Source organism: Bifidobacterium aemilianum (assembly GCF_003315635.1).
Lineage (GTDB): Bacteria > Actinomycetota > Actinomycetes > Actinomycetales > Bifidobacteriaceae > Bifidobacterium > Bifidobacterium aemilianum.
The window spans coordinates 115,343-230,685 of sequence record NZ_PDCG01000001.1; the positions used below are offsets into that span (position 1 = coordinate 115,343).

97 protein-coding genes, 1 tRNA gene, 1 pseudogene and 1 riboswitch (2 of these 100 running past the window's edge) are annotated in these 115,343 nt (G+C 62.5%); of the genes and pseudogenes, 28 read left to right on the forward strand and 71 right to left on the reverse strand.

Annotated elements, in window-relative coordinates:
- Together ligA and CRD60_RS00475 are read right to left on the reverse strand one after the other, a co-directional pair.
- On the reverse strand, positions 1–2,232 hold the 5' portion of the coding sequence (ligA, locus tag CRD60_RS00470) for an NAD-dependent DNA ligase LigA (RefSeq protein ID WP_113859363.1). 285 nt of this gene lie to the left of the window's left edge; only the first 2,232 of its 2,517 coding nucleotides appear in the window; the start codon lies at positions 2,230–2,232; its stop codon lies beyond the left edge, outside the window.
- Positions 2,233–2,373: 141 nt separating this feature from the next.
- Entirely contained in the window at positions 2,374–6,096 is a 3,723-nt protein-coding gene (locus CRD60_RS00475; RefSeq protein ID WP_127975593.1) for an ICP22 family protein, read from the reverse strand.
- A 138-nt stretch (positions 6,097–6,234) separates the two neighbouring features.
- Here CRD60_RS00475 and CRD60_RS00480 point away from each other — a divergent pair, with 138 nt between their 5' ends.
- Entirely contained in the window at positions 6,235–8,385 is a 2,151-nt protein-coding gene (locus tag CRD60_RS00480) for a glycosyltransferase (RefSeq protein ID WP_236630772.1), read from the forward strand.
- 128 nt (positions 8,386–8,513) lie between these two features.
- Here the strand turns inward: CRD60_RS00480 and CRD60_RS00485 are convergent, their stop codons facing one another.
- Complete coding sequence (locus CRD60_RS00485; RefSeq protein WP_113859365.1) at positions 8,514–9,710, reverse strand: pyridoxal phosphate-dependent aminotransferase; 1,197 nt, start codon at positions 9,708–9,710, stop codon at positions 8,514–8,516.
- A gap of 157 nt (positions 9,711–9,867) precedes the next feature.
- On the reverse strand, positions 9,868–10,719 hold the full coding sequence (ppgK, locus tag CRD60_RS00490; protein ID WP_113859366.1) for a polyphosphate--glucose phosphotransferase: 852 nt from the start codon (positions 10,717–10,719) through the stop codon (positions 9,868–9,870).
- A gap of 294 nt (positions 10,720–11,013) precedes the next feature.
- Here ppgK and CRD60_RS00495 point away from each other — a divergent pair, with 294 nt between their 5' ends.
- The gene (locus CRD60_RS00495; protein WP_113859367.1) at positions 11,014–11,796 is read left to right on the forward strand and encodes a nitroreductase family protein; all 783 of its coding nucleotides are present in this window, start codon (positions 11,014–11,016) and stop codon (positions 11,794–11,796) included.
- A gap of 106 nt (positions 11,797–11,902) precedes the next feature.
- Here CRD60_RS00495 and CRD60_RS00500 read toward each other — a convergent pair whose 3' ends face one another.
- Positions 11,903–12,907, reverse strand: a complete 1,005-nt coding sequence (locus CRD60_RS00500) for a glycosyltransferase family 2 protein (protein ID WP_236630773.1) — start codon at positions 12,905–12,907, stop codon at positions 11,903–11,905.
- 242 nt (positions 12,908–13,149) lie between these two features.
- A riboswitch (FMN riboswitch) is annotated at positions 13,150–13,301 on the forward strand.
- Here CRD60_RS00500 and CRD60_RS00505 point away from each other — a divergent pair.
- From CRD60_RS00505 to CRD60_RS00515, 3 genes are all read left to right on the forward strand, one after another.
- Positions 13,286–14,041 carry an ECF transporter S component gene (locus tag CRD60_RS00505; protein ID WP_407923147.1) on the forward strand — a complete coding sequence of 252 codons (756 nt, stop codon included), beginning with the start codon at positions 13,286–13,288 and terminating at the stop codon, positions 14,039–14,041. Its footprint overlaps the riboswitch before it by 16 nt.
- A gap of 225 nt (positions 14,042–14,266) precedes the next feature.
- Complete coding sequence (locus CRD60_RS00510) at positions 14,267–16,678, forward strand: energy-coupling factor transporter ATPase (protein ID WP_113859369.1); 2,412 nt, start codon at positions 14,267–14,269, stop codon at positions 16,676–16,678.
- A 342-nt stretch (positions 16,679–17,020) separates the two neighbouring features.
- Positions 17,021–18,376 carry an amidohydrolase family protein gene (locus CRD60_RS00515; RefSeq protein WP_113859370.1) on the forward strand — a complete coding sequence of 452 codons (1,356 nt, stop codon included), beginning with the start codon at positions 17,021–17,023 and terminating at the stop codon, positions 18,374–18,376.
- A gap of 213 nt (positions 18,377–18,589) precedes the next feature.
- Here the strand turns inward: CRD60_RS00515 and CRD60_RS00520 are convergent, their stop codons facing one another.
- The 12 genes and pseudogenes from CRD60_RS00520 to hisS all read right to left on the reverse strand — a co-directional run bounded on the left by CRD60_RS00520 (position 18,590) and on the right by hisS (position 32,921).
- Positions 18,590–19,612: an ABC transporter permease gene (locus tag CRD60_RS00520; protein WP_113859371.1), complete on the reverse strand. Its 1,023-nt coding sequence runs from the start codon at positions 19,610–19,612 to the stop codon at positions 18,590–18,592.
- Entirely contained in the window at positions 19,609–20,685 is a 1,077-nt protein-coding gene (locus tag CRD60_RS00525) for an ABC transporter permease (protein WP_236630747.1), read from the reverse strand. Before CRD60_RS00525 ends, CRD60_RS00520 begins: the two co-directional genes overlap by 4 nt.
- On the reverse strand, positions 20,682–21,077 hold the full coding sequence (locus tag CRD60_RS00530; RefSeq protein WP_407923153.1) for an ATP-binding cassette domain-containing protein: 396 nt from the start codon (positions 21,075–21,077) through the stop codon (positions 20,682–20,684). Before CRD60_RS00530 ends, CRD60_RS00525 begins: the two co-directional genes overlap by 4 nt.
- Before the next feature lie 124 nt (positions 21,078–21,201).
- Positions 21,202–21,414, reverse strand: a pseudogene (locus CRD60_RS08975) (response regulator); the annotation flags it as partial.
- 142 nt (positions 21,415–21,556) lie between these two features.
- A complete protein-coding gene (locus CRD60_RS00540) occupies positions 21,557–22,951 on the reverse strand; it encodes a replication-associated recombination protein A (RefSeq protein WP_113859634.1) in 1,395 nt (464 codons plus the stop codon).
- A 53-nt stretch (positions 22,952–23,004) separates the two neighbouring features.
- The gene (locus tag CRD60_RS00545; protein ID WP_113859373.1) at positions 23,005–25,569 is read right to left on the reverse strand and encodes a DEAD/DEAH box helicase; all 2,565 of its coding nucleotides are present in this window, start codon (positions 25,567–25,569) and stop codon (positions 23,005–23,007) included.
- 177 nt (positions 25,570–25,746) lie between these two features.
- Complete coding sequence (locus tag CRD60_RS00550) at positions 25,747–26,943, reverse strand: amino acid ABC transporter permease (RefSeq protein WP_113859374.1); 1,197 nt, start codon at positions 26,941–26,943, stop codon at positions 25,747–25,749.
- Between the two features lie 5 nt (positions 26,944–26,948).
- The gene (locus CRD60_RS00555; RefSeq protein ID WP_113859375.1) at positions 26,949–27,626 is read right to left on the reverse strand and encodes an amino acid ABC transporter permease; all 678 of its coding nucleotides are present in this window, start codon (positions 27,624–27,626) and stop codon (positions 26,949–26,951) included.
- A 1-nt stretch (position 27,627) separates the two neighbouring features.
- Positions 27,628–28,479 carry a glutamate ABC transporter substrate-binding protein gene (locus CRD60_RS00560; RefSeq protein ID WP_113859376.1) on the reverse strand — a complete coding sequence of 284 codons (852 nt, stop codon included), beginning with the start codon at positions 28,477–28,479 and terminating at the stop codon, positions 27,628–27,630.
- A 68-nt stretch (positions 28,480–28,547) separates the two neighbouring features.
- Positions 28,548–29,366, reverse strand: coding sequence for an amino acid ABC transporter ATP-binding protein (locus CRD60_RS00565; RefSeq protein ID WP_113859377.1), 819 nt, complete (start codon positions 29,364–29,366; stop codon positions 28,548–28,550).
- A gap of 319 nt (positions 29,367–29,685) precedes the next feature.
- Positions 29,686–31,482: an aspartate--tRNA ligase gene (gene aspS / locus CRD60_RS00570; RefSeq protein ID WP_113859378.1), complete on the reverse strand. Its 1,797-nt coding sequence runs from the start codon at positions 31,480–31,482 to the stop codon at positions 29,686–29,688.
- A 59-nt stretch (positions 31,483–31,541) separates the two neighbouring features.
- The gene (hisS, locus tag CRD60_RS00575; RefSeq protein ID WP_113859379.1) at positions 31,542–32,921 is read right to left on the reverse strand and encodes a histidine--tRNA ligase; all 1,380 of its coding nucleotides are present in this window, start codon (positions 32,919–32,921) and stop codon (positions 31,542–31,544) included.
- An 89-nt stretch (positions 32,922–33,010) separates the two neighbouring features.
- Between hisS and CRD60_RS00580 the strand changes: the two genes are divergently transcribed.
- The gene (locus CRD60_RS00580) at positions 33,011–34,498 is read left to right on the forward strand and encodes a DUF349 domain-containing protein (RefSeq protein ID WP_113859635.1); all 1,488 of its coding nucleotides are present in this window, start codon (positions 33,011–33,013) and stop codon (positions 34,496–34,498) included.
- Between the two features lie 321 nt (positions 34,499–34,819).
- On the opposite strand, the gene CRD60_RS00585 is transcribed toward CRD60_RS00580, so the two are convergent.
- The 7 genes from CRD60_RS00585 to CRD60_RS00615 form a co-directional block, all read right to left on the reverse strand.
- Positions 34,820–37,450 (reverse strand): ATP-dependent Clp protease ATP-binding subunit, encoded by a 2,631-nt coding sequence (locus tag CRD60_RS00585; protein WP_113859380.1) that lies wholly within the window; start codon positions 37,448–37,450, stop codon positions 34,820–34,822.
- A gap of 165 nt (positions 37,451–37,615) precedes the next feature.
- Positions 37,616–38,854 (reverse strand): DUF3027 domain-containing protein, encoded by a 1,239-nt coding sequence (locus CRD60_RS00590; protein ID WP_113859381.1) that lies wholly within the window; start codon positions 38,852–38,854, stop codon positions 37,616–37,618.
- Positions 38,854–39,243, reverse strand: coding sequence for a cold-shock protein (locus tag CRD60_RS00595; RefSeq protein ID WP_113859382.1), 390 nt, complete (start codon positions 39,241–39,243; stop codon positions 38,854–38,856). Before CRD60_RS00595 ends, CRD60_RS00590 begins: the two co-directional genes overlap by 1 nt.
- A 166-nt stretch (positions 39,244–39,409) precedes the next feature.
- Positions 39,410–40,945, reverse strand: coding sequence for an MDR family MFS transporter (locus CRD60_RS00600; protein WP_236630749.1), 1,536 nt, complete (start codon positions 40,943–40,945; stop codon positions 39,410–39,412).
- Between the two features lie 238 nt (positions 40,946–41,183).
- On the reverse strand, positions 41,184–42,956 hold the full coding sequence (locus tag CRD60_RS00605) for a sensor histidine kinase (RefSeq protein WP_113859636.1): 1,773 nt from the start codon (positions 42,954–42,956) through the stop codon (positions 41,184–41,186).
- Between the two features lie 42 nt (positions 42,957–42,998).
- Positions 42,999–43,733, reverse strand: coding sequence for a response regulator transcription factor (locus CRD60_RS00610; protein ID WP_113859384.1), 735 nt, complete (start codon positions 43,731–43,733; stop codon positions 42,999–43,001).
- A gap of 114 nt (positions 43,734–43,847) precedes the next feature.
- Positions 43,848–44,675: a TPM domain-containing protein gene (locus CRD60_RS00615; RefSeq protein WP_127975594.1), complete on the reverse strand. Its 828-nt coding sequence runs from the start codon at positions 44,673–44,675 to the stop codon at positions 43,848–43,850.
- 65 nt (positions 44,676–44,740) lie between these two features.
- On the opposite strand from CRD60_RS00615, the gene CRD60_RS00620 reads away from it, so the two are divergent.
- Positions 44,741–45,034, forward strand: coding sequence for a WXG100 family type VII secretion target (locus CRD60_RS00620; protein WP_113859386.1), 294 nt, complete (start codon positions 44,741–44,743; stop codon positions 45,032–45,034).
- Between the two features lie 113 nt (positions 45,035–45,147).
- On the opposite strand, the gene groL is transcribed toward CRD60_RS00620, so the two are convergent.
- The 3 genes from groL to CRD60_RS00635 all read right to left on the reverse strand — a co-directional run bounded on the left by groL (position 45,148) and on the right by CRD60_RS00635 (position 48,105).
- Entirely contained in the window at positions 45,148–46,773 is a 1,626-nt protein-coding gene (gene groL, locus CRD60_RS00625; RefSeq protein ID WP_113859387.1) for a chaperonin GroEL, read from the reverse strand.
- Between the two features lie 246 nt (positions 46,774–47,019).
- Positions 47,020–47,223, reverse strand: coding sequence for a cold-shock protein (locus tag CRD60_RS00630; protein ID WP_113859637.1), 204 nt, complete (start codon positions 47,221–47,223; stop codon positions 47,020–47,022).
- A gap of 213 nt (positions 47,224–47,436) precedes the next feature.
- Complete coding sequence (locus CRD60_RS00635; RefSeq protein WP_113859388.1) at positions 47,437–48,105, reverse strand: LytR C-terminal domain-containing protein; 669 nt, start codon at positions 48,103–48,105, stop codon at positions 47,437–47,439.
- 156 nt (positions 48,106–48,261) lie between these two features.
- Between CRD60_RS00635 and CRD60_RS00640 the strand changes: the two genes are divergently transcribed.
- From CRD60_RS00640 to CRD60_RS00695, 12 genes are all read left to right on the forward strand, one after another.
- Positions 48,262–49,005, forward strand: coding sequence for a uracil-DNA glycosylase (locus CRD60_RS00640; protein WP_113859638.1), 744 nt, complete (start codon positions 48,262–48,264; stop codon positions 49,003–49,005).
- Positions 49,006–49,053: 48 nt separating this feature from the next.
- Complete coding sequence (locus CRD60_RS00645) at positions 49,054–50,136, forward strand: AAA family ATPase (RefSeq protein WP_113859389.1); 1,083 nt, start codon at positions 49,054–49,056, stop codon at positions 50,134–50,136.
- A complete protein-coding gene (locus tag CRD60_RS00650) occupies positions 50,133–51,098 on the forward strand; it encodes a DUF58 domain-containing protein (protein ID WP_113859390.1) in 966 nt (321 codons plus the stop codon). Before CRD60_RS00645 ends, CRD60_RS00650 begins: the two co-directional genes overlap by 4 nt.
- Position 51,099: 1 nt before the next feature.
- Positions 51,100–51,642: a hypothetical protein gene (locus tag CRD60_RS00655; RefSeq protein WP_113859391.1), complete on the forward strand. Its 543-nt coding sequence runs from the start codon at positions 51,100–51,102 to the stop codon at positions 51,640–51,642.
- Positions 51,642–52,703 (forward strand): VWA domain-containing protein, encoded by a 1,062-nt coding sequence (locus CRD60_RS00660; RefSeq protein ID WP_113859392.1) that lies wholly within the window; start codon positions 51,642–51,644, stop codon positions 52,701–52,703. The genes CRD60_RS00655 and CRD60_RS00660 overlap by 1 nt, the downstream gene beginning before the upstream one ends.
- Positions 52,700–53,737, forward strand: a complete 1,038-nt coding sequence (locus CRD60_RS00665; RefSeq protein ID WP_113859393.1) for a vWA domain-containing protein — start codon at positions 52,700–52,702, stop codon at positions 53,735–53,737. Before CRD60_RS00660 ends, CRD60_RS00665 begins: the two co-directional genes overlap by 4 nt.
- Positions 53,734–54,351 (forward strand): DUF6466 family protein, encoded by a 618-nt coding sequence (locus tag CRD60_RS00670; RefSeq protein WP_113859394.1) that lies wholly within the window; start codon positions 53,734–53,736, stop codon positions 54,349–54,351. The genes CRD60_RS00665 and CRD60_RS00670 overlap by 4 nt, the downstream gene beginning before the upstream one ends.
- Positions 54,352–54,554: 203 nt before the next feature.
- On the forward strand, positions 54,555–54,917 hold the full coding sequence (locus tag CRD60_RS00675; RefSeq protein ID WP_113859395.1) for a hypothetical protein: 363 nt from the start codon (positions 54,555–54,557) through the stop codon (positions 54,915–54,917).
- 112 nt (positions 54,918–55,029) lie between these two features.
- Complete coding sequence (locus CRD60_RS00680) at positions 55,030–56,595, forward strand: PGAP1-like alpha/beta domain-containing protein (RefSeq protein WP_113859396.1); 1,566 nt, start codon at positions 55,030–55,032, stop codon at positions 56,593–56,595.
- 118 nt (positions 56,596–56,713) lie between these two features.
- Positions 56,714–58,159 carry an adenylosuccinate lyase gene (purB, locus tag CRD60_RS00685; RefSeq protein WP_113859397.1) on the forward strand — a complete coding sequence of 482 codons (1,446 nt, stop codon included), beginning with the start codon at positions 56,714–56,716 and terminating at the stop codon, positions 58,157–58,159.
- A gap of 8 nt (positions 58,160–58,167) precedes the next feature.
- A complete protein-coding gene (locus CRD60_RS00690) occupies positions 58,168–60,594 on the forward strand; it encodes a lysylphosphatidylglycerol synthase transmembrane domain-containing protein (RefSeq protein WP_236630750.1) in 2,427 nt (808 codons plus the stop codon).
- Positions 60,595–60,869: 275 nt separating this feature from the next.
- The gene (locus CRD60_RS00695; RefSeq protein WP_033490389.1) at positions 60,870–61,154 is read left to right on the forward strand and encodes an HU family DNA-binding protein; all 285 of its coding nucleotides are present in this window, start codon (positions 60,870–60,872) and stop codon (positions 61,152–61,154) included.
- Between the two features lie 153 nt (positions 61,155–61,307).
- Here CRD60_RS00695 and CRD60_RS00700 read toward each other — a convergent pair whose 3' ends face one another.
- The 5 genes from CRD60_RS00700 to arc all read right to left on the reverse strand — a co-directional run bounded on the left by CRD60_RS00700 (position 61,308) and on the right by arc (position 67,285).
- Positions 61,308–62,798: a proteasome accessory factor PafA2 family protein gene (locus CRD60_RS00700; RefSeq protein WP_113859399.1), complete on the reverse strand. Its 1,491-nt coding sequence runs from the start codon at positions 62,796–62,798 to the stop codon at positions 61,308–61,310.
- A complete protein-coding gene (locus CRD60_RS00705) occupies positions 62,798–63,007 on the reverse strand; it encodes a ubiquitin-like protein Pup (protein WP_113859639.1) in 210 nt (69 codons plus the stop codon). The genes CRD60_RS00700 and CRD60_RS00705 overlap by 1 nt, the downstream gene beginning before the upstream one ends.
- 38 nt (positions 63,008–63,045) lie before the next feature.
- On the reverse strand, positions 63,046–63,912 hold the full coding sequence (locus CRD60_RS00710) for an inositol monophosphatase family protein (protein WP_113859400.1): 867 nt from the start codon (positions 63,910–63,912) through the stop codon (positions 63,046–63,048).
- Between the two features lie 83 nt (positions 63,913–63,995).
- Positions 63,996–65,678, reverse strand: a complete 1,683-nt coding sequence (gene dop, locus CRD60_RS00715; RefSeq protein WP_113859401.1) for a depupylase/deamidase Dop — start codon at positions 65,676–65,678, stop codon at positions 63,996–63,998.
- A complete protein-coding gene (arc, locus tag CRD60_RS00720; protein ID WP_407923148.1) occupies positions 65,675–67,285 on the reverse strand; it encodes a proteasome ATPase in 1,611 nt (536 codons plus the stop codon). The genes dop and arc overlap by 4 nt, the downstream gene beginning before the upstream one ends.
- 159 nt (positions 67,286–67,444) lie before the next feature.
- Between arc and serB the strand changes: the two genes are divergently transcribed.
- Entirely contained in the window at positions 67,445–68,119 is a 675-nt protein-coding gene (serB, locus tag CRD60_RS00725; RefSeq protein WP_113859402.1) for a phosphoserine phosphatase SerB, read from the forward strand.
- Between the two features lie 108 nt (positions 68,120–68,227).
- Here the strand turns inward: serB and fmt are convergent, their stop codons facing one another.
- The 3 genes from fmt to CRD60_RS08980 all read right to left on the reverse strand — a co-directional run bounded on the left by fmt (position 68,228) and on the right by CRD60_RS08980 (position 72,894).
- Positions 68,228–69,220 carry a methionyl-tRNA formyltransferase gene (gene fmt, locus CRD60_RS00730; protein ID WP_113859403.1) on the reverse strand — a complete coding sequence of 331 codons (993 nt, stop codon included), beginning with the start codon at positions 69,218–69,220 and terminating at the stop codon, positions 68,228–68,230.
- Between the two features lie 244 nt (positions 69,221–69,464).
- The gene (locus CRD60_RS00735; protein ID WP_113859404.1) at positions 69,465–70,178 is read right to left on the reverse strand and encodes an HAD family hydrolase; all 714 of its coding nucleotides are present in this window, start codon (positions 70,176–70,178) and stop codon (positions 69,465–69,467) included.
- Between the two features lie 139 nt (positions 70,179–70,317).
- A complete protein-coding gene (locus CRD60_RS08980) occupies positions 70,318–72,894 on the reverse strand; it encodes a primosomal protein N' family DNA-binding protein (RefSeq protein WP_113859405.1) in 2,577 nt (858 codons plus the stop codon).
- Positions 72,895–73,147: 253 nt separating this feature from the next.
- Between CRD60_RS08980 and CRD60_RS00745 the strand changes: the two genes are divergently transcribed.
- Together CRD60_RS00745 and CRD60_RS00750 are read left to right on the forward strand one after the other, a co-directional pair.
- Positions 73,148–73,996, forward strand: a complete 849-nt coding sequence (locus CRD60_RS00745; RefSeq protein WP_113859406.1) for a hypothetical protein — start codon at positions 73,148–73,150, stop codon at positions 73,994–73,996.
- Between the two features lie 24 nt (positions 73,997–74,020).
- Complete coding sequence (locus tag CRD60_RS00750) at positions 74,021–74,710, forward strand: hypothetical protein (RefSeq protein WP_113859407.1); 690 nt, start codon at positions 74,021–74,023, stop codon at positions 74,708–74,710.
- 303 nt (positions 74,711–75,013) lie between these two features.
- Here CRD60_RS00750 and CRD60_RS00760 read toward each other — a convergent pair whose 3' ends face one another.
- The 3 genes from CRD60_RS00760 to rpoZ form a co-directional block, all read right to left on the reverse strand.
- The gene (locus CRD60_RS00760; RefSeq protein WP_113859409.1) at positions 75,014–76,303 is read right to left on the reverse strand and encodes a class I SAM-dependent methyltransferase; all 1,290 of its coding nucleotides are present in this window, start codon (positions 76,301–76,303) and stop codon (positions 75,014–75,016) included.
- 209 nt (positions 76,304–76,512) lie between these two features.
- The gene (gene metK, locus CRD60_RS00765; RefSeq protein WP_113859410.1) at positions 76,513–77,727 is read right to left on the reverse strand and encodes a methionine adenosyltransferase; all 1,215 of its coding nucleotides are present in this window, start codon (positions 77,725–77,727) and stop codon (positions 76,513–76,515) included.
- 285 nt (positions 77,728–78,012) lie between these two features.
- Positions 78,013–78,297: a DNA-directed RNA polymerase subunit omega gene (gene rpoZ / locus CRD60_RS00770; protein WP_113859411.1), complete on the reverse strand. Its 285-nt coding sequence runs from the start codon at positions 78,295–78,297 to the stop codon at positions 78,013–78,015.
- Between the two features lie 193 nt (positions 78,298–78,490).
- Between rpoZ and ilvD the strand changes: the two genes are divergently transcribed.
- On the forward strand, positions 78,491–80,350 hold the full coding sequence (ilvD, locus tag CRD60_RS00775) for a dihydroxy-acid dehydratase (RefSeq protein ID WP_113859412.1): 1,860 nt from the start codon (positions 78,491–78,493) through the stop codon (positions 80,348–80,350).
- Positions 80,351–80,439: 89 nt separating this feature from the next.
- Here the strand turns inward: ilvD and gmk are convergent, their stop codons facing one another.
- The 3 genes from gmk to carA all read right to left on the reverse strand — a co-directional run bounded on the left by gmk (position 80,440) and on the right by carA (position 86,008).
- On the reverse strand, positions 80,440–81,057 hold the full coding sequence (gmk, locus tag CRD60_RS00780; RefSeq protein ID WP_407923154.1) for a guanylate kinase: 618 nt from the start codon (positions 81,055–81,057) through the stop codon (positions 80,440–80,442).
- A gap of 324 nt (positions 81,058–81,381) precedes the next feature.
- The gene (gene carB, locus CRD60_RS00785) at positions 81,382–84,753 is read right to left on the reverse strand and encodes a carbamoyl-phosphate synthase large subunit (RefSeq protein ID WP_113859414.1); all 3,372 of its coding nucleotides are present in this window, start codon (positions 84,751–84,753) and stop codon (positions 81,382–81,384) included.
- Complete coding sequence (gene carA / locus CRD60_RS00790; RefSeq protein ID WP_113859415.1) at positions 84,746–86,008, reverse strand: glutamine-hydrolyzing carbamoyl-phosphate synthase small subunit; 1,263 nt, start codon at positions 86,006–86,008, stop codon at positions 84,746–84,748. Before carA ends, carB begins: the two co-directional genes overlap by 8 nt.
- Before the next feature lie 228 nt (positions 86,009–86,236).
- On the opposite strand from carA, the gene CRD60_RS00795 reads away from it, so the two are divergent.
- Positions 86,237–86,860 carry a biotin transporter BioY gene (locus CRD60_RS00795; protein WP_161522148.1) on the forward strand — a complete coding sequence of 208 codons (624 nt, stop codon included), beginning with the start codon at positions 86,237–86,239 and terminating at the stop codon, positions 86,858–86,860.
- 109 nt (positions 86,861–86,969) lie between these two features.
- On the opposite strand, the gene nusB is transcribed toward CRD60_RS00795, so the two are convergent.
- The 6 genes from nusB to rpsL form a co-directional block, all read right to left on the reverse strand.
- Positions 86,970–87,641 (reverse strand): transcription antitermination factor NusB, encoded by a 672-nt coding sequence (gene nusB / locus CRD60_RS00800; RefSeq protein ID WP_113859417.1) that lies wholly within the window; start codon positions 87,639–87,641, stop codon positions 86,970–86,972.
- A 155-nt stretch (positions 87,642–87,796) separates the two neighbouring features.
- On the reverse strand, positions 87,797–88,360 hold the full coding sequence (gene efp / locus CRD60_RS00805) for an elongation factor P (RefSeq protein WP_113859418.1): 564 nt from the start codon (positions 88,358–88,360) through the stop codon (positions 87,797–87,799).
- 402 nt (positions 88,361–88,762) lie between these two features.
- A complete protein-coding gene (tuf, locus tag CRD60_RS00810) occupies positions 88,763–89,962 on the reverse strand; it encodes an elongation factor Tu (RefSeq protein WP_113859419.1) in 1,200 nt (399 codons plus the stop codon).
- Positions 89,963–90,132: 170 nt separating this feature from the next.
- A complete protein-coding gene (gene fusA / locus CRD60_RS00815; protein ID WP_113859420.1) occupies positions 90,133–92,262 on the reverse strand; it encodes an elongation factor G in 2,130 nt (709 codons plus the stop codon).
- A gap of 30 nt (positions 92,263–92,292) precedes the next feature.
- A complete protein-coding gene (gene rpsG, locus CRD60_RS00820; protein ID WP_113859421.1) occupies positions 92,293–92,763 on the reverse strand; it encodes a 30S ribosomal protein S7 in 471 nt (156 codons plus the stop codon).
- Positions 92,764–92,768: 5 nt separating this feature from the next.
- A complete protein-coding gene (gene rpsL, locus CRD60_RS00825) occupies positions 92,769–93,140 on the reverse strand; it encodes a 30S ribosomal protein S12 (protein ID WP_006294990.1) in 372 nt (123 codons plus the stop codon).
- A 601-nt stretch (positions 93,141–93,741) separates the two neighbouring features.
- On the opposite strand from rpsL, the gene CRD60_RS08925 reads away from it, so the two are divergent.
- The 4 genes from CRD60_RS08925 (at position 93,742) to CRD60_RS00845 (ending at position 95,818) form a co-directional block, all read left to right on the forward strand.
- Positions 93,742–94,065, forward strand: coding sequence for a hypothetical protein (locus CRD60_RS08925; protein ID WP_201737179.1), 324 nt, complete (start codon positions 93,742–93,744; stop codon positions 94,063–94,065).
- Between the two features lie 136 nt (positions 94,066–94,201).
- Entirely contained in the window at positions 94,202–94,426 is a 225-nt protein-coding gene (locus CRD60_RS09345; protein ID WP_407923155.1) for a dihydrofolate reductase family protein, read from the forward strand.
- Positions 94,427–94,645: 219 nt separating this feature from the next.
- The gene (locus CRD60_RS08935; protein ID WP_201737180.1) at positions 94,646–94,855 is read left to right on the forward strand and encodes a cyclophilin-like fold protein; all 210 of its coding nucleotides are present in this window, start codon (positions 94,646–94,648) and stop codon (positions 94,853–94,855) included.
- Positions 94,856–95,742: 887 nt separating this feature from the next.
- Positions 95,743–95,818: transfer RNA gene (locus CRD60_RS00845), tRNA-His, on the forward strand.
- Between the two features lie 409 nt (positions 95,819–96,227).
- Here CRD60_RS00845 and CRD60_RS00850 read toward each other — a convergent pair.
- From CRD60_RS00850 to CRD60_RS00960, 24 genes are all read right to left on the reverse strand, one after another.
- Positions 96,228–97,001, reverse strand: a complete 774-nt coding sequence (locus tag CRD60_RS00850) for an endolysin-like domain-containing protein (RefSeq protein ID WP_113859641.1) — start codon at positions 96,999–97,001, stop codon at positions 96,228–96,230.
- 87 nt (positions 97,002–97,088) lie between these two features.
- Positions 97,089–97,565, reverse strand: a complete 477-nt coding sequence (locus tag CRD60_RS08985) for a hypothetical protein (protein ID WP_236630751.1) — start codon at positions 97,563–97,565, stop codon at positions 97,089–97,091.
- A complete protein-coding gene (locus CRD60_RS00860) occupies positions 97,562–98,278 on the reverse strand; it encodes an N-acetylmuramoyl-L-alanine amidase (RefSeq protein ID WP_113859423.1) in 717 nt (238 codons plus the stop codon). The genes CRD60_RS08985 and CRD60_RS00860 overlap by 4 nt, the downstream gene beginning before the upstream one ends.
- A gap of 79 nt (positions 98,279–98,357) precedes the next feature.
- Entirely contained in the window at positions 98,358–99,113 is a 756-nt protein-coding gene (locus tag CRD60_RS00865; RefSeq protein ID WP_127975595.1) for a carbohydrate binding domain-containing protein, read from the reverse strand.
- Positions 99,103–99,489: a hypothetical protein gene (locus tag CRD60_RS08600; protein ID WP_127975596.1), complete on the reverse strand. Its 387-nt coding sequence runs from the start codon at positions 99,487–99,489 to the stop codon at positions 99,103–99,105. Before CRD60_RS08600 ends, CRD60_RS00865 begins: the two co-directional genes overlap by 11 nt.
- Complete coding sequence (locus tag CRD60_RS00870; RefSeq protein ID WP_127975597.1) at positions 99,482–99,832, reverse strand: hypothetical protein; 351 nt, start codon at positions 99,830–99,832, stop codon at positions 99,482–99,484. Before CRD60_RS00870 ends, CRD60_RS08600 begins: the two co-directional genes overlap by 8 nt.
- 16 nt (positions 99,833–99,848) lie before the next feature.
- Entirely contained in the window at positions 99,849–100,637 is a 789-nt protein-coding gene (locus CRD60_RS00875; protein ID WP_113859426.1) for a hypothetical protein, read from the reverse strand.
- Positions 100,634–100,894, reverse strand: a complete 261-nt coding sequence (locus tag CRD60_RS00880; RefSeq protein ID WP_113859427.1) for a hypothetical protein — start codon at positions 100,892–100,894, stop codon at positions 100,634–100,636. The genes CRD60_RS00875 and CRD60_RS00880 overlap by 4 nt, the downstream gene beginning before the upstream one ends.
- Before the next feature lie 3 nt (positions 100,895–100,897).
- Positions 100,898–102,421: a hypothetical protein gene (locus CRD60_RS00885; protein WP_113859428.1), complete on the reverse strand. Its 1,524-nt coding sequence runs from the start codon at positions 102,419–102,421 to the stop codon at positions 100,898–100,900.
- Positions 102,412–102,945 (reverse strand): hypothetical protein, encoded by a 534-nt coding sequence (locus CRD60_RS08605; RefSeq protein ID WP_127975598.1) that lies wholly within the window; start codon positions 102,943–102,945, stop codon positions 102,412–102,414. The genes CRD60_RS00885 and CRD60_RS08605 overlap by 10 nt, the downstream gene beginning before the upstream one ends.
- 286 nt (positions 102,946–103,231) lie before the next feature.
- Positions 103,232–106,315 carry a tape measure protein gene (locus tag CRD60_RS00895; protein ID WP_113859430.1) on the reverse strand — a complete coding sequence of 1,028 codons (3,084 nt, stop codon included), beginning with the start codon at positions 106,313–106,315 and terminating at the stop codon, positions 103,232–103,234.
- Positions 106,316–106,344: 29 nt separating this feature from the next.
- Complete coding sequence (locus tag CRD60_RS00900) at positions 106,345–106,707, reverse strand: DUF5361 domain-containing protein (protein WP_113859431.1); 363 nt, start codon at positions 106,705–106,707, stop codon at positions 106,345–106,347.
- An 11-nt stretch (positions 106,708–106,718) separates the two neighbouring features.
- Positions 106,719–107,045 carry a hypothetical protein gene (locus CRD60_RS00905; RefSeq protein ID WP_113859432.1) on the reverse strand — a complete coding sequence of 109 codons (327 nt, stop codon included), beginning with the start codon at positions 107,043–107,045 and terminating at the stop codon, positions 106,719–106,721.
- An 11-nt stretch (positions 107,046–107,056) separates the two neighbouring features.
- On the reverse strand, positions 107,057–107,656 hold the full coding sequence (locus CRD60_RS00910) for a phage tail tube protein (RefSeq protein ID WP_113859433.1): 600 nt from the start codon (positions 107,654–107,656) through the stop codon (positions 107,057–107,059).
- Between the two features lie 46 nt (positions 107,657–107,702).
- A complete protein-coding gene (locus CRD60_RS00915; protein WP_113859434.1) occupies positions 107,703–108,062 on the reverse strand; it encodes a hypothetical protein in 360 nt (119 codons plus the stop codon).
- A complete protein-coding gene (locus tag CRD60_RS00920; RefSeq protein ID WP_113859435.1) occupies positions 108,062–108,325 on the reverse strand; it encodes a hypothetical protein in 264 nt (87 codons plus the stop codon). The genes CRD60_RS00915 and CRD60_RS00920 overlap by 1 nt, the downstream gene beginning before the upstream one ends.
- Entirely contained in the window at positions 108,322–108,669 is a 348-nt protein-coding gene (locus tag CRD60_RS00925) for a hypothetical protein (RefSeq protein ID WP_236630752.1), read from the reverse strand. Before CRD60_RS00925 ends, CRD60_RS00920 begins: the two co-directional genes overlap by 4 nt.
- Positions 108,657–109,049: a Gp19/Gp15/Gp42 family protein gene (locus tag CRD60_RS00930; protein WP_113859436.1), complete on the reverse strand. Its 393-nt coding sequence runs from the start codon at positions 109,047–109,049 to the stop codon at positions 108,657–108,659. Before CRD60_RS00930 ends, CRD60_RS00925 begins: the two co-directional genes overlap by 13 nt.
- A gap of 1 nt (position 109,050) precedes the next feature.
- Positions 109,051–110,040, reverse strand: coding sequence for an SU10 major capsid protein (locus CRD60_RS00935; RefSeq protein WP_113859437.1), 990 nt, complete (start codon positions 110,038–110,040; stop codon positions 109,051–109,053).
- 9 nt (positions 110,041–110,049) lie between these two features.
- Positions 110,050–110,718 carry a hypothetical protein gene (locus tag CRD60_RS00940; protein ID WP_113859438.1) on the reverse strand — a complete coding sequence of 223 codons (669 nt, stop codon included), beginning with the start codon at positions 110,716–110,718 and terminating at the stop codon, positions 110,050–110,052.
- 175 nt (positions 110,719–110,893) lie between these two features.
- The gene (locus tag CRD60_RS09315; protein ID WP_113859439.1) at positions 110,894–112,051 is read right to left on the reverse strand and encodes a VG15 protein; all 1,158 of its coding nucleotides are present in this window, start codon (positions 112,049–112,051) and stop codon (positions 110,894–110,896) included.
- Positions 111,945–113,504: a phage portal protein gene (locus tag CRD60_RS00950; protein ID WP_113859440.1), complete on the reverse strand. Its 1,560-nt coding sequence runs from the start codon at positions 113,502–113,504 to the stop codon at positions 111,945–111,947. Before CRD60_RS00950 ends, CRD60_RS09315 begins: the two co-directional genes overlap by 107 nt.
- Entirely contained in the window at positions 113,501–114,934 is a 1,434-nt protein-coding gene (locus tag CRD60_RS00955; protein WP_236630753.1) for a terminase, read from the reverse strand. Before CRD60_RS00955 ends, CRD60_RS00950 begins: the two co-directional genes overlap by 4 nt.
- A gap of 7 nt (positions 114,935–114,941) precedes the next feature.
- On the reverse strand, positions 114,942–115,343 hold the 3' portion of the coding sequence (locus CRD60_RS00960; RefSeq protein WP_161522150.1) for a P27 family phage terminase small subunit. 21 nt of this gene lie beyond the right edge of the window; the window shows 402 of its 423 coding nt (coding positions 22–423); the start codon falls outside the window, past its right edge; the stop codon is at positions 114,942–114,944.

A 115,343-nucleotide genomic window follows, 5' to 3' on the forward strand; every position in this document is an offset into this window, starting at 1 on the left:
TTTCCAAGCGTCAAGGATCCTCCCCCGCCAGTCCCCCGGCTGCCGGGCGGCCTCGAACCAACCGGCCACCGATTGGGCGATCTCCTGCCCGATGCCATCGATCTGGGCCAGTTCCTCAACCGTGGCGTGTTCGATGGCGTCCAGGCTGCCCAGACGGGTTGCCAGCAGCCTGGCGGTCGGTGGCCCCAGACGCCTGATGGAGAGGGCGACCAGGACCCGCCAGAGTTCAGCCCCCTTGGCCTTGTCGATCTCCTCCAGCATCTGCAGGGTGGTTTGTGAGGGCTGCGGCGCCTTCCCCTCCTTGGCCGGCAGATTGAAGAAGGCCGGAATCCGGTACCAGAGGCCGGAGCCACCACGCCTCTTGCGTTCCTTCCTGTAGCGGCCAAGCTTGTCGGTCTTGCCGATTCTCCTTGTCTCAACGATGGCGGCCTCACGCCAGACATAGACATTGGCCAGGTCCTCGGCCTTGAGGTCGAAGAGTCCCGCCTCACTGGTCAGCACAGGTTGCTGATCCGGGGGGAGCTCCAGGCCAGGAGCGGGTTCGTAGGGTTCCGGTTCCTCGCCAGGATCCACCTCGATATCCCTGCTACTCAACACATAGGAGGCGACCGAATCAGGCTTGTTCTCGTCGGGATTGGTCAGGGCTGTGGCGCTTTGCTCACCCAGGTGCTCGATATCCAAGGCCTTGCGGGACCCCAAGTTGATGATCCGTTCGGTCAGCTGGGCCGGGCAGGATTCGACGTTGGGGCAGCGGATGTCCTTATCACCCTCCTTGGCAGGGGCCAGCTTGGATCCACAGGAGGGGCAGAACTCGGGCATGACGAACTCGCGCAGCTGCTCCTCCCTCCCCTTGCGGCGTTCCAGGACCGGACCGACAAGCTCGGGAATCACGTCTCCGGCCTTTCGGACCACCACCGTGTCTCCGATCAATACACCCTTGCGCTTGACCTCTGTGGGATTGTGCAGGGTGGTACGAGCCACGGTGGAACCGGCCACGTAGACCGGCTTGAGGATGGCGACCGGGGTGACCCGACCGGTGCGTCCGACCTGGACCCGGATGTCCAACAATTCGGTGTTGACCTCCTCGGGCGGGTACTTGTAGGCGATCGACCAGCGGGGGGCACGGGAGGTGGCGCCCAGCCGCCGTTGCAGGGCCAAGTCGTCCACCTTGAGGACGATGCCGTCCAGGGCGTGTTCGATTTCGCCACGATGGTCACCGTAGTACTCGATCATCTCGATGACCTGTTGGAAGTCGGTCACCTCGCGGTTGTGGGAGGAGACCGGAATCCCCCACTTCCTATAGAGCTCGTAGGCCTGCGACTGGTCGTCGACCTGGTCGTGCCCGGCGTGGCTGCTGTCAGACCCCCAGCGCAACTGCCCCAATCCGTGGGCGTAGAAGCTCAGAGGCCGGGATGCGGTGATACGAGGGTCCTTCTGCCGAAGGGAGCCGGCCGCAGCATTGCGCGGGTTGGCGAAGGGCGATCGCCCGGCATCCTCCTGCTGGTCGTTGAGCCTGCCGAAGTCATCCCAACGTATGAAGACCTCACCGCGGATCTCGACGAATTCAGGAATGTCCTCGGCCGGCCCTGCAAGCTGCTGGGGGATGCTGGAGATGGTGCGAACGTTGGTGGTGATGTCCTCACCGGTCACGCCGTCACCCCGGGTCAGACCCTGTTCCAGCACGCCGTTGCGGTAGATGAGGTTGAGGGCCAGGCCGTCGATCTTGACCTCGCAGGTCATGGGGAGGACTTGGGAATCGGGAAGTTCCAAGGACTGGCGCACACCGTCATACCACTGGTGCAGCTCCTCGATGGAGAAGACATCGTCCAGGCTCATCATGCGGGAGGGGTGGCGGACCGAGGCAAAGTCCTTGGAGAAACTGCCGCCCACACGGTGGGTCGGCGACTGGGGGGTGTCCAGGGCCGGGAAGGCGGTCTCCAGGGCCTGCAGGCAGCGCATGCGCTGGTCGTAGGCGGCATCCGAGGAGACCGGGGCATCGTCGATGTAGTAGGCGACCTGGTCGGATTCCACCCAGGCGGCCAGTCGTGCCCAGAGCCGGGCTGCCTCGGCTGAGGTCATCTGGTTGACATCCAGTTTGGCCAGGAGCATGGCATCGGCATCAGTGGCGTTCAGGGCGCTGATCCAAGCCTCCGACCCTGGGCGGAGCTTCTGGGGATCAGCCCCCTCCTGGCCTGTTCTCTCCTGGGCTGTGTCTGTGCTTGCCTGCGTCATTTTCTCACCTGATGTCTGCAATCGTGGCTTGTTGGCGTCCGGGCCTGACATGAATCGGACCATGGCCCAATCCCAGGGGCAGGCCCGGATTCCCTGCCTCCTCGTGTGCTGCCTGTAGTTCCAGTCTAATCGAGTGGCGGCTTAGGCATTGAGTGAACGGATGAACTGGGCCTGGGCCATGTCAATGCCATCACTACTGGAGTCGTTCATCCTCACCGAGGCCACGGCCAAGGTCCTGGCCGGCACGAACATGGCATGGTCCACACAGACCCGTGCGGCATCACTGACGATGTCGGCCACCTCAGTGTTCGGCCATACCGGCAGGTCGCGGGATGCCAGCAGTTCAGACGCCTCCTCCACGTCCATGGGCACGGGCAGGCACTGGGACTTGGCCCGGGCCATGAGCTCCTGGAGCTCCGGGGCCAGGGAGGCTATCTGGCCTGGAGCTATATGCTCGCTCATCCGGTAGGCCGCCACGGCCAGGGCGAACTCGTCACGCATCCACTCGGCATAGGCCAGCCGGTAGTAGGCGTACGCCGCATCGTCCCGGTCCAGGGCAACCCTCAGGGCGTTCAAGCAGGCGGCCCGGGCCGAGTCCCAATCCTCCTTGCGGGCCAGCTGTACGGCCAGCTTCATATGGGATTGGGGGTAGGCGGGTGCATAGGAGACCAGGGCGTTGAGTTCCGGCAGGGCGGCCTCGACACCTTGGAATTGGGCCAGGACGTCAGCCAGCTCCATATGGGCGTAGAAGAGATTGTCGGGAATCAGCAGCGTGGACTCGTCATCGGTGGCGAAAAGCCGATTATAGACCACCCGCTCGGCGTAGGAGTTGAAGTAGCGGGGAACGCCAGGGGCCTTGGCGTACATCTGGTCCAGACTCTGCAGGGCACTGCGCAGGCCGGTGATGGCAGCTGACACCTGCCCGGAGAACAGCAGGTCCCGGGCCTTGATGCGCTGCTCGTCAAGGTTCTTGGCCAGGGAGAAGGACAGGTTTGGGGTGTCCTGACCATCGATCAGAGCGCTGCTGACCTGGGGGGCCAATTCGCGCAGTTCGGGGTCGCCAATCCCCTCGACGATGTCCATGGCCTGCTGGGCCTTGCTGACGGAGGGCATGGACTGGTCTGCCGCCAGTTGATGGAAGCTGTCCACGGCGTTTTGCAGGAGGTCCTCACGCTGGATGGACAGGCCCCGGGCCTGCTGGGTCCCCAGAAGCCTGGCGACCTCAGGGGTGAAGGCGGTGTCGGAGAGCTCCGGCTCCTCCTGGGAGCCGGCAGGCGAGAAGTCAGCGTCACGCAGGTCGAATTCGGCCTTGACCGCTTCCAGCCCACCGGACTGCCCCACACGAATGGTGGCCCCCAGGCGCTGGTAGAAGGCGATGGGGTCGGTCAATCCCATCTCCTCCACCAGTTCCATGAAACTCCTGCGGTCTATGCGGACCGTCATCAGGGTCCTGACCGTGGGACTCTTATGGAGGAAGCTCAGAGGGTCGTGCTGCTGACGGCCATCCTGGTCGCCGTCATCGCCGTCGAGACCCTCGAGGGGCGCCAGCGCCTCGTCGGTATCATCACGGTCTTCAGTCATCCCCCGGTCCCCGTCCTTGCCGACGGCTCCGGTTGAGAATACGGAGAAAGCCTGTGAACCAGCGGATTGTTCACCTTCAGGAAGACTGAAGGCCACCTGGTCGAAGTCCACGCCCGCCATCAGGTCCTTGAATTGCTGGTCGACCGATTCGCCTTGTCCCGCATCACCCTGGGATTCGATACCCTGGGACTGATTATCTGCTCCCTCCTTGCCTTGGCCAGCGGCAGGCTCGCTCCCCTGCTCTCCGGAAGCCTCCTCCCCCTGCTCATGGGTATGGCCAGGCTCTGGCCTTGGTCTGGTCTCCTGATTCGTTCCTTGGGATTCCTGACGACCCTCGGCAACCCCATCGAGACTGGCTGGGATACCGGGATCGGCAATCGCGTCGAGGCCGGAAGATGCCTCCATGCCCGTGCCGGGCAGGTCGCTCTCTCCCCGGGCTTCGGGAACCGATGGGGTGGCCTTGGTCGGGTCGCCATGGATATCGCCATCCTTGGGGTCCGCTTTGGACCGACCCAGGCCCACGTCAGGACTGCGCATGTGCTCGAAGGCCCGCAAGGCCTGGCTCATCAGCTGGGATATGGCCGAATCCTGCTCGGCGACGGCCTCCTCCAGGCCCATGGAATCCATATGGAGGCTGACTTGGTCGATCTGCGGGCTGGCACCGAAGGCCAGGGCCGCCATTATCAGGCCCATGCGCAGGTTGTAGCGGGTGCTCATGGCCGCACGCTCGGTCTGGGTCATATCGGTCCATTCGTGCCTGACCTGGTCGTATCGGCTGGCCGGCATCATCGAACTTCCCGAGGCGGTGTACCCCAAGGCCACCTTGCCCTGGGCGAGATTGGACCGGTATTCCACATCGAAGCGGAAGGGCAGGCGCAGACGACGCAGGACCTGTGCCAGGGTCTGCCGGTAGACCCATTCGGAGGACTGGGCTGCAGCCGGGTCGGCAGCGGCAGGGCCAGGGGCCTCCTGCGCCAACATCCGGGCGGTATCGGCCGAGGCTGCCATGATCCTACTGAGGGACCTGCCGCCCCTGTCGTGCAGGTCCAGATTCTCCCCCTCATCGGGTTTGAGGGCCAGCAGCGCAGGATTCTCCAGGAGGGCCATGTCGATCTGCGCAGCCTGGACCCGGCTGACCGTGTCCTCGGTGGGATTGGCCCCCATACGGGCGTTGTGCTCCAATAGGGCGCTGATGGCCGCGAAACGGTTGAGGCTGCCTTCGATGTTGAGGGAGGTGAGGGCGGGTCCGAACTCCAGGGAGTCCCCCCAGGTGAAGAAGTAGCAACCCGAATAACTGGAGGTGTAGAGGTGGAGGGGTTCCGCCCCATGGACAGCCTCCAGGCCAGGGGTGGTCCCCAAGGCGCCGGCCTGACTCATGAGGTCGGCGAAATAGTCCTCAAGACCGGAGACCCTCATGTTCGTCGCCCGGGCCTCGGCGCTGTCCCGCACGCTGCGACGGATGGCGCCCATGGGAGCCTCCCGGTTCAGGCGCCGGAAGATGTTGCCTGCCCCGAATCCGATCTGCAGGTCCTGGAGGGAAGGCAGGAAGTGGGTGGCGAAGAAGGCGATGCTGATGGCGTCGCGATACGGCAGGTCGACCCTCAGATACTCGGGCAGGAGCGCCCTGGTCTGCTCCAGGGTGTAGCGGTTGTTGTGCTTGAGCCAGGAGGCCAGCCAGGTCATCTGACCGGTCTCGTCACGGCCGACCACACCACCATGAATCACCCTGATACGCCCCTGATGCTGGCCCATGAGACTCCGCCCAAGGCCCCGTAGGTCAGCAGCCACATGCTCGGGCCGGTCATGACGGCGCAGACGTTCGTCATCGGCGAGGGTCAAGCTGCCCTCCTTGCTGAACATGAACACGGGTTCCATGCCATGGGTGTCCATATCCGGGTCCTTGCCGGGGAATACCCGCCCATGCCGGTCAGACAGGGCTATCTGGCAGAAGAGGTCCTTGCCGGGGAAGAAGCCCAGTGAAAAGGCCTGCCCCTGGCTTTGTGGCAATTGGGCCCAACCCAGCGTCCAGCCCTCGGGAACCCCGCCAAGGTCCTCAAAACTGCGACGTTTGGTCACCGGCCCCAGCTTTACGCAATCAATGAGCAGCTGGTCGAAGACCCGCGCCTCCTCCTGGTTCAGTGCCCCCGGCTTCGCGCTGCCGGCGGGCTGGGGTGAGCCAGGGGCCGGCAGGGAGCCGCTCTCTTGCCGTGCCCCGCCGCAGGGGCCGGTCAAGGAACGCTCCTGATGGGCGAACTTGGACAAGAAAGACATGAGACTAGCCATAATGATTCATTCTTTCAATCCACACAGACAAGATGTATACAGTGCCGCTTATAGAATAATGTGGTGATTCCAAGAGACCAGTTCCTGCACCGGCACCGCCGGGGCATCGTCGCAGCCCTGCTGACAGGACTGGTCATTATGCTTCTGGAATGCTTCCTGTTCAACCTCCCCTTCTGGAGGTCCCTGCCGGCCAGCACCGACACCGCCGCGGCCAGCAATAGCCTGGGTTCCGGGATAGAACGGACCCGGGAGGGCCTGATCAGGGTCACCGATCCGACCCAGGCCTACCTGGAGCTCAAGGCGGACGGCAGCTCCGCCTTCTCACGCATCGACCTGACCAGACCGCCCAACCAGGCCAAGCCCGGGAAGACCGACGCCCAACCGGTGCTCTCCAGCATCCATGTGCGTCTGGATGGCGACGGGCAAGCCGGCCATTCCACCATGATTTCGAGCAGGGCCCCCGAATCCCTCTATCTTCAAGCCAGGGCTAGATCAACCCTACGCTTGTGGATCCAGGAGCCTGTGGGCTCCCTGGTGCCTATCTCGGCGGTCAGGGCCAATATTCGCGTCCCCTTCCATTACAGCCTGGGACGCCTGTGCACCATGGTCCTCATCGCCATCCTCCTGGCATGCTGGCGGCCCGGCTCCAGGCTCTGGCGAATCGGACTGAACACCGGCAGCGGCAGGCAGCGCCTCGCCCTCACCGCCTTCCTTCTGGCCTGCGGGGGGCTGACTATTGCCGGTCTGCTGGGAAAGCTCGCCTCACCAAGCCCCCTGGTCTTCCACAGTCCCGGCAACTACACCTACGACTTCGACCAGTACGGGCACCTGGCCGATGCCCTCCTCCGGGGGCATGGCTGGCTGGACCTGCCCGTACCCGACGCATTGGCCCAGTCGTCCGACCCCTATAGGGCCAGCACCCGCGAGCAGCTCCTGGCCCAGGGGGTCTCACCCATCTACTGGGACTATGCCTTCTACCAGGGCCACTGGTATTCCTACTTCGGCATCCTACCGGCCCTCCTGCTCTTCGCCCCCTACCGGCTGCTCTCCCAGCTGTGGATTCCCGGGGGAGCCATGCTGCCAGCCACGGCCGCGGTCGGCTTCCTGGCCTTCGGCTTCCTGGCCTTCGGCTCCCTCCTGATCATACGGCTCATCGGCCGTCTGGCCCCCCACACCTCCCTGGCTGCGGTGAGCATGGCCCTGGCGGCCTTCTTTCTGGGGTCGAACCTGGACTACCTGCTGCTGCGGTCCAACTTCTATTCAGTCCCCTTCTGCGCATCCCTCCTGCTGACTTCTCTGGGGCTCTGGCTGTGGATGGGTGCGGCCGACCGCCGGCACAAGGCCCGCATATGGTCAGGTCAGGGGGTGGCTCCCCTCTCCCTACCCCACCTGTCGGGCGGAGCCCTATGCCTGGCGGCCAACCTGGGCTGCAGGCCCACCTTCGCCCTGTCCGCCCTCCTGGCCTTCCCGCTCTTCTGGCCACAGATTTCGGCCCTCTGGCAGCAGTTGACCCACCACCAGGTCGGCCTGGTCAAGGCCCTACGGGCACCAGCCGCCATCGTGCTGCCTGCCCTCCTGCTGGTGCTGCCACTGGTCGCCTACAACATGGTCCGGTTCGGCTCGCCCGGGGACTTTGGCAACAACTACCAGCTGACGGTCACCGATATGACCAACTACCGGCCGGCAGCCGGCAACCTGCCGACCATGCTGGTCTACTATCTTTTCCTGCCCCTGCGATGGACCCCCTCCTTCCCCTTCCTGGCCATCTCTCCCACCCCCCTGCCCCACTGGGCCTACCATGAGCCTATGGTGGGGGGATTCTTCGCCCTATGCCCGGTAGCCCTCCTGGTCCTGGCCTTGCCCTGGACTCGCAGGAAGCTGGCCGGCAGCCGGTCCTGGCCCCTCCTCATGACCGGTGCCTTGCTGGGTGTGTTCCTACTGGTATTTGATGCCTACAAGGGTGGACTCGGTTGGCGCTATATGACCGATTTCGGCTGGTATATGGCCCTAGGAGCCATTCCTGTCATGTTGCTGATGCTCGGCGAGCTGGGGCCGGCGTCCGGCACAGGCAAAGCTGCTTTGGCAGATGCGGACTTGACCACACCGAAGATGGACCGTCCCTCCTGGTCCATGCGGTTGCGCCGGCTGCTGGTCCTGGCCCTCCTGCTGGCCAGCCTGGTTCTACTCGCTCTCTCCTGCTTCGTCCCTGGCCGTGACGACGCCCTCATCACCACTGATCCCGACCTCTTCTTTTCGGTGCAGACCTGGTTCCGTTGGATGTGGCTATAACCCAACCCACATAAGGTTGACTGCCTTCGGTCAACTGCCTTCGATGGGAGCCGATCCCCATCAAGCTATGCTGCGCCCGGCCAGTCATGCCTCCCCATTAGCAGACCCCGCAAACAGTAGATACTCCTTCAGCCCAGGAGCCTGTTGACGGACTCCTGCAGGGCCTTGATGTTGCTGGCGAAAGGCTCAGGCTCAGGCAGGAGGGAGACGGCCATGTAGCCATTGGAGACCATGTCGAAGAAGTAACCCGGCTGGCCGCTGAGCCCATGCTGGTCGATCAGGTCCAGGACCAGCCGGTCCTCCCCAAGGGCAGCCGGCATACGGACCAGCACGTTCCATCCTCCCTCGGGGCGCTCCAGTGTCAGCAGGGACCGGGGGTCAGATGCCAACAGCCCCCGCAGGGTCTTGAGATTGGCCTGGGTCCGGGCCTTGACCATGGCGGTGTGGGCCGGTGCGGCCGCCAGGAGGTCTGGGATCCGCTCGACGATGATGTCACTCATGGGCAGGTAGTCGTCGGCGATCATGTCCAGCCGCCGCTGAGCCTGACTGGTGATGCCTGCCGGACCGGACACCTGGATCCAGCCCACTTTGGCCTGGGGGGCCGCCAGCATCTTGGAGAAGCCGTCCAAGGCAAAGGTGAGCACGCCCGACTCTCCGGCGAACCGGGACCTGCCAGGCAGGGGCTCCAGGTCATAGTCGAAGAAGACCTCGTCGGCTATGAGGGCTATCTCGTGGCGACTGCACAGGGCCACCAACTCCCGGCGTTCCTCAGGCTTGGCATAGGAACCAGTGGGATTGTTGGGGTTGATGACCACCAGAGCCCGGATCCGCTGCCCCTGGGGTCCCTCAAGCTGGGATCGGAGGGCCGCCAGGTCAATCCACCAGGAGCCATCATAGACCAGTCGATACTGGAGGGCCTGGGCACATTCCAGGCGGGCGATGGAGTCGATGAGCGGATAGCCGGGGGCCGGTGCCAGTATGGCATCACCTGCGTCACATAGGAGTTTGATGAGCCAGGAGTAGGCCTGGGAGGTTGATGACAGGAGATACAGACTGTCCGGGTCCACCCCGGCGCCCTCCTGCCCCTGCCCTGATCCTGCAGGAGCCTGGCGCTCGCTCAAGAATTGCGCCAGGGCCCTCCTGGCGGCTTGGGGACCGCGCGGGTCCGCCGAGTAGACCGTGGGAATCTGGGCCGGAGACAATCCATGGCGGGTGGGGTTGGAGTCATTGAGCCTACGCAGGCTCAGACCCTGGGCTTTTGCCTTGGCCTCGGCTTGGGCTATGGGGTTGGGATCGCTGATGTCGACTCGGCTGGAAAAACGCACGTCATCAGCCTAACCCCATACCCGGTCAGCCAGGTCACCGCCCCCCTGCCATTGCCCTAGGCAAGACGAAGGCCTGGTCTCTGGTGAGACCAGGCCCTTCATGTCATTGCCGTACAGGGCCAGTAGAGGGCCCCGTCAACGCCAGCAGATCAGCTGCTCAACGCGACACGACGTCAATCTGTTCGCGCAGGCTGCGGTGGACCTCGCCGCCCACCATATCCGACCTGACAGCCTCCGAGGCGACGACCAGTTTGGTGGTCGCATAGTATGCCGCACCGATGATGCCAGCCTCGTTGCGCAAAGTCGCCGGAATGATGGGTGTCTTGATGTCGATATAAGGCAGGAAGCGCTCACTCATACGGCTGACGCCACCACCGACGATGAAAAGGTCGGGGTTGAAGTATTTCTCCAGCATGCCGTAATACTTGGTCAGACGCTTGGCCCACTTCTTGTAACCCAGCCCCTCGGCCTCACGGATCGACGAAGCGGCGTACTTCTCAGCGTCCCCCTTGCCCTTGGGCAGTTCCAGGTGGCCCAGTTCGGTGTTGGGCACCAAGACGCCGTCATAGATCAGGGCCGTACCAATGCCCGTTCCCAGGGTGGTGGCGATGACCAGGCCATCACGACCGGCGGCGGCACCGAACTGCTGCTCGGCCAGACCGGCCGCGTCAGCGTCGTTGACGACCGTGACGGGACGGCCGCAGGCCTCGGAGAAGAGGGCGGTCGGATCCACACCAATCCAGGACTGGTCCAGGTTGGCCATGAACTCGATGGGCTGCCTAGGCTTGATGGGCGAGGGCATGGCGATGCCCACCGGCGCGTAGTCTGGAACCTCGAAATGCTCCAGATGCTCACGTACAATCTTCGCCAGCGCATCGGGAGTCGAGTGCTTGGGGGTCAAAATCTTATGCCGGGGTTCGGCAAATTGCCCATGCTCCAGATCGACCGGGGCCGCCTTGATGCCGGATCCTCCAATGTCGATACCAAAAGCCTGTGCGGTCTCAATCATTTCGACCTCTTCCTAATCTGTGCGGAACGGTTCAATCGTAGGCATTACACCAGATAGCGGGATTCTATCGCATGGCTCACCCAAACGGGGCTTACTGATCTGCAGCCTTGCTCTCGACCTTCATAATCTGTCAAAAGTGGAGCGCAGATTGACGATGCCCCTGGGAGCAACCTCCCGCAACAGCCGGTGACCCCCGCCCGCTTGACTCATCATGCGCCCTAGGCGGGCCTCCCACAGCGGCCCGGTGATGTCTCAGACCCGGCAAGCCCACCCTTGGGGGCATAATGAGTAAGTATGGCAGAACATAACCAATTGATTGATGCCGTGAACATTCGCTCGGCCATCCGCTCCTACGATGACGTGCCCATGGACGAGAACCAGGCCCGGCAGCTATCCATGTCCATTGATGCCGTGAACATGCTTGCCGAACTGAACATGCAGCTGGTCTGCGACCAACCCACGGTCTTCGCCCAGGCTGCGGCCAGCGGTCACTTCGTCAACGCATCCAACTATCTGGCCCTGGTCGGCCCGGCCGGTGACGACGAAGCCAAGGAACGGGCCGGCTTCTACGCCGAGCGTGTCATACTGACCGCCACCCTCTGGGGCCTGGGCAGCTGCTGGGTAGGCGGCAGCTGGGACCGCCAGGAGGCTGCCAGGCACTGCCGGGTGACCGCCAGTCAGGAACTCTACCTGGGCGTGATCCTGGGGCCACCGGCAGGTCACGCCGGCCACATGGCCAAGAGCTACGAGGAGCTGGCCAGCTTCCAGCAAAGTCACAGGACCAGCCGGAGCTTCGAGGACTTTACCGCAGACATGAGCACCGAGGACCGCCAGGCAGCCCCTGAATGGTTCAAGAAGGGCGTGGAGTCGGCCATGAAGGCTCCCAGCGCCTTGAACCTCCAACCGGTCAGATTCTCCTACCGGCCCGCTGACGGCACCGTCGCCGCCCAGCTCGACCCGGATGTGGAGGACTCCTTCGCCCTCAACGATTTGGGCATCGCCAAGCTCCACTTCCAGATCGCCGCCGGAACCGGGACCTGGGCCTGGGGAGACGGCGGACTCTTCATCCGCAAGTGACCGGACCGGCACAAGGACCCACACGAAACGCAAGCCGTCCGATTCCATGAGGAGTCGAACGGCTTCCTTGAAGGTGGGACCTGCGCTCGGACGAGGCGGAGGCGAATCAGACCAGGGGCGGCATGGGCTTCCAGTGCCGATCATGCAAAATAGCGCGGGAATCCCACCAGCCCTTGGCGATCTGGACCAATCCAGTCCGCACATGCTCGCGGTCGACGGCCAGGAGGCGAATGACCTCCTTGGCGGCCGTGGCCATGGTTCCCATGGCGAAGAGCAGGGGCCGGAAGTCACCATGGACCATGAAATAGCGGGCCATGTACCCTCGGTTGCGCATGATGTGGTAGCGGTTCATGTCGGAGGTGGAATTGAGCTGACGCAGGCCACCCATGTCCCAGTTGCTGATATCGCGGGTGCGTTGCAGGATCAGGTCGGGCACGATGATGGGATTGCTGACCTTGCTGGCCAGATACCCATAGATCGTGTCGTCCCAGTAGATGAAGAAGCGGGGGTCTGGCAGGCCTATCTGCTCGACGATGTTGCGACGGAAGAGCCCTCCCTCGAAGCACATGGTGTCCATGATCCGGTAGCCAGCGGGCCCGAAGGCGGCCGGGGCTATGGGGTTGGGGATGCCCAGGGGCACGATGAAGTCATACTGCCAGTAGAAGGGGCCGCCGTCATAATCAAGCCTGCTGCCCTGGACCACGTCGTGGCGGTCGGTCCACTTGGATAGGCGCTCGATGGCCTCCGGCAGCACGGCCACGTCATCATCCATGACCCAGAACCATTCGGCACCCAGCTCGTAGGCCTTTCCCACACCCTTGGAGAAGCCGCCGGAACCCCCCAGGTTCTCGCTTTGGGGATAGTAGACCACACGGTGCTCGTTTCCGCTGCGGTCGGCCACCGTTGGACCCCAGAGGGATTCCACCTGGTTGGAGAAGTCCTCGACCATCTGTCGGGTCTGGTCAGCATTCTCGTTGTCCACAATGATGATTCGCCAGGGGGCCACCGTCAGCTTGACGATGGAGTCGAAGAGCTTGGTCAGCAGCTCCTGCCGCTTGTAGGTGACCACGACCATGGCCAGCTTCACCATGGGCTGCCCGGCCACCCCCATCCGGCCATGCTTGGCACCGCCGTCCACGCCACTGCTGTGTTCCATTACCGTCTTGCTCACCTGTACTCCTGTAGGGTCGGAACGTACGCTTATACCCCCATTGTGTCACCTTGCCTGACCAAAAGCCCAGTTCATGGCAGCAGACCTTGACGAACTGGGATAAACCAGTCGATGAACCGACCGCTTCGCGGCCGCATGAGAGGACCCTTGTCGACGAGCGTATATGGGTGTATAGATAGAAGGGCAAGTTTCAGGGAAGGTGCGATTCCTTACTGGCGGTATAGGTCAGGTCCACATACATAAGGACCCCAAACCCAAGCCCGCGACCCGCGCAAGCGGCTGATCCGGTGAGAGACCGGGGCCAACGGTATAGTCCGGATGGAAGAAACGGAGCTCACCATGAGCCTATCCAAGCATGCCGATTCGGCAATCACTGATGATGTCACGACAGCCAATTCAGCGGCGATCGACGAGGCGGAACAGACCGGAAATCCTGTCCGGTCCGGCACAGCAGCCAGACCAGGGAATCATTCCACAAGCGCCAGCAACATCAGCGCCAAGACCCCCAACAGCCTCAATGGGCGCGACCCCCACGGCACAGGCATCTCCGATACCGGTCGCTGGTCAACCAAACGCATAGCCATCTATGCCCTCTTCGTGGCCCTTTCCATGGTCTCATCCTTCATCAGCGTTCCACTAATGCCCGGTGTTCCCTGGCTCAAATACGACCCTTCGGGCATCGTCTGCCTCCTGGCCGGGTTCGCCTACGGGCCGTCGGCGGCCGTCATCGTCAGCGTGCTGGGCTTCCTTCCCCACCTGCTGACCAACCAGTGGGGCTTCCTGGTGGCCGTGCTCGTGGCCCTGGCACTGAGCGTGCCCGCCTCGCTGGTCTACCGGCGTATCCACACCCGCAAGGGCGCCGTGATCAGCTTGGTCTTGGGTGGTCTGTGCGCCCTGGCCATGGCCATCGTCACCAACCTGCTGATCACGCCGATTTACGCCCATATGAGTGTAGGGCAGGTCGTCGCCATGATTCTGCCCATCCTGCTGCCCTTCAACCTCATCAAGTTCACCATTCATGGAGTGGTCACCTTCCTGATCTACAAGCCGGTGTCCAAGCTCCTGCACGACTGACCGGTGAAGACCAGCAACCCCACTCACCACACCGGTTCCATAGCCCCTGCGAATCGTAGGAAAGCAAGGCCTGCTGCTTGGAACCTGGGGTGCCGGGTCACGACCTCCCGCAGTGCGGCAGCCCACCATCAATCAGCAGAGTGAATCAGCATAGTGAAAAAGATTATGTCACAAACCGATAGCAGCCCCAGGAGCACCACGTCGGGTGCCGAATCCAAAAGCGATATGCAGCTTGGGAGCCTTAGTCCCACACCAGTTGTCGCATTGGATCATATCTCCTTCAGCTACGATTCCGGGCAGCACTGGGTGCTTGATGACCTGAGCCTGACCATCGAAGCGGGGCAGCGCATATGCCTGATAGGAGCCAACGGTTCAGGGAAAAGCACTTTGGCCCGGATCATCGCCGGACTCATCACACCGGACCGGGGGCAGGTCAATCTCCTGGGGCATCCGGTGTTCGACGAGGAGGGACCGAGGTCGGACCAGTACCGCATGGCGCGGCGTGGCATTGGTGCGGTCTTCCAGAACCCTGATGACCAGATAGTGACCACCGTAGTCGAGGACGACCTGGCCTTCGGACCAGAGAACCTGGGCCTGGACCATGCGACCATCGGTCATCGCATCGTCTATGGCTTGGATGCCGTGGCCATGGGCGAGCATCGGTTGGACAACCCGACCCGTCTGTCAGGCGGACAGCAGCAGCGCATCGCCATAGCCGGCATGCTGGCCATGTCTCCCCAGATGCTGGTGTTGGACGAGCCTACAGCCATGTTGGACGCGGATGCCCAGTCCGAGGTCATGGCAGTGCTGGACAGCTTGCAAGGGCAGGGCACGACCATAGTTCTGGTGACCCATAAGCCCTCGGAAACCCTGCAGGCAGACCGGATTGTGACCGTCGAGCATGGACGGCTGACAAACATAGCCAACCCCTACCGTCCAGGAGGAAAGGCCGGCAAGAGCCAGACCCATTCACCGGCCTACGGTCCCGCCGCCAGGCATGATGCTGATGGCAGCCTCCATGCTGGAGCCTTTGCACATGCAGGGGACGGCCTGCAGCCAGCATCGGCCAGCAAGCCCGCCGACCACTCCCCTGACCTTGCTGGGAAGGGTCACCTCCAGGCTGGTCAAAGCCCGGCAGTCGGCCAGGAACCCGCCATCCAGGTCTCACACGTGACCATGAGTTACTCCAGGGAGGACCAGCCAACCCTTTATGACCTCTCCCTGAGAGTGGCACGGGGCGAAACCGTGGCCCTGATGGGCCCGAACGGGTCCGGCAAATCAACCCTAGCCCGACTCTTGGCGGCCCTGGCCTGGCCGGACCAAGGCAGCATCAGCGTGGAGGGAATCAGCCTGGCCAAGCCCTCCAAGCAGGATCGGCGCAACTTGCGGCAGCATGTCGGCTTCGTCATGCAACACCCGGAGCGCCAGTTGTTCGCCGAGACAGTCGCCCAAGACGTGGCATATGGGCCCAGGAACCAAAAGTTGGACCCCGCGGAGGTCAATAGCCGTGTCACCAGGGCCCTGGCCGCCCTGCACATCGAAGACCTGGCCGACCGCTCACCCTTCAGTCTGTCCGGTGGCCAGCAGCGGCTGGTTGCCATCGCCGGTGTCATCGCCTGCCGACCATCCCTGCTGATCCTTGACGAACCGACAGCGGGCCTGGACACCATGGCCAGCCGGCGCATCTATGAGCTCATCGAGCTCCTTCACCTGCAGGGAACCACCATCGTTCTCATCACCCATTCCGCTGAAGAGGCCCGGCTCCTGGCGGACCGGACGATCTGCTTACCCGGCCATGATCAACAGGCCGACGGCCAAGGGGCAGGCAAGCCAGCGGAACCGGCCACCGCCGCAGCCTCCACCCCCCAAGTCAGCTCCTACATCGGCAGCATGGACCCGCGGGTCAAGACCCTGGGCTTCCTGGCCCTGATGTTCTCCTTCTTTGCCATCTCCACCCCCCTGCAACTGGGCCTGTCACTGGTCCTGGTCCTGGGGATCTGTGCGGCCGCCCGAACCAGCCCAGTCAAACTGCTGGTCTCGACCAGGGTCCTAGTGCTGCTGTTCGTGATCATGTCGGCCCTGAACCTCTTCCTGGACCATAGCGGGCACATCCTGTTGGCCCTGGGGCCGCTCAGCATCAGCAGCGGAGGCGTGCAGACCGCGGTTATCTATGCGGCCAGACTCATGCTGGCCATCATGCTGGGAGCCCTGCTGATGGAGACCACCACCCCCACCCAGCTCACCGATGCCTTCGGTTCCCTCCTTACCCCCTTCAAGGCCCTGGGGCTGCATGGTCAGGAACTGGCCTTGGTCATGAGTCTGGCCTTCCGCTTCCTGCCCACCCTGGGCCAGGAGGCCAGGTCAATCATTGATGCCCAATCTGCCCGTGGCGGCAGCATCGAAACCGGCAGCCCGGCAGCCCGCCTGCGAGCGCTGGGAGCCATCATCGTGCCCGTCTTCGCCGGTGCCATCCGCCATGCGGACAATCTCAGCCTGGCCCTGGACGCCCGCTGCTACGAGCAGGGCATTCACCGCACCCACTGGCGGATCATGAGAGTCCGGCCGTCAGACGCGGTCTTCGTCATCATCGTGGCAGCCTACATTTTGGCACTGCTGGGCTTGAAGATGGCCCTATGACCAATCGCCCAGCGTGCACTTCCAGGGCGATCAAGGCAAGGTCGTACCCCCCCTCCGAACGGACCATGACTTCCCGAGTGGACTATGACTTTGCCCACAGGAAGACAGGAGGACCGTGCACGTCGCCCCTGCGGCAATGGCAGTATGGCGGTGGGCAAGCAGTCTTCAAATGGAGAGGGCCGGCCTTTGGCAACCGCACAACTTGCTGGCGGCAAGACCTAGGGCTCTCTGGTCCCAAGCCTCGCCGACAGGCGGCGATCTGGTAGCGGGAAAATGAGCCTGAGGCGCTATGAACAGTGCTACAGTCGCTAGCATAGATCGGTTGACATCAAAGGAGTGGCGATGACTATTGCACAGCTATGGCACAGGAAGACGGCAATTGAGCCCTTCGCCATCGAGCACGCGACTGTGGCTACCGGCGATGAGGATGGCCGCACCCTTGAGGATATGACCATTGTGGTGGGCACCGACGGACTGATCAGCCAGATTGGCCCAAGCCTCACCACCCATGTGGGGCCGGAATACCACCATGTGGATGCCATCGGCAAGACTGTCGCCCCCGGTCTGATCGACAGCCATGTCCATCTTTTCTCCGACGGCCGTCAGCTCAATCCCAAGTCCTCGACACCCCAGGGCCAGCGTAAGGTGGCGGCCTTCGCCCATTCGCCCATCGGCAAACCCTATATCGCCGCCAAGGCCAAGGAAAGCATCATGACCGAACTCAACTCGGGCGTGACCACCCTGCGTACCTTGGGAGACGTGGGCTATGAGGCGGTTGCCCTGCGGGACGCCATCAGGGCGGGCAGGCTGGTGGGACCACGGATACTGGCCTCGGGGCCGCTGCTGGCCATTCCCGAGGGGCACGGCGCCCCCCTGATCGCTCTGACGTCCTCCACCCCCGAGGAGGCCAGGCAGACAGCTGAGACCAACCTTGACCATGGGGTCAACGCCATCAAGATCGCGGCCACGGGCGGTGTGACTGATTCCCAGGTCCCAGGTGAGGCCGGCAGCCCCCAGATGACACTTGAACAGATGCGTGCCATATGCGATGTGGCCCACGCCTCGGACATCATCGTGGCTGCCCACGCCCAAAGTCCGGAGGGGGTCAAGCGTGCCCTGAAGGCTGGTGTCGACACCATCGAGCATGGATCGGCCATGGACGATGAGATCATCGACCTCTTCCTGCACAACCCCAACTCCCTACGGGGCTGGTCGGCCCTGAACCCGACCCTGTCGGCGGGCTTGCCCATGCTCAAGTTCCCCCGAGAGATCACCAACATCACAGAGGTCCAGTACAACAACGCCCACGATGTGGCCCTCAACATGGTGTCCGGGGCCAAGGATGCCCATGCCAACGGTATCCCGGTGGGCGTCGGCATCGACTCGGCCATGACCATGGTTACCCAGTACGCCACCTGGCGCGAGTTGGAACTCCTGGTCAAGTATGCCGACTTCACGCCAGCCCAGGCCTTCAACGCCGCCACCCAGGTCAATGCCAGGATCCTTGGCGTCGATCAGGAGACGGGTTCCATCGAGGTGGGTAAGGCAGCCGATCTGCTGGTTCTGGATGACGACCCGGCCAGGAACCTCCACACGCTCAAGCAGCCCAAGCTGGTCTTTGCGGCCGGCCACCCCATCTGGCACCCCCACGTCACCCGCTTCGACGAAATCGACAGCCTCCTGGACCAGACCATCTGACACCAGCCGAAGCTTGCATGACAGGCCAGGCCTTGACCACTTGACCATAAGCTGTATCTACGTCTGCTTCCATGCGCCCCTAGCCATGTGGGCATATGGCAAGGACCCCGTCACCGGCACAGCCGGAAACGGGGTCCTTGCCATATCAGGAGGGATAGGATGGCCGCAAGACAGCTTATTCGGTACAAGCGGGAAGAGCCCTACACCACTGCCCTATTCCTTCTCGTTGATGGCGGTCACCGCCCGCTGGAGCACCACGAAGACCAGGATCATCATGCCGACCACGATGGTGGTCCACTCGGCGGGCACACCGAAGTCCGAGGTCAGGGGGTCGATGGTCGAGCGGACCATGGCACCGACCACAGAGCCCAGCACGTAGCCAAAGCCGCCGGTGACCAGGGTGCCACCGATGACCACTGAGGCCACAGCGTCCAGCTCCCAGCCCACACCCACCGTGTTCTTGGCCGAACCTATGTTGGCCGTATAGACGATGGAGGCCAGGGAGGCCAGGGTCGCCGAGGTGAAGTAGATCAGGTACTGGGTACGCTTGACCGGCAGGCCCATGAGCTCAGCCGAGGAGACGGAGCCACCGATGGCGTAGATGGTACGTCCGGTCCGGGTCTTATGGAGGAGCATGTAGCCAAAGACAACCACGAGGATGGCGATGATGACACCCACATTGATGGAGAAGTCATTGGAGATCTTGGGATTGTCGATGATCTTGATCTCATCCGAGATCCAGTGGAAGTTGTTGTTCTGGGGCAGAGTCAGGGAATCGGTCGAGATGATCGAAGCGACGCCTCGGGCCAGGAACATGGTGGAGAGGGTGGCGATGAAGGGCTGCATGTTGAACTCTTCGATCAGGGTGCCGGCCAGAAGCCCGAAGGCCATACCGATCAGCAGCATGACGACTATGGCAAGGGGCGCAGGAACGCCGGCCATGGTCATCTTGACACCCACGACAGCAGTGATGGCCACGATGGCGCCGACACTCAGATCAATGCCGCCGGTCAGGACCGGCAGGGTCATGGCCACAGCCAGGATGACCAGATAGGCGTGGTCGATCAGGAGCGAGGAGAAGAACCCCAGGCGGGCATAGGTGCCGAAGAGGGCCTGGCCCATGATCAGCATGAGGATGAAGATGACGACGGCCGCGATGGTCGGAATCATCTGTGGATCGATCCGGTGGAAGCTCTTGGCCTTCACCTTGATGGCCTGTGCTTGTGCGCTGCTCATGCGGTCACCGCCTTAGCTTGTTCCTTGAGTGTCCTTCTACGTTTCATCTCGGCGCCCAGGTTGTGGATCTTGGGGGCCTGCATGACGCAGATGACGATGACCACTGCGGCGAAGAAGGCCGGTGTCGCGGCTGAATCAATGCCCAGGGTAATGATGGTCTTGCGAATCATGGCAATGATGATGGCACCCAGGGCGCTGCCGGTGAGCGAGAACTTGCCACCCAGCAGGGAGGTGCCGCCGATGACCACGGCGAGGATGGCGTACATCTCCAAGTCCTGACCGGTCTTGACCACATCAACCCTCATGACGGATGCGGTGGCGAAGAGGCCGGCGACCGCAGCCAGCAGGCCGGAGATCGCGTAAACCATGAAGAGGATCTTCTTGGGCTTGATGCCTGTCATACGGCTGGCCTCGGGATTGATGCCCACGGACTCGATCATCATGCCCATGGCTGTCTTGCGGGTGATCAGGCCAACCAGGCCGACGATGACGAGGGCGATGATGAAGTTGGCGGGAATTCCCAGGATGAACCCGTTGGCCATCCAGCGCAGCGGCGCGCCACCTTGAATGGAGGAGGCATCGGTGTTCTGCCCCGAGGTGATGACCTTGGCCAGGCCACGCCCTGCCAACATCATGATCAGTGTGGTGATGAAGGGCTGGAGTCCCAGGATGGAGACCAGGGCGCCAGAGATGGAGCCGATGACCAGACCGATCAGGAGCGACAGGAGGATGGCGACCCAGACATTGATGCCGGAAACGAGCATCTGCATGGCTGCGGCACCCGAGACCGCCATGACCGAACCGACCGACAGGTCGATGCCAGCCGTGGAGATGACCAGGGTCATGCCCGTGGCGATCATCAGATACCTGGCCGACTCCTGAAGCATGGTGATCAGCGGACCGGAAAGGCCGCCGGTGTTGGTGTTCCAGGTGAGCCTAAGGAACCCGTGATCGAAGATGGTGCAGATGACGATCAGGGCCATGAGCGCCACGACCGACCAGGTCAGGTTGGACGAGAGCAGCTTCCTGACGGTGCTGTCCTCATCGCTGCGTTGCTTCTGCTCAGCCATCATGCCTCCTTTCCTGTCTGCTGGCCGGCCCTTGCCGCGGACCCGCCCTTGCTGGCCGACTCAGCCGAGCCGGTGCCAACCTTGGTATTGGCGATCATGCTGACGATGGTCTCCTGGGAGACGGTGTCGTCGTTGGCGATCTCACCGATCTCATGACGGTCCTTGAGGACCTCGATGTCGTCGGAGAGCCGGATGACCTCGTCAAGTTCGGAGGAGATGAAGACCACGCCCATGCCTTGCTGGGCCAGGTCCAGCACGGTCTGCTGAATCTCGGCCTTGGCTCCGATGTCGATGCCTCGGGTGGGCTCGTCCAGGATCAGCAGTTTGGGATTGGTGGCCAGCCAGCGGGCGATCAGCACTTTCTGCTGGTTGCCGCCGGACAGGTTCTTGATCAGCCGGTCGGACGTTGAGCTCCTTGATGTACTTGTCGACGATCAGGTCGGCTTCCTTCTTGGGATGGGTTTGAACATGCCCCTGCATGATGATGGGGATGTCGGATTGGGCCCTGACCGTCTTGGCGACCTCTATGCCATCCATGCCGGGCAGCATGACATCCAGCAGTATGAGGTCAGGCATGACGGTGGGAACCATCTGCACGGCCCTGAGTCCGTCCAGACACACCAGGGTGCGAAAGCCATCGTTCTCCAAGACGATGGACAGCATCTCCCCCAAGGCCTGGTCATCATCCACGACGAGAATGGTCTTGGTCTCCTGTGACGCCTTGTCGTTCATGCACTCATCCCTTTGACCATAGGCCGCTTCGGTGCGGCCATTCAACTCCTATGCTGTTGGTCTTCTCCACTGGGCACGATTATAGCCACGCCACAGTCCCACCGACTACTCGGAGGCATGAGGGAAAACATTGCCCCTGTCCTCAGCCCTCACCTGCGGCCGAGGCTGAGTCACTGCCCTTCTGGCCAAGGATCTCCCTGATTCTGTTCAATCTGGGAGCCAGCTCATGCTCGTAACCCCGGTCGTTGGGCTGGTAGTAGCGATGTCCGACCAGCTCATCGGGCATGTACTGCTGCTGGGCTACGGCGCCGGGGGCATCATGGGCATACTGGTAGCCCTCATGGTTGCCCCACTGTTTCATGAGCTTGGTCGGGGCATTGCGCAGGTGGAGGGGAACCTGACCTATGCGGCCGGCATCCACGTCCGCAAGGGCCTCGTTGATGGCCATATAGGAAGCATTGGACTTGGGGGCGGTGGCCACGGCGATGACAGCCTCGGACAGGATGATCCTTGCCTCCGGCATACCTACCATGGCGACGGCCTGCGCGGCGGCAACCGTGACCTGTAGGATCTGCGGGGCAGCCATGCCGACCTCCTCGGCGGCGGCAATCATGATGCGCCGGGCAATGAAGCGCGGATCCTCACCGGCCCTGAGCATCCGGGCCAGATAATGCAGGGAGGCATCCACATCGGAACCCCGCATGGATTTGATGAAGGCCGAGGCCACATCGTAATGGTCATCCCCATCCTTGTCGTAGCGGACGGTGGCCGCATCCATGACCGTGGAGACGACTTCGGGGGTGATGATGGGTTTGCGAGCGCCCTTCTTGCGCGCCTGGTCACCGGTGACGGCACCGGCCGCGGCCTCCAGAATGGTCAGGGACTTACGGCCATCGCCACCGGCCATGCGGATGATCTCATCCACGGCCGCATCCTCGATCCTGACCTCGCCCTTGAGCCCTTGGGATTCAGCCACGGCCCGCTCTATGAGGATCTTCAGGTCCTCGGGTTCCAGGGATTCGAGCTTGACCACGACGGAGCGGCTGAGCAGGGGCGAGATGACGGAGAAACTGGGATTCTCGGTGGTCGCCGCGATGAAGGTCACGTCACGGTTCTCGACGCTGGGCAGGAGTGCGTCCTGCTGGGATTTGGAGAAGCGGTGGACCTCGTCTATGAACAGGACGGTCTCCTTGTCCTGGGCGACCAGGCGTTCATGGGCCCGCTCCAGCACCGCCCGCACGTCCTTGACACCGGAGGTCACAGCCGACAGCTCCTCGAAGTAGCGGCCGGACTGCTGGGCGACGATATAGGCCAAGGTGGTCTTGCCAACGCCGGGAGGGCCAAAAAGAATGATGGATGAGGGCGCGGTGAGCGACCCTTTGGATGCCGGATTGGCCAGCCTGCGCAGGGGCGACCCCTCGACCAAGGCCTTGCCCTGACCCAGCACCTGGTCCAGGCTTCCCGGACGCATCCTCACCGCCAGAGGGCGGGTCATATCCTCCGGCACATCGCTGGCGCTGAACAAATCTTCGGTCATGCTATCAAGTATACCCCTCATATCGAACAAATGTTCGAACTCTTGTGGCCGGCTTAGTCCCCAACCCCGTCAGGCTCAGAACCGTTCTCACCCACCCGGTAGTCGAAGAAGACCACCTCACCGCTCTCTTGGGTGGCCTCCAGGTCCACACTGCCGCTGATGGCCCAGTCATGGTCACCCTCGGCGTCGTCCACAATCTGCCTCACCCTCCAGGCATGGTCCTTGGTCTCCGGGGATTCGTCCAGCATGAAGAGTTCGGTGCTGCGGGCCCTGGCATCAATGTTGACGTACTCGTGGGCCTCATAGAAGTCATCCAGGGCCTCTTCCCACTCCCTAGGCCCATAGCCCCAGTCCTTGTCGAGGGTACCGAGCTGGTCGGGCCTGTCCTGGTCCATGAGCTCGATCCGCCGAAACATGGCGTTGCGGACCAGGACCCGCATGCCCCGGCGGTCCTCGACCAGGGCCGGGGCCGCTGCCGGGGCGGCGGTCGACAGGGCGCTATCGGCGGGTTTGCCGGCATCCTCCCACTCATCCACCAGGCTGGAATCGACGGACCTAACCACCAGGCGCAGCCAGGAGATGATGTCCTCCAACTGCTCGTTGCGCATGTCCTCGGGAACGGTACGGGCTAGGGACCGGTAGGCGTCCGAGAGGTAACGCAGGAGCGTCCCCTCGGAACGTGCGATGCCATAGCGGGCGATGTAGCCGTTGAAGTCGCTGGCCGTCTCAACCATGTCCCTGAGCACGGATTTGGGCTTGAGCCAATAGTCGTTGGCCCAGGGCACGTCCTTGCGGTAGCGGTCGAAGGCCTCGGTCAGGAGCTCCTCCAGGGGCTTGGGGTAAGTGACCTCCTGGAGTCGCTCCATCCGATCCTCATACTCGACCCCCTCCTCCTTCATCTGGACCATGGCCGCGTCCCTGGCCTGGCGTTGCTGGGCCTTGAGGACCTGCTTGGGGTCATCCAGGGTGGCTTCGACCATGGAGATGAGGTCCATGGAGTAGTTGTCGGATTCGGGGTCCAAAAGCTCCAGGGCCGCCAGGAGAAACGGTGACAGAGGCTGGTCCAGGGCAAAGTCGTCGGGCATGTCGACGGCCAGGAAGTAGTCTTCTTGCCCATCCTGCCCCTCCTCGACCTCTATGAATGCCGAATCCAGCATGGTCTCGAATATCTCATCTGCCCGCTGGTGCAGCTCCTCCTTCTGGTCGGAGGTCTGGGAGGAGTCGTCAATGAGCCGGTCCACACGGGCCCTGGCATCGCCGCCCTGGGCCACTTCGTTGAGGATCATGGCATGGCTGATCTTCATGTGGGGTCTCAGGGTCTCCGGAGCGGCCCCGATCAGCTTCTCGAAGCTGTTCTTATTCCAGGACACGAAGCCCTCCGGTGCCTTCTTGCGCTTGATCTTCTTGAGTTTCTTGGGGTCGTCACCGGCCTTGGCGATGGCACGGGCGTTCTCGATCTCGTATTCGGGAGCCTGGGCGACCACCAAGCCCTCGGTGTCAAAGCCCATACGGCCCGCACGCCCCGCAATCTGGTGGAACTCTCGGGCCCGCAGCCGCCGCATCTTGCTACCGTCGAACTTGGTCAGGGCGGTCAGGACCACGGAGTGGATGGGCACATTGATGCCCACACCCAGGGTATCGGTGCCACAGATGACCGGTAGGAGGCCCTGCTGGGCCAGCTGCTCGACCAGCCGCCGGTATCTGGGCAGCATGCCGGCATGGTGGATGCCGACACCCGTGGAGAGGAGCCTGCGCAGTATCTTGCCGAAGGCAGTGGTGAAACGGCTGCCCCGCATGGCCTCAGTGATGGCCTTGCGCTGCTCCTTGCTGGACACACCAGTGGAGGCCAGGGCCTGGGCGGTCTCCAGGGCGGCGTCCTGGGAGAAGTGGACCACATAAATCGGCGTGTCACCCTTGCCGAAGAGGAGTTCAACCGTGCCCGCCAGCTGTTTGTCCGTGTACTCGTAGCTGAGCGGGACGGGCCTGGGAGCATTGTCGATGATGTCCACATCCGTGCCGGTCATATCCTCCAACTTGTCGGCTATGGCATCGACCGGGCCCAGGGTGGCGGACATGAGGAGGAACTGCGTCTGGGGCAGGGTTAGCAGAGGCACCTGCCAGGCCCAGCCACGTTCCGGGTCGCCGTAATAATGGAACTCGTCCATGGCCACGCAGCCCACGTCGGCCTGCCTGCCCTCACGCAGGGCCTGGTTGGCCAGGATCTCTGCGGTGCAGCAGATAATGGGGGCATCAGGGTTGATGCGGGAGTCACCGGTGATCATGCCGACCCGTTCACGCCCGAAGACCCCGACCAGGTCGAAGAACTTCTCCGAGACCAGGGCCTTGATCGGAGCCGTGTAGTAGGAGCGCCGGCCCGTGCACAAGGCCGCGAAATGCATGCCGAGGGCCACCAGGGACTTGCCTGAGCCCGTGGGCGTGTTGAGGATGACATGGTCTCCGGCCAGGAGGTCCATGATGGCCTCTTCCTGGTGGGGCCAGGGGTCGATGCCCTTGCTGTCACGCACCCAGCCGAAGAAACGGTCGAAGATCTCGTCCGCCTCGATGTTTCTCGCCTCGGAGCCCAGGTCCGGCACCAATTCACCCAATCCGTCAGTCATAGCCCCAGTCTAGCCGCCAGCGCCTACGGTCGACCCGCCCGGCCCATCCATAGCTCCCAACGCCAATGGGAAGACCGCCCTCGGCCGGATGGCTGGGGGCGGTCTTCATCTGTCATAGCGCGAATTGCGGAGACGGACCATCAGGCAAACTGCTGGCCTGCCCGCCTGGACCCAGACTTAGGACTCAGGCTGGGGACCATGGCCACGATGGTGCCGCTTACCTGGCTTGTTTGGCTTGGAGGCCTGGCCGTCACCACCCTTGCCCTCATGGCCACGACCACCGTCGAGGACCGGCTTGATGAAGTCGGGGAACTCCATGGCCTTGCGGTCGACCAGGGACTCGGGATGGGTCTCGTCATACCCCTGCATGTAGCGGGTACGGCGCCAATGCCTGATGGAGGCGTTGGAACCTTGGTGGTGGACGTGGTACTGACGGGGTCCGCCGCCGTAGTGGTTCTCGTCGAGCTCCTTGGCCACCGCTATCTGGTTGACGTTGGAGGCATCCATGATGGCCAGGGGTGCCACGGCCTCCACCTCGGTGGGAGCGGCCGTACGCTTCTGCATATGCTCAGGGAGCCAGCGGGCCAGCTGCGAGAGCAGCCAGCAGACGATGAAGTAGATCACCGCTGCGACCACCAGGGTCTGCAGGATGTTGAAGTACATGGACCCCAAACGCCTGGACTCCTGCAGGAGATCCGTATACATGATGATGGACCCCAGGGCCGTGTCCTTAAGGACCACCACCAGCTGGGTGACAGCTGCCGGCAGCATGGCGTACAAGGCCTGGGGCACCTCGATCTGCATAAGGGATTGGGTATGGGTCAAGCCCAGAGCCAGGGAGGCCTCACGCTGGCCGTTGGGGAGGTTGCCCACACCGGAGCGCACCAGCTCGGCGACTACGGAACCGTTGTAGAGAATCAGCCCGATGACCACAGCCCAGTATGCGGCCTGGCTGATGCCGGCGAAGGCGAACCACCGCCAGAAGAAGATCATCATGAGCAGCACGGGCACAGCCCTGCAGAACTCCACGATCAGACCGGATACGAAGCGCAGGACGACGCTGGGCAGCAGTCGCCCAATGCCGAACAGGAGACCGAAGACCAGGGAACCGATAACGGCCACCACGGAGGCCTTGATGGTCATCCACAGGCCAGGCAGGTAGAAGTCGGTCCAGGCCTCACCGTCAAGTGCCGGCTTCCAGAGCTCCCAGCTCAGCTGGTTCTCACCATCCGGCGGGTTGTGGAGTCTCATGAGGATGAGCACGATGAGCAGGACAAAGACCACGGCCGCAATCCAGTTGACCGTGCGGATGGTCTTGCGCCCCTTGGGACCAGGTTGGTCGAAGAGCAATGCGCTTTCGTTTGATGATGCCATCGAGGTCACCTCCTTACCGCGAGCTTGTTGGACAGATAGGTGGTCAGGGCGCCGATGGGCAGGACCAGGATCACATAGCCCATGGCGAAGATGAGGAAGATGGCCACAATGGAGTTGGCATGGAACTCGATCATCTCGCTCATGAGTGTGGAGCTCTCCGTGGTGACAGAGGCAGCCGCCGCCACGGTGGAGTTCTTCAAAAGGGCGATGAAGGTGTTGCCCAGAGGTGCCACCGAACCACGGAAGGCCTGGGGCAGGATGATCCCGCCAGCCGACTGAATGAAGCTCAGCCCCAAAGCCCTGGCCGCCTCGGCCTGGCCCAGAGGCACCGTATTGATGCCCGAACGCAGGGATTCACAGACGAAGGCCGCTGTGTAGAGGGACAGGCCCACCACCGCCAGCCAGAAGAAGTTGACGGCGAATTCGTCCGAGAAGCTCAGCTTGAGCTGGGCGAAGACACCCAAAACCATGAAGACCATGATGATGGTCAGCGGCATGTTCTGGAAGAACTCCACATAGCCCGCCGCCACGGTCCTGAGGGAGGACACAGGCGAGATGCGCATGATGACCAGAATGACACCCAGAATCAGAGAGAAGAGGGCGGCCCAGAGGGTCAGTTCTATGTTGACCAGGAAGGCCCCGGGAATGTTGTACTCGCTGAAGAGCTTGATGAACTCTGACATGTCACTCCCCTTCCTTGGGTGTAGGCGGATTGTAGCGTGGATCAGGAGAGAAATGACTGCCCTTGGTGTTGTCCTCCAAGGCACGCTGCCAGGAACCGTTGGTGATCATGTCGGTCAGGGCCGCGTTGATCTTCTTGGCCAGTTCCTTATCTCCCTTCTTGATGCCCACACCGTAGTATTCCTGGGTGAAGGGCTTGCCGATCAGGCGAAGCCTGCCCCGGGATGCGGAGGCGAGTCCGGCCAGCAGGACGTCATCCGTGGTCACCGCATCCACAATGCCGGAGAAGAGGGCTGTGGCGCACTCGGCGTATCCGGGCTGCTCCATGAGCTGGACCTCCGAGGCGAACCTCTGCTTGACGGTGACGGCCGAGGTGGACCCAGTCACCGAGCACAGGCGCTTGCCGTTGAGGTCATTGGGGCCAGTGATCGAATGGTCGTCCTTACGGACCATCAGGTCCTGGCCGGCCACCAGGTATGGCCCGGCGAAGGAGACGGCCTTCTTGCGCTCGTCCGTGATGGAGTATGAGGCCAGGATCATGTCCACGTCCCCATTCTGGAGCATGGCCTCACGCTGCTTGGATGGGGCCTCCTTCCAGACGATCTGATCCTCCTGGTAGCCCAGCTTCTTGGCCACGTAGGTCGCCACGTCAACATCAAAGCCGACATAGGTGCCGGCCTTCTTGAAGCCCAGACCCGGCTGGTCGAACTTGATGCCGATGCGAATCTTGCCCGCCTCCTTGTCCGACCCGCAGGCCGCCAGGGAGAATACACAGGCACAGGCGCATAGACCCGCCAGCAGGCTCCGCCAGATCCGGCCTATCCGCCTTCCTGGTGCTTGTTCATAGTGTTTCATAGATTTTCTTTCTTTCCCTACCGCATGCTTCCTATCTCATCCATGGTCAGCCCGCCCTGGGCCCGACCTCAGTGGGTGAGGATCTTGGAGAGGAAGTCATGGGCCCGCTGGGTCTTGGGATGCTCGAAGAACTCGTCGGGGGTGTTCTCCTCAAGAATGCGCCCATCGGCCATGAACACGATCTTGTCGGCCGCCTTGCGCGCGAATCCCATCTCGTGGGTCACGCAGATCATGGTCATGCCTTCCTGGGCCAGCTCAATCATGACATCGAGAACCTCGTTGACCATCTCGGGGTCCAGAGCCGACGTGGGCTCATCAAAGAGCATGATCTTGGGCTTCATGGCCAGAGCACGGGCAATGGCCACACGCTGCTGCTGGCCGCCGGACAGCTGGGAGGGCATCTTGGAGGCCTGTGATTCAACACCCACCCGCGTGAGCATGTCCATGGCCAGGTCCTCGGCATCCTTGCGATCCATATGCCGCACCTTGATGGGGGCCAAGGTCACGTTGTCCAGAATGGTCTTGTTAGCGAAGAGGTTGAAGGACTGGAAGACCATGCCCACCTCGGCCCGCAGGTTGGCCAGGTCCTTGCCCTCCTCGGGCAGGGGCTCGCCGTCGATGCGGATGACGCCGGAATCAATCGACTCCAGACGGTTGATGGTCCGGCACATGGTGGACTTGCCGGAGCCGGAGGGCCCTACGACCACCAGCACCTCGCCCTTGGTGACCTTGAGGTTGATGTCCTTGAGGACATGGAGCCTGCCGAAATGCTTCTCGACGTGGGACAGTTCAACCAGAGTGTGATTGGTGTCTATATTCGCACCTGCGCCGCTACGAGCCGTGGTCGGCGAGCTGGCGACAGTCGGATTGGATATGTTTTCGCTCATAGACGGCAGTATAACCGTGTCTTGTTACCAGGGTTTGACTTGTTCATCAGTTCCGAGGCTCGACGCCGTTACTCAAAGCATTTTAATGGTGAAGGTTCATGCTTACATGCATAGCCGCTATGCCCTGACAAGAGTAAGACGAGAGACTGCCGAGCTTTACGGATCCACGAAAACACCAATCGGATGTCAGTCGGTTACGGCTTTGTTACGAGTATAACCGGATATCGGTTTTTCCCGGCATATTGCAAGGAACCTCCGTCTGCTGCACTTGCATATGCACGACGAAGGCTCCTGAAGACCAATAAGTCAACCTTACTGGTTACTCGTCCTCGTCCGGGTCGTAGTCGACGCCGGTCTCGGCGCGCTGGGCGTCGGAGATGGGGGCCGGGGCTCCGGTCAGGGGGTCGCGGCCGCCGCCGGCCTTGGGGAAGGCGATGACATCGCGGATGGAGGAGGCACCGGCCAGAATCGACACGGCACGGTCCCAGCCGAAGGCGATGCCAGCGTGGGGTGGTGCGCCATACTTGAAGGCCTCCAGCAGGAAGCCAAACTTCTCCTGGGCCTCATCCTTGTCGATGCCGAGCACGTTGAGCACCCGGTCCTGAATGTCGTCACGGTGGATACGGACCGAACCGCCGCCCATCTCCTCGCCATTGCAAACAATGTCGTAGGAATCGCTCATGGCATGCTCCGGGTCCTGGTCGAAGCTGTCGATCCAGTCGGCAGAGGGCATGGTGAAGGGGTGGTGCATGGAGGTCCACTTGGAATGGCCGACCGCCACGTCATCGTCATCGGGGTCGTCGGTACGCTTGAAGAGCGGGAAGTCGACCACCCAGGTGAAGGCGAACTCATCGGGCTTGAGCAGTCCGGCACGGTCGGCGATCTCCACGCGGGCGGCACCCAGGAGCAGCTGGGAGGATTCACGGCCACCGGCAGCGAAGAAGACGGCATCGCCGTTCTGGGCTCCCACAGCCTCCTTGAGGCCGGCCCGCTCCTGCTCGGACAGGTTCTTGGCCACAGGACCCTTGAGCTCCCCATCCTGACCAAAGACCACGTAGGCCAGCCCCTTGGCGCCACGCTGCCTGGCCCATTCCTGCCAGGCGTCGAACTGCCTGCGTGGGGTGTCCGCACCACCCTCGAAGCGGACGGCACCCACATAGGGTGCCTGGAAGACCCGGAAGGGGGTGTCCTTGAAGTAGTCGGTCAGCTCCACTATGGGGTTGCCGAAGCGCAGGTCGGGCTTGTCGGAGCCATACTTATCCATGGCCTCCTGCCAGGAGATACGGGGCAGGGGCAGCCTGACCTCATGGCCCTGAGTCTTCCAGATGGCGGCGATGACCTTCTCGGCCATGGCCATGACATCCTCCTGGTCCACGTAGGCCATCTCCATGTCCAGCTGGGTGAACTCGGGCTGACGGTCGGCACGGAAGTCCTCGTCGCGGTAACAGCGGGCCAGCTGGTAGTAACGCTCCACGCCACCGACCATAAGGAGCTGCTTGAGGAGCTGGGGGGACTGGGGCAGGGCGTACCAGGAGCCGGGCACCAAGCGGGCCGGCACCACGAAGTCCCGGGCACCCTCAGGAGTCGACTTGATGAAGGTGGGGGTCTCCACCTCGGTGAAGTCCATCTCCTCCAAGGCATGGCGGGCGGCCTTGGTCATATCGGAACGAAGCTTGAGGTTGTACTGCATGGCCGGGCGCCGCAAGTCCAGGTAGCGGTACTTGAGCCGCACATCCTCACCGGGCAGCTTGTTCTCCGACTCATTCTCCAGGGCCGTGGAGACTTGGAAGGGCAGGGCATCCGCCTTGGCCAGGACCTTCAGGCCCTCAACGACCACCTCCACCTTGCCGGTGGTCAGGTGCTCATTCTCGTTGCCTTCGGGCCGCTCGCGAACCTCACCGGTCAGCTGGACCACGTACTCGCTACGCAGGGGGCGGGCGACCTCCTCGTCATAGATGACAACCTGGACCAGACCGGTCGAGTCACGCAGATCAATGAAAGCGACTCCGCCATGGTCCCTGCGGCGGTCCACCCAACCGGCCAGGGTGACCTTCTGTCCAACCAGCGCCTCACTGACCTCAGTGGCATGATGTGTTCTATAAGCCGTCTGGCCCATGCTTCCTCTATTCCTTGTTCTCTTCTTGCAAAAGCGCTTGATTACGCGGTTTTCGAGCCCTATACGCGAACCGTTTGACGGGCATACAGCCTATCGGGTTCCCAAGACTTGGCATCGGCCGGAGTCTGGTCCCCGCTGATGATGTTCTTGACCTGGTCACCCTCCTGGCCCACCTGTGGGGGGAACCAGACATATGGTATGCCCAACTTGTCGGCATATTTGATCTGCTTGCCAAGCTTCGCCGCCGTGGGGGCCACGTCGGCGGCGATGCCCCTTGCCCGCAAGGCATTGGCAATGGCATTGGAGGTGGCCCTGTCGGCCTCGTCCCAGACGGCCACCAGCACCGAGGCCGGTGAGACCCGGGAAGCCTGGGCACCAGCGGTGTGCAGTATGTAGGAGACCAGACGGGACAGGCCGATGGACAGACCCACACCCGGGTAGCGCTTGTTGCCCTGGCTGGCCAGGTTGTCGTACCTGCCACCGGAGCAGATGGAGCCCAGGCCCTCCGCCCCCTCCAGGAAGGTCTCATAGACGGACCCTGTGTAGTAATCCAGTCCACGGGCGATCTTCAGATCGGCGACGACCGAGCCTGGGCGTATCTGGGCGGCCTGGTCAACAATCATCGCCAGGGTGTCCAGTCCCTGCCGGGCCAACTGGTAGGCGTCGCTCTCCTGGCGGACGCCATGTTTGGCGCACAAGTCGTCGAAGCGCTCCAGGAGCTCGCCACCATCGGCGGCGGTCAGCTGGGCCAACTCCAGGCAGGCATGGGCCTGGGACTCATTGGCCCCGCAGTCCTTAACCAGGAGCTTGGCCACCTCGTCGGCCCCGATCTTGTCGAGCTTGTCGATCTCCCGCAGCACACCTTCGATGTCCTCAAGGCCCAACCCCCGGTAGAAGCCTTCGGATAGTTTGCGATTGTTGGCGTGGACCGTTGCCTTGGGCAGGCCCAGGTCCCGCAGCTCCTCAAGGCCCGCGACCATGACCAGGGGCAGTTCGACCTCATAGTGGTCAGGCAGGTCACCGTTGCCGATCACGTCGATGTCGGCCTGGACGAACTCGCGGAAGCGTCCCTCCTGGGGGCGCTCCCCCCTCCAGACCTTCTGCATCTGCCAACGCTTGAAGGGGAAGACCAGGTCGCCCGAATGCTCCACCACGTAACGGCTCAGGGGCACCGTCAGGTCGAAGTGGAGACCAAGACGGTCCTCAATTGGCGTGTCGGACTCATGACCCACCTCCTGGAGTCTGGAGAGCAGGTAGATCTCCTTGCTGGTCTCCCCTTTCTTGAGCAGACTCACCCCCTGCTCCACAGCGCGTGTCTCAATGCCGATGAAACCATTGAGCTCGAAAACCTTGCGCAGCTTGTCAATGACGGTCTGCTCGACCACCCTTTGCGAGGGTAGCCATTCAGGAAATCCTGATATTGATGCACCTTTAGCCATAATTCCCTATACTAAGAGATGTTGTGGAAAACATGACCTCCTTCGGTCACTTCCCCACGATGCTATTCACGAAGCTTAAGGAGCTGGCCATGGCCGACGAAACCGTCACCGAAACCGAGAACACCACCCAAACCCCCGCATCGGCAACGACGGCGGGGCAAGAATCCCAGGTAGCTCCTGCCCCCCAGCAAGCTCAGGAGACGACAGCGAAGGCCGAGCCTGCCGATAAGCCTGGTGAAGCCGCTGCCGAGTCGGACCACGCCCCCTCCCCGGCCGCCCTGGCCAAGAAGCCCGCCCAACACACCATCGCCGCTCCTGTGGTCAATTACTCCCAGGAGGACATCAAGGCCGCCGAGGCCTTCGGCCATGTGGACGATGAGGGCAAGGTATTCGTCAAGGAAGGCGAATCCGAACGCGAGGTCGGCCAGTTCCCCGGAGCCAGCAAGGAGGAGGCGCTGGACCTCTATGTCCGCCGCTTCCTGGACCTCAAGGCCAAGCTGGACCTCTTCGCCAGCCGTCTGAAGGCGGCGAACATCAAGCCCAAGGAGATCGATGAGTCAATCACCTCGCTCGCCGAAGAGACTGACAAGCCTGAGGTCGTGGGCAACATCGCAGCGCTGAGGGAGGAGTTTGAGTCCCTCAAGCAGCAGGGTGAGACCAAAAAGCAGGAGCTGGCCGAGGCGCGCAAGGCAGCCGTAGCCAAGGCTCTTGAGGAGCGTACCGCCATCGTCGAGCGGGCCGAGGCCATAGCCGACTCGCTCGATATGGAGCGGACCAACTGGAAGGACACCGCTGAAAAGTTCCGTGCCCTCTTCGAGGAGTGGCAGCAGCACCAGAAAACCACGGTGCGGCTGAACAAGACCGATGCCGACCAACTCTGGAAGCGCTTCTCCTCGGCTCGCACGCGCTTCAACCAGGAACGCCGCAAGTGGGCCCAGAACCGCGATAGCGAACGCAGCAACGTCAAGCAGCTCAAGGAAGCGATCATCAAGGAGGCCGAGGAGATTAAGGACTCGACCGACTGGGGCGAGACTTCCCGTAAATTCCGTGATCTCATGGACCGCTGGCGCCAGGCGGGTCGGGCCGGACGCAAGGAAGACGATGAGCTGTGGACCCGGTTCCGAGCCTCCGCCGATGTCTTCTTCGATGCCCGCCAGGCCGACCGCGACAAGATGAACTCAGCGGAGAAGGAGAACCTGGCCAAGAAGGAGGAGCTCCTCACGCAGGCCCAGGCCCTCCTGCCGGTTGCCGATGAGGAGGCCGCCAAGAAGGCCCGCCAGGCCCTTTCCGACATCCAGGACCAGTGGGATCAGATCGGGTATGTGCCCCGGGATGATGTCCACCGCATCGAAAGCGCCCTGGACTCCGTCGACCAGCAGATCAAGGCCGTCGAGGATTCAGCCTGGAAGCAGACCGACCCTGAGGCGGACGCCCGTAAGTCCAGCTTCGAGCTCCAACTCCAGGCTCAACTGGAGGAACTCGACCAGCAGATCGCCGCTGAGACCGACCCCAAGAAGAAGGCCAGTCTGGAGGCCGAAAAGGCAACAAAGGAACAGTGGATGAACGCCGTGAAGTAATTCACCCACTAACGCCAAAGGCCGTGTGTCCGCCCCCTGCCGGGTTGGGCACACGGCCTTCTTCTATGCATGTTTGCTGGGACAATCAACACAATCAAACAAGCGGTTACTCCTCCTCAGGTGCTCCTTTCCTCGAGCCATGAGTGCATACCACTAGATACCGAAAACCCAGACCAAGACATAGCCTCACAGCGACTCAGATTGACCGGAACCGACAGGGCGGCATGCAGACAGGCAATTGGACGGAATGACCAAGTGGCTCTGACAGACAGGTGTCTGTCAGAGCCACTTGGTCATTCGGCTCAGGGCCGAGATGCGGGATCACTCTCCCAGCGGAGCACTGCCCTGGTCCGGTTGACTGCCAGCCCCATCCGCGGGTTCAGCAGAGGCAGCTGGTGCTGCGGCTTCGGTAGGAGCATCAGCGCAGACCGATGCTCCTACCAATTCGCCTTCAGGCTCAGCTGTCACTGACTCCTGGAACTTCTCCCCCTTGAAGGTGAACTCACCCAAAATGCCTTCGCCTTCGGCATCGACAATGACCTTCTCGTTGTCCTCCAGCTTGCCCATGAGGATCTGCTCGGAGATGGCGTCCTCGATGTCCCTTTGAATGACCCGACGCAGGGGCCTTGCACCCAGGAGCGGGTCGAAGCCCTTCTGGGCCAGGAGGTCCTTGGCCTTGTCGGTCAGATCCAGCTCCATATGCCGCTCGAAGAGACGATCATTGAGCTGCGTGACATCCAAGTCGACAATCTGGCGGACCTGGGACTCGGTCAGCTGCTTGAAGACGATGATGTCGTCCAGGCGGTTGAGGAACTCAGGACGGAACTGCTGCTTGAGCTCGGAGGTGACCTGGTCCTTCATCCTCTGATAGGAGGAGTCGGTGTTGGAACTCAGGTTGAAGCCGGTGTTGGCGGCCTTGGCGATGTCCCTTGTACCCAGGTTGGTAGTCAGGATGATGATGGTGTTCTTGAAGTCCACCTTGCGTCCCTGGCCATCGGTGAGATGACCATCGTCCAACACCTGCAGCAGGGTGTTGAAGATGTCGGGATGGGCTTTCTCTATCTCGTCGAAGAGGACCACGGAGAAGGGCTTGCGACGGACCTTCTCGGTGAGCTCACCACCCTCCTCGTAGCCCACGTAGCCCGGAGGGGCACCGAAGAGCCTGGAGGCCGCATACTTCTCCGAGAACTCGGACATATCCACGCGGATCAGGGCGTCATCATCGTCGAAGAGGAACTGGGCCAGGGCCTTGGCCAGCTCGGTCTTGCCGACGCCGGTGGGGCCGGCGAAGATGAAGGAACCTGCAGGGCGCTTGGGGTCCTTGAGACCCACGCGGGTGCGGCGAATCGAACGGGACAGGGCGGAAACCGCCTCGTCCTGGCCGATGATCCGCTTGTGCAGCTCGCCCTCCATGCCCAGCAGCTTCTTGGACTCGGCCTGAGTGAGTTTGAAGACGGGGATGCCGGTGGAGGAGGAGATGACCTCTGCGATCACGTCCTCGTCAACAACCATCTTGACATCGGACTCCCCCTGACGCCAGGACTCCTCCTTCTCCTTGCGCTCACTCTCCAGCTTCTCCTGGCGGTCACGAAGTTCTGCGGCCTTCTCGAAGTCCTGGTCCTTGATGGCCTGGTCCTTCTCTTCGGCGACCTTGGCCACCTTGGTGTCAATCTCCTTGAGTTCAGGCGGTGCGGTCAGGCGCTTGATGCGCAGACGGGCCCCAGCCTCATCAATCAGGTCGATCGCCTTGTCAGGAAGGTTCCTGTCCTGGATATAACGGGAGGACAGCTCGGTGGCTGATTGGAGGGCGGCATCCGTGATGGTCACATGATGGTGGTTCTCATAGCGGGGACGAAGACCCTTGAGAATCTCAATGGTCTCGGCGACGGTGGGCTCGTGGACCTGGATGGGCTGGAAGCGCCGTTCCAGGGCGGCGTCCTTCTCAATGTACTTGCGGTATTCCTCAGTGGTGGTGGCACCAATGGTCTGGAGCTCGCCACGGGCCAGCATGGGCTTGAGCATGTCTGAGGCACCCAGGGCGCCATCAGCTGAACCGGCACCCACGATGGTGTGAATCTCATCAATGAAGAGCACGATATCGCCGCGGGTCTTGATTTCCTTGAGGACCTTCTTCAGTCGCTCCTCAAAATCACCCCGGTAGCGGGAACCAGCCACCATGGAGCCCAGATCCAGGGAGTAGACCTGCTTGTCCTTGAGTGTCTCCGGCACGTCACCTGCGTGAATCTTCTGGGCCAGGCCCTCGACCACGGCGGTCTTGCCGACTCCGGGCTCACCAATCAGCACCGGATTGTTCTTGGTGCGACGGGAGAGGACGACCATGACCCGCTCGATCTCCTGGCTACGGCCGATCACCGGGTCAAGCTTACCATCAGCTGCTTCGGCGGTCAGATTGCGGCCGAACTGGTCAAGGATGGCTGAGCCGGTCTGGCTGCGCTTGTCCTGGACACCGCCGGCATTGGCTAGATCACCCTTGGCGTCTCCCTCGTCCGTTCCGGAATTGCCGCGGATCAAATCAATGGTGGTGGACCTCAGCTCACCCAGGTCCACATCCATCTTGATGAGCACCTGAGTGCCCACTCCCTCACCCTCGCGGATCAGACCCAGCAGGATGTGCTCGGTGCCAATGTAGCTGTGGCCCAGTTGCAGGGCCTCGCGCAGGCTGAGTTCCAACACCTGCTTGGCATGCGGGGTGAAGGGGATGTGTCCATTGGGCGCCGCATTGCCCTTGCCGATCATCTCCTCAACCTGCTTACGGGTCTCATCGAGGGTAACGCCCTTGGCGGCGAGCGCCTTGGCGGCCACTCCCTCACCTTCACGAATCAGACCCAGCAGCAGATGTTCGGTGCCGATGTAATTGTGCTGCAGGCTTCGTGCCTCTTCCTGAGCCAATACAATCACGCGCCGGGCACGGTCGGTAAACCGTTCGAACATGCTTGTCCTTCCAATCTTTGTTGTCTGTGCAACACTCTACCGATGCTCAGTGACGATTATTTCCCCTGCAAAAGGAATTGCGCTAAGAACGCAAAGGCCAAGTGCCGGGCCAAAAGTGCCCGATGGCTTCCCACTGGCTGCCCTGGCGGCCACAGCTCCGGCCGATCAATCGATCGACTGAGCCGGACGTTCGGATTCAGACTGCCTTGCAGATGCGGATTCAGACTCCTGCCCCACCTGGATGCCATGCTCCGTGGCTTCACCCGCCTCATCGACCATATCTGACTCGGTGTCGTCAAGTTCCTCGATCAGTTCGAGCTGACTGTGCTCATCTCGGGGTGCGCCCTCCACAATGTCGATATGCATGTCGTCATATGCCGGATCGGATTGAATCCAGAGGTGGCTGGTCTCCGGTGGTTCGATCTCCGAATGTTCGCCGCAGCCGTGGTCCAAGGAGACGACCCTGCCGTCATCCGGACTCCACTTGTTGGCGCATACTCCGAACAGCTGCCCCAGTTCGCCCACCAGGGGCACCATGAAGCCGCAGCTGTCGCAATGCTTGTGGCCGGCGGTCTTGGTCGAGAGGGACTTGGGCCCCCTCTGGCCCTCATACCAACGCTTGGCTGTCTGCTGCCGGCCCAGGGGGCTGAGCACATGACGGCGGGAGAGTTCAAAGTCGCGGACGGCATTGAGCAGGTCCTCCTGGTTATCGGCTGCCTCCACGGCTTCAGCGGCGTCCGAGGAATCCCTAGGGCCCTTGTGCCCGTCGGGGCTGGCGCCTCGCTCGGCACTGCCTGTGGCTTGCCCAGTCTCCCCCGTGTCCTCAGTATCCTTGGTGGGAGCCTGCTTGCCCTTGGGCTTGACCAGGCGGAAGCCCTCCTCCAGCCGTGGGTCGTCAGGGTCGGTGCCGATGGAATCAGTGACCGACAGGTCGGAGGCCAGAAGACGGTCCTTCCAGGGGACCCAGGCTGGGGGCCTCAGGGCCTTGTCACTGGGAATCAACGAGGTTTCGTCAACGGTCCAGCGGTCGGCCTGACTGTCATGGAAGAGCGTGACCGACCACTGCCAGCCCTCATAGCCACGAATCAGGCATTCAAAACGGAAGTCGGTCACCTGGCCCTCAAGCACCACGGCCTGGGCAAAGTCACCGACCTGCTCCGGCAGATCGGCCACTGCCCTGGCCACCGTACGAGCCAGGTCCTGGGGGTCCACAGGCCCCTCCTCGAGCGCTGCGTAGGCCTGCCCCTCCTGTGAGGGGTCGTCGCCTCCTTGGCCAACCACTAGCGGCTGAGCCCCCTTCTTGTCTGCCTGCGACTCATACTCTGCCACCTCGGGTTCGGGCCTTGTGTTGGGCTTGTCCTCTTGCTTGTCGTCACGCACTGTCTTACTGGTCCTACCTGTCATCAGTCCTGCACATCGAAATCGTCGGCCACTGCACGAAGCAGGGTGGCCAGCTTCTTGCTTTCAGCGTCGGCCGGGTACCGGTGGCGGCGCAGGGAGTTGCCAGCGGAGTCCAGAAGCTTGATCAGGTCCTCGACGATGGCCACCATATCATCGGCCTTGGGGCGGGTGGCCCTGACCAGGGATGGGGCCGGCGCCTCTACCGTCAGGTCGATGGCCTGGGGACCCTTGCGGCCGTCCAGGACGGAGAATTCGACCTTGGCTCCCTTACGCAGATGCTCAACGCCCTCGGGTAGGACCGCCGCAGGAAGGAACACATCCATACCATCGTCGCTGGTGATGAATCCGTAGCCCTTCTTGGCGTCGAACCACCGCACTCTCCCGCTTGGCATAGTCTTCCTCGCTTCATTACACGATTACATGCACATTTCCGCCGCCAAGCAGGCGACGACTCTTTCCATACTGCCAGCTTAGCGCATAGCGGGACCACCGGTCGATTCTCGCTGGCAGTGCAACAGAACGCAGACGCAAGGCGATGACCCTGTGGCGGACCCGGCCCTAGGCCTTGGCCTGTGCCGACTGCTGTGAGGCGCGTTCGCTCTGCACCGCTGTGGAATCGGCCAACAGATGCTTGCTCTTGAAGTCAAGCAGGTTGATGAGGAAGGCCGCGATCAGCAGGACCAGACCCAGAACGAAAATCCAATGGAGGCCATCGTAGACGATGCCACGGGCAGGTTCCAGAAAGCGCTCAGGCAGGCTGCCGGCCGTATCTGGATTGACCATCTTGTTCATCATGTCCATGGTCAGGCCGGGATGGCTGCCGATCTGCCGGGCTGTGACCAGATTCATAACGATCCCGAAGACGGAGATCATCATGGTCTGCCCCAAGCTGCGGGCCAGGGTGTTGAAGGAGGTGGCCGTGCCCACATTCTCGGCGGACACCACACTCTGGGAGGTCACGGTGCCGATGGTGATTGCCAGACCGAAACCGAAGCCATAGAAACACGAGATGATCAGGAAAGCCCAGAAGGGGGTGGTAATGGGCAGGAGCACATAGCTTCCGCAAGCTCCTATCAGGAAGACCAGCGCCAGGGCCATGATCCGATGCGGTGGGTTGGTGATGAGGAAGCGACCGGCCAGGTAGGCACCCAGGAGCCAGACCAGGGAGCTGGGGGTCAGGGCGAAGCCACCCATGGAGGGTTTGAGGCCCAAGACGCTCTGCATCCAGATGGGCAGGTAGGTTTCGAAGCCCATCAGGAAGCCGGAGACCAGCAGAATCACCGTGTTCTCCACTATGAAGGTGCGGTTGGTGAAGAGCTTGAGGGGCAGGATCGGGTCCACCTCCTGGCGTTCGACGATGACGAGCGCCACTATCAAGGCCAGGGATGCCAGCAAGGGCATAAGGCCCCAGGGGACCCAATGGGGACTGTTGAGGTTCTGCAGGCCCAGCATGAGGGTGACCAGGGCCAGTACCAGCAGCACGATGCCCCGGTAGTCGATGGGGGTCTTACGGGGATGGGTCTGTTCCTGCAGGCAGCACTGGATCACGATGACCACCAGCAGCCCGATGGGGATGTTGATGGCAAAGACCCAGTGCCAGCTGAGCTGTTCTACGATGAACCCACCCAGAAGGGGCGCTATGACGGAGGCGATGCCCCAGGAGGACCCGTTCAGGCCGATCATCTGGGCCCGCTTCTCGACCGGGTAGATGTCAGCCAGGATACTGAAGGTCAAGGGCTGGATGGCTCCAGCGCCAAGCCCCTGGACCACCCGGGACAGGATCAGCTGGATCATGGATTGGGATATGCCGCACAGGAGCGAGCCGACCACGAAGACCAAAAGGCCGATGTTCATGAGCCTCTTGCGCCCGTAACGGTCCGAGAGCTTGCCGTAGACCGGGGTGGCCACGGCGCACATGAGCATGTAGATGGAGAAGACCCAGTTCATCAGACTGAGACCCTTGAGGTCGGAGACAATGGTGGGCATGGCCGTCGAGACTATGGTCCCCTCGACAGCGGTCATGAAAGTGGCCAGGAATACCGCAACGGTAACCGGCCCTACTTTGGTGGTTGGCGCAACTTTCCGCTCGCTCACTATGGTCCTCAGCCTTTCATACGGCAACTTGATCCTCTTGTGTCAAGCCAACACGCAGAGCATATTCGCTGGCGGTCGCTCCGGCAACCTTCCGCCCATCGGGCAGCAAGAGCCTTACAGCATGATAGGGAGACGTAACGACCAGGCGGGGGCTGGCCCGTGTAACCGGCCTGCACTGCCCCAAAGTCCATTACCGCGGCCGTTTCTGCCGGGTGTCCTCCAGCTGGGTCGTGGCCGCCTAGTTGCCCTGGCCTTGAGCCCGGACTGATCTGGCGGCCTTGACCTTGCCACCAGCCGGTAGTGATGGGCCTTGGCCCGGCCTGGCCACGATGGGCTCCACCGGCAGGACGACGGTCAAGGTGAGCCCTCCCCCATCAGTACTGGTGGCGACGATGAAGCCATGATGGGCCTTGGCCACGGATTGGGCGATGGACATACCCAGACCGGTGCCCCCCTTGCGCCTGGCCCGCGAGGAATCGGCTGTGTAGAAACGCTCAAAGATCTGAGTCTGCTTGCCCTCCGGGACTCCCGGCCCATGGTCGATGAAGCGGATGACGGCGTAGTTCATGCCCACCTGCATGGACTGCCCGACCTCCAAGGCCTCAAGGAAGGTGGTCAGGGAGGCGTTCGTGGCAGGCAGACGGGAGAGGGAATCGGGGCCGATTGAAGCGGCCAGGAGGGACATCCCGATCTCGACAGGCGAATCGGGCGGGGTGTAACGGTGAATGTTGCCGATGATGTTGGTCATGACCTGCCGAATCCGCGAGCCGTCACCGCTCAGAGAGATCTGTGGTACCTGGCCGGGCAGGAAGGCCAGTCCCAAAGTGCCATCAGCCCCGTGCCGAAGCTGGAGGGAGCCCTCTTCCACCTGGCGCTCCGGGTCCAGGGCATGGAGGTCGTCGGCCGCGTCACGCAACAGCCTGGTCAGGGGCACCTGTTGGCTCATGTCGATGCCCCGCCCCTCGTCCAAACGGGCCAGGGACAGGAGGTCCTCCACCAGCAGGGTCATGCGGGAGCTGGAGGACTTGATGTGTTCTATGGACTCATCAGCCCGTTCCAAGGCCCCAGGTAGCTCCCTTTGCATGGCGTAAAGCTCGGTGTAGCCATGAATGGTGGCCAGGGGTGTACGCAGCTCATGGCTGGCATCGGAGACGAATTGCTTCATCTTCTCCGTGGTGGCCTCCTGCTCCTTGAAGCTGCTCTCGATCCGGGCCAACATGGAGTTGAGCGAGGCGGCCAGGGAACCGACCTCCGTGTTCTCGGGGGCGGGAGGCACACGCTGGCTCAGGTCGCCGTTGGCTATCTTGGCTGCCGTCTTCTCAATGCGTTTCAGGGGGCTCAGGGTCCCTTGAATGAGCACGAGGGCCGCGAATCCCCCAATGATGACGATCAGCAGGCTCACGATGATGCAGTAGCGGGTCAAGGTATTGACGGTGTCTATCTGGTCGCTGAGCGATAGACCGATATACACGGTGCCGCTGGGTCTGTTGTTGCGGTCGGCCAAGGGTCTGGCCAGGACCCGCCATTGGGCGCTGGCAGCCTGCAGGGTGGCCTTGTCGGCCATGGGTGTGGCGGTGACCCGGGCCGAGGTGGTGAAGGGTTCGTTGGGGGTGATGCCCCCATCCTGGCCCGAGGGGGGAAGCTTGGGCTGGGAGGTGACGCCATAGCGCAGGACCGGCACCAGGGCGTTGGTCACGATCATGTCGTCGGTGTCACGGATCTGCAGGAAGTAATCGGTGGGACCGGCTGTGGCCTGTTTGGTGTCGCGTTCCTTGAGCAGGTCCACATTGCGGTAGACCAACTCGGCCTGTTGGGACAGCTGGGTGTCGGTCTTCTCCAGCAGATAGTTGCTGACGAACTGACGGATGGACAGCGATATGACGCTGGCTCCGAGGATCAGCAGGACCACGGTGCAGGCCACCAGCTTTGAGGATAGGGAGAAGTGCTCCAAACGCCTGCCGACCGCCCTGAAAATGCGGTTGCCCGCCCGATGATGTTTACGGGCGGGCATGTCGGGCTGCGGAGCCCTATCCCTCACAAGCATGAGACCACCTTATGCGTTCTTAGGTTCGCGGATCATATAGCCGATGCCACGCTTGGTCTCGATCAGGGGTGCCACACGCTGTGGCTTGCCATCTGGCCCGACCGTGGTGATGCCATCGATCTTCTTACGAAGATAGGAGATGTAGGACTCCACGATCGCCGCATCCCCACCCCAATCGTACTGCCAGACGTGATCAAGAATCTGGGCCTTGGACAGGACCCGTCCCTCGTTGTCCATCAGATAACGCAGAAGCTTGTATTCCGTGGGGCTCAGGTCGATGGGCTGCCCTGCACGGGTCACATCATGGGAGTCCTCATTGATCTCCAGGTCGGCCACGGAGATGATGGGGCTTGATTCCGCCTCCTCATGTGTGCGGCGCAGGATGGCCCTAATCCTGGCCACAACCTCTTCCAAGCTGAAGGGCTTGGTCACGTAGTCATCGCCACCTACGGTCAATCCCATGATCTTGTCCTGGGTATCGTCGCGGGCGGTCAGGAAGAGCACGGGAGCGGTGATGCCCCCCTGACGGATGCGCCTGGTCACCGTGAAGCCGTCAATATCGGGAAGCATGACGTCAAGCACGATCAGGTCCGGCTTGGTCTGCTCAATCACCTCGATTGCGGCTGATCCGGAGGCTGCCGTAGCCACCTCAAAACCAGCGAAGTGCAGGGATGCCACCAGGAGCTCACGGATGGAGGGCTCGTCATCCACAACCACAATTGATGCTTCTATTGCTTTGCTCATGTTTCCACTGTGCATTTTCAGCCTTATGGTTTCCTGAATACTGACTGTATATTACTCCCGGGGAAGTTCAGAATCACATGAAAGTCAGGTCTTGGAGGCAGGGAATCTCAGCCTTCAGTTTTGGGCGGACCGATCTGCTGATGCATCCATGGCGGAGCACTCGCTTTCCTTCGAACGTCCGGCCGGCTCCGGATTCTTGGCGCGGCCGCCCTTGCCTCGCCCTCGGTGCAGCAGCACCAGCAGCAAGCTGACCAACGCAATCAGCAGCAGGGCCCCCACCAGGCCCAAGGCCCCCAAGCGGGAAATGGTATGTGGAGTGGAGGTCTTCTTCAGCGTGGTCAGCTCACGCATCATGGCAATGGCCGACCCGGACCAGTCCGGTGAGCTTTGGTTGATGGGCTTGAGGGCGGCGTCCGAGAGCTTGTCCACCGTGGCCTTGGACCTAAGCCATTCATCGGAATTGGGTGAGACAGCGACCACCAGGTTGCCGTCGCCCGAGGCCACGGCCAGCAGGATGGTGTTGGGGTCGGGATTCAGGGATGTGAGGAGATGACCGGCCCATGAGGCTGGGTCGGACTTGTCACCAAAGGTCTGCAGGTACAGGAGGCGCACCGTGACCCCATCCTCATGCTTGGTCTTGGCAATGGCATCGGTGACGGCGGGCAGATTGTTGCCCAGCAGGTTCTCCGTATCGGTGATGTTGCCGGTGATCTTCAAGGCCCCGACGCCATCGGCGACCTGCCCTGAAGCCCAGGCCAGACCGGAAGGCAACGATATGGCACCAAGGGCGAAGACCATGATGAGGAGGGCCGCCAAAAGCCGCTTAAGACAAATCGCGGCATCAAACCGCGACACGCCGAAGCCTCGCTCTAGGGCACAGCCTTCGACCACATGACCTGATTCTTCTGATGTGCTGATCTGAGGGGACATATCTTCAACCATAGCGGTCGGCTTCACCAAGGACCGACCGCCGGCAAGAGCAGTACAGCACACACAAAGGAAGAACCATGCCACAGTATCAAGTAGATTCCGAACAGATCCAATCATCCAGCGCGGCCGTGTCCTCATCGGTCTCCTCCATCCGAGAGGCGGTGGCCGGCATGTACGGCAACCTCAACGCCCTCCAGGAGGTATGGCGGGGTGGTGCCGCCAGCCAGTTCAGCGTCGTCGCCGAACAGTGGCGCCAGGCCCAACAGCAGATGGAAACCTCACTGGAATCCATACAGAACGCCCTGACCCAGGCATCCTCGGTCTATGCGGATGCGGAGAGTCAGGCCTCCCAGCTCTTCACCAGTTCCTGAGCCCCCCGGCGGCAACAACAAAGGGACCCGACCGGTCTGGTCGGGTCCCTCCAGGAATCCTCAGCTGCCTTCAGCCCCCATAGGGCCTATGGGGGCTGGGGCTGCCAGCGGAATCAGTAGCCCATGTCGGGGCTGGCGGCGGGGGCAGCGGCCGGAGGCTCAGGCTTGTTGGCCACCACAGCCTCGGTCGTCAGGTAGAGGCCTGCGATGGAAGCCGCGTTCTGCAGGGCTGAACGAGTGACCTTCAGGGGGTCAGCCACGCCGGCCTCAAGCAGGTCCTCATACTCGTTGCTTGCGGCGTTGAAGCCCTGACCGTCAGGCAGGGAGACGACCTTGTTATAGACGACGTCACCGGAGACACCGGAGTTCTCGGCGATCTGCTTGATGGGGGCCTGGACCGCGCGGAAGACGATGGCGGCACCGGTGGCCTCCTCATCGGAGAGGTCCTTGATGGCCTGGGACTCGGCGGCCTTGTGGGCGGCCTGAACCAGGGCGACACCACCGCCGGGCAGCAGGCCCTCCTCGATGGCGGCCTTGGCGTTGCGAACAGCGTCCTCGATGCGGTGCTTGCGCTCCTTGGCCTCAACCTCGGTGGCTGCCCCGACCTTGATGACGGCCACGCCGCCGGCCAGCTTGGCCAGACGCTCCTGGAGCTTCTCACGGTCGTAGTCGGAGTCGGAGTTCTCGATTTCAGCGCGGATCTGAGCCACGCGCTCGGCAACCTCCTCCTTGGAGCCGCCACCGGACACGATGGTGGTCTCGTCCTTGGAGACGATGACCTTCTTGGCGGTGCCCAGGACGGACTGGTCGATGGATTCCAGCTTGAGTCCCAGGTCCTCGGAGATGACCTGGGCACCGGTGAGGATGGCCATATCCTGCAGCATGGCCTTACGGCGGTCGCCGAAGCCAGGAGCCTTGACGGCGCAGGAGTTGAAGGTGCCACGAATCTTGTTGAGGATCAGGGTGGGCAGGGCCTCTCCATCAACATCCTCAGCGATGATCAGCAGGGGCTTGCCGGTCTTCATGACCAGCTCGGCCACATGGACGATGTCCTGCTGGCTGGAGACCTTGCCGGAGGTCAGGAGGATGTAGGGATCGTCAAGAACGGCGGTCTGCTCGTCATTGTTGGTGACGAAGTATGGGGAAATGTAGCCCTTGTCGAAGCGCATACCCTCGGTGAACTCCAGGTCCAGGCCGAAGCGGTTGTTGTCCTCGACGGTCACGACGCCATCCTGGCCCACCTTGTCCAGGGCCTCGGCGATCTTCTCACCGATCTCGGGATCAGCGGCCGAGATGGTCGCAGTGGCGGCGATCTGCTCCTTGGTCTCCACGTCCTTGGCGACGGAGACCAGTTCCTTGACAACGGCCTCGGAGGCCTTCTCGATGCCGCGACGCAGGGCAATGGGGTTGGAGCCTGCCACGACGTTCTTCAGGCCCTCGTGGACCAGGGACTGGGCCAGGACCGTTGCGGTGGTGGTGCCGTCTCCCGCGACGTCATCGGTCTTCTTGGCGACTTCCTTGACCAGTTCGGCGCCGATGCGGGCGTAGGGATCCTCCAGGTCGATCTCCTTGGCGATGGAGACACCATCGTTGGTGATGGTTGGAGCACCGTAGGACTTGTCCAGGACCACGTTGCGGCCCTTGGGACCCAGGGTGACCTTGACGGTGTTTGCCAGCTCGTCGAGACCGGCGAGCATTCCTTGGCGAGCTTCCTCGTCATATGCAATGATTTTTGCCATCGTTCCTCCACATACGCACTTATGGCTGTAACTCGTACATTCCTCACCCGTGCCCGAACCACAACCGGCCGTCAGCTGCCGATTATCACTCTCAGGCCCCGAGTGCTAATTGGGAGATTAGCACTCCACCATCTCGAGTGCCAACATAGGCCACGCCGATTGCGCTCTTGGCATGAAGAGCCGGGATACAGAAAACCCGGCCGCCGAAGCGAAACCGGGTTATCTGAGGAAAACGAAGACCTGAAATCAGATCTTGGTTGCGGACTTGGCCTGGAGGCCCTTGGGACCCTCTTCGACCTCGTATTCGACCTTGTCGCCATCGTCAAGCTTCTTGAAACCGTCGGACTGGATGACCGAGTAGTGAACGAAGACGTCTTCGCTCCCATCATCGGGACTAATGAAGCCATATCCCTTGCCGGCGTTGAAGAATTTCACGGTACCTTGTGCCATATATATCATCTCTCGTTCAAAAGACCACGAATACCTAAGAAGAACCCGGCTGATTCCGAACCCCACCTCGTGGCCTACACCAGTCTAAACCGAGGTGGGGAGAAAAAGGGACGACACGCCAAGAAGCGCTGGAAACCACCGGAATTTAGCCGGCAAGCCCCAGCCCCAAGCGAACCTGTCAGGTAGAGGGACGGCACCCAGGCCTGGCCGGAATCAGTTGAGGAGGATCACCACGACAGGGCCGGGGGCTTCCGGAGTCTGCTCCACCGCGGCGATGCCCAGGGTCTTGGCCACATCCTCGGCCGTTGCCTTGTCGGTCTCGTTCTGGTAGCGAACCACCGTGGTGGACGGCAGTTGGCCGTTGGCGTTCTCGGGCGTGACGTTAGCATAGCCCGCATTCCTCAGGGCATTGGACTTCTGAGCGGCATAGCCGTTGATGCTGGTGCCGTTGATGACATGGACAGCCGTCTGCTTATTGACCGTCTGGGCCGGAGCCACCGGAGCCGGCGTGTTCTTCTCGGCCTTCTGCTGCTCGGCATCATCCTTGGCCTTGCCCTCGGACTCGTCCTGCTTGGCCTTGTCATCAGCCTTGTCCTTCTGGGCCTTCTTGACGTCCTCCTGCTTGGAGGAATCCGAGCCCCTGACCTGGGAGCTGGTCTCCTCTTTGGACTGCCAGGGGAAGTTGATCCTGCGGAACTCACCGGAGTAATACCCCCAGGTCAGAATTCCCGCCAGCAGCGCGATGATGATGACCACCAAGAAGGGCAACATGCGTATGGCAAGCGAGGTGTTGCCACGGTGTACACCGACCGGGCCCTCAGGGGGGTTATCGAAACTGTCCTTGGAATAAGACTCGTAGGTCTCCTGGTCTTTGCGCGACATATATCGTCCCTTCCTTTGCTACTGCACGAGTGTAAGGGCAACCGCGGTCAGCGTGCAACGAGGCTGCCTGACCGGCAGGCTTTGGCCATTCCGGATCACAAGGCTGACCTTGCCGCCTACCAGGCCTTGAGGCCCATGCTATGTAAAGTGGAAGCCATGTCCAACACACACGTCAAGCCCCTGTCCGAACTGATCGAGGCCGGCTGGGCCCAGGCATTGGCCCCCGTTGAGCCCAACATCCACCAGATGGGCGACTTTCTGCGGGCGGAACTGGCTGCCGGCCGCAGCTACCTGCCGGCCAGCCGCAACATCCTTCGGGCCTTCACCATACCCTTCGACCAGATCAAGGTGCTGATCGTCGGGCAAGACCCCTACCCAACCCCCGGGCACCCGGTCGGCCTGAGCTTCTCGGTCGCGCCCGACGTTCGCCCCCTGCCGAAGAGTCTCAACAATATCTTCACCGAATTGCAGAGCGACCTGGGCCTGGCCCATCCCCAGAACGGTGACCTGACTCCTTGGTGCGACCAGGGGGTCATGCTGCTCAACAGGTGCCTGACGGTCCAGGCCGGCAGGCCCAACAGCCACCAGGGCAAGGGTTGGGAAGCCATCACCGATGCCGCCATCAAGGCCCTCAATGCCAGGACCGACCAGGAGGGCCGGCCGCGACCACTGGTGGCCATTCTCTGGGGACGCAACGCCCAAAGCCTGGAGCCCCTGCTGACCAACGCCTTCATCATCAAGTCGCCCCACCCCAGCCCCCTGTCGGCCTCCAGGGGCTTCTTCGGCTCACAACCCTTTTCCAGGGCCAATCAGGCCTTGAGGGACCGTGGCCTCGAAGCGGTCGACTGGTCGCTGCAGCCCCCAGACCAGGCAGGCGCCCCACCAGCAGTTCAGCAATGACGGCTACAATGCTCAAGGAAATCCTCTGACAGTCCGGAAGTGAACCCCATGCCTATATTCCCACCCCAACCACAGATGCCCCAGCCTCAGGGCCAGAACAGGCCAGCCATGACCGTCCCTGCGCCTGGCGCCAAGGCCGGGCTCTCCCCCGACGACGTGCAGCGGGCCAGGCAGCTGGCCGACCAGATTCGCGCCCGCTTCAGCCAGACCCTGGTGGGCCAGGATGCCCTCAGGGAGTCCCTGATCGTGACCATGGTGGCCGGCGGGCATATCCTCATCGAATCGGTGCCGGGCCTGGCCAAGACGACAGCAGCCCAGACCCTGGCCACCTCTGTCTCGGGCAGCTTCAGGCGGGTCCAGTGCACCCCCGACCTCATGCCCTCCGACCTGGTGGGCACCCAGGTCTTCGACTTCTCCACCCAGAAGTTCTCCACGCAAATCGGCCCCATCCACGCCAACTTCGTGCTCCTGGACGAGATAAACCGGTCCAACGCCAAGACCCAATCCGCCATGCTCGAGGCCATGGCCGAGGGGGCAACGACCATCGGCGGCGAGCGCATAGCCCTGCCCAGCCCCTTCATGGTCATCGCAACCCAGAACCCCATCGAGGAGGAGGGTACCTTCAACCTGCCTGAAGCCCAGATGGACCGCTTCATGGTCAAGGCGCAGATGACCTACCCCACGGCCGACCAGGAGCGCAAGATGCTGGGACTGCTGACCAGCCGGGGCTCCGACAGCTTTGACCCTGCACGGCTGAGTGCGGGAGTCATCTCCATTCAGGATGTTGAATTCCTGCGTCAGAGCGCCAAGCGTGTCCATGTCTCCGAAGCCGTCATGGCCTACGCCGTGGACCTGGCCGAAACCACCCGCGGCACCGGCTCCCACCCAATCAAGGGGCTGTCCAGCCTGGTTCGTCTGGGGGCCAGCCCTCGCGCCTCCATCGCCCTGATTCGCATCGGCCAGGCCTCGGCCCTGCTGGCCGGCAGGGACTATGTCATCCCCGAGGACCTGAAGGCCTATGCCCATGAGGTCTTCCGCCACCGCATCATCCTGACCTTCGAGGCCATGGCCGACGGCATGACCAGCGACCAGGTCATAGATTCGATTGTCCGGGCGGTACCCGTTCCATGATCGATCCCCTGATCGAAACACCACCGGACAAGGCAGCGGTCCGTCGCAGGATCGAGGTCCTGTCGACTTCACTGAGCCTTCCCATCGTCCGCAAGGCCCTGGGCATGCTCGAGGGCGAGCATTCCTCCCACCACAGCCTGGGTTCCGATGAGGTGATGGACACCCGCCTCTATGAACCGGGGGACGAGGCGCGGACCATTGATTGGAATACCAGCGCCCGGGTGGGCCGCCCCATGGTGACCTTGCGCGAACGCCTGGTGACCTCCAAGGTCTGGCTGCTCCTGGATGCCGGCCTGGAGATGTCGGGCAGCTGCGACTCGGGCGAGAGGGCCTATGAGCTGGCATGCAACGCCCTGTGCATGTTCGCGGCCCTGAGCCTCAAGCGGGGGGACGACATCTCCCTGGTCTTCGGTGACTCGGCGGCCATCAGACGAGTGCCCTTCCATGGTGGTTTCGCCCAGTTCGAGGGTACCTTGGATGCCTCCACCCAAGACCTGTGGCTGCGCCCACGCAACATCGAGGCTCTGCTCTCCTACGCCAGGACCATCCGGGACCGGCACTCGCTTATCGTATTGGCCACGGACGAACATGCCTTGGAGGAGGTGCACCTTAAGCAGATCTCGGCCATCGCCCAGACCCACCCCCTGGTCCTGGTCGATGTGGCCACCATCAACCCCCTGTCGATGAGCGGCTACGCCCGTATCTTCGATGGCAATTCCCCACGGCGAATCCCTGCCTTCATGCGGTCCGACAAGGCCGCCCAGGAGGTGGAGACCCACCGGTCCTACCTGGCAGCCGCCCTGGAGAGGGAACTACGCCGCTGCGGTTCGACTATGATCCACCCCAAGACCAGTGAGGACATGTTCGCGCAGTTCGTCCGCCTGATCTCCTCCAGCCTGGCCCAGTCCACCGGCGGTCAGGGTTGGCCGGCCAATATGCCTAAGGCAAGGAGCGTGATCTGACATGGACCGGCTTACCTACACGAACCTTCTGGCAGCGACGGCCAGCCAGCAGGAACCAGCCCAGGAAATCTCGACCGGACCCCTGCTCCTGGCGGCCACCCTGATCCTGCTCCTGGTGGCCATCATCCTCATTTTCTTGCTGCTGGTGCTCTCCAAACCTTCACACAAGACCAAGGAGAAAACCCGGACCGGCCTGCACAGCCAGGGTTCGCGGCGCGATGTCTGGCTGAAGAAGATCAACCAGGTCGTCGAGGACTTCGAGGCTGGCTCCCTGACCAGGGACCAAGCCTTCACCCAACTGGCCCAAGCCGCCCGTGACTTCGCCTCCACCGCCTCCGGCACGGATGTGAGCACCCAGACCCTGACCGAGCTCAACCAGGGACCACGCGGCAGCAACCGCCAAGGCCAGGATCTGCTCAGGCAGACCATAGCCGCCCTCTACCCGCCCGAATTCGCCGATGAGCAGTTCAACGCCGCCGCCCGTGAGACCAGCGTGGCCCAAGCGGCGGAATGGGTCAGCTCTCTTGTGGAAAGGTGGCGGTGATGACCCTTACATGGCATTGGCCCTGGATTGGTCTGGCGGGCCTGGTCCTAGCCCTGGCCCTGGTTGCGGCAATTGTGGCGGCCAGCCGATTCAGGCACCCCCGCGACCCATCAGCAGCCCAGGTCTTCAGCCTGGATAAGGACCTGCGGGGCGAGGAGGCCACCAGGCTCTTCCATCTCTGGCGAAACATGGGCAGGCTCGCCGTGGCTGGCATGGCCCTCTGCCTGCTGCTGTCCCTGGCCTTGGTGGCCCGCCCATCCCAGGTGGACGAGGACAGTGAGCACGCCAACAGCCGTGATATTGTGCTCTGCCTGGATGTCTCCGGATCTACCCTCCCCTACGACCGGGAGGTCATCGAAACCTACCTGCGCATGGTCTCCTCCTTCAAAGGAGAACGCATCGGCATGACCATCTTCAACTCCACCGCCCGCACGGTCTTCCCGCTGACCGATGACTACCATCTGGTCAGCAACCAGCTGAAGACAGCCGATAGAATACTCAAGGGCGTGCAGACCCAGCAGGACATCGACAAGATGAAGGACCGTGACTACCAGGCGATTTCCGACTGGTTGGAGGGTACCCAGAACCGTAAGGATGCCACGTCACTGATTGGTGACGGGGTGGTCTCCTGCGCCGCCATGCTGCCGGGGTTCGCCTACGGCACCGCCAACAGCCAGCGGCCCAACAGATCGGTCTCCATCGTCCTGGCCACGGACAATGTGGTCTCCGGCACGCCCAGCTACAGCCTCGAACAGGCCCTGGAACTGACCAGCAAGGCGCGAATCGGCGTGGATGGCCTATATTCCGGCCCCAAGCAGAGCCAGGCTGACCAGGAAGCCAAGGAGATGAAGAGCCTCATAGAACAGCATGGCGGCGTCTTCATGACCCAGGCCGATGGCCCTTCCATCGGGGAACTGGTCTCCAACATCGAACAGCGAAAGGACGCCCAGATCAAGGAGGGGAACCAGGCCGCCATGGTCGATGCGCCCGGCTGGTGGGTCTTGGTCTTGGTCGCGGCCCTGGCCCTCTGGATTCCCCTGACATGGAGGTTGAGGCGATGAACGGGTTTACCCTCTCCCCTGCCCTTGGTTGGATCGCCGGCGGTGTGCTGGCGGTTCTGCTGCTGGCCATGGCCGTGACCGAAATCCTTCTCTACACCCACCGCAGGGGCAGCAGCGACGAGACACTGCCCGCCTGTATCCGACGGGTCCTGATCTGTCTCCTGGCGGCCCTCATGGTCCTGACCCCCAGCCAGATGGTCCCCACGGCCAACCGGGCCGTCAACAAGACCGACGTCATGCTGGCCGTTGATGTGACCGGGTCCATGGCCGTGCAGGACGCCCAGTATGGCTCCGATACGAGCATCAGCCGTCTGGAGGCCGCCAAATCAGCGGTCAGGGACCTGACCGACGCCTATGCCAACGCCAGCTTCTCAGCCCTGCGTTTCGGGGCCAGCGGAACCCTCGATGTGCCGCTGACCCCCGACACCATGGCCATTGACAACTGGGCGGACAGCCTGGCCCCGGAGGCATCGTCGGTCTCCTCAGGCTCGAACCTCGACGTGGCCATCGACCCACTTCTGCTGGCCCTGAAGTCCATACGGGGGCAACACCCTGACGACACCATTGTGCTCTACGTCATCTCGGACGGGGAACAGACCTCTACCAAGACCCCCCGCACCTTCTCCTCCCTGCGCCAGTACCTCAACGATGCCTTCACCCTGGGTGTCGGCTCAACCAAGGGCGGCAGGATTCCCCTCATCTCCGACAAGGCCACAGGAGGCGCCCCCGGGGCCGGCAAGACCGACGAGTGGGTCAAGGACCCCACGACCGGGCAGCCCGGCATCTCGGCCATGGACCCCAAGACCCTCAAGGAGATCGCCGACCAGATGGGCGGATCCTACCTGGCACTGACCAAGGACCAGATCGCCAGCAGGGGGGTCTCGTCCAAGATGTCCAAACACTGGCGGGTGACGCAGAGCGCCAAGGAGCGCCAACGGGCCTGGCCCATCGTCTGGCCCCTGGCCATAGTGATGACCGCCCTGCTCGCTTGGGAGCTGGGAGCATGGATAGCGAAGTCAAGGAGACTGCTATGACCAGCAGACATACGGACACATCACCATCGGCTGGGCGCATCGACAAGCAGTCCCAGGCCCGGGCCGGCCTGCCCCTACGCATAGTGCTGGGGGCCCTGGCGGCCCTGCTCATAGCCCTGGCCCTGGTGGCAGCTCTGAATCTCAAGGCCGTCAACACCTACAACCAGGCAACGGCCAGTCTGAACAAGACCATCGCAGAGGCCAAGTCATCCGACGCCGACCTGGACAAGCTCAGTGCCCAGCAGGAGCAGATCAAAGCCCAGTTAGAGAGCGCCCAAGGCTTGGGGATCCTGCTCCTGCCCCAGGTCCGCAACTCCATCTCGACCAACGCCCAGGTATCCTCCGTCCTGGTCCAAGAGACCCATGAGAAGATGACGGAGGTCAAGACCGGCGGAAGCCAAAGCGCCAGCAAGGATGCGGATGGCGCTAAGAGGCCCGGGGCCGGAAACACACAGTCCGGCGGCGGGCTGACCGATGAACAGCGCCGGCAGGTCGAGGAACTGCTCAAGTCCAACCAACCGGCCACGGAACCCGAATCGACCAGCACCAAGGACAAGCAGAGGCATAAGGATATGGACGAGGGCAAAGGCAGCGACCAGGTCAAACCCTGGTAGTCAGCCAGTGCCCTGCCTTGTGAGGCTTGAGCCCGCCAGGAAGGCACCTGCAGCAAGGCTCTCATAATGCTGAGCGGGCTTGGCCCAGCGCCTTCCTCTGCTCGCAATGACGCGACTCGCCGGAAATGTGGATAAGCGCCAGCCTTCGACCACAGGCACCCATCGAGCTTCACCAGCGCTCCCCCACTGTATTGAATGGGGGCATGAACACTTTCGATACGGAATTCAACAGCCACAGGCCGCCCCTGTTCGCACGCTGCTACTCCAGCCGGACACCTTCAGGGCTCTATGCCCCAAGTTCCTTCGCTGACAGGCCCAGGAACAGCACGGCAGCCACAGGCCCCTGCCCCTGCCAGCAGGCCGCCCAGGCCAGTCATGACCTGTTGGCAATGCTGGTCAGGGCCAGCCAGGTCTCCATAGAGAATCTGGAAGCAGCCCAGGCGGGAACTGGAAGCATGAGCTGGAGCGGCCCGGCAGCCGACAGCTTCAGTGACCGGTTGAAGTCTATAGTCTCCTTGTCCTTCCAACTCTCTGCCGATATGGTCCATACCCAGGGCCTGGTCTGATGGGGCAGCTGACCCCAAGGGCAACCGGCACGTTTGACTACCGGACCGATTCGTCATTCATTCAGCACTACCACAGCATTTTTAGGTCACTACTACATATCAGGAGATTGCCATGGGCGTGGAGGTAAGCAGTCGAGTCAAGGGAGGGCAACGTTATACGGCTGAATGCACCGAATGGTATCGGTCCGTCGCCGGCTCGCTCACACAGGCCAGTAAAGACTTCGCCACGGCATCCAGCTTCTGGTCCACGGCGGTACTGGACCTTGGCTACCGGCAATCGAAGACCTGGGCCTGCCCGCTGGAGACCGGGGCTGACCTGGGACCCACGCCTGGTGCCCACCTGTCCCCTCCCTATCCGAGCATCCAACACAACTGCAGGGAACATGGGGAGGTCTGCTCAGCCATATCGAAGGAACTCAGCCAGCTCGCTGACCTGCTGACCCGGGCCAATCTCCTCTATCAGCATGCTGATGAGGATGCCCGCCGATCGACCACCATGCTGCATTCCTTGGCTGGATTGCTCTCCCCCGCCACTATTCCAGCCTTCCTGGCACAAGCTATGGGTGGAGCAGCAACAAGTTCCATGAAATCCAGGCGATTCAACCCGATCGGCGCCTTGGAAGCCACCAAGCATCAGCAGGAATCGCTCTTGAGAAGCATCGCGGTTCCACTGAACATCATGGCAGGCAAACCAGCATTCGACAGCTATGGAGTGGCCCGGGCAGCGGGCACTTTGGCGATGGCTGAAAGCACCCTCAATGATCTGTGGCAGGGCAACAAGCTGGATGTCAAGCCGGTGGAATCCCAGGCCGAGGTGGTCAGGCCCTCCCATAACACAGCCGAGGCCATGGAGAATCTAAGACGCCTGGCTGAGGAACGACAGGGAGACCTCAATCTTGGCAGTGGATTGAGCTACGGCACCATAGCCATACAGCAATACGTACGGCCTGATGGGAGCATCTCCTGGCTGGTCACCATTCCGGGCACCGATGGGAAGCCGGACTCTCCCTTCGGCTGGCCCCAGAACCTGGAACTCATGAGTAATGACCCCAGGCAGCGCATGCTGGCCGACAGCGCCCGCATGGTTGATGAGGCCATGCATGCGGCCGGCATCAAACCCGGTGACCCGGTGGCCTTGATCGGACATTCCCAAGGGGGTATCGTGGCGGCCACCATAGCGTCCGACATGCAGGACAGCTACAACATCCAGCACGTGGTGACCTGCGGCTCCCCCATAGCCAACCATCCCATCCCCTCACATACCTGGGTCACCTCCGTGGAGATGGACAGCGAACTGGTGGCGGCAGCCGACGGCAATCCCAATCCGACCGGTGACAACTGGCTCACCGTCACCGGTAGCGTCACGCAGACCAATACCGCGCCCACCCCAGCCCACCGTCCCCAGGCATCCGCCCCGCAGCTGTCGACTCCAGCCAAGACGGACAAGCATCCATCCTTCGCTTCATCCCCAGTGCAGAATCCACCAAAGGATCCGGAGATCACCCATTGGCTGAAATACCACCAGGCCGCCTACCAGAACGCCTCGGACCTGGGGTCCAAACCCGTCCATGCCCATGATGAGCATTTCAGCCAGGTCATCGCCGGCGAGCCAGGTAAGATCACCTACTGGCAGGGACGTATGAGCCATGAGCAACAGGTTTCGGCCGGCGGAAGGTAGTCGGGGTCTGGCCGGTGACGCCTTGCGGCGATAAGGGTGCGCAAGGACCACAAACCAAGCGCGCAGAAGGGCCGCCGACCACAGGATGCGGTTCAGGGTTGCCGCTAGTGTGGAAGACATGCGATTGACTGACATCACTCCTCCCATTGCCCTGACACCCCTTGATGGCCGCTACCAGCATCAGACAGCTCCCCTGACCGAGTATCTCAGCGAACCAGCCCTGAACCGAGAGCGCATACTGGTCGAGGTCGAATGGATGATTCTTCTATCCAATGGATACGAGGGCAACGCTCACCAGCCAGCCCTGGAGGGGGTCAGGCCCTTGACCGACCGGGAGGTCAGCTACCTGCGGGGCATCCCAGAAGCCTTCGGGAGCGAGGGCATAGCAGCCCACGCCGCCTACGAGGCCGTGACCCACCATGATGTCAAGGCGGTCGAATACTACATTGACGACCAGTTGGACAAGGCCCGCCAGGCCCTGGGCCCCGATACTCGCCTGCCGGAACTCAAGACCCTGGTCCATTTCGCCTGCACCTCCGAAGACATCAACAACCTGGCCTATGCCCATTGTGTGCACCAGGCCGTGGAGCAGGTCTGGTTGCCGGCGGCCCAGGCCCTGGCCGACCGTCTGGAGGCCATGGCCCAGGACTACCGGGACCTGCCCCTTCTGGCCCTGACCCACGGCCAGCCTGCCACCCCCACCACCCTGGGCAAGGAGATGGCCGTCTACGCCTACCGGCTCAACCGGCAGCTTGGTCATGTTCGCCGGCAGGAGTATCTGGGCAAGCTCAACGGGGCCACCGGCAGCTTCGCCGCCCATGTGGTCGCCTGCCCGCAGGTTGACTGGCTGGCCCTCTCCCGTGAGTTCGTCGAGGGACGGATGGGACTGACCTGGAATCCCCTGACCACCCAGATCGAAAGCCATGACTGGCAGGCCGAACTCTACAGGACCGTAGCCCACGCCAACCGGGTCCTGCATAACCTGGCAGTCGACATGTGGCTTTACATCTCCCGGGGGATCTTTGCACAGGAGGCGGTCAAAGGTGCCACCGGCTCCTCCACCATGCCCCACAAAGTCAACCCCATCCGCTTTGAGAACGCGGAGGCCAACTTCGAGATGTCCTGCTCGCTGCTGGATACCCTGGCCGCCACCCTGTTGGAAAGCCGCTGGCAGCGGGACCTGACCGACTCCACCACACAGCGCAACATCGGATCAGCCCTGGGGTACTCGCTGCTGGCCCTGTCCAACCTCTTGACCGGCCTCGAATCGGTGCATCCCAACAGAGCCGTCATGGACCGGGAGCTTGACGGGAACTGGGAGGTCCTCGGCGAGGCCATCCAAACCACCATGCGGGCCCGGCAACTGGCCGGCGACCCTGGCATGGGCCAGCCTTACGAGAAGGTCAAGGAACTCATGCGGGGCCGCAGCATCGGCCAAAGCCAGGTCGAGGAGTTCATAGACTCCCAGGACTTCGACCCTCAGACGGCCGCCAGGCTCAAGGCGCTGACCCCAGGGACCTACACCGGATTGGCCTGCGAACTGGTACACTTCGACAAGTCATGAGTGAATCTATGAGTGCCCAGGGTGCAGACCAGCTCCATATCGAAGACCGTCCACCCAGAAGGACCAGGGACTTCGGTGACCTGATTCATGCCGTCCTGGCCGTCATCGCCGCCCTGGCGGTCATCATCGTGGCCCTATACCTGCGGGGCATCACCTCCGGAGTGGAATCCGACGCCCATAGCGCCGGCCAGGCTCTGAACTGGATCATGGACCTGCCGGCCTCCATGCTGCAGCAGTTGGCCACCATCATCATCGTGGTCTCCGTGCTACTCCACCTGCTGATCAACCGGGAATGGCTGCAATCGGCCGCCACCGTCATCGCACTCTTCGGTGGCTATTTGGCCATTTGGTCCCTGTCAACACTCCTGACCCAGCTGGGCAACCCGGCCCTCCTCTCCTCCATGGCATCCTTCACCTCCAACCAAGGACCAACCCTCCTACCTGACATCTATGCGGGCGTGGGCGCCTTCCTGACCGTGGCCGGCCCCAGGCGCACCCATTCGACCGTCAAATGGGGTTGGAACATCCTGTATGGGGTGGCCGTCATTCTGGTGGTCATGTCCTGGCATTCGGTGACCGGGGTCTGCGTGTCCTTCGCGGTGGGTCGTGTGGTGGGCATGGTTATCCGTTTCGTCATCGGCACCCGTAACCAGGGGTCCTGGGGCAGGCAGATAATGCTGGCCTTGGACTCCATCGGCCTGGACCTGGTCTCCTTGGAACGCCGGACCTTCGAGCAGACCGAAAGCAAGGTGCTACAGGCAGACCCCGACGACGACCTCATTGAGAACTCCCGCACCTACGATGCCCTTGACAGCGATGGCCACCGCTACATCGTCTCCGTCCTCGACAACCAGACCCATATGGCCGGCTATCTCAACCAGCTCTGGCAATGGGTTCGTCTGAGCGGGGTCTCCATGCGCCGGGATCGGTCGGCCTCCATGGCCAACCACCACCATTTGGCCATGCTGCTGGGACTGGCCAATGCCGGCTTGGCAACCCCCAACGCCTACGGGGTGGCCGACAGCGACGAATCGTCGATACTGGTCTTTCGGGCCGAAGCAGCCCCCCTGGCCTGCAATCTTGACACCCTGAGCGACAGGGACGCCAAGGCCTTCATGACCTACCTGGGCACCGCCCATGCCCGCGGATACACCCACCGACGCATCACCCCCGACACCCTGGTCCATCTACCTTCCGGCCAGGCCATCATCGGAGGCTGGCAGAACGGCGACTGCGCCAGCGGCAGTGCCAATATGGCCTTGGACAAGGTGCAGCTCCTGGTCTTGTGCGCCAGCCTCATCGGCCTGGACCGGACCCTGCCCCTGGCCCAGGAGGCTTGGGGTCTCCATCAGCTCCTGGACCTGGCTCCCTTTGTTCAACGGGCCGCCGTACCCTCGGCAACCAGGGCCTTGCCTGCCTGGGACAAGCGGGTGCTGGCAGACATCCGCGAGCGTTTGAAGGCCATGGCCCCCGAGGAGGCCGATCAGTCCACGGAGAACGTGGCCCTCTCCCGTTTCAGCCTGCGCTCCTTCCTGGTCCTGGCACTGGGCATCATCGCCGCTGCCGTAATCTTCACCCAGCTGCGGCCTGACGAGGTCATCGCCGCCCTGAAACAGGCCAAGGCCAGCTCCGCCCTGGTCTGCGTCCTCTTCGGCTTCCTGGCCTGGGTTGGCTCCGCCATAGCCCTGGGAGCCTTCCTGCCCCATGACAAACGCCATCCCCTCCCCTTGTATTGCACCCAGGCGGCATCGGGCTTCACCGCCGTGTCCATGCCGGCCGGGGTGGGTCCGGCCTTCGTCAACCTGCAATACCTGCGCAAGAACGGTTTCACGACCACGGCGGCCACAGCCATCACCTCCGCCGCCTGGGCCATCCAGAGCCTCATGACCATCATCCTGATCTTCGTCATCGGCATCTTCACCGGCCGCAACTCCCTGTCCGGCATGATTCCCACCAATACCCTGGTCATCGTCATCGGAGCGGTGGTGCTGCTCCTATCGGCATCCATGGCCATCGCCCCCCTGCGCCGGCTCATCACCGACAAGTACCTGCCCATGCTCAAAGCCTACGGCCGCCAGCTCCTTGATGTGCTCAGCCAGCCCAAGCAGCTGGGCATGGGGGTTCTGGGGGCCTTCATCCTCAATGTCGCCACAGGCCTGGGCTTTTGGGCGGCACTCCTGGCCTTCGGCTACCAGACCAACCCTGTGGAGACCATCTTCATCTTCCTCCTGGCCAACACCTTGGGGTCAGCGGTCCCGACGCCCGGCGGCCTGGGAGCTGTTGAGGCGGCCTTGACCTTCGCCTTCAGCTCCGTGGGGGTTCCCGCGGCCGTGGCCCTGTCAGCCACCCTCCTGTACCGGGTGAGCTTCTACTGGCTTCGCATACCCGTGGGCGCCATGGCCATGAAGTGGCTGGGCAGGCACAAGCTGATCTAGGCCGCCGACAGTCCGTCCCTATGACAGTTTGATCAACCCAATCCCAGCGAGGGCTATGACAATGCCCATAAGCCTTGCGGGCGCTGGCCCCAGGGCCCAAAAACAGCCGGGGAATGAGGGCCGAAGGGCCCCAAGCCGACCCCAAAGTGACCAATCTTCACAGAAAAGTCTGCAAAACCCCGGAGATTGGCGGTATTTGGCAAACTTCTGCGCTAATATCTAAATGAATGTGGCTTTGCAATCAGGAAGCCCCCGATCAAGAAGGATGCTTTTACATGGCATACAACAAGTCTGATCTCGTCTCGAAGATCGCACAGAAGTCCAACCTGACCAAGGCTCAGGCTGAAGCAGCCGTCAACGCTTTCCAGGATGTCTTCGTCGAGGCCATGAAGTCCGGCGAGGGCCTGAAGCTCACCGGTCTCTTCTCCGCTGAGCGCGTCAAGCGCGCCGCACGCACCGGCCGCAACCCCCGCACCGGCGAGACCATCAAGATCCCCGCCTCATACGGCGTGCGCATCTCCGCTGGCTCCCTGCTGAAGAAGGCCGTCTCGGACAAGTGAGTTCCTGACTTACCTTTATTGAAAGGCCCCCGCTCCAATGTGCGGGGGCCTTCTCGTATTCGTTGAGGGGCCAGGGACCCCATGCCACAAGAGTAGGTGCCCAGGTTCACTCACCAGAGCGCCAAGCTGGGCGCGGGGAATGCTGGGAAAGGCTTACAGGGCCTGGTGAGCAGCGGGACCCTCTTCACCCAGGGCCTGCATCAGCTTGAGGTAATCGGGGTTGGGACGGCTGTCAAAAGGGTCAAGCAAGAGGACCTCACGCTTGCGAGGTGAGCTGACCTGAAGGTGTGTCCAGTCACAGGAGAAGGAGGCTGCAAGCTCCTGGGCCTTGTTTACAAAGGCCCCCCGCAGGGCGGCCCGGGTGTTGGCCGGCGGGTGGTCCACACACTGGTCCACAGTGTCGCGGTCCAGCAGGGTTACCATGACCCCATGCCTGACCATGGAGTGGTATATGGAACCGTTGGCCAGATCGTGGTAGTCCAGGTCAAGGGCCTTGAGTTTGGTGGGGCTGATGGCTGGATGGCGGGACTTGATACCGGCCATGAGACGGTCCTTGGCCAGCCAGTCCAGGCGGTTGGTCAGGTCGGACATGTGGCCTGATCTGATGGCTTCCAAGGACTTGGACCATTCCTTCAGGATCGTCTGGCAATCGCTGCTGGGCAACGATGCCGCCATGGCCTCCTCATGGGTGCTGACAAAGTCGCCGGCAACAGCCAGATAGCGTTCCTGAAGCTCCACAGCGCTGGTCTGACCCCTGCCATCGGCCAAGCGGAAGCGAGCTGTCGTGCAGGTCAGGTCGCCACTGAGGGCACGGTTGGCCGCCATGGGGTCGGCCAGGGCGCAGGCCTCCAGCCCCGAGGGAACCCCCAGCCGGGCCGCTTCCTCAATCACACAGAGGACCAGGTGGGTGGTCGCTGTCTTCATAAAGGCAGCGAACTGGGACCGGTTGGAATCACCGATGATGACGTGGAGCCGCCGGAACTCATCGGGGTCGGCGTGCGGCTCATCCCTGGTATTGACCATGGGGCGCGAGCGGGTGGTGGCCGAGGAGATGGCCTCATCCAGGAACTTGGCCCGCTGTGTGACCACCAGGCCCTGGCCGGTCATACGGCCGGCACCGGTGAGGATCTGCCGGCTGATCAGGAAGGGCAGGAGCTGGGCCTCGATGGTTGGTAGGGGCACGAAGCGGCGGACCAGATAATTCTCATGGCAGCCGAAGGAGTGGCCCGCCGAGTCCACATTGTTCTTGTAGACGTGGATGCGGGCCTGGTCTCCGTAACGCTCCTGAAGTCCCCCCTGGGCCTCCAGGGCCAGCCTGCGCATGATGGCCTCGCCGGCCAGATCCTGGGCCAGGGCATCCAGGGGATCGGCGGCCTCGGCCGTGGCGTATTCGGGGTGGGAACCAACATCCAAGTAAAGCCGGGCCCCGTTGGGCAGGTAGGTGTTGGTCGACCTGGACCGGGCCAGGACGGGGGTGAACATGGCCATGGCCACCTCCCCGGCCTCCACCGGCTGTTCGCTGCCGGTCAGACTGACCCCATACTCGGTCTCGATGCCGAAAATCCGGCTGAAGCCCGCCAGCCCGGAGGATGGACCCAGCCCCGCCTGGGACCCATGGTTGCCGCTATCGCGCAGCTGCGGCATCACTGGCCGCCCTGTTGGACAAAGCTCTTGACATAGTCCTCGGCGTTGGTCTCCAATACGGACTCGATGTCGTCAAGGACCGCGTCCAGGGCCTGGTCGCTCTGGCTGATGTTGGCTTGGGCCTTGGCCTGCCCGACTGGGGCTAGGTCAGCCTGGTCCCGCTCACTGCCCTGGCTCTGCCGCTGTGCCCTGATGGGACCTTGTGCCATGCTCTTCACCTTTCCATGGGCGGATGCCCGCTATGCCGCTACTGGGATTCCTGGGTCCGGTTGGTCGACAGGTTGTCTTCCAGATAGGGCTTGAGCTCCGGTAGTATCAAGCCGTTGCTGGCCACCACGTCGTTCTCCCGCCGCCAGTGGATCTGCTGGCCGTTCCACTGGGCCACGGCCCCCTGGGCCTCCCAGACCACCACGGTGCCGGCGGAAACCGCCGGAATGTCCCACTTGTGCAGGTGGGGCTCGAAGTAGGCGTCATAGGTGCCGTCGGCCACCTTGCAGAGGTCCAGGGAGACCGGGCCGATCCGCTTGATGTCCGCCGGCCGGCCAGCCAGGGCGCTGATGACCCTTAGGGCCCGTTCGGATTCGTTGGCCACATATGACATGCCGTAGGATACCACGGAGCCGTCCAGGCTGTGCATGGTGGAGGGCATGATCTTCTCGCGCTTGTCGCCCATGGGGGTCTTGCGGATGCGAATGGCCCCCTGGCCCTTGGCCGCCAGGTATGTCAGCCCCAGCACCGGTGCGTGGACCAGGCCCAGTATGGGCTGGGCGGACCCCTTCTCGTTGAATTCGAACAGAGAGATGGTCACGGCCCATTCGGCCATATTGCGGATGTAGTTGATGGAGCCGTCCACGTTGCCCACGCACCAGTAGCGGTCCCCAGGCTTGGAGTCCTCGGGCCTGTCGCGCCAATTGCCCTGGAAGGGGTCGAGATAGGTCAGGCGGTTCTCCAGGAATTTGACCAGGCGCTGGTCGGTCTCGGAGGTGTATTGAACCTCATCCTTGGGTATGGAGACATTGGCGAGATCGTGGGGGTTGAGCTGGTCCAGCAGGGCGTGTTTGCCTGCATCCTGGGCCACCTGGCCCACCTTCAGCGCGAGTTCACGCAATTCCATGATCTCTTGTTCCCATTCTCACCAGCTCGGCCCATCGACCCAAGCAGACATCGTCAGACCAACGCATACCGTCACCTATCAGTCTAACCGTTGCCCTTGATGGCAGCAATCAGACCGGCCGCGGGCCGACCACGCCAGCTTTCAAGCAATGCCTGGCAGTCCTCCCGACAGAAGGACAGGGGGTCGGACATGTCCAGGGTCACCAGCCCCCTGGTGGCCCCCTGCCCCGCCTCACCCTCACCGAGGAGGCCATGATCGTCCTGGCCCCCCGCCTGGCTGGGCCTGCTGGCCTGCCGCACAGTGATCTGCGACCAGGAGACGGCCACGAGTTCCTGGGGGAAGTTCCTGACCAGCTCGGCCCGCAACCAGGCCCGGGTATCGTCCGGGGGTTGGGTCATGGCCTCCAGCACCTGGTCGTCGTTGACCAAAGCCGCAGCCCTGCCTCTGACCTTCTCGAAGATACTGGTCTGCTGGTCGATGGATTCCCAGCGCAGGTCGGCGGCGGAGAGTCTGGGATCACGCCAGGAACAGGCCAACTTACGACGTAGCCCTTCCAGGATCTGCCATTTGAGGAGCCATTCCAGGCGTGAGGCCTGGACTGCCATGTGCAGGCGCTGGTCATCGTCACTGTGGCGGACCTGGGCCAGGTCGGCCAGGACGGTCTGCCACATCCCCAGCATCCGCCGGCTTGACTCGTCCGGCCACAAGGGGTTCCCCACCCCATCGGTCCCATAGACCTCGGCGGCCAGGGCGACCGTGGCAGTCAGGAGCCGTAGTTGGAGCTGCCAGGCGGTGATGCTGCCCCCTGATGCCAGGGGCAGGTCGGCTGACAGGCTCATGTCTCGTGACACCGTGTGGAGGGCTTGAACCGGGTCCGCCAAGGCCAGGTCATCAAGGAGGCCGGCAAGGTCGAATGCGGTATGGGTTGAGGCCGCCTCCTCCAGAACCCAGAGCAGGAGGCTGGTCGTACCCAGTTTCAGGGCCTGGGGCCAGTCCATCCGGTTGGCGTCGCCGGCGATCACATGCAGGCGCCGGTAGCGTTCGCCAGCGTGCGGCTCGTCCCTGGTGTTGATGATGGGGCGGTCGAAGGTGGTCTGCAGGCCTATGCGGGTATGGAGGTAGTCGGCCCGTTGGCTGAGCTGAAAACCGCTCTTCTGGCTGGCCTCCCCAAGCCCCAGACGGCCTGAGCCCGTATAGATCTGCCGGCTGACCAGGTGCAGGGTCATGAGTTGGGCAACCTGCTCGAAGGGCACCGACCTTTCCATCAGGTAGTTCTCGTGGCTTCCCCAGGAGGCACCCTTGCCATCGACATTGTTCTTGTAGAGTTCCAAGCCCCCGCCAGCCCCCGCGGCGGCCTTGGCCATCATGGCGTCGCCGGCCCGGTCGTAGAGGAGGGCCTGGAAGGGGTCGCGGGTCTCGGGAGAGGAGTATTCGGGGTGGGCGTGGTCCACGTATATGCGTCCACCGTTGGGGGCGATGACATTGCTGATCTGCAGCTGCGGGGCATCAGTGAGCATGTCCGGCCTGGCCGATGCCCGGTCCAGCCTGGAGCCACGGGCATCCCTGACTGGGTCCTCGCGCCGGTAGTCCCAACGGATCTCAGCCCTGGCCGGGTCGCCGGCAGCGGCGGCCGCGACCACTGCGAAGGAGAGCTCGACGGGATTGTAGGGCTTGACACCGGCCTCGGCCAACTGGGCCGCCTGCTGACCGCCCTGCCGGGCCACGCCGTATTCGGTCTCCGTACCCAGGACTCTCTGGAGGCTCATTGCCCGGTCCCTTCGGACGGTTCCGGACTGGGCACGATCCTTTGGACCCGGCCCCCGGCGATGCCGTTGACCCTCGACCATTGGAGGGGATTCGCGTCCAAGACGGCATCGCACGCCTCAAGGAACTCCTCCTGAACGGCCCGGGCCAGTGACCCTCTGGTCAGGGCGGCTTCGGTGCCCTGGAGGATGGATGCCTTGACGGCCTTGGTCTTGGCCCGGTCCACCATGTTGCGCAGCATGGCCCCGGACATCAGGTCGGCCAGGTGGACCGGGGACCAGACCCCCTGGTCGTCACAGACCTGACAGACCCGCCGTTCCGCACCCTGCCCGTAGGCGTCGGCAATCAGACCCTGGGCCAGGGAGTCAACGCTCTGCCCAGATTCGACCGGCAGGCCCTCCCCCAGGTAATGCCGGACAATGGCCAGGCCCTGGGAGGGACCCGGGCGGTCGACACGGATCTTGACATCGAACCGCCCAGGCCTCAGGACGGCCGGGTCCAACATGTCCACCCGGTTGGAGGCACCGATAATCAGGACCCGCCCCAGGCTCTCGACTCCATCCATCTCAGTCAGGAACTGGGGAACGATGGTGGTCTCCACATCGGAGGAGACTCCGGACCCACGCGTGCGCAGCAGGGCATCCATCTCATCGATGAAGACGACCACTGGTCGGCCGGCGGCCGCCAGCTCACGGGCCCGTCGGAAGATGAGCCGTACCAGTCGCTCGGATTCCCCGACGAACTTGTTGAGTAGCTCAGGCCCCTTGACGGAGAGGAAGACGCCGGAAGAGCCCGCACCCTTACCCTGGGACAGCTCGTTGGCCAAGGCCTTGGCGATCAGGGTCTTGCCGTTGCCGGGAGGACCGTAAAGGAGCACCCCCTTGGGGGCCTGCAAATCAAAACGTGAGAAAAGGTCGGCATGGAGGAAGGGAAGCTGCACGGCGTCACGGATCCGGCTGATCTGCTGGTCCAGGCCGCCGATGTCATCAAAGGTCACATCCGGGGTCTCCTCCAGGAGCAGCTGCCCCTCGTCCTCGGCGGGAAGGGCCTCCAGGGCCAGGCGCCCGGACGGGTCCACCAGGAGACGGTCTCCGGCATTGAGCTGCCGTCCCCCATCGGCAAGGTCAGCCACCGGCCGGACCAGGGTCAGGTTGCCTCCGGCATCGGCCACCAGGAGCCGGCCGCCTTCCAGGACCTCCTGGAGGCTGCGGACCTGGCCCAGCCCATCCAGATCGCTCTGCCTGACCAGCACCAAGTTCTCGTTGAGCAGGACGCTGGCACCCAGCCGCAGGCTGGAGGCCTTGACGGTGGCCGCCACGGGAACAATCAGACGTCGTCCGCCGGTCAGGACCTCGGCCGTGGCGTGGTTGATGCCCATCTCGTCGCTCGACACGGAGACCAGGCGGACCATGGTGGCAAAGCTCAGGGGTGGTTGAGCCAGTTGGGAAAGCTGGGATTTGACCTTGGTCAGCTCGCTGCCGGCCCGGGTCAGAGCCTGGGTCAGGCTGTGGTTCTTGGCCATGAGCCGGTCATTGAGCTGGGCCAGGTCCTCAGGTGACTGCTCCTGTTCGCCGGTATGCTCCTGCTCACCGGCCACTGTGTCTGCCACAGACTCCTCCTCCTCGGGCGTTCATCCACCATATGAATGTTCGTTCATCGTCTCAACTCTACCCAAGTCCGGGCCTTTGGCGCCCTCCGGGCCCACACTCTGAATGCCTGACCTGAGCTTGCCGGCACTTTGTCGCGCGGCCTGTCAAGAATCGTAGGCATGAACGCTGCTAACCGGACCATGGCCCACACACCGAGTCTGAGCCGCCCAGGACTCCTGGTCATCGATGTGGACTCCACCCTGATTGAGGAGGAGGTCATAGACCAACTGGGGCTGGCGGCGGGAGCGGGGCCACAAGTGGCCGAGATCACCGCGCGGGCCATGGCCGGCGAACTGGATTTCGCGGGGGCCCTGGAAGAGCGGGTGGGCTTGCTGAAGGGCCTGGACCAGTCCGTCTTCGAACGGGTCCATGCCGGTCTCCACCCCAGCAAGGGTGCCCGGGAGCTCATCGCCAGCCTGCACAGGCACGGCTGGAAGGTGGGTGTGGTGTCCGGCGGCTTCCATGAACTGGTTGATATGCTGGCCGCCGATCTTGCCCTGGACCGCTGCCTGGCCAACCGTCTTGAAGTGGTGGACGGGCGTCTGACCGGCAGAACCCTGGGGCCCATCATCAGCAAGGAAAGCAAGCTCCAAGCCCTGCAGGCCTGGGCCCAGGCCTATGGGGTGGGCCGGGAGCAGACCGTGGCCATGGGCGACGGGGCCAACGACATCCCCATGATCCAATGGGCCGGACTGGGGGTGGCCTTCTGCGCCAAGCCCGTCGTGCGGCAGGCGGCGCAGAGACACATCGACACCCGTGACCTGACCGCTCTCCTGGACCTCCTGCAGCGGTGAGACGAGGGCCGCAAGCGCCAGACAGGTCAACCTAACGAGTCCAGAGAGCCTGGTGAGACAAGGGCTGGCACCTTTGACACGTCAAGCCCTGAGACCGAGTCTGTAGCCTTACTCGCAGAAGGCATCCTCGGACATGTGGGCACCACGGGCCCAGTCGGCGGCGGCCATGGCCTTCTTGCCCTGGGCCTTGACCTGGAGCAGTTCCAGGGGTTCGGTGGCCGTTCCCACCCAGATCCGCTTCTTGGTCACCAGGAGCTTGCCGGGTTCAAGACCCTTGGGGGTCTGCTCACTGTCGGCTTCGGAGGGACGGGCCTCCAAGACATGCAGGACCTGGGGCACATCGGGGCTGCCGGCCAGGCTGGGCTGGGCCGTGCCCTTGGGATGGAGCAGGCACCAGGCACCGGGGTTGGGGGTGCAGGCGCGGATCTGCCGATCGACCGCGAAGCAGGGTACATCGAAACGAATATGGGCATCATCGGCCGTGATCTTCTCGGCCTGCTCGTAGGATCCATCCGGCTGGTCGGTCAGCTGGATCTGGTCATCTGCCATCCCCTGGAGGGCCGCCGACAGGAGGTAGGCCCCATCCTGGGCCAGGCGGCCCAAGAGTTGCCCAGCATTCTCGTGTGGGCCGATCTCTGTGGTTGACTGGGCCAGAATCGGCCCATCATCCATGCCGGCGTCAATACGGAAGACGGTGGCGCCGGTGATCTTGTCACCGGCCCATACGGCCCGCTGGACAGGAGCGGCACCGCGCCACTGGGGCAGGAGGGAGAAGTGAAGGTTGTACCAGCCCATGGGCAAGGTCTCAAGGACATCCTCCTTGAGAATCCGGCCATAGGCCACCACTGCGGCCGCCTCCGCACCGGTGACGACCAACTCGTCGACGAAGGCGGGTTCGTTGGGATTGCACTCCAGGACGGGGAGTCCCAATTCCTGGGCGGCCTGCTTGACCGGACTGGGGGTGAGCTTGCGGCCGCGGCCCTGGGGGGCATCGGGCCGGGTCAGGACAGCCACGACCTCGAAATGCTCCTGGTCGGCCGCCAGCACACGCAGGGAGGGCACGGCGACCTCAGGGGTACCGGCAAACAAGACTTTCAACATGACACATCCTTACCTTCCGCCGGATCACACCCATAGGCGTTCCTACAGGTTCCGGCATGAGCAGACCTCCAGGCCGACAGCCACCTGGCCGGACATTCCAAGCTCGGCTGGCAGCGCTGTTCGGCTGTAGGCCAAGGCCTCATCCGAACCGGCCAGCTCATACTTCTGGGGTCATACTCCCGGTCATTTTCAGTTCAAGCCATACATTCTACCGCCTACCCCCAACCCGGCCCGAATTCGCCGTCTACCGAACGCTGCGCAGGTTGGGAATATCAATGCCGGAGGCGATGAGAATCTGGCGGAGTTTACGGTGGTCGCTGAAGCGAACACCCCTCAAGCCCACCTGGTTGGCAGCCACGATGTTCATGGCCTTATCGTCCACAAAGATGCTGGTGGATGGGTCAAGGCCGAAGCTATCCAGGGCCATGCGGTAGATTGCCGGATCTGGCTTGCGCAGGTTGACGAAACCCGAGACCACCCGATCCTGCAACTGGCCCAGGATGGGATAGAGTCCTTCGGCCTGGATGAACAGTTCCCTCTCCCAGTTGGACAGGCCCCAGACCCCTATGCCTGCGGCCTTGAGGTCCTCAATCAGCACCCGGGCACCGGGCACCAGGCCGGTGAGGCTGTCTTCGAAATTGTCCAGATAATAAGCCAGCATATCAGCCCATTGGCCCCCATGGGTCCGCCGCATCCAGTCGATGGCCTCCTCCTGGCCGGTGTTGGCGTCCATCATATCGGCGGCATCGTAGAAGCCGGAGACATCATTATCCAAAAAACGTTCAATGCTGGCCTGGTCGTAGCGGGAGAGCAGGGCCTGCCTGGCATCCCAATAGACCAGCACATTGCCGAAGTCGAAGATGACGTGCTCGATGGGCTTGCCCGCGGCACCAGCGGCCTGACCCTGGGCTATCAGCTTGTCGTATTCCATCCGCGGCTCACCGGGCCATCCCGTCATGCTCTCTCCTTCCTTGCAAGGCTGCGTGTACCGCAAGCCCATCTACTGCCATAGCTACTGATTCCGGCACCCGTCACGCCGGCCGCCGGTAGCTGTACCCTCCAAGCCTACCCAGGCCAACCAACCTGACCCTGTGGGGCTAGATCAGGTCCTTGGGGTCCAGTTGGAAACGCAGCTCACCGGGGGTTCGAGAGGCCACATGCCGGGCGACCTGGGCCTTCAGTTCCCTGGCCAACTGGGCTCGCTGGCCGGGTTCCACACGAATCACGGCCTTGACCCGGTCCTGGGTGGCCTCCAGCTCCCGGGCGTCGACCGTCCGGGGCTGGGGTATGGGAACAGGTCCAAGAACGGCTGGCACTGACATACCGCATAGGGTCACCATGGAGCGGTCACCATCCAGGAAGCCCAAGCTACGCAACAGCTCCCCCACCGCGTCCCGTCGGCCCCAGACGCAGGCGGCGCACAGGGCCGGAGGCAGGCCGACCTCCATGCGCTCGCGGAGCTCCTGCTTGGCCAGGATGGTCGGGTCCCAGGCCAGGAGGGACTTGGCTATGGCAGGGTCGGTCTCACCCAGGATCAAGGCGGTGCCCCCCTGGGCCCGGGGGGCGCACAGGGACACGGCACGCATCCAGGCGGTCAGGGCATCGACCCTGGCATCGACTCCAGGCGCGTAGAGGCTGGTCCAGGCATCCAGGATGGCGACCGCCCGGTAGGGGGCCTGGCCGCCGTCCTTGCCTGCAACTCGGGGTTCCGCTCCTGGCGTGGCGATGACGATCCTGGGCTTCTGGTCGATGACCTCTACGATGCCCTGGGGCTGGCTGGGGCTGGAAAGAACCATGGGCACACCCCGGAAGAGTCCCTGGAGCTCACCGGCGGTGCCGGCGGCCCCCACGCGGATGACCCTCATGCGGTCACTGCCGCAATGGGGGCAGGTCCAGTTGACGGCGGCGGCACCACACCAGCAGCAGCGGGGGGCCATGCGTGCATTTGCCGGGGTCCGCAGGGGGCCGGTGCAGCGTGGGCAACGGGCCTGGTGGTGGCAACGTTGGCAGGTCAGGGATTGCGACAATCCATCCTGGGGAATGGACAGGAGGACCGGACCTTGCTCCAAGGCTTCGTCCAGAATGCGGACAGCCATATGGGGCACACGGGCACCGACGGTTGGGTCCGCAAGTCGGGTCAACTCCTGCCGGTTGAACCAGCGAATCCAGGGACTTTCCACTGACAGGACCGCAGGAAGCCCTTCGATCGCGCTACTGAAGCCACTGATACCAATCTCCACCTGCTCCAGGCCCTGGGCAGGCGGCGGGGCAGGGGTCACCGAAGCAATCCAAGCGGGGGCGGTCGCAGTGTCCACATATTGGTCTTCGGGCCCATCTGCAGAAAGACCGACGGCCGTATCCAGATCCGCCCTGTCAAAGGAGCGTTCCCCATCAGCAGCCAGGGACGAGGCCTTGCCGGCAGCAGCCTGATCGCCCGCAGCCGCCGCGGGCTCAGCCCCGGCTTGCGCTGCAGTGTCCGTTAGTTGCACATCATCCGGGCCGACCGTCTCCAGAGCCGCTTCGGACTGCTCACCACCATCCACTGGTGGCCAGTCGTCCTCGACCGGCAGCTGGGCCGAATCCGGCAGCCCCTCCACCTCCCACTGGCTGATGGGGGTTCGGGCATTGGCCATAGCCAGAAACACTCCTTGGTGGAGCTGGGCCCTCAGGCGCATCACTCCCCTGGCATTGGCGTAGGGCATCATGCCATCCGCGTTCTGATAGGCGGCGTCCTCGACAATGGCGAAGAGGGCCGGCCCCTCTACCGGCGCATACATGACCGCCCGGGCCCCAATCACACAGCGAACCTGCCCACTGGCCACGGCTAGGTAGGACCGGTAACGCTCGGCCGGAGGCATGGAGGCGGTGAGTATGGCAAAGTCACCGCAGAACCCGCCATGCCTGGCCTTGTCGGGCGCAAATGGCCGAAGGCCCAAGGATTCCAAGGCCTGGGCCAGGTCATAGACCTGCCGGCCACCGGGGAGTTCCAAGACCGCCGACTTGCCGGCCATCAGGGCATCCAGAGCCAGCAGGGCCAACTCTTGGGCCCAACGCCCCGGGCCAGGCAGGCTGTCCATCACCAATGAGGCAAAGGAGTTGCCCTCCACGGCTGACCGCAGCTGAACCGCCCCCCGGTATGAGGCCAGAAGCCGCTCAAAACCGGCATCCAGAGCCTCCCGCTGGGCCGTGCTACCGATGGACTGATGACTCTGCCAACCGCCAGCCATGGCCAGCTGTCGCTCCTGGTCCACCCGGGCCACTCGTGGGGGTACGGCCAGTCGCACGATGTTGGCCCTGGTTCCACCGTAGGCGTCCGCAATGGCGGTGATGTCGGCACGCATGGCCTGTGACACCAAAGGGGCCGGCGTCAGGACCCGTTCGATATAGCGCAGGGATGAGCGCGGGCTCTGGCTGCTCTCAACTCGCTGCCAAATGATGCCATTGACCCGTCGTCCACCGAAACGCACCCGAACCATGACCCCTGCTTGAGCCTCTTCGTCGAGCTTGTGATCAATCAGATAATCAAAGCTTTGCCCCAGGTGGGTGGCCTGCACATCAAGAATGATGCGCGCTATGGGCAGCTGGTCCGCAGGGGCGTGCGAAACCTGGCGCTTACGGCTCTTGCGCGGCGCAAGACCAGCAAGCGCCGGCTGTATTACCCGCGGTTCACTCATCCCCACAAGAATACGCCCCCGCCTTCCCCATCCGCACCCGTCATTGCACCAGCAGCTTGCAAGGCATGCCGGACTCCAGGTACCAGCGTGTTGGACAGTGCGCAAAAGCTATTGCTGGCGCTCAGCATCTTGCCCCGACTGTGCGAACCAGGTCAGCTCCCAGTAGCCTGTTGCGCTTCTGCTAGGATTACAGGCCGGGGGCCGCTCCGTCCATCTTGGCATAGATGGCAGCACAACCTAGGAGTTGGGTACCATGGGATCCTTTTGGCAGCAGATGAAGGAAGCCTTCATCGAGGGGTGGAATGAGGAGGACGACCAAGCGCAGACAGCTGCCGGGCAAGGGTCCGATTCCAGCAATGACTCTAGTCAGCCTCAACGCTCACTTGAGGAAGGGCTCCAGGCCCAGTCACAGGACGAGGATGCCCAAGCCAAGCTGGCGGCCATAGCGCTGCTGCCCCGGGAGGAGGTCCTCGCCACTTCCCTGGCCGCTCCCTTCCGCGCCTGCGCCTGCTACGACTGGTTCTCCCTCTTCAAATCCAACCGCAAGGCTTTGGATGAGTCCCTTATCCCCATGCATCTCTATGGCTTTCCCAGCTTGGAAGGCCTCGACCAGGACAAGGTCGATATGCTCCGCCAGCAGCAGACCCTGAGCTTCGGGGTCAGCAGCGCCCAGGAGGTCTTGGAGACCGGCAGGATACTGCTGGCACGTGCCGGTATGAGCCTGCCGTCCCTGGACGGTGTGCCGACGCTGGAGCGACTTCCCGAATCCCTGGCCGCCAGTCCGGACAGTGACCAGCCCAACGCCTGGACCATCAGCGCCTTCTCATCCCTGCTCATATCCGGCGTGGAATTCAATGGCCTGGCCAAGGACCAGGCCATGGGTCTCTTTGCCGAGCTCAGTCCCATGGTCCTCGATGCCTTTGGCGACTGGGGGGACTATGCCGAGGATTTCCTCACCTGGGACCATGCCATGGGCATGAACCAGGGCAGGGCCGGCAAGTTGCTGCGCAACACGGTCGAAAGCCTGACCTTCAAATACGGCAGTCCCTGGGTCCGCTACCCCCTGGAGTCCTATCGGTCTGCTGGGGCATCCTCCCGCTGAACATGACTCATATGGCCTTACCCCATGCTCAGCCAATCCGACTTCACCGACCCTCCCGATTCCACCTGGGGCAAGAAGGATATGGGACAGAAACCCATCCCCGACCAGCTGTCCGTCCAGGAACCGGAGCTATCGCTCCCCTCACAGCAGCCCGCCGGCCCAAGCCCTGCCGGCAGGGAGGCTTTCTGGTGCTCTGACATGAATCCCAGCCATGAGACAGCCACCGCATCCGACGACGAATCCAAGGGTGAATCCGATGAATTCGATGAATATGATGGCGAGCGCCAACCGACCTATGAACTCTACCGGGTCATCGGTACTGTCAGGCGCCACAGCCGACTGAAACGGCTGATCAGCCTGTTCTGCTTGCTGGTGGTGCTTGCCTGCCTGGCCTATGTGCTTATGCTTCGCAGGATTCCCCGCTGGCTGTTCGGGCCGCGGGAGAGGAAGATGGTCCTGCTCATTGACGGTTTCGGCCTGGAAGGCATGGCCAAGGGGATGGGGTATTACATCCACGTCCGGGCAGACCCGGACAAGGCCGAAGCCGTCAGACCGGCGCTCAGGAACTACGCCCGATCAGTCCTTAGAAGCCTGCACGACTATGGACTGCCCCAAGCCAGGGTCACCGTCCACATTGATGACTGGGACCCGACCACCCTCATGGAGGAGGCCGGCAGCTTGAGCAAGCTGAAGTTCGGTTTCCTACCCACTTGAGCGGTCTCCTACTACTTGCGTCAGACCGGCGTCAGTTTCATGCAGGGATATTGCGAAGGCGTTGATTCCACGGAGTTTGTGGACGAGTTCGGCATGGCGGGCAACGCCCTGGCATCCGATGCCATCCGGGTAGTCAACATGGATCGGGTTTTCCTAACGCACACGGCCTACAAGGTCAATCAGGCTAACAGCCATCAAGGTACCTGGTAGCCACCGGGCAAAGCATCAACTGCCAGCAGTATAGAGGAGGGCCACCCCATGGTGCTGGGGCGGCCCTCCTGAGGTGTACCTGGCGGTTCAGACTCAGCGGACGTCGGTCCACCAGGGCTTGAGCGGGTAGCTGTCGGTGCCGGTCTGCGGATCAGGCTTGATGCAGAGGAACTGGTGGATCTGGATGGTGTTGAGCTCGAAATTCAGGGCGCAGCCGGCCATGTAGAGGCCCCAGAGACGGGCCTTGGGCTCGCCGACCATCTTGACGGCCCTGTCCCAGTTGGCCACCAGGTTCTTGTTCCACTGGTGGAGGGTCAGCGCGTAGTGCTGGCGGAAGTTCTCCTGGTGGATGACCTCGAAGCCTGTATCGTGGATGACGGTCTCGATCTCACCGGGCGAGGCCAGCTGGCCGTCGGGGAAGATGTAGCGGTCGATGAACTGGCCGGCCGACTTGCCATCCATGGACTTCGTGCGGGTGATCTGGTGGTTGAGCAGGAGGCCACCGGGCTTGAGCTTGTCCATGATCTCCTGGAAGTAGGAGGGGTAGTGCTTGAAGCCGACATGCTCCATCATGCCCAGGGAGCAGATGGCGTCGAAGTCGCCTTCGGGCACATCGCGGTAGTCCATGAGACGAACCTCGGCCAGATCCTGCAGGCCCTCGCGCTTGATCCACTCCTGACCCCACTTGACCTGCTCCTCGGCCAGGGTGACACCGATGACATGGATGCCGCGCTTGGCAGCCTCGATCTCCATGGAGCCCCACCCGCAGCCGATATCCAGCAGACGCTGACCGGGCTTGAGGTTCAGCTTGTCGAGCACCAGGCTGAGCTTGCGGCTCTGGGCCTTCTCCAGACTGTCGTTGACATCATCGAAGACCGCGCAGGTGTAGGTCATGGAGGGACCTAGGAACATGCGGTAGAAGTCATTGGACTGGTCGTAATGGTAACTGACGGTGGCCGCGTCACCGGCCTTGGAGTGGGGCACCAGCCCCTCGGTCAGGCGCTGCAGACGGCTGGGCCCCTCAATGGAGGGAGGCTCAGGGTGACGGACGCCGTGGGAGGCCACGGAGGACACAATCTTGGCCAGGGTCATGGGGCTGGGCTTATGAAGGTAGGGCTTGAGGGCGGTCAGCTCCTTGAAGACCTCGTAGGGGTCGCCGGGCACCAGCTCGGGCGAGCTGATGTCTCCCTGCAGGTAGGCGCGGGCCAGACCCAGGTCATTGGGGTGGTCGACCATGTAGTAGACAGCCCTCGAGTTGTTGACATTGATGTGCAGGGGTGCGTCCTGCGGCCCAAAGGATGACCCATCGAAAGCCTGCACATTCAGCTTTCCCGAATCCTCAATAAAAGCACCAACCATATCGGCAACGGTCATACCCGCCATCAGCCACCTCCAAATTAAACGAAATATCCCCATATATTGTAGTCCTCACGGACCCAACATGTGCTTCGGGCAATACTTGACAACAATGCTAAAACGTTATTCCCTGCTGTAAACAACCCTGCTGTCAGCTTGCTACCGCAGCAGGAAACACACCCTTCAAGGCCTTGTCTACCTAAACGGGCAAGGACTTGAAGGGTGCAGGCGGACAGCTAGCCCTTGATGGCCGCCTTCAGCTGGTCGGTCTTGTCGACACGCTCCCAGCTGAAATCCGGGTCCTGACGCCCAAAGTGACCGTACGCCGCCGTCTTGCGGTAGATGGGGCGCAGCAGGTCCAGCTCATCGACGATGGCTGCGGGCCGCAGGTCAAAGACCTTGCGGACGGCGGACTGAATCTGCTCACGGCTTACTGCGCCGATCTCGGAACCGTAGGTCTCCACATTGACCGAAACGGGTTCGGCCACTCCGATGGCATAGGCCACCTGGACCTCCACCTTGTGGGCCAGCCCGGCGGCCACAATGTTCTTGGCCACCCAGCGGGCCGCATAGGCAGCCGAACGATCAACCTTGGAGGGGTCCTTGCCGGAGAAGGCGCCGCCACCATGATGGGCCGCACCCCCGTAGGTGTCCACAATGATCTTGCGCCCAGTTAGACCGGCATCGGCGGCCGGACCGCCGAGCACGAAGGAACCGGTGGGGTTGACCAGTATCCGATAGTCGTCATGCTGGACCCGGTCGCTCAGGACCAGCTCGAGCACCGGTTCGATGACATGCTTGCGCAGCTCCTCCTGGAGCCACTCGCGCGAGACCTCAGGGTCATGCTGGGTGGAGACCAGCACCGTATCAAGCCGTACAGGCCGGTCGTCCTGATCATACTCAATGGTCACCTGGGTCTTGCCGTCAGGACGCAGGTGGTCGACCATGCCCTCCTTGCGGACCTGGGCCAGCCGGGCCGCCAGCTGATGGGCCAGGTGGATGGGCAGGGGCATGAGGGCGTCAGTCTCATCGCAGGCGTAGCCGAACATCACACCCTGGTCGCCGGCCCCCTGGGCCTCGTAACGTTCCTCACGGCTGGCGGCGGACTCCTGGTCGGGGCTCAGTCGGGAGACTCCCTGGTTGATCTCGGCGCTCTGTTCGGTCAGCGAGACCAGGACACCGCAGGAATCGGCATCAAGGCCAATGTCCGAGCTGGTGTAGCCGATATCGCGGACCACCGAGCGAACGATGGTCTGAATATCCGAATACCCCTGGCTGGACACCTCGCCGTAGACAAAGAATTGGCCAATGGTGGCAGAGGTCTCCACAGCCACATGCGAGTGCGTGTCCTGGCTGAGCATGTCATCAAGGATGGCATCGGAAATCTGGTCGCAAACCTTGTCTGGGTGGCCTTCCGTCACCGATTCCGCAGAAATCAGCCGACGTTCCATAGTCCCTCGCGTTTCTTCCGTCCTCACAGCACAGCCAGACCGACGCAGACGGAACCTACCCGCCGGCCCTTCGTTAAACACACACAAATACTACGCCCCGGCCTGCCATCGCATAAGCATCGTCTCATGCAAAGCAGGCCGGGGCGAATTGAGGCTATGGCATACAGCCGGGCCTTCTGGGCAGCGAAGCCACCGTCACCAGGTGGATTCACCATCGCCAAGCAAAGCCTTGAAACTGGTTGACTACACCGAAACCGGCCGCCGGTGTGCGGCTGGCGGCAGGAATCAGTTGCCCTCGCTCAGGTCGTCCTCACCGAGGGTCTCTTCCAGCAGGCCCTCATCAATCTCGCGGAAGGCGATGGACAGTGGCTTCTCCTGGTTCTGGTACTCGACCAGGGGTCCCACATTCTGCAGGAGGCCCTCATTGAGCTGCGTGAAGTAGGAGTTGATCTGCCGGGCGCGCTTGGCTGCGAAGATTGACAGGGCGTACTTGGAATCAGCGTGCTCCATCAGGTCGTCAATGGTCGGATTCGCAAGTCCCTGCGGATTGGGATCGGCACCAAATGCCATATACTCATCTCCATATCGTCATTACATGGTTGACACCATCTATACAAACTCAAAAGTATATTGCAAGGTAAGGATATGACTCCTTCTCAGCAGCCGTTCTTCTAAGACCTTCTGCCAGCCGACAGGAAACATGCTGATTCCACTATGTGACCCTTGGCCCCACAGATTCGTTGCCCCGGATTTGAATAGTGGTATGGAAATGCGATCTGAAAAACTCATGACCAACCGCGAGTTCGCTGGCGCCCGTGCCCTCTACCGGGCAGCCGGCGTGGACGGGAAGGATTTTGGCAAGCCCATCGTGGCCATCGCCAACTCCTTCTCCGAGTTCGTGCCTGGCCACGTTCACCTCAATAAGGTCGGCAGGCTCGTGTCCCAGGCCGTCAAGGAGGCCGGTGGCATTCCCCGCGAGTTCAACACCATCGCCGTCGACGACGGCATAGCCATGGGTCATACCGGCATGCTCTACTCTCTACCCAGCCGCGACATCATCGCCGATGCGGTGGAGTACTCCGTCAACGCCCACTGTGCGGACGCCCTGATCTGCATCTCCAACTGCGACAAGATCACCCCCGGCATGCTCCTGGCTGCCTTGCGGCTGAACATTCCGACCATCTTCGTCTCCGGTGGCCCCATGGAGGCAGGCAAGACCACCCTGGCCGACGGCACGGTCAAGGAAAGCACCGACCTGATTGATGTCATGTACGCCACAGCGGATGACTCCATCTCCGACGATGACCTCCTGGCATACGAGCAGAGCGTGTGCCCCACCTGCGGCTCCTGCGCGGGCATGTTCACAGCAAATTCCATGAACTGCCTAACCGAGGCCCTGGGCCTGGCCCTACCCGGCAACGGCACCATCCTGGCCTCCCACGCCTACCGCAAGCAGCTCTTCGAGAAGGCCGGCCGTCAGATCGTGACACTGGCCAACCGCTACTACCAGGATAACGACCAGTCGGCCCTCCCCAGGTCCATCGCAACCAAGGCCGCCTTCGAGAACGCCATGACCATGGATGTGGCCATGGGCGGCTCCTCCAACACCGTGCTGCACATTCTGGCTGCCGCACAGTCGGCCGACGTGGACTTCACCCTGGATGACATCGAGCGCATCTCCCATACGGTTCCCTGCATCTGCAAGGCCAGCCCCTCTGGCCCCTGGGAGATATCCGATGTCCACCGGGCCGGCGGCATCTGCGGCATCCTGGGCGAGCTGGACCGGGCAGGCAAGCTCCACCGCGACACCCATTCAGTGGACTACCCAGATCTGGAAAGCAAGCTCAACGACTGGGACATCATGCGGCCGAGATGCAAGCCTGAAGCCAAGCAGCTTTACCGTGCGGCGCCAGGCCATATCAAGTCCCCAGAACCCTGGACCCACGAGACCCTGTACGACGAGCTGGACACGGACCGGGTCTCGGGCGCCATTCACGACATCGACCACCCTTCGGTGACCGAAGGTGGCCTTGCCATTCTGCGGGGAAACCTGGCCCCCGATGGCTGCGTGGTCAAGACTGCCGGCGTGCCCCGAGAGATCTGGGAGTTCCGTGGTCCGGCCCTGGTGGTCGAGTCCCAGGAGGAGGCTGTTGAGGTCATCCTCAATGACACCCTCAAGCCGGGTCAGGCCCTGATCATCCGCTACGAGGGCCCCAAGGGCGGACCGGGCATGCAGGAAATGCTCTACCCCACCTCTTTCGTCAAAGGCAAGGGCATCGGCAAGGAAGTGGCCTTGATTACCGACGGCCGCTATTCTGGCGGTTCCTCAGGCCTGTCGATCGGCCATGTGGCCCCGGAGGCCGCCAGCAAGGGGCCCATAGCCCTGGTCAAATCCGGCGACATCATCAAGATCGACATTCCCAACCGTCGCATCGACGTGGAACTGACCGAGGATGAGATGGAGCAACGCCGGGCGGAGATTGAATCCGGTTTCGGCTACAAGGCCCATCGCAACCGCAAGGTATCCCTGGCCCTCAAGGCCTACGCCGCCTTCGCCCGTTCCGCCGACAAGGGCGCCACCCGCGACCCGGAGCTCATCAACAAGCTCAGTGGATTGGAATAACCGATAGCACAGGTAGCAGTGAGGGGTCTGGGCAGCTTCATGCTTGGCTCAGACCCCTCACTGGTAGTTTCAGTGCACTGCCCTGAAGGTCAATCCTTCAGGCCGTACTCCTGAGCGATGACCAACCAGAGTTCGTCGGCGGCCTGATCAACGGTGGTGTTGACGATGGTCCGGTCGTATTCGGATTCACTGGCCATCTCCACCTTGGCGGTCTCCAAACGTTTGTGACGCTGCTCCTCGGTCTCCGTGCCCCGGCCAACCAAGCGTCTGACCAGCTCCTCATAGCTTGGAGGGGCCAGGAAGACCGAATAGACATCCAGGCTCATGGTCTTGGACTGCTCCTTGACCCTTCTGGCACCTTGCAGGTCGATCTCGAGAATGGTGGGCACCCCCTGGGCCATATGGTCCAGAACCGGTTGCAGGGGGGTCCCATAATGGGCCATATTATGAACCAGAGCGGTCTCCAGGAACTCCCCCGCCGCCTCCTTGCGGCTGAATTCCTCTTCGCTCATGAACCAATAGGTTTTCCCGTCGACCTCGCCGGGCCGGGGACTGCGGGTGGTGGCCGAGACCGAGACCCAGACCTCAGGGTGTTTGCGGCGCAGGGCCTCCTCGACGGTCCCCTTGCCAACTGCCGTGGGACCGGTGAGCACAATCAGGCGGCATTTGCCAGCGCCATCCTCAACCAGCTTGGTCTGGCCCGCCATGTTTGCCATATCGCTCTGCCACTTTCCTGGGTCTAGATTGTTGCTGTTCCCTCAAGGCTACAACACCTGCGGACAGGTCCCGACACGCTGCCCTGACGCGCTGGTCGCCATCCCCTCGACATATGTCCGCATGTCGCCCGGCGTAGGTCAGCCTTAGCTGGACTGCACGCACAGCACCGGTAGCGAACCGACTGAATCTGCGGTGATGGTCGTTTCCATCAGGGCCATGAACGGCTAGCCACAGTCCACCATTGCCAGTGGGGGTTGCTGCCCCACACCAGAAGAATTGTCATGTTCCCCGCCCCGCCTGGCCGGGGCCATATGTCAGGACTGGTCCTGGGCTTCCAGGTCGAACAGGGCCTGGGCATGTTCCTGAATGCTCATGACCTGGTAGTCATGCGCCTTGACAGCGTCAATGGCCAGCAGGGCCGCCGAGAACTCCCTCATGGTCGTGAAGTGGGCTATGTCAGCCACGATGGCGGCCGCACGAATGGCGTAGCCGTCCGACCTGGACCCCTTGGACGAGGGGGTGTTGAGCACCATGGTTATGGTCCCGTCCTCGATCAGGTCAATGACATTGCGCGGGGAATGGGCCCCGGCCTGATTAGTGCCCTGGGCTGTAGTCTCCGAAACCTTGGCGACCGGTTGACTCTCGATGCCATAACGGCTGAGCACCGAGGCGGTACCCTTAGTGGCCCACAGGGTGAAGCCCTGCTGGACCAAGCGGACGGCGACCAGGGGCAGCTCCCGCTTATCGCTGTCGTTGACCGACAGGAAGACATTGCCACTGGTGGGCAGGCCACCCGGGTATGCGGCCAGCTGGCTCTTGGCGAAGGCGTGGGGGAAGTCACGGTCGAAGCCCATGACCTCACCGGTCGAACGCATCTCAGGGCCAAGGAGGATGTCCACAGTCTTACCCTCCGGGGTGTGGAAGCGCCGGAAGGGCAGGACGGACTCCTTGACGGCCACCTGCTGGCCGGGGCGCATGTCGCCACCGTCACCGGACGGCAGGAGCAGGCCACGGTCCCGCTGCTGCTGGACGGTCTCCCCCAGCAGGATCCTGGCCGCAGCCTTGGCCAAGGCGACACCGGTTGCCTTGGAGGCGAAGGGAACGGTCCTGGAGGCCCTGGGATTGGCCTCTATGACATAGAGGGTATTGGCCATGAAGGCATACTGCACATTGATGAGCCCCTTGACCTGGCAGCCCTTGGCTATGGAGAGGGTGGCCGAGCGCAGTCGTCTGATCTGCTCGTCCGAGAGCGTGGCGGGTGGCAGGGTGCAGGCGGCATCACCTGAGTGGATGCCCGCCTCCTCCACATGCTCCATGACTCCGCCGATATAGAGCTCCTGGCCGTCATAGAGCGCATCCACATCAATCTCAATGGCATCCTGGAGGAACTTGTCGATCAGGAGGGGCGAGGGCAGGCGGCCGGAGACGACCGTGTCCGCCTTGGCCTCGGACAGGGCCCGGTTGACGTACTTCTCCAGCTGGGCGTCGTCGTAGACAATCTCCATGCCACGCCCGCCAAGGACGTAGGAGGGGCGGACCAGCACCGGGTATCCGATGTTCTGCGCTGCCCGGCGGGCCTCCTCCATGCTCAGGGCCGTGCCGTAGCGGGGGGCGTTCAGGCCCTCCTCGTGCAGGACCTGGCCGAAGAGCTCACGGTTCTCCGCCAGGTCTATGGCCTCGGGCGAAGTGCCCAGGACCGGCACACCAGCCGCCTTGAGCCTGGCTGCCAGCGACAGGGGCGTCTGGCCACCCAGCTGGACGACCACACCCTTGACGGGGCCCATCTTGAGCTCGGCCTGGTAGATCTCGATGACATCCTCGAAGGTCAGGGGCTCGAAGTAGAGACGGTCGGACATGTCGTAATCAGTCGAGACGGTCTCCGGGTTGCAGTTGACCATGATGGTGTCATAGTCCTGACCCAGCTCCTGGACCGCATGGACGCAGGTATAGTCGAACTCGATGCCCTGGCCGATGCGGTTGGGACCGGAACCGAGGATGATCACAGCCTGACGCTCGCGGGTCCTCAGCTCGCTCTCATCGGCGTAGCTGGAGTAGTAGTAGGGCGTGGCCGCGTCGAACTCCGCCGCACAGGTGTCGACGGTCTTGTAGACCGGCCTGATGCCGTAGTTCCAGCGCAGTTCGCGCACCGTGTCCTCGCCGGCATCGCCCAGCCCCCGCAGGTGCGCTATCTGCAGGTCGGAGAAACCGGCCTCCTTAGCCCTGCGCAGCAGGTCCGGGGTGAGGGCCTCAGCGGCGCCTATGCCCAGGGCGAGCTGATTGATCAGGATGAACTGCTGGAGGAACCAGGGGTCAATCTTGGTGGCGGCGAAAATCTGCTCCAGTGTCGCCCCGCCCCAGATGGCCCGCTGAATCTGCAGGTAGCGCTCCTCAGTCGGCTGATGCATGGCCTCCAGCAACTGGACGACTTCGGCCTGGTCGGGCCGCTCGCCATCCCAGGAGAAGCCCATGTGCCGCTTGTCGATGGACCGCATGGCCTTGCCCAGGGATTCCTGGAAGTTGCCACCGAGGGCCATGGCCTCGCCCACGGACTTCATGGAGGTGGTCAGGGTGGGGTCGGCTCCAGGGAACTTCTCGAAGGCGAAGCGGGGAATCTTGGTGACCACATAGTCGATGGTCGGTTCAAAGCAGGCCGGCGTGGACTTGGTGATGTCGTTGTCAATCTCGTCCAGGGTGTAGCCCAGGGCCAGTTTGGCGGCGATCTTGGCGATTGGATAGCCGGTGGCCTTGGAGGCCAGGGCCGAGGACCTGGAGACACGCGGGTTCATTTCGATGACGACGATCCGGCCGGTATCGGGATTGATGGCGAACTGGATGTTGCAGCCACCGGTGTCCACTCCCACGCCCCGGATGATGGCGATGCCGATGTCGCGCAGCTTCTGGTACTCACGGTCGGTCAGGGTGAGGGTTGGGGCCACGGTGATCGAGTCCCCGGTATGGACACCGACCGGGTCGATGTTCTCGATGGGGCAGACGACCACCACATTGTCCTTGCGGTCGCGCATGAGCTCCAGCTCATACTCCTTCCAGCCTTCGATGCCCTCTTCGATCAGCACCTCGTCGGTGGGTGAGTCATGCAGGCCAGCACCGGCATACCGGCGGAGTTCCTTGTCGTTGTGGGCTATGCCCGACCCCAGGCCGCCCATGGTGAAGCTGGGGCGAACCACCACCGGGTAGCCTCCCAGGTCCTCAACCGCCTGCTCGACCTCCTCCATGGAGTGGGCGATGGCCGAGCGGGCGGAGTCGGCTCCGGCCTCCTCGACCACCTTCTTGAAAAGCTCCCGGTCCTCGCCCCGGTCTATGGCCTCCAGGGAGGCGCCGATGAGTTCCACATGGTAGCGGTCAAGAATGCCGGCCTTGCCCAGGGCCATGGCCGCATTCAGGGCCGTCTGACCGCCCAGGGTGGGCAGGAGGGCGTCAGGGCGTTCCTTGGCGATGATGCCCTCGAGAATGCCGGTGTCGATGGGTTCGATGTATGTGGCATCAGCCATCTCCGGGTCGGTCATGATGGTGGCCGGGTTGGAGTTGACCAGGATGACCCTGATGCCCTCCTCCCTCAGAACCCGGCAGGCCTGGGTGCCCGAATAGTCGAACTCCGCAGCCTGACCAATGACGATGGGGCCGGAACCGATGACCATGACCGACTTGATGTCACTGCGCTTAGGCATTGAAGCTTCCCTCCTGCCTCTGGGCGGCTGTGACCGGAACACGCTGTTGGCTGGACCTCATGAGGTCCACGAAGCGATCGAACAGATAGGCGGCATCGTGTGGACCAGCCGCCGCCTCCGGGTGGTACTGGACCGAGAAGGCGGGTATGTCAAGGCATTGAAGCCCCTCGACCACATTGTCGTTGAGGTCCACGTGAGAGACCTGCACCCGGCCGTACCTGCCAGGGCCATAGGGCGAGGACAGCACCTGGCCGATGGGCGCATCGACCGCGAAGCCGTGGTTGTGGGCCGTGACCTCCACCTTGCCGGTGGTCAGGTCCTGGACCGGCTGGTTGACCCCGCGGTGACCGAATTTGAGCTTGTAGGTGTCAAAACCCAGGGCGCGGCCGAAGAGCTGGTTGCCAAAGCAGATGCCGAAGAAGGGGTAACCCGCGTCCAATACCTCCCGCAAGAGTTCGATGGCACCTGGCGCCTCCTGCGGATCACCGGGACCATTGGAGAAGAAGACCCCGCTGGGATTGAGGGCTTGGATGTCCGCAAAGGACGCGGTGGAGGGCAGCACATGGACCCTGCAGCCCCGTTCGGCCATACGATGTGGTGTCATGGCCTTGAGGCCAAGGTCGAGGGCTGCCACGGTGCAGATCGGCTCCCGACCGGCCCAATCGCCGCAAGGCTCCACCGTGTAGGCCTCCTTGGCGCTGGCATGGTCGTAGAGACGGGCCCCCTGCATCTGCGGGCTCTGCCTGACCAGGTCCAGCAGGGCCTGCCTGGTCCGCCCCTCCCCCGTGACCGGGTCGCTCAGGGCGTCACCGGAGAAGATTCCGGCCCGCATCACACCAGCGGAACGTAGGTGACGAACCAACTTACGGGTGTCGATATGGCTGATGCCAACGATCTGATTGGCCTCCAGATCATGGTCGAGACTGTCGGTCGCTCGCCAGTTGCTCACCGTCGGACTGGGCTGGCGGACCACGTAGCCTGCCACCCAGATGCGAGAGGATTCCGGGTCCTCACTGTTCACGCCGGTGTCACCGATATGTGGGAAGGTCTGGACCACAATCTGCCGATCATAGCTGGGGTCGGTCAGGGTTTCCTGATACCCCGTCATACCTGTGGCAAAAACAATCTCACCGAGTGTCTGACCTTGTGCGCCGTAGGAGTCGCCCACATACACTTGCCCATCCTCCAGGATCAGGAGCGCTTGATTGTGGGAATAACTATCGACTGCAACGGCTTTGGCGTCATTCAGATTCACCTGAACCCCTTTATCGCAGCGGATATTCCTCCTAAGTGTACACGAAAGCGTAGAACAATGGCCATCTCGCTCACACCGTGGTTCATCATGCGGATGGCTGGCAGTCCACCTTGTCGTATTCCAACAAGAATCCCTGGCCATTCCTGTAGCGTCTCACATGGCCGTGGCCAGGAGCGGAACCATAGGATTGACGGCGGTGCACCACTGAGGCCGACAGAGAGGATCACCTTGCTTACGACAACCACATCCACCACCATGGACCAGACAGGCAGGATATGCATCTGGGTCAGGGGCGGAATCTACGTCTTGTCGCTTTGGACCTCCGCAGCGGTGGGCGCCATTCACATCCCAGGCACCCCGGTCCCCCTCACCCTGCAAAGCTTCGTGCTCCTGCTGATGGGGCTGACCCTCCCCTGGCGGCAGGCCGGCAGCATCGTGACGGCATACCTGGCAGCCGGGGCCCTGGGCCTGCCGGTCTTCGCCAATGGTGGCTCCACCATGTCGCTCCTGGGACCAAGCGCCGGATTCCTACTTGGCTTCCTACCTGGCGTCATGCTGACCGCCTGGCTTAGGCAGAGGCTGACCGTCAACCCGACCATAGGGGCCTGGCGGAGGATGCTCTCCTATCTGCTGGCTGGTGGCTTGGGCTGCCTCCTGCTGGTCTACCTCTTGGGCTTTGGACTCCAATCCGCCATCACTGGAGTGCCCTCTGCCAGCGTGGCCGCGGCATCGACTGCCTTTGTACCCGGCGACCTCATCAAGCTACTGGCGGCCACCATCATCAGCTGCGGGTCGGATGAGTGGCTAAGGCAGGCCAAGCGCCATAGCGATTCCACAAGCACGCAGAAATGACCTATCCTCAGCTTTGCTGAGGATAGTGTAATACACTTTTCAGGGCTTACAGGGTTCCTGTCTTACTGGGTTGCACCGTTAATCCCGCCGAAGGCACGATGGGCTGCCTCTAGGCCTGGGGTTGCTCTGCCGAAGGCACAGCAGTGGGAGAATCTGCTTGAATCTGATTGCCCTGGGCCATATCCTCTGGCTTGTGGTCCAAGGTCCGGAAGTCGCCATCAACTGAGTCAACATGGGTTTTGTGGTCGGCACTGGCCTCGACTGCCATTTCGGAACCAGTCTCGGTCTCGGATTCTGTTTCGGACTCAGTCTCAGATTTGGTCTCGGACTCGTCTGCTGATTCGGCTGCTTGGGTCTCCGTCTTCTCCTGAAGGGCTATCTCCTCTGTGTGGAGGCAGATTGCGCTGAGCAGTCCGTGGATGAAGGAGGGTGAGTCGTCATCGCTCAGGGACTTCGCCAGGTTCAAGGCCTCATCAATAGCGACCTTGTCGGGAACATCCTCATTCCAGACAATCTCCCAGGTGGCCATACGCAGAATGTTCCTGTCAATGACCGGCATGCGCCAGACCTTCCAACTCTGCGAATACTCGTTGAGGGCTGCGTCAACGGCCTTCCTGTGTTGGGCCACCCCACGAACCATCTCAATGGCATAGTCAGGCAGGGGGGTCTGGGCTCCGGGGTGCTCGATGCGCTCCTCCAGGAGGGAGCTGATGTCTTGGCCCTTCTCATCGGCCTCATACAAAGTATTCAAGGCCCTCTTGCGTGCTGTGGACCGTGCCATACGTGTACCCCTCAATTCATCTTCTCGGCCCGAGCTGGGCCAATCAAGCTTATGACTGGCGTGGGTCACGCCGGTCAGGGCCTTCCATCAGTTGCCTTATAACGCAAACGGTTCACCCGACCGGTTGCAGCCGAGTGAACCACAGTAGGCGATACCTAGTTCTCGCGGCCCAGGTAGGAGCCATCGCGTGTGTCGACCTTGACCTTCTCGCCCTCACCCACGAACAGTGGGACCTGAATCTCGGCACCGGTCTCGACGGTGGCGGGCTTGGTACCGGCGTTGGAGCGGTTGCCCTGGACACCGGGCTCGGTGTGGGTGATGGTCAGGATGACGGATGCGGGCAGCTCAACGGACAGGGGGGCGCCGTCGTGGAAGCTGATGATGCAGTCGGTACCCTCAAGCAGGAACTTGCTCTGATCACCCACCAGTGTCTTGGGAATGCTGACCTGGTCGTAGGTGTTCATATCCATGAAGACGTAGCTGTCGCCGTCCTCATAGGAGTATTGAAGGGTGCGGTTGTCGACTGTCTCGAACTCCATCTTCATGCCCGCGTTGAAGGTCTTGTCAACGATCTTGCCGGACAGCACGTTCTTGATGGTCGTGCGCACGAAGGCCGGACCCTTGCCGGGCTTGACGTGCTGGAACTTGGTCACGGTCCACAGTTGCCCATCCAGGTTCAGGACGGATCCGTTCTTGATGTCGTTGCTAGTTTGTGCCACGTGTAGTCACCTTGATTTCTCGGTAGTCAGACAATCTATAGAATCGCCTCGCTCATTATGCCATGACGTATAGAAAAACCACCAGCCTCATAGTGCGTCGAAGGCGACGAATCCAGCCGATTTGGGTCCTTGTTGATACGACCTGGACAAGGGCCGCCATGTACGTACGGGACATTGGGTAGATGGGAGAAGTCCTGTGGACCAGGAGGCAAAGGGATGGGGGCACAAGCTGGGTGGGGAACACGATTCTGGAGGTCTGGCGGCAGAAGGTGGTTGGAGACTGGGCCGATTCACAATCAGACGTACAGGGTACGAAAAAGGGATCCGGTCCGCAGACCGAATCCCTCATTCAGGGTTGGCGGAGGAGGAAGCCTGCGGCCTCAACCTCCATCAGACCATCAACTACTCGATGATCTTGGTCACACGACCGGAGCCGACCGTACGACCACCCTCGCGCACTGCGAAGGTCAGGCCCTCTTCCATGGCGATGGGCTGAATCAGCTCAACGGAGAAGGTGGCGTGGTCGCCGGGCTGGACCATCTCAACGCCGTCAGGCAGAGTGATGACACCAGTCACGTCGGTGGTGCGGAAGTAGAACTGAGGACGGTAGTTGGAGAAGAACGGCGAGTGACGGCCACCCTCATCCTTGGTCAGCACGTAGACCTCACCCTCGAACTTGGTGTGGGGGGTCACGGACTTGGGAGCAGCCACAACCTGGCCACGCTCGACGTCCTCACGGTTGATGCCGCGCAGGAGCAGACCGGTGTTGTCGCCAGCCTCGGCCTCGTCCATCTGCTTGTGGAAGGTCTCGATGGAGGTGACGGTAGTGGTCTGGGTGTCGCGGATGCCGACGATCTCAACGCTGGAGTTGATGGGCAGCTTACCACGCTCGACACGACCAGTCACCACGGTGCCACGACCGGAGATGGTGAAGACATCCTCGATGGGCATCAGGAAAGGCTTGTCCAGATCGTGGGTGGGGGTCGGGATGTACTCGTCGACATCCTTCATGAGCTCCTTGACGGTCTCGACCCACTTGTCGTGGTCGGGAGCATCGTCGTGCAGAGCGCCGTAGGCGGAGGTGCGAACGACCGGGCAGTCGCGGTCGAAACCGTTCTCGTCCAGGAGGTCACGGACCTCTTCCTCGACGAGCTCGATGAGCTCGTCATCCTCGACCATGTCGCACTTGTTCAGGGCAACGATGATCTTCGGCACACCGACCTGACGGGCGAGCAGCACGTGCTCGCGGGTCTGGGCCATGGGGCCGTCGGTGGCGGCGACCACGAGGATGGCGCCATCCATCTGGGCGGCACCGGTGATCATGTTCTTGACGAAGTCGGCGTGGCCGGGGCAGTCGACGTGGGCGTAGTGACGCTTCTCGGTCTGGTACTCGATGTGAGCGATGTTGATCGTGATACCACGATCCTTCTCCTCAGGAGCAGCATCAATCTGATCGAAATCGTACTCGGGGTTGATGTCCGGGTACTCCTCATGCAGCACCTTGGAGATGGCGGCGGTCAGGGTGGTCTTACCGTGATCGACGTGGCCGATGGTACCAATGTTAACGTGCGGCTTAGTACGCTCGTACTTTTCCTTTGCCATTACTTTTGTCCTCCTGGACGTCTCGTAGTTTTGCCTGTGCCCTTGGCCACAGGCACCCGCTACATATTACTGGGTTTCTGGGTTGTTCGCCACTTTAAGCCCTAACCCAGTCAGCGCTACAAGATATTAGCGCTGACTGGCGACAGTTTCGCTCAAAGCAGCGTGCGTGTTCACTCGCCCCGCTGGGCCTTGATGATCTCGTCGGCGACGGTCTTGGGGACCTCCGCGTAGGAGTCCATGGTCATGGTGAACATGGCGCGACCCTGGGTCTTGGACCGCAGGTCGCCGATGTAGCCGAACATCTCGCTCAGCGGCACCTTGGCGTCGATGACCTTGACGCCGGTGGCGTCTGTCATGGACTGGATGTTGCCACGGCGGGAGTTCACGTCGCCCATGACATCACCCATGTACTCTTCAGGCGTGCGGATCTCCACAGCCATGATGGGCTCGAGAATGACCGGCTTTGCCTTGGGGGCAGCCGTCTTGAAGGCCATGGAGCCTGCAATCTTGAAGGCCATCTCCGAGGAGTCGACATCGTGGATCTGACCGTCGGTGACGGTAGCCTTGACGCCCACCACGGGGAAGCCTGCCAGGATGCCGGATTCCATTGCCTCACGGACGCCAGCATCAATGGAAGGAATGAATTCCTTGGTGATGTGGCCACCGGTGACCTTGTTCTCGAACTCGTAGGTCTCGCCCTCGGTGGTGTCCAGGGGCTCGAAGTTCATCAGGACCTTTGCGAACTGGCCGGAACCACCCGTCTGCTTCTTGTGGGTGTATTCCTGGTTCATGACCGCCTTGCGGATGGTCTCGCGGTAGGCGACCTGGGGGTTGCCCACGGTGCAGTCCACGTTGAACTCACGACGCATACGGTCGATGATGATGTCCAGCTGAAGCTCGCCCATGCCGGAGATCAGGGTCTGGGCGGATTCCTCGTCCGTCTTGACCCGGAAGGTCGGATCCTCGTCGGAGAGTTTGGCCAGTGCGATGGACATCTTCTCCTGGTCGGCCTTGGTCTTGGGCTCAACCGCGACCTCGATGACGGGGTCGGGGAAGGTCATGGACTCAAGGGAGATGGGAGCCTTGTCGTCGCAGAGGGTGTCACCGGTGGTGACGTTCTTCAGGCCGACGAAGGTGTAGATGTTGCCGGCTTCAGCCGATTCGACGGGGTTCTCCTTGTCGGCGTGCATCTGGAAGATCTTGCCGACGCGCTCCTTCTTGCCCTTGGTGGAGTCCAGCAGGGTGTCGCCGGGCTTGACCTGGCCGGAGTAGACCCGCACGAAGACGAGCTTTCCGTAGAAGGGGTGGGTGGAGATCTTGAAGACCAGAGCTGAGAAGGGGTCATCCGTGGTGGGCTTGCGGTCGATCTCGATGGACTCATCGGAAGGATCGAAGCCGACGATGGAGGGGACATCCTCAGGGCTGGGCAGGTAGTCGATGACGGCGTCCAGCATGGGCTGCACACCCTTGTCCTTGAAGGCGGAGCCGCACAGGACCGGGTAAGCCTCACGGTTCACCGTCAGCTTACGGATGCCCTTGCGAATCTCCTCTTCGGAGAGATCGCCGGACTCCAGGTACTTCTCCAACAGGGACTCATCGGACTCGGCGACGGCATCCAGCAGCTCGCCACGGTACTGCTCGGCGCGCTCCTGCATGTCGGCGGGAATGTCGGTGGTGTCGTAGTGGGCACCCAGATCGCCGGACACATCGTTCCAGACGTAGGCCTTCATACGAACCAGGTCGACGACGCCCATGAAGTCGTTCTCAGCGCCGATGGGCAGCTGAACGACCAGCGGAACAGCTCCCAGCTTCTCCTTGATGGTCTTCACGGAGTAGTAGAAGTCGGCGCCCAGCTTGTCCATCTTGTTGATGAAGCAGATGCGGGGCACGCCGTACTTGTCGGCCTGACGCCAAACGGTCTCGGACTGGGGCTCAACGCCCTCCTTGCCGTCGAAGACAGCAACAGCACCGTCGAGGACTCGCAGGGAGCGCTCGACCTCGGCCGTGAAGTCCACGTGGCCGGGGGTATCGATGATGTTGATCTGGAACTTCTCCTTGGTGTCATGACTCTGACGGTTCCAGAAGCAGGTGGTTGCCGCGGACTGGATGGTGATGCCGCGTTCCTGCTCCTGGGCCATGAAGTCCATGGTCGAAGCGCCATCGTGGGTCTCACCGATTTTGTAGTTCTTGCCGGTATAGAAGAGGATGCGCTCGGTCGTGGTGGTCTTGCCGGCATCAATATGGGCCATGATGCCGATGTTGCGAATCTCATTGAGATTGGTAAGCACGTCTTGTGCCATAAGTGTTCCTTAGCTCTTGATCTTCTCGAATTACCAGCGATAGTGAGCGAAGGCCTTGTTGGCTTCGGCCATCTTGTGGGTGTCCTCGCGACGCTTGACGGAGGCTCCCAAGCCATTGGAGGCATCGAGAATCTCGTTGGCCAGGCGCTCGGCCATGGTCTTCTCACGGCGCTTGCGGGAGAAGTCGGTGAGCCAGCGCAGGGACAGGGCGTTTGCGCGGACGGGCTTGACCTCGACGGGCACCTGGTAGGTGGCGCCACCGACTCGACGGGAACGCACCTCAAGGCTGGGACGGATGTTGTCCAGGGCGCGCTTGAGAACGGCGACGGGCTCCTGGTCGGTCTTCTCCTTGACCATATCCAGGGCCGAGTAGACGATGTCCTCGGCGATGGACTTCTTGCCGTCAAGCAGAATCTTGTTGATGAGCTGGGCAACAACGGTCGATCCGTAGATGGGATCGGGCAGCAGTTGGTGCTTCTTGGCAGGTCCTTTACGTGACATATCGCTTACTTCGCCTTCTTTGCTCCGTACAGGGAACGGCCCTGCTTGCGGTCCTTGACGCCCTGGGTATCAAGGGCTCCACGCACGATGTGGTAACGCACACCGGGGAGATCCTTGACACGGCCACCGCGCACGAGCACGATGGAGTGCTCCTGGAGGTTGTGGCCCTCGCCGGGGATGTAGGCGGTAACTTCGACGCCAGAGCTCAGGCGCACACGAGCCACCTTACGAAGAGCCGAGTTCGGCTTCTTCGGCGTGGTGGTGTAGACACGGGTGCACACGCCACGACGCAGGGGGCTGCCCTTCAAAGCCAAAGTCTTGGACTTCTTCGGCTTTGCCTTCCGTCCTTTACGGACAAGTTGTTCTATAGTAGGCAACTTCTAATCTCCGATTCGTTGATTACTGCTTGCTTTCGTGAGACCGCCACCCTGCGGCCCACCGACGCGCACTTCCACAATCGGATAGACAGCCACAGTTCACCGGCCCGATGACCCGATATTCTCCTGCCGCCGCATTACTGCGCGCTCTCAACGAATCTCGGGATATCCCAGCCTGCCGACCTATGACATAAGGCCTGCCGCTGGCACACACAAGCTATAAGTATAGCGCAAGGGGCGACAAGTTCCGGCGTGAAGAGAAAGAGGCGATTCCTCCATATCCTCAATCCTCAGTCAGCGTGGAAGCATCCAGAGATGCTGGCCTTGCGCCGGGTTCAACCCGACGAATATTCCTATGTCTGTATGACCAGCACAGAACCATGCCTTCTAGGTATGCATGGACAGGCAAAAAAGACATTGTACCTATTCTTTGCGGAAGCCCAGCCTGAAAAGGTCAGACCAGCTCGAAGGCCGCCGAAGGCCCATAACCAGGCATCGGCGCGACCGGCGATCCCTGCAAGGAACCGGCCGACCCGGCCCACAGCGCCAGAAGAGAGGAACCATGACCTGACCCAGAATCACCCTGCATATCTTCACCTCCATGGATGGACGGATAACCGGCCCCTTCGGTCAGGCTTGCGGCCCCAAGGTCGGGGAGGCCTTTAGAAGCCTGGGCTTCGATAAGGGCCCCGACTCGACCTTCTACTTCCAGGGGTGGATCTACGGCACCCGAACCTCCAGCGATTACTTCGCCAAGGGAAAACCGGTCATCGATTCTCAGGCCCCGGCCGTGCCTGAGGGGGACTTCATGACCGGCACCGGCGCGCCCTGCTACTACATCGCCTTCGACCGCCACGGCAAGCTGGGTTGGGATCCAAGACCACCTCCTACGCCGGCCATGAGGCCCGGGTCCTCGAAGTCCTGACCGAAGAAGCGTCCAACGGGTACAAGGACTTCCTCAGGGCATGGATATCCGCTACATCGTCGCAGGACCGACCGAGATCGACATCCCGCTGGCATTGGAGAAGCTGTAGACGCTCTTTCATCTGGACAAGCTGCTTCTGGGCGTAGGAGGCATTCTCAACTGGAGCTTCATCGATGCCGGCCTATGCGACGAGGTCAGCCTGGTGGTGGCCCCGACCATCGATGGGCAGCCGGATTCCGCCCGTCTCTTCGATTCGCGGTTCAATGGGGACCCCCGGCCCATCGGCTTCAAGCTGAAATCGGCAAAGGTCCTGGACGGCGGGGGTCTCTGTGTCCGATATCTCCCGGAACATCAGGCATGACCAGGGTCAGGAAAGGACAGGTCACATTGCCGTCCCTGGCCATCCTTCTCACCCTGCTGGCAGGCTCGATGCTGTCCGGTTGCGGACAGATCCAGGCCAAGGGGGAGCCAAGATGGACGAACCGGTCAAAGTACACAGGGAAACAGGGCCCACTATGGCCGAGAACCATCGGCCGAAGGCAAGACCAACCAGGACAATCCAAAGGAAAGGAAACCAACCATGGCTCACACCATCACCATCAATTCCACAAGCTTCAAGGCGACCGTGAACGAAAGCAAGGCAGCCAGCAATTTCATGGCATTGCTACCGCTGACCTTATCCCTGCAGGAGTTCAACAAGACCGAGAAAATTGCCGGACTTCCAAAAAGACTCGATACCAGTGGCTCCCCGAGCGAAACTTCCGCAAAGGCTGGAGTTCTGGCCTACTAAGCCCCCTGGGGCAACTTCACCGAGTTCTATCGCCCCTTCCGCCACTCCTCCGGCCTGGGGATTCTGGGGCACATCGATTCAGGCGGCGAGAATTGGGCCTCATACCCCAACGGCACCGAGGCCACCTTCACCATGGACGACTGACGGCGGTCATCGGCCGGGAGAAGACCGACGACAAAGCTGTGATGGTGACACAGAGATGATGAGGAATAAGGGGCGAAGGTCCGAACATCTGATGACAAGGTCACCCTCCCCTTACACTTGGAATGAACGAACATTACAGGACTCATCTATCGAAAGGCCGACGATAGACCTCAACGTCTGGTCAGTATCATTTCAATGATTACAACGGCCGTAGGTCTGACGCTGACGCTACTACCAACTCATCCTAGAATACCTGGCAAAGCGCCGCGCCCAGGCCGGGCTCATCGATGCCTGGTGGGTGCGCATCGACTTCAATGACAAGCACCTGAAACTACAACAGTTATGACAATCCGGTCAAGGATCTCGAACAATACTGTGTGGGCATCATGGTCAGGAATTCCTCAGATGCACCGGTTTCAGAGGCGAAAATAAGGTCAACCGGCTACATCATGATGAACGGCCATCGCGACGGCAGCAATCCCTGCGAACACAAGCAGAATCCGGAAATCAAGCTCCTGTCTCCTGGAGAGTACATTTGCTTGGAGATCTCCAAAACCGATGATTCAAAACTGCTTCGCCGCGATTGGGAATACCTCGAGTAACGTGAACTACCGGCAAGAAAGAGGGCACGGTATCCGACTTTTAAACTTCCTGAACTTACATGAATTTCGGCGTGCCATCTTCGTCAATCATGTATAGTGTCTCATTGTTGTGCCCTGTGTTCACCACAGTGCATAGACATGGTGGCTATAGCTCAGTCGGTAGAGCACCTGATTGTGGTTCAGGAGGTCGCGCGTTCGAGCCGCGTTAGCCACCCCAGACCAAACCCCTACTCCCACAAGGCGAGCAGGGGTTTTTGTTTAGCCTCTCACAGACCGTCAAGCAACAAATGTGTGACCCATGTGTGACCCATAATTGACAAAACCAAATCGTCGCGTGTCACACGTGATAGCTTCCTTCAACCAGCAAAGGTGCTTGCCTCCGGACAAATGTTATAGACCGGAAAGATTTATACTTCGCTGCCATAGGGAACAAACATGATGTCATTTCGCCTTCCCTCTGCTGTCAAAAAGATGCAAAACCACTAACAATGCGAAAACCGCCCTCCCCTGCCGGAGCAGTGGGAGGGCGATAGTGTGACACGGGTGCGTGTCAGGCTGGTCGGAGCCGCCGGTGATGGCCGGCGGCTCCTCTACCCTGTCCGCGCTTGGCGGACGGGTGGGTCGGGCTACTTGTGGGCGACCTGGTTGAGTTTGGTCTCCATCTGGCCGATCTTGGTGGTGATCTGGGCGAGCCTGTCCATGATGGGCTTGTCGCGCTGTTGGCTGGCTGCGACCATGGATTGCTCGGCCACGACGGCCCACGCGCCGTTGAAGGTCAGCATGGGTAGGTCACGTCCCGTGGCTGCCTTGTAGGACTGCTGGAGCGTGCTCAGATGGTTGTTGCTCTTGATACCGGTTGGGGGGTTGACCCCGTCCCAGTACTTGAGGCCTGCGAACTGGTCCGATCCGTATACGATTGCCATGGTTTCATCTCCTATTGTGTTGGTTGGTGTGTCTGTGTCGTTGGTTCCCGTCCACCGCAGATAGCAGTCCCACGGGAAGTTGTAGTAGGGGTTGGTGTTCGTCTCGCCGCCGGTCTGGTCACCAGGAGCGCCAGCCGTGGATCCGTTCTCGCTGATGGAGGCCTGGGCCAGCCGGCCCCCGCCGATGTAGACGGCCACATGGGCCGCATCATTGAGCAGGATGTCACCAGGCCGCGGATTGCCGTTGTTGGGCAAGCGTGCCCAGCCACGGGCTGTCAGATTGGCGGACAGGTTGCCGGTGTAGCCAGCGGAGCCCGTATCGAAGCCGGCCTCTTGCAGGCAGTGGATTACCAGGGAGCTGCAGTCGCAGTTGCCACCTGCCGGGTTGAAGTTCCACCGGTCGCTCTGGTTGTAGCCCATGTTCGCCACGTCGCACCAGTACTTCATGCGGTCAATGAGCTTCTGGACACTCGCCATGCCGGCCACCTCCATTCATTATTCCCATATCAATCTCCTTAATGTTGTTGTTTTCCTGTTGCGTCCCGTCCGGATGGGCGGGCAGACTCATTTCCCCGCCAGGCGGACGGGGTTGTAGGTGACGCCGAAGCCGGCGGCGATGATGCCGGCGGCGGTGCTGACGAAGCCGCCGATGTCGGGGTGTCCGAAGGCCATGAGGCCCAGGCCGATGACGGAGGCGAGCAGGGCCAGGATGTAGACCACGGTGCGCACCTTGTCGCCGAAGACGGGCGTGTAGCCGCCTGTCTGCTGGCCTTGGACGGTCTGGCCGACCAGGGCCTGGAGGTCCTTGGATGGCGTGTCCGGGCTGGCAGCATGCCTGGGACCGTGGGCCTTAGCAGCCGGGACGGCTGTGGTTTCGTCGGCTGGCGGCTTGGTGTCGGTGGGCATGGCGGCCATCAGACCGTCAAGCTCCTCGGGGCTGATGGGGGTCAGGGTCACCGGTCCGGTCGCTCCGGCATCACCGGGCAGGGCACGGACCAGCTCATGTGGGGCCAGGGTCGCGATGCGGCTGGTATCGCTCATTGCAGCGCCTCCCTGAGCCTGGTGCCCCAAGGGGCCTGGTCGGAACCCACCTTGATGGCCGGCAGGGTCCTGCCGCAGGCCTGTGCCACCAACTGCAGGGCGGTGACCTGGTCGGGATGGGTCAGGGTGTGCAGCCTGCTCCCGTCGAAGTAGGCCAGGCCCGGCTCGTCGTTGATTTGGATTATCGCTTGCATGTCGTCATCCTCTCCGGCAGACGGTGCGCCTGCCAGTAGTGCGTTTGCCTTGTCGATCACATAGTCCACGTCCAGGCCGTTGGGGGCCAGGTCGGGGCATCCGGCGTGATCGGTGCCGGGCACCTCGCGGTGCAGCCACACATTGCCGTCCAGGCCCTCATGCCACAGCCGGTCCCAGCCATACCTGCGGGCGATGTCCGCCATGAGCTCGGCCGAGGCGTCCAGGCACGCCCTGGTGCAGGGCACCCCGTCCATGCCACCCTCATGCTCAATCGAGATGGTGCTGTTGTTGGACTCCCAGTTGGCATCCGAGTAGGAGCCGTCAGTCTCGGCCACGTACTGGTGGATGGTGCCGTCCGCGCCGATGCCGTAGTGGGCCGAGGCCGTGCTGCCGGGATTGGCGAACACGGCATCGGTGCCTGCCAGGTGGCCGACCATGATGTGCAGGGTGATATGGTCCACCCCGTAGCCGTTGCGGCCCTGATAGTGGTTGGGGCTGCCAACCCATAGGACATTCATATGTCCTCCTCTCCGCCCCGGATGGGGCATGGAAAAGGCCACCCCGGGATGGGATGGCCTGATGGCGCACGTGCCGTGGTCAGTGCGTTGCCCGTTTGACGCTGACCCCGGTCACGTACCAGGTATGGTCGCCGTTGGCGGCGTCGATGAAGAGACGGAAGGCCAGGCTTGGCGTGGATTTGCTGCCCGGTGGGTTGGGGACCCATTCGTCCGGGGTCGTCCAGTCGCCCTCTATCAGGACCCAACCGCCAGATATGGGGCTGGTGGCGATATCGTCGACGAATGTCGTGCCGCCGGTGGTCCTGGTGTAGACCGTGCCCAGGCTGATGGGCTTGGTGGTCCCCGGGGCCGGGCACACCCATGCCGAGAAATGGTATGTGGTGGTGGGCCGGTAGGGGATGCGCCAGGACGAGAAGAACGTGTCCCTCCGGTTAGTGCTGCCGCAGGTGTAGTGCCCGTCGGGCAAGGGTTTGGGCGCGCCGGTGGCACCCAGGCAGACCCCCGGTGTCGCCGGCATGTCCACCATGCCCAGACTGGGATCGAAATCGGGGTTGAGGACCAGGTCTGGCACCGGACACATACCGGCAGGCCCCTGCTCGCCGCGTGGACCCTGCGCCCCGGTATCACCCTTGGGACCCTGTGGACCCTTATCACCCTTGGGACCCTGTGGACCCTTATCACCCTTGGGACCCTGTGGACCCTGCGGACCCTGTGGACCTTGAGGGCCCCTGGGACCCTCGGGGCCGGCATCACCCTTGGGACCCCGCTCGCCACGTGGACCACGGGGACCCACCGACTCGCAGGCCACCACCATGTCGCTGCCATCACACATCATGCTCCACCTCCGTCTTGCTCACCGGCTCGATGATCGTGGCCGACCCGGCCACCAGACGCACCACCATGCCATCGGGGTCACACACCACCAAGTCCCACACCCCGCTGACATGCCCCCAGGCACGGGACACCCCGGGCGGTGGGTCGATCCGAGCGACGCCATCAGCGCCAAGACTCACCCATGGGCTCAGATCGGCCACCAGGGTGCCCGATCGCCGTATCTGGCACACCGCGCTCCACCCCGACATATCCACCGGACTCGGCCCATCCTCGCCGCGCACCCGCCTCATGTACCTGACCCGGCGGGTGTTGGTCACACCGGCCACCAGGAGCAGGTCGGCCTCCAGGACCACGGCCCTGCCCAGCACGTCAGTCATCACCACCACCTTCCCCACGCCCCAGGTGGGCGCGCATGATCTCCTCGTACAAATGGGTGCCGGTCCCGTTTCCGCCCAGGGCGTGGTAGGCCCGGTAGATCTGGTCGGCCTGGTCCATGACCTCCACCGGTATCGGTGGGGGCGATGGTGCCTGCACGTAGACGCGGTGGATGGCCAGCAGCTCGGACTTGAGGATGGCCCTCATGCCTGCCTCCATGGCCTGGGCCTTGGCCCTGGTCGTCTTGGTGGCCCGCTGGCGGTACTGCATGACCCCCACCCAGATCAGGGCGGCCGCGTTGATCAGAGCCACCAGGACCCCCTCAGTCAAAGGGATTACAGGCATGAAGGGTCCTCCCTCCTTAGGCGTAGGGCCTGTCCGACCAGTCGGTGATACACCAGTTGATACGGTGCAAGCCGCCCGTGTGCGCATTGAAGCGAGCGTTGAAGCCGCCGTTATAGTCGCAGCTGATGACGTCCAGCTGGTCGCCTGAGGAGCACATGGCATAGCCGGTCATGTGCGTATCCTGCCAGCCGTGGCCGAACAGATCCTGGATGCGGGCAGGGCTGGCCAGCTGCACACCCTGACGGGAGCCTGCCGGGACATTGACCACCATGGTGCCAAACCGTTGGCGGGGCATGGTGGATACCTGGTCCTGCACGTAGCTGGCATTGCGCAAGACCCGGAAGATGGGTACTGGGGTGCCTACGCTTATGCCGTCTATCGGGATACGGTACAAGGGCATATCAGATACGCTGACGCCACTCCAGATAGGCGAGTCGTGATGGGCCGGGTCGGCGGGCGTGCCACTGGTCGGCGTGCCCTTGATGGCGATGATACGCGCCGACTCTCTACCATCGGAGGCCTTTTCGTACCGGCATACGATGAGGTCGTTGCGCTTGACTCCCTGGCCACCCGAGGTGATTGTCACCTGGGTGGGTGACTCGCAATGTACGTAGCGTCCGTTAAACATGAGTCCTCCGGCACCCAGCACGAACGTGTTGGCGCTGCTCATGGTGCCGCTCAGCTCGTCGCCGACACCACTGAGCACGTACCGGTCACCGCCGATAGCCCCTACGTTTTGAGCGCCTATCTGGGTGGCACTGACATGGGGTTTGCCCGAAAATCCAGTTACCAGCTCACAGCTCATGACCGGCCCTCCTTGCTTTTATCGTCAGCGACTGTCGGCTGGATCATCCAACGGTTGAAGTCACTGTCCTGGCTGACGGCCAGGTTGCGGTAGTCTCGGTAGCACACAGCGCACAGGAGCCGTTCGGCCTCGACCCCGTCTGATGTGTAGCGTCTGATCTGCCGCCAGTCGCTACGCCTGGGGTCGTCGCCCGTCAGATAGGCCGCTTGGTGACAGCGGTCACACTCGTAGCGGGTAATGTTCTCAGTCTTAGCCATTGTTTAATGGATCCTTTCGTAAGTCCATGCGCCCAGGGTGGGCAACTGCTGCCATATACCGCCGTATGTGGCGGCCGGGTTCGTGCCGGTGGTGTTGGTCACAATGCTGCCCACGGGGTGGGTGGCATCAAGGTTCGTAGTGGGGATGATGGCGCTGAGTGTTCCGTCAGTGCTGACGGTCACGCTACGCCCGTCGGCCTTGACCCCGCCCAAAGTGTCGGTGGTGGCCACCGGCAGCTCGTAATGGGCGGCCTGGGCCTCCCGCATGGCACGGTCGGCCGTGGTTCGCGCACCATCGGCAGCGGCTTGGGCCTGCCGGGCAGCCTCGGTCGCCCGACCCGCATCGGCCCTGGCTGCCTGGGCGTCCTGCCGGGCCTGACCGACACCGGCACTCAGGTCCGACGCGGTCCGCAACGCCTGGTCTGCCTGGTCGGCCACAGGTTTGAGCGTGGCCGGGGTGACCTGAGCGGCAAAAGTATTACCAGTCAGAGTCAGCCCATCGCCCGCATAGTAGACACGGCCTCCCGGCGTGCTCTCAGCACTACCCGACAGACCCGACGAGGACCGGTCGGCCTTGCCCGCCTCATAGTCCACGCTCATCACACCACGCGACACCTTGACGATCTTCTTGCTGATCGTGGCGTGGACGCTCAGGCCGGTGAGGTTGTCCCTGCCGGTCACCGAGTCGTCGATATCGTAGGATTGGCCGTCGCGCACCACCACCCTGACCTCGCCCTGGCCCTGCAGCTCCCTGAGCTTGTCACGGGTCTTCTCGGCCAGCTCCTCCGCCTTGGCATTGGAATAGTCATAGATGGCCACCACCTCATCCACCCCAGTCAGAGACTGGGTCTGAGAGACCTGACCATTCTTATCCGCATACCAATCCGACCGGGCACGATCACGCAGCTCACCCTCGCCAAGCCCTATCAGATGATTGACCGGACGCCAATTGCGCTCACTCTCGAAATCAAGCCGGTCGGAGTCGACCGCATCCGCATAGTCGGCCACCTTGCGGGCACTCAGCCATGTGATACCATCACGCCGCTCGACATGCAGCTTGCCACCACACGTCGAGAGCATCTTGCGCACTCCCGCATACAGGTCCGTATACCGGTCAAACTGATAGGCGGAGACCCGCAGCCCGCTGTCAGCCGCCTCGGCCCGCATCAGGCCGTCAAGGCCCACCCGGGCCAGCAGACGGGCCAGGACCCGGTTCGCGTCCCCGGACTCGACGAGATAATCCTTACCTGGGTCAGGACACAGGATGCGCTCAGCCAGCAGGCCCGTCCACGTAGGACCCTTATAGGTCAGCACCGTCGCATCCCCACTCTTGGCGGTCTCCACCCGGGAGACCAAGCCCCCATACTCGGTGCCGTCCATATACACCAGACAATCCTTGGACAGACGAGGCCCGGACGGGAAGGTCAACGTGAAATCATTCTCATCGGCCCCATAGGCCAGGTCCAGGTCATAGTCCTCCAACGCGCCCAGGTCACACCCCGAAGGGTCGGTCACTATCAGATCCATGGCGGCGCGCTCCTCTCCTCGTATACCGTCAGATCGAACCCGAAGTTCTGCGGCCAGCTCACCTCACTGGACCCCGGAGGCACCGGCTGGAAGATGTACTCGCCACGGTCCCTGCCACCGCCACGATGGCCCGCGGCGAAGCAATCCGTCCTATCACCATCGGGACCGGTCAGCACGATGCTGCGCCCCACCCCATCCACCGTCAGATAGCCGCCCGCCGGCACACCCACATCCACCTGATAGCGGTTGACCCCGATCATGACGTACGGATTGATGGCCGGCCCATAGACCACCAGCCTGACCGGAGAGGACACCAGGGAGTGATTCCTCGCCCAGGAGACGAGACTCCCCGGCGCATAGTCGTACGGGTAGTCATAGGGATAATCCAGATACTGCGCGCCCGGTATGAGAGCCGGGTTGTATGCGGTGGTCGTGCCCCTGCGCCACACACCATCCAGGAGGACTACCGTGATGGTGGATTGGATGATAGTGGGCAGTATTTCCTGCGGTTCGCTTTTGACCACGATCGCGCGACAGGACCACTCATGCTTATATATAAGCAGTCCAGGCTTGTTGGAGGCCACGTCAGCATCAAACAGGCACTCAGCACGGTCTAAGTCAGCTCGTTCAAGAGCCGTGAGGGTGCAGGTGGCTTCCCTTGCCTCGCGTGTCAGGCCGCTCAGAGAGCGCAATCCTATGCTGTATGTCCATTGCCTGGACCTCAGGCCGTTCGCGGTCCCCACATGTAGACTGCCGGCATCCAGATGCACATCCTCCCGGACGTTGGTTCCTGGACGGTAGATCAGGTCGTCAGACATATTTTCTTACCAACCTTCCCAGGTCACGGTCGCTGATCCCCTCGGGTATCGCATCGGAAAGGATCAGTGGCAAAGCCGCCTGCAGGTCCCGTATGGCCCTGACCACTTCCTTGTCCGCCTTCACTCCATCCGCGGGTGGGAGCGGGCTGTAACCATGCGTCAAGTCCCTCGAACCGTCACGCAGAGCCATGGCATCTGCTGCCGGGGCACGCGAGACCGACTTTCTGGCATCCAGCCCGTAGACCCCGATGCCCGAGGAGAGCTGCCTGCTGGCCTGGTCCATGAGCGCACCCACGCTGGAAACCAGTCCCCCACTGCGCTCGTCAATGCCCTGGGAGAGTCCGTCGACGATGGCGCGACCGGAATACAGGGTCCAACCATGTCCGCTGAATGGTCCCTCCTTGGCTGGCGAGTGGGGCAGGAAGCTGGAGATCTTGTCCATGACACTGCTTATGGCCTTGCCTGCATTGTCGATCATGCCCATGATGCCGTCGATGAGGCCTTGGACAATGGCCCTGCCGGAGTCCTTGAGCCAGTCCTTGGCACCGGAGAAGTATCCGCCGATCTTGTCCTTGATGCCCTTGATGGTGTCCAGCACGTTGTTCACGCCGTTGGAGGCCGCGTTCTTCAGACCGTCCCAGATGGACGCGAAGAAGGATCCCAGTCCGTTCCACACACTGTTCCATACGTTGCCGATGATGCCGAGTGCGCCCTGTATGGCGGCACTGATGGCGTTGAGGGAACCAGACAGGAAGCTGGTTATCGCCTGCCAGACACCGGAGAATACCTCCTTGATGCCCTGCCAGGCCAGGCCCCAGTTGCCCGTGAACACGCCGGTGAGGTAATCGACCACTCCCTGGAGTATCTGGACCACTCCCTGGATGATGCCGCCGATGGCCTGGATGACGGGCGTAAGCACCGCAACGACCGTGTTGATGACCTGGGTGATGACCGGCATCATGGCCGTGATGGCCGACACGATGGCCGTGATGACCGGTATCAGGGCTGAGACGACCGTGCTGATGAGGTTGGCGATGATGGGCAGCACGGTGGAGGCGATCATGCCGACCAGGCCCGTGATGACCGGCATGACCGCCAGTATCCCCGTCATAACCACATTTATGACGGGTGCGAGGGCTTGGAGTATCTGCGCCCCGAGCTGTATCAATGTGGACCCCAGCTGCATGATCGGCGGAAGTATCTGCTGGAAGGTCTGGGAAAGGGTCGTCAGCAGTTGGCTGATGGCTGGCATGCTGGCCTGGAAGGCCTGCCCCCACGCATTGACAAGTCCACCGATGGCAGCTCCAAGGTCAGCCAGCGGCCCCTTGACGTTGGTCAGCGAGGTCACCAGGCTGTCGAGCAGCACGGAGACGATGGGCATGATGGCCTCGAAGGCGGGGCCGATCACGTCGGCCAGGCCCTTGATGGCCGGAGCCGCCACATGCGCCACGGACGAGAGGGCAGAGCCCAGCGAATCCATGAGAGACCCCAGGGCCGGCAGCACGGAATCCCATGCACCCTGCACGCCGTCCCATGCTTTGGACAGGAACCCTGTGAACGAGGACCAGGCAGCCTTGCCGGCGTCCGTCTGAGTGAAAAACAGAGCCAATCCGGCGGCGACCGCCGCTATGGCTCCAGCGACAAGACCCCACGGACCCAGTTTCAAAGCCTTGGACAACCCAGCGATACCGCCACCTGCCCGCCCGGCTGAGGATGCGAGGCCGGATATTGATCCGGCGGCCTTCCCCAGTGCGGATACGGTGCCGCCCACGTCGTCTCCCAGTATCTTGACATCGGCGCTGAACGTGGAAAGCAGACCGATAAGCCCAGAACCCTCTCCGAGATCTAGCTTTACATTGCCTATCACCCCGGCCAGGTCCGAGAGTCCATTGACAGCGCCGGTGATGCCCTGGGCAGCCTTGAGCGCCGTGTAGCCGGCAGCGATGGCTCCCAATCCGGCGGATACTCCGCCTGCGTGGTCGAGGACCCATTGCAGGCCGTCGGATACGGTCTTGATGGCCGATGCCACCCCGTCAGGCGGCTGGACCTTCACCCAGTCGACGGCCTTGTTCTTCAGGCCGTCAATGGTGCCTGAAAGGACCGACCAGGCATTGCGGAAGCCGTCCAGGGCGTGGGTGTCGTCGAGCTTCTGGTCGAGCTGTCCCAGCCACCCCTTGGCGAAGGTGACCGTGGAGGCGGCCGAGTCGCCGATCACGTTGAAGGACGAGGAGAACGAATTGACCGCCTTGGCGATGTTCTCGCCGCCGAACGCGTCGATGACCTTGGCGACGTTGTTCTTGAGCCTGGTCTGCAGGTTCTCGAAACTGGTGGCGATGCCGTTGGTGGAGTCACGGGCCTGCTGCTCGAAGCTGGCGAAGCCGTTCGCGCCCTCCTTGTCCAGATGGATGATGGCATCGTTGAACGCGTCGAAGCTGATCGTCCCTGACTTCATGGCCTTGTAGAGGTCCATGGCACCGGCCTTGGGGCCGATCATCGCTTTGGCTACCTGGTCGAGCTGGCCTGGCATGGCCGCCTGGACCGAGCGCCAGGCCGCCAGGTCGGGCTTGCCCGCCGCGAGCATCTGGTTGTATTGCTCCAGGGCGTTGGCCTGCAGGGTGGTGCTCTTGCCACCGGCCAGGAGCGCGTCGTTGAGGGCCAAGGATATGTCGGTGGCCCTGGACAGGGACCCGGTGACCGGGGCGAGCTGCTGGACCATGCCGGTCATGGCGTTGAGGCTGGTGGGCAGCCCCTGGAGCTTGTCGCTCATGCGCTTGACCTGCTCGGACGCCTCCTGGGAGGAGTAGCCCAGGTTCCGCATGACCTTGGGGAAGTTGTTCATGGTGTCCACACGGGACACCGCGCCGCCGATGCTGGAGCTGATCAGGTCCATGGCCTTACTGGTGACCGCTGAGGCCGCACCGATGATGCCTCCCTGGGACAGCAGACCGGAGGCGAAGCCCTTGCCGGCCCTGGCCCCACCAGCGTTGCCGGCCGAGCCGAAGGCATCCGAGATGGCCCGGCCCACGCCCTGCATGGAGGGGACTATCTGCACGTAGGCGTTGGCGAGTGTTGCCATGGCTTTCTCCTTGCTCTGGGTGTGGGCCGTCAGCCTCTGGGCAGTGCGAGCATGGCCAGCATCCGCTCCGGCTCCATGCTTTGGATGTCGTCGTCCGGCCTGTCTCCCGGGCGTGGCGTGGCACCTTCCCACCTGGCGTTGGGCCGTTGGGATTCCTTGGTCTTGGTCCAGGCCAGGAAGCCCACGGAGTCGGCGATGTTGGCGAGCAGGTGTCGGTCCGCCCCCCAGGAGGCCTTGGGGTCGATTCGTCCCCAGGTGAGTGCCTGGTCGGGGAGATTGGCCGCCAGGTCGGCGGCCCTCCGTGGGCGGATCGATACGCCCAGCTCGTCGAGGTCAAGCGTGTAGAAGCGCTGGAAGTCCGCCCGCAGCGAGTCAGGCGCTTGGGCCATCATCGCGGCGAGCGTCAGGAGTTTGGGGCCAGCTCCCCGAATACCTCATTGATGAACTCACCGACCCTCTCCATGGGAATGCGTCCGCTCTGGGGGTCGCGCAGGACGTTCTTGGCCTTGCCGTAGGCCGACCCGCACAGCTTGCGGAGGAAGGGCACGATGTTGAGCGCGCCGCTGCCCTGGCCGTCCTCCTGCTGTGAGTGCTCGATCTCGTAGAGGTACTCGGTCATGTCAAGGTCGTCGAAGATGGCCGGGTCGATGGTCAGGTCGACACCCATGGCGGTGATGTCCTTGGTCTGGTCCTTGGGCTGCTTGTGGTCCTGTGGCTTGGTGGCTGCCATGATGATGCTCCTTAGTTCTTGGCCGACTTGGTGGCGGGTGCTGATGCGGCGATGGTGGCGATGTACTCCATGGAGCTGCCGTCCTCAATCTGGTCGCTGGGGTTGGCGGAGATGGTCACGTCGTATCCGATGGCATCCGAGGCCGAGTAGGTGATGTCGCCGGCCTCGGAAAGGGTGCCGTCGGCGATGACGATGCGCTTGACCCTCCTGCCTGTCAGCACGATCTCCAGCACATAGACATGGGGGTCGGCGCTGGGGGCGGTGTGCTTGACCTTGATCTTGTCGCCATCCACGGTCACGTTGCCATCGCCGTAGCGGACCTTGAGGGTCTCGCCGTTGGTCTCCAGCAGCACGAACTGGTAGGTCTCGCCGTAGGAGGAGATCTCCTTGACGACGGTCCCGCCGCCCATCTCCTTGACCTCGGTGGTGTCGGTGTCTGTGGCGTTGGTGATGCCATCCTCGGCGACGAAGCCCAGGCTGGTGAAGTCGTCGCTCAGCGGCGTGGTCGCATCGGTGGGGACCTTGGTCCCCGCCGGTGCCCGGTAGATGACTCCGGCGACCATGGGCTTGCCCAGGCTCACATTGTTCTTGTTGTTCTTTCCCTTGGCCATTGCTCGGCCTCCTTGCGTTTGTTTCGGATATGGAAAAGCCGCCCTTTCAGGCGGCTGCGGTGACGTGTGCGCTGATTTGGTAGCGGTGGCGGAACGGCGGACCGGGGTCCGGCATGTTGGCGATGCCCAGGATCTCGACCGAGCCGACCTCGTCGACCTGCCACATGTCCAACAGGACCGGGGCCACGACCTCGTTGGCCAGGCGCGAGGCCTTGGCCCTGGAGGTGTCCCAGACCTGCACGGCCAGGGTCGCGGTGGCCAGGTGATGCTCCAGCGTGGCTCCGGTCTGCTCCACGGTTACGAAGCGGTCCCGGCGCGGCTCCCCGACACTCAGCGAGACTGGTATGCCCTGAAGCTCATCGGCATGGGAGAGCCAGTCGACGGCCATGATCTCGATATCGGCCATCAGTCGGTGCCTCCCATGCCCTTCAGGAGCGTGTTGCGGCTGGCGTTGTCGACCCTGGCCTCGTAGTTGCCGGTATGCACCAGGGCGATCGAGCCGTAACCGCTCGGCTGGGCCGGGACCGCCTCGTAGACGGCCTTCTCCTTGCCTTTGAGCCTTTCGCACCGTGCCGCCCACGCCTGGGCCTGCCGGTTGAGCTCGGCCTGGACCGTGGGATCCCGGCGGTATTCGCGGAACCCCTTGTTACTGATCTTGACCCTGGTCATCCCTGGTCTCCTTGCACTTGGACCACGAGGTTCCACCTGGTGGGGCTGGTGCCGGGCCGATACGGCCTGGGGTCGCCGACCACGGTGTACTCATGGCCGCCTATGGTCACCCTCGCCCCCTTGAGGCTCCTATAGGGCCATTGGCGGGGCATGTAGAGCGTGTAGGCGACCTGCACGCCGTCCGGGTCGGTGGACTCGTCGCTGTTGGATTGCGATCCTGGCGCTATGAGCACATGGCCCACACTCTCCGGGGCGTCGTCCTGCCAGATGGTGTCATGACCATCGTCCTGTCCATGGGGGCTGCGGGTGGTGATGGTGATGGTCTCTCCGGTCAGCCGGTCCATGGCCCCACCACCGTCCCGGACTCCACGCTGATGCTGAAGGCTCGTTGCCTGCCCTGTCCCAGCCTGGCCTTCTCCGACTTGGTCAGATACAGGTCGCCGGTTGGGTTGGAGTAGGTCCAGCTCTGGCTGAATGGACCAGCATTCTCCTGTCTGGCAGACAGTCCTGCCGAGTCCTCTCCCGCTATCATGGCCCTCTTGACCATTGAGCAGGCGATGGATCTCCGTGTCTCTTCGGAGGCCTCGGCCCATCCGGGACAGGTGTCCCGGATGAGCTGCGAGGCATCCTCCAGCAGCGTGTCTGCCAGGGTTGCATCCATCATGTTGGGCCAGCGGTCCTTCAGGTCAGAGGAGGAGGCGAATGCTGTGCGATCCTCCGCCATGTCACTTACCTGACTTGGGAGCCTGAGGTCCAGCCACGGTCAGGACGGCGTGGGCACGCTCGTTGCCATACTCCAGACCGATCTCGCCGTACAGCTGCACCTTGTCGGAGGCACCGGTCTTGGCCAGGGGTTCGGCGAAGAAGTGGCCCTTGCCGGGGATCTCCAGGAAGACGGGCGAAAGCTGCTCCATGGAGCAGACGATCAGCTTGTCCTTGGGCACGTTGCGGTCCAGCATGATGTTCAGGCTGCCGAAGTCCGTGACGATGGTATGAAGGTCCACGCCACCGACATTGCGGGTGCCCTCCTCGTACTTGGCGTCCGTGATGAAGGCGCGGGTCAGGGCACGCTTGAGGGTGCTGTTGACAATGATGGTGCGGGTCTCCGACTCCTGGAGGCCGCCGTTGTCCCAGGCCTTCTGGACGAGGTCCAGCACGGTGTCCGCATCCAGGGTGGCGGCGGTCTTGGTGGTGGTCATCGTGTTGGTGACGATGGCCTCCAGCAGGCCCTTGGTGCGCCGGGGAGCGGTGTTGTCCGACGGGTTGTTGAAGGTGCCCGTGATGAAGGACTTCTCCACGTCGCGGGCGATCTGCTTGAGCTGGGCAGAGATCTGGTATGCCATCTCGCTGGCGGGGATGGTGATGTTGCCGATCGTGACCATGGCGTCGCCGTCGGTGGTCAGCAGTCCGGTGGATGCCTGGCGCGTGTAGCTCAGCTCCACGGCCTCCTGGTGGATCTCGACCACGTTGCGGTCCTTGTAGCGCTTGCGCAGCTCGCTGTCGGGGGCGTTGGCACCCTCCAGGCGCTGCCTGTTGTCCTCGGCGTCGCGCAGGTCGTCGCCCTGCCACTCGAAGAGAGGGGCGGTCACGGCCTTGCCTCCGGTCAGGCCGCCGATGGCGGACAGCAGGGGCGTGTCCTCGGGGGTTGCCGAGAACAGCTCTCCCGTGTAGTTGGGCAGATTGTATGTGGTTCCTTGTCCGACGATTCCTGGCATTGTTTTCTCCTATCGTTTGTTGGTGGAGGCCTGGCCGAGCTGCATGGCCTTGAGGACCATGGCGGTCTCGCGGTCGTTGTTCTTCTCGGCCTGGGCGATCTGCTCGCTCAGGGGCACGCTGCCGTGCTTGCCGGGCGTGATGCCCACGCTTGGCGCGTATCCGGCAAAAGGACCGGTTTCGGCCTCCTGGTCGTTGTCATGGTTTGGTAGGTACTGCTTGAGGGAGTCGGCGTGCGCCTGGATCTCCTCAAGGGTCGAGCCACGCAGCAGCTCGGCGGGGACTCCGGTGTCCTTGGACACCTGGGCCCTCCACTCGCCCTGCTGTTTCTCCGTCTCATACTGGGCGACCTTGGCCTCCAGCTCCTTGGTGTGCTTGGCGGCCTTCTCCTGCTCGGTGAGCTGGGACTCCTTGAGCTTGGCGAGCTCCTCGGCGGCCTTCTTGTTCTCCTTGGCTCGGTTCTCCCATTTGCGGGCCTCGGCCTTGATCTTGTCCAGCTGCTCCTGCAGGTCCGTCTCCTTGGCTTCGGCGGTGCCGTGCGGCTCCTCCTTGGCTTCGGTGCCGTCCTGCTTGGGCGGGGTCGATTGGGGCTGTTCGCCCGAGCCGTCGGTCTCCGTTCCTTCCCGGACTATGGTCCTGATCCAGGGGCGGATGCCGGTGTGGGTGAGATGGTTATTCATGGTTCCTCCGTTTCGCCCGTGCGGGCATAAAAAAAAACCACCCGTGCGGGTGGTCAGGGAAATTCATTGCGGCACATCATCGTGCCAGAAAATTAAAAAGCCGTCGGTCATTCCCCAGAACCTTGCCCTTGCGGACTATGGGGGTAACGGGAGCCCCGACGACTTGTCGTCCATCCTAGTCGCGCTGGAGCAGTTTTACAAGCTTGCCATCCTCGATAATCATGATCTGGCGTAACCTCCCCTCGACCCTGGCGAGTCGGTGCTTGCAATCATTGATGACCGTTTCCGTCTCGATGGGGCATGATGTGAGGTCGACGACCACGTTCGGGCTCTGCCTGCCGGCTTTTCTCAGGATGTTGTTGATGGTGTTCTTGCCTGATCCGCGCGGCGTCTTCAGCTCCCAGGTCTCGCCGTCGAGGGTGAAGTCGGGGTTGCGCCTACGCATCTCGTTGACCACCGGGTTGGCGGTGACATGGTATCCCATGGCTGCCAGCTGCTCGGCGGCACGTCTTTCCACGGCGTTGAGCGATGCCCCATCGGGGACATGCAGCGAGCCCTTGGCGGCCGGTTTCACGTCCGCCTTGGCAATGGCCTGTGTGCGAACATTCAGCCCGTCCTTGTAGCGGTCGGGGTAGAGGATGCGCAGCTGGCGGGCCACCTCCCTGTCGGAAGCGCCTGGCCCTCCGGCCGCGTCGAAGGCGGCCTGGTAGCGCTGGTACATGGCCTCGGGGTCATAGCCTTCGACATGGGCCCTTTCGCGGTCCCATTCGGGCACGGCCTGGCAGTCGCACCGGTCGTGGTAGAGACGGCCCGAACCGTGGCGTTCAAGGGCTGTGGTCTTGGAGTGGTAGACGAAGCCGCGTGAGCACATAATCTCGCACCAGGCGCAGGTCCTGGCACCGGTGGGTACCCTGGCGAAGCGAGGCTTGGCCGGGTCGTGCATCACGTTCAGGCCGATGGTCTCCCGGCCTGAGTACGCCACCCAGCGCTGCAGGGCACCCTCGAGCCAGGAGGCGAACTCGTCGTCCCCGCCATCGGCGAACAGGTCCTTGGCTCCATACCGCAGGCGCTCCTGGATTGCCTCGCCAGGGAAGGGGTCGGCGGTCAGAGCCTCGTAGTCGCCTGGCACCTGTTTGGCTCGGGTCTCCTCGTACCATTGGGCGGCTGCGGTGGCGGCTATGTCGCCGTACTTAGCCGCCAGTTGGGGGATGCGGTCCAGGAGTATGTCACGCTGCCATTCCGGGCCCATTCCCTTGAGGCCCTTCAGCAGGCTTTTCATCTCCGCTGTCGCCAGGGCCACGGTCCTCTGCTGGGCCTTGCTCAGCCTGGTCACGTCCGCTCTGGTCGTCATCGCCTTGGCCTCCGCTCAGTCTGCCCAACACCGTGTCCAGCTGGTCCTTGGCCTCGTTCCTGCGCCTCTCAGAGAGCAGACGGCTGATCTGCTCGTCGTTGAAGCCGACCTGCTCCAGGGCCACCACGGTGTCCGCCATCCACGGGAAGGCGCTAATCAGCTTGATCATCGCATCCCCAGCGTCGATGACGCTCGGCATGGCCGGGTTGCGCCACTTGACCTCCAGGCTCCTCAGCTCGTCCGTTGGCTCGGCCAGGCCGTCCCTCAGCATCACCATGTCCTGGGCGATGCGCTTGAGGGCAGACCCATAGGATCGGTTGGCCGCCGAGCAGTCCACCACCAGGTCCTTCTGGGCCGCCATCATCGCCTCGGCGCTCTGCGAGTTCTCCGCCACGATGCCCAGGGAGGACACCGGCACGTTGGTCTCGCCGGCGAACCGGGCCGCGAGCTGCTGCAGCTGCATGATGTGGGGCTGGACGCTCTGCTGGCCTATCTGCTGGAGGGAGGGCACGTCGCCCTCGTCGTCCTTGCTCACGGCGTTGATGCGGCCCAGCACCATCTCCCACATGGGAATGGGATTGCCCTGGTCGTCCGTGAAGCTTTCCGGGTCCGCCCCCATCAGGAAGAGCTGGGGGGCTGAGTAGAACTCGGCGCTCACCTCGGTGCGCAGCACGGTCCTCATGGCGTCGTCCGTGATGCTCATGACAGCACGGGAGACCACGGACCTGCCGAACGGTCGGTCTATCTCCGGCCGGTAGGTCAAGGACTCGACCGGAACACGGCCAAGGCCGTGCCTGGTGGCGGATTCCACATACCAGCCGGTGCCCTTGCGGCAGGTGACGATCTCCTCAGGGGTGAACACGGTGATCATGGTGGGGGTACCGTAGGAGTCCACGTCGTTGACGACCATGGCACCCTTGAGGGCCCTGCGCCTGAAATCCCACAGGGCGCTGGACCATTCAGCCGAATGCGGCATGACCAGCACCGGCGGCTCCCCGGAACGCTCGTCGCCACGGGTGACCGATAGGAAGGAGACGCTGTGGATCATGCTGGAGCGGATGGCCTGAGGAATCTCCACGTCGAAGCGGTTGTCGGCCATCAGGCCGGACAGGTCGAAGGGGTCCTGCGGCATGGTTCGGCTCACGAAACCGTCGAACATGCACCGTTCGGCATGGGCGCTCACGGCCTTGTCTGGCCAGCCCACGATCTCCTCCATGTCTCGCATGGAGGGCGGGATGCTGAAACCCACATGGTCCAGGCGGTGCTTGCCGTCCACATAGGCCGAGCGCAGCAGATTGCGCGAGCGTTTGCGGTTCCAGATGACCACCAGCTGGGCCAGCAGGTCGTAGGTGTCCTCGTCTATGCCCTGGATGTGCTCTGGCAGGTTGAATCCCAGGCCGGAGCGGCGGTAGTCGCCCATCAGCACGTCGCTCATGCCAGCCTCACCATCCTTTGCTTTCGTCCCGGGTGCCGTCTGCTGGTCCTTGCCGCCCAATAGGCGTAGGCCACGGTCTCCACGGGTGTAGTGTCTATGTTCTCGGCGCTGGACTCGTAGCCGAATCCGCCATCGCTGCCTATGCGCCGGTGCTTGGCATGGGCCACGGCGTTATCCAAAGCATCCTGGCGGATGCGGGTGAATGATTGCTCGTTGATGCCCTGCTCGAACATGCTTGTGGCGTCCACCATCTGGCCGCTGCCCGGGGTTCGGATGACCCGTTTGCTGACCCCGGCGTCGACCAGCTGGTTGACCAGGGTGGAGGAGCCGACCCTGCCGTCTATGACGATGGCCAGGCCCATGCGCCAGCGCTCCAGGCCGTCAGGACCCTGTGCGGTCAGCCAGTCGGCCAGCCATTGGGTTCCATAGCTCATGGGCTTGTACTCCAGCAGCTCCACATGGGGCTTCATGCCGGTGCCCCTGTCCGGCCTTCGGCAGGCGGCAAGGCTCACGTTCCTGCCGTCGGGGCTGAACTTGACCGCATAGGCCACCGGCCCCTCGGTCGCAGGCTCCTCGGTCAGGCAGGCCTTCCAGGCCGCCAGGTCGATGTCCGTGTCGGAATCGGCCTCGTCGTTCCACCAGCCAAGCCGTTCGCGGGCGAAGCCGTCCGGACTCATCTTCTGCAGCTCGGACTCGACCACGGAGGCTATCAGGCGCGTGCCCAGCGAGGGGTTGGTGTCGGCCCAACGCTTGCGGTCGGACACATCCCCTATCTCGCCCACGCCCCACTCGAACCAGCACAGTCTCTTGGACTTGCCACTGTGGGCGTTCCTGCGGATGCGGTCGAACACCGTTCCAGGGGACGAGGGAGGGGTGGGCGTGCCCGCGTAGATGGTCATGGGGTTGCCGCTGGGCGCGGAGCTGATGGCCGGCTGTATGGCCTCCATCTGTTCGTCGGTCAGCTCCTGGGCCTCGTCACACACCAGAATGTCGGCGGTGTAACCACGACCCGAACTCTTGGAGCGGGCGATGAACTCTATGCTCCCGCCGTTCTTGAGGACGATGGCCTCCTGGCCGTTCGTGTTGCGGATGTAGGCCACCAGGTCGGACAGTTCGGGATACTTCGCGTTCTCGAAGTAAGCCTTCATGCGGATGAAATGCTTGCGGCAGGTCTTGACCTCGTGGGCCGTGTGCAGGACCTTCATGCCCAGCACGGCGGTCACATGCAGCTCGAAGATCTCCGTGACCGCGTTCTTGCCGTTCTGCCGCGGCACTGCCAGGCCACAGTCCGAGGCCGACCACAGGCCGTTGCGGGCCACGCCCAGCCAGCCCTCGACAACCGTCCTCTGCCACCGGTCCGGCACCATGCCATAGCCGGCGGCCAGGTCGCACGCATCCACGCCCTCGGAACGGGCGTGGCGCGGCACCACGCTGAAGCTAGGTTCCTGTCTTCCTTTGAGCCTTGCCACCATTGACCAGCCTCAACTCCCTGCGCCTCATCGCCTTTTGCAGGGGTGTCTGCGCACCCCCGGCATTGTCCTTTTCGGCCTTTGTCTGACTCACCGGAGATGCGGCCAGGGCCTTGCGCAGCGCCCGTATCTCGGCACTGGCCTGCTTCATGGTCGCTATCTGCGGCATGGGCTTGAGGTCGCCCTTCTCGTTCTCGTAGGCGACCTGGGTGGATCCACCTGCATTGATCTCCTTCATGCATTGGTCAAGGACCGCATACCAGGAGCACAGAGTCATCAGGTCGGGGATGTCGGACTCACCGTAGTCATGGTCCGCGGTCAACTCGTCCCACTTGCGCGACTGGAACTCGTCGGAGGCTATGGACGGCGG

What these genes read in the sequence shown, in the direction of transcription:
- CRD60_RS00475 (WP_127975593.1), bottom strand. Translation starts at nt 6,096, where the DNA reads ATGGCTAGTCTCATGTCTTTCTTGTCCAAGTTCGCCCATCAGGAGCGT.
- CRD60_RS00480 (WP_236630772.1), top strand. Translation starts at nt 6,235, where the DNA reads ATGCTTCTGGAATGCTTCCTGTTCAACCTCCCCTTCTGGAGGTCCCTG.
- ppgK (WP_113859366.1), bottom strand. Translation starts at nt 10,719, where the DNA reads ATGATTGAGACCGCACAGGCTTTTGGTATCGACATTGGAGGATCCGGC.
- CRD60_RS00495 (WP_113859367.1), top strand. Translation starts at nt 11,014, where the DNA reads ATGGCAGAACATAACCAATTGATTGATGCCGTGAACATTCGCTCGGCC.
- CRD60_RS00500 (WP_236630773.1), bottom strand. Translation starts at nt 12,907, where the DNA reads ATGGGGGTGGCCGGGCAGCCCATGGTGAAGCTGGCCATGGTCGTGGTC.
- CRD60_RS00505 (WP_407923147.1), top strand. Translation starts at nt 13,286, where the DNA reads ATGGAAGAAACGGAGCTCACCATGAGCCTATCCAAGCATGCCGATTCG.
- CRD60_RS00510 (WP_113859369.1), top strand. Translation starts at nt 14,267, where the DNA reads ATGCAGCTTGGGAGCCTTAGTCCCACACCAGTTGTCGCATTGGATCAT.
- CRD60_RS00515 (WP_113859370.1), top strand. Translation starts at nt 17,021, where the DNA reads ATGACTATTGCACAGCTATGGCACAGGAAGACGGCAATTGAGCCCTTC.
- CRD60_RS00520 (WP_113859371.1), bottom strand. Translation starts at nt 19,612, where the DNA reads ATGAGCAGCGCACAAGCACAGGCCATCAAGGTGAAGGCCAAGAGCTTC.
- CRD60_RS00525 (WP_236630747.1), bottom strand. Translation starts at nt 20,685, where the DNA reads ATGATGGCTGAGCAGAAGCAACGCAGCGATGAGGACAGCACCGTCAGG.
- CRD60_RS00540 (WP_113859634.1), bottom strand. Translation starts at nt 22,951, where the DNA reads ATGACCGAAGATTTGTTCAGCGCCAGCGATGTGCCGGAGGATATGACC.
- CRD60_RS00545 (WP_113859373.1), bottom strand. Translation starts at nt 25,569, where the DNA reads ATGACTGACGGATTGGGTGAATTGGTGCCGGACCTGGGCTCCGAGGCG.
- CRD60_RS00550 (WP_113859374.1), bottom strand. Translation starts at nt 26,943, where the DNA reads ATGGCATCATCAAACGAAAGCGCATTGCTCTTCGACCAACCTGGTCCC.
- CRD60_RS00555 (WP_113859375.1), bottom strand. Translation starts at nt 27,626, where the DNA reads ATGTCAGAGTTCATCAAGCTCTTCAGCGAGTACAACATTCCCGGGGCC.
- CRD60_RS00560 (WP_113859376.1), bottom strand. Translation starts at nt 28,479, where the DNA reads ATGAAACACTATGAACAAGCACCAGGAAGGCGGATAGGCCGGATCTGG.
- CRD60_RS00565 (WP_113859377.1), bottom strand. Translation starts at nt 29,366, where the DNA reads ATGAGCGAAAACATATCCAATCCGACTGTCGCCAGCTCGCCGACCACG.
- aspS (WP_113859378.1), bottom strand. Translation starts at nt 31,482, where the DNA reads ATGGGCCAGACGGCTTATAGAACACATCATGCCACTGAGGTCAGTGAG.
- hisS (WP_113859379.1), bottom strand. Translation starts at nt 32,921, where the DNA reads ATGGCTAAAGGTGCATCAATATCAGGATTTCCTGAATGGCTACCCTCG.
- CRD60_RS00580 (WP_113859635.1), top strand. Translation starts at nt 33,011, where the DNA reads ATGGCCGACGAAACCGTCACCGAAACCGAGAACACCACCCAAACCCCC.
- CRD60_RS00585 (WP_113859380.1), bottom strand. Translation starts at nt 37,450, where the DNA reads ATGTTCGAACGGTTTACCGACCGTGCCCGGCGCGTGATTGTATTGGCT.
- CRD60_RS00590 (WP_113859381.1), bottom strand. Translation starts at nt 38,854, where the DNA reads ATGACAGGTAGGACCAGTAAGACAGTGCGTGACGACAAGCAAGAGGAC.
- CRD60_RS00595 (WP_113859382.1), bottom strand. Translation starts at nt 39,243, where the DNA reads ATGCCAAGCGGGAGAGTGCGGTGGTTCGACGCCAAGAAGGGCTACGGA.
- CRD60_RS00605 (WP_113859636.1), bottom strand. Translation starts at nt 42,956, where the DNA reads ATGCCCGCCCGTAAACATCATCGGGCGGGCAACCGCATTTTCAGGGCG.
- CRD60_RS00610 (WP_113859384.1), bottom strand. Translation starts at nt 43,733, where the DNA reads ATGAGCAAAGCAATAGAAGCATCAATTGTGGTTGTGGATGACGAGCCC.
- CRD60_RS00615 (WP_127975594.1), bottom strand. Translation starts at nt 44,675, where the DNA reads ATGGTTGAAGATATGTCCCCTCAGATCAGCACATCAGAAGAATCAGGT.
- CRD60_RS00620 (WP_113859386.1), top strand. Translation starts at nt 44,741, where the DNA reads ATGCCACAGTATCAAGTAGATTCCGAACAGATCCAATCATCCAGCGCG.
- groL (WP_113859387.1), bottom strand. Translation starts at nt 46,773, where the DNA reads ATGGCAAAAATCATTGCATATGACGAGGAAGCTCGCCAAGGAATGCTC.
- CRD60_RS00630 (WP_113859637.1), bottom strand. Translation starts at nt 47,223, where the DNA reads ATGGCACAAGGTACCGTGAAATTCTTCAACGCCGGCAAGGGATATGGC.
- CRD60_RS00635 (WP_113859388.1), bottom strand. Translation starts at nt 48,105, where the DNA reads ATGTCGCGCAAAGACCAGGAGACCTACGAGTCTTATTCCAAGGACAGT.
- CRD60_RS00640 (WP_113859638.1), top strand. Translation starts at nt 48,262, where the DNA reads ATGTCCAACACACACGTCAAGCCCCTGTCCGAACTGATCGAGGCCGGC.
- CRD60_RS00645 (WP_113859389.1), top strand. Translation starts at nt 49,054, where the DNA reads ATGCCTATATTCCCACCCCAACCACAGATGCCCCAGCCTCAGGGCCAG.
- CRD60_RS00650 (WP_113859390.1), top strand. Translation starts at nt 50,133, where the DNA reads ATGATCGATCCCCTGATCGAAACACCACCGGACAAGGCAGCGGTCCGT.
- CRD60_RS00655 (WP_113859391.1), top strand. Translation starts at nt 51,100, where the DNA reads ATGGACCGGCTTACCTACACGAACCTTCTGGCAGCGACGGCCAGCCAG.
- CRD60_RS00660 (WP_113859392.1), top strand. Translation starts at nt 51,642, where the DNA reads ATGACCCTTACATGGCATTGGCCCTGGATTGGTCTGGCGGGCCTGGTC.
- CRD60_RS00665 (WP_113859393.1), top strand. Translation starts at nt 52,700, where the DNA reads ATGAACGGGTTTACCCTCTCCCCTGCCCTTGGTTGGATCGCCGGCGGT.
- CRD60_RS00670 (WP_113859394.1), top strand. Translation starts at nt 53,734, where the DNA reads ATGACCAGCAGACATACGGACACATCACCATCGGCTGGGCGCATCGAC.
- CRD60_RS00675 (WP_113859395.1), top strand. Translation starts at nt 54,555, where the DNA reads ATGAACACTTTCGATACGGAATTCAACAGCCACAGGCCGCCCCTGTTC.
- CRD60_RS00680 (WP_113859396.1), top strand. Translation starts at nt 55,030, where the DNA reads ATGGGCGTGGAGGTAAGCAGTCGAGTCAAGGGAGGGCAACGTTATACG.
- purB (WP_113859397.1), top strand. Translation starts at nt 56,714, where the DNA reads ATGCGATTGACTGACATCACTCCTCCCATTGCCCTGACACCCCTTGAT.
- CRD60_RS00690 (WP_236630750.1), top strand. Translation starts at nt 58,168, where the DNA reads ATGAGTGCCCAGGGTGCAGACCAGCTCCATATCGAAGACCGTCCACCC.
- CRD60_RS00695 (WP_033490389.1), top strand. Translation starts at nt 60,870, where the DNA reads ATGGCATACAACAAGTCTGATCTCGTCTCGAAGATCGCACAGAAGTCC.
- CRD60_RS00700 (WP_113859399.1), bottom strand. Translation starts at nt 62,798, where the DNA reads ATGCCGCAGCTGCGCGATAGCGGCAACCATGGGTCCCAGGCGGGGCTG.
- CRD60_RS00705 (WP_113859639.1), bottom strand. Translation starts at nt 63,007, where the DNA reads ATGGCACAAGGTCCCATCAGGGCACAGCGGCAGAGCCAGGGCAGTGAG.
- CRD60_RS00710 (WP_113859400.1), bottom strand. Translation starts at nt 63,912, where the DNA reads ATGGAATTGCGTGAACTCGCGCTGAAGGTGGGCCAGGTGGCCCAGGAT.
- dop (WP_113859401.1), bottom strand. Translation starts at nt 65,678, where the DNA reads ATGAGCCTCCAGAGAGTCCTGGGTACGGAGACCGAATACGGCGTGGCC.
- serB (WP_113859402.1), top strand. Translation starts at nt 67,445, where the DNA reads ATGAACGCTGCTAACCGGACCATGGCCCACACACCGAGTCTGAGCCGC.
- fmt (WP_113859403.1), bottom strand. Translation starts at nt 69,220, where the DNA reads ATGTTGAAAGTCTTGTTTGCCGGTACCCCTGAGGTCGCCGTGCCCTCC.
- CRD60_RS00735 (WP_113859404.1), bottom strand. Translation starts at nt 70,178, where the DNA reads ATGACGGGATGGCCCGGTGAGCCGCGGATGGAATACGACAAGCTGATA.
- CRD60_RS08980 (WP_113859405.1), bottom strand. Translation starts at nt 72,894, where the DNA reads ATGAGTGAACCGCGGGTAATACAGCCGGCGCTTGCTGGTCTTGCGCCG.
- CRD60_RS00745 (WP_113859406.1), top strand. Translation starts at nt 73,148, where the DNA reads ATGGGATCCTTTTGGCAGCAGATGAAGGAAGCCTTCATCGAGGGGTGG.
- CRD60_RS00750 (WP_113859407.1), top strand. Translation starts at nt 74,021, where the DNA reads ATGCTCAGCCAATCCGACTTCACCGACCCTCCCGATTCCACCTGGGGC.
- CRD60_RS00760 (WP_113859409.1), bottom strand. Translation starts at nt 76,303, where the DNA reads ATGGCGGGTATGACCGTTGCCGATATGGTTGGTGCTTTTATTGAGGAT.
- metK (WP_113859410.1), bottom strand. Translation starts at nt 77,727, where the DNA reads ATGGAACGTCGGCTGATTTCTGCGGAATCGGTGACGGAAGGCCACCCA.
- rpoZ (WP_113859411.1), bottom strand. Translation starts at nt 78,297, where the DNA reads ATGGCATTTGGTGCCGATCCCAATCCGCAGGGACTTGCGAATCCGACC.
- ilvD (WP_113859412.1), top strand. Translation starts at nt 78,491, where the DNA reads ATGGAAATGCGATCTGAAAAACTCATGACCAACCGCGAGTTCGCTGGC.
- gmk (WP_407923154.1), bottom strand. Translation starts at nt 81,057, where the DNA reads ATGGCGGGCCAGACCAAGCTGGTTGAGGATGGCGCTGGCAAATGCCGC.
- carB (WP_113859414.1), bottom strand. Translation starts at nt 84,753, where the DNA reads ATGCCTAAGCGCAGTGACATCAAGTCGGTCATGGTCATCGGTTCCGGC.
- nusB (WP_113859417.1), bottom strand. Translation starts at nt 87,641, where the DNA reads ATGGCACGGTCCACAGCACGCAAGAGGGCCTTGAATACTTTGTATGAG.
- tuf (WP_113859419.1), bottom strand. Translation starts at nt 89,962, where the DNA reads ATGGCAAAGGAAAAGTACGAGCGTACTAAGCCGCACGTTAACATTGGT.
- fusA (WP_113859420.1), bottom strand. Translation starts at nt 92,262, where the DNA reads ATGGCACAAGACGTGCTTACCAATCTCAATGAGATTCGCAACATCGGC.
- rpsG (WP_113859421.1), bottom strand. Translation starts at nt 92,763, where the DNA reads ATGTCACGTAAAGGACCTGCCAAGAAGCACCAACTGCTGCCCGATCCC.
- CRD60_RS08925 (WP_201737179.1), top strand. Translation starts at nt 93,742, where the DNA reads ATGGATGGACGGATAACCGGCCCCTTCGGTCAGGCTTGCGGCCCCAAG.
- CRD60_RS08935 (WP_201737180.1), top strand. Translation starts at nt 94,646, where the DNA reads ATGGCTCACACCATCACCATCAATTCCACAAGCTTCAAGGCGACCGTG.
- CRD60_RS00850 (WP_113859641.1), bottom strand. Translation starts at nt 97,001, where the DNA reads ATGGCGAGTGTCCAGAAGCTCATTGACCGCATGAAGTACTGGTGCGAC.
- CRD60_RS08985 (WP_236630751.1), bottom strand. Translation starts at nt 97,565, where the DNA reads ATGAGCGATACCAGCCGCATCGCGACCCTGGCCCCACATGAGCTGGTC.
- CRD60_RS00860 (WP_113859423.1), bottom strand. Translation starts at nt 98,278, where the DNA reads ATGAATGTCCTATGGGTTGGCAGCCCCAACCACTATCAGGGCCGCAAC.
- CRD60_RS00865 (WP_127975595.1), bottom strand. Translation starts at nt 99,113, where the DNA reads ATGATGTGTGATGGCAGCGACATGGTGGTGGCCTGCGAGTCGGTGGGT.
- CRD60_RS08600 (WP_127975596.1), bottom strand. Translation starts at nt 99,489, where the DNA reads ATGACTGACGTGCTGGGCAGGGCCGTGGTCCTGGAGGCCGACCTGCTC.
- CRD60_RS00870 (WP_127975597.1), bottom strand. Translation starts at nt 99,832, where the DNA reads ATGCCTGTAATCCCTTTGACTGAGGGGGTCCTGGTGGCTCTGATCAAC.
- CRD60_RS00875 (WP_113859426.1), bottom strand. Translation starts at nt 100,637, where the DNA reads ATGAGCTGTGAGCTGGTAACTGGATTTTCGGGCAAACCCCATGTCAGT.
- CRD60_RS00880 (WP_113859427.1), bottom strand. Translation starts at nt 100,894, where the DNA reads ATGGCTAAGACTGAGAACATTACCCGCTACGAGTGTGACCGCTGTCAC.
- CRD60_RS00885 (WP_113859428.1), bottom strand. Translation starts at nt 102,421, where the DNA reads ATGGATCTGATAGTGACCGACCCTTCGGGGTGTGACCTGGGCGCGTTG.
- CRD60_RS00895 (WP_113859430.1), bottom strand. Translation starts at nt 106,315, where the DNA reads ATGGCAACACTCGCCAACGCCTACGTGCAGATAGTCCCCTCCATGCAG.
- CRD60_RS00900 (WP_113859431.1), bottom strand. Translation starts at nt 106,707, where the DNA reads ATGATGGCCCAAGCGCCTGACTCGCTGCGGGCGGACTTCCAGCGCTTC.
- CRD60_RS00905 (WP_113859432.1), bottom strand. Translation starts at nt 107,045, where the DNA reads ATGGCAGCCACCAAGCCACAGGACCACAAGCAGCCCAAGGACCAGACC.
- CRD60_RS00910 (WP_113859433.1), bottom strand. Translation starts at nt 107,656, where the DNA reads ATGGCCAAGGGAAAGAACAACAAGAACAATGTGAGCCTGGGCAAGCCC.
- CRD60_RS00915 (WP_113859434.1), bottom strand. Translation starts at nt 108,062, where the DNA reads ATGGCCGATATCGAGATCATGGCCGTCGACTGGCTCTCCCATGCCGAT.
- CRD60_RS00920 (WP_113859435.1), bottom strand. Translation starts at nt 108,325, where the DNA reads ATGACCAGGGTCAAGATCAGTAACAAGGGGTTCCGCGAATACCGCCGG.
- CRD60_RS00925 (WP_236630752.1), bottom strand. Translation starts at nt 108,669, where the DNA reads ATGGACCGGCTGACCGGAGAGACCATCACCATCACCACCCGCAGCCCC.
- CRD60_RS00930 (WP_113859436.1), bottom strand. Translation starts at nt 109,049, where the DNA reads ATGGCGGAGGATCGCACAGCATTCGCCTCCTCCTCTGACCTGAAGGAC.
- CRD60_RS00935 (WP_113859437.1), bottom strand. Translation starts at nt 110,040, where the DNA reads ATGCCAGGAATCGTCGGACAAGGAACCACATACAATCTGCCCAACTAC.
- CRD60_RS00940 (WP_113859438.1), bottom strand. Translation starts at nt 110,718, where the DNA reads ATGAATAACCATCTCACCCACACCGGCATCCGCCCCTGGATCAGGACC.
- CRD60_RS00950 (WP_113859440.1), bottom strand. Translation starts at nt 113,504, where the DNA reads ATGAGCGACGTGCTGATGGGCGACTACCGCCGCTCCGGCCTGGGATTC.